At 62.9% G+C, this 113534-nt stretch carries 106 protein-coding genes, 1 tRNA gene and 1 other RNA gene (2 of these 108 running past the window's edge); 39 read left to right on the top strand and 69 right to left on the bottom strand.

Going from position 1 to position 113534, the window contains the following annotated elements; translation table 11 throughout:
• From dusB to ruvB, 6 genes are all read left to right on the top strand, one after another.
• On the top strand, positions 1-641 hold the 3' portion of the coding sequence (gene dusB, locus BLQ92_RS22085; RefSeq protein ID WP_090686663.1) for a tRNA dihydrouridine synthase DusB. Its footprint begins 424 nt before the window's first position; the window shows 641 of its 1065 coding nt (coding positions 425-1065); its start codon lies off the left edge, out of view; its stop codon occupies positions 639-641.
• The gene (locus BLQ92_RS22090) at positions 638-871 is read left to right on the top strand and encodes a Fis family transcriptional regulator (RefSeq protein WP_007180440.1); all 234 of its coding nucleotides are present in this window, start codon (positions 638-640) and stop codon (positions 869-871) included. Before dusB ends, BLQ92_RS22090 begins: the two co-directional genes overlap by 4 nt.
• A 56-nt stretch (positions 872-927) precedes the next feature.
• Positions 928-2493 (top strand): bifunctional phosphoribosylaminoimidazolecarboxamide formyltransferase/IMP cyclohydrolase, encoded by a 1566-nt coding sequence (gene purH / locus BLQ92_RS22095; RefSeq protein ID WP_090686664.1) that lies wholly within the window; start codon positions 928-930, stop codon positions 2491-2493.
• Between the two features lie 258 nt (positions 2494-2751).
• A complete protein-coding gene (ruvC, locus tag BLQ92_RS22100; protein ID WP_090686665.1) occupies positions 2752-3294 on the top strand; it encodes a crossover junction endodeoxyribonuclease RuvC in 543 nt (180 codons plus the stop codon).
• A gap of 95 nt (positions 3295-3389) precedes the next feature.
• Positions 3390-3971: a Holliday junction branch migration protein RuvA gene (gene ruvA / locus BLQ92_RS22105; RefSeq protein WP_090686666.1), complete on the top strand. Its 582-nt coding sequence runs from the start codon at positions 3390-3392 to the stop codon at positions 3969-3971.
• 115 nt (positions 3972-4086) lie between these two features.
• On the top strand, positions 4087-5151 hold the full coding sequence (gene ruvB / locus BLQ92_RS22110; protein ID WP_090686667.1) for a Holliday junction branch migration DNA helicase RuvB: 1065 nt from the start codon (positions 4087-4089) through the stop codon (positions 5149-5151).
• Positions 5152-5169: 18 nt separating this feature from the next.
• On the opposite strand, the gene BLQ92_RS22115 is transcribed toward ruvB, so the two are convergent.
• The 3 genes from BLQ92_RS22115 to tyrS all read right to left on the bottom strand — a co-directional run bounded on the left by BLQ92_RS22115 (position 5170) and on the right by tyrS (position 7748).
• Positions 5170-5844 (bottom strand): histidine phosphatase family protein, encoded by a 675-nt coding sequence (locus BLQ92_RS22115; RefSeq protein ID WP_090686668.1) that lies wholly within the window; start codon positions 5842-5844, stop codon positions 5170-5172.
• Between the two features lie 151 nt (positions 5845-5995).
• Positions 5996-6454, bottom strand: a complete 459-nt coding sequence (dtd, locus tag BLQ92_RS22120) for a D-aminoacyl-tRNA deacylase (RefSeq protein WP_090686669.1) — start codon at positions 6452-6454, stop codon at positions 5996-5998.
• A 46-nt stretch (positions 6455-6500) separates the two neighbouring features.
• Positions 6501-7748 carry a tyrosine--tRNA ligase gene (gene tyrS, locus BLQ92_RS22125; RefSeq protein WP_090686670.1) on the bottom strand — a complete coding sequence of 416 codons (1248 nt, stop codon included), beginning with the start codon at positions 7746-7748 and terminating at the stop codon, positions 6501-6503.
• A gap of 178 nt (positions 7749-7926) precedes the next feature.
• On the opposite strand from tyrS, the gene BLQ92_RS22130 reads away from it, so the two are divergent.
• A complete protein-coding gene (locus BLQ92_RS22130) occupies positions 7927-9060 on the top strand; it encodes an anhydro-N-acetylmuramic acid kinase (RefSeq protein ID WP_090686671.1) in 1134 nt (377 codons plus the stop codon).
• 110 nt (positions 9061-9170) lie between these two features.
• Here BLQ92_RS22130 and erpA read toward each other — a convergent pair whose 3' ends face one another.
• The 3 genes from erpA to rplM all read right to left on the bottom strand — a co-directional run bounded on the left by erpA (position 9171) and on the right by rplM (position 10604).
• On the bottom strand, positions 9171-9536 hold the full coding sequence (erpA, locus tag BLQ92_RS22135; RefSeq protein ID WP_074262450.1) for an iron-sulfur cluster insertion protein ErpA: 366 nt from the start codon (positions 9534-9536) through the stop codon (positions 9171-9173).
• A gap of 235 nt (positions 9537-9771) precedes the next feature.
• Positions 9772-10164: a 30S ribosomal protein S9 gene (gene rpsI, locus BLQ92_RS22140; protein WP_090686672.1), complete on the bottom strand. Its 393-nt coding sequence runs from the start codon at positions 10162-10164 to the stop codon at positions 9772-9774.
• 11 nt (positions 10165-10175) lie between these two features.
• The gene (gene rplM / locus BLQ92_RS22145) at positions 10176-10604 is read right to left on the bottom strand and encodes a 50S ribosomal protein L13 (RefSeq protein WP_090686673.1); all 429 of its coding nucleotides are present in this window, start codon (positions 10602-10604) and stop codon (positions 10176-10178) included.
• Between the two features lie 648 nt (positions 10605-11252).
• Between rplM and BLQ92_RS22150 the strand changes: the two genes are divergently transcribed.
• Complete coding sequence (locus BLQ92_RS22150) at positions 11253-11675, top strand: OsmC family protein (RefSeq protein ID WP_090686674.1); 423 nt, start codon at positions 11253-11255, stop codon at positions 11673-11675.
• Between the two features lie 90 nt (positions 11676-11765).
• On the opposite strand, the gene rnpB is transcribed toward BLQ92_RS22150, so the two are convergent.
• From rnpB to pyrC, 3 genes are all read right to left on the bottom strand, one after another.
• Positions 11766-12177, bottom strand: an RNA gene (gene rnpB / locus BLQ92_RS22155) — RNase P RNA component class A.
• Between the two features lie 124 nt (positions 12178-12301).
• On the bottom strand, positions 12302-13135 hold the full coding sequence (locus BLQ92_RS22160; RefSeq protein WP_341806839.1) for a DUF3025 domain-containing protein: 834 nt from the start codon (positions 13133-13135) through the stop codon (positions 12302-12304).
• 17 nt (positions 13136-13152) lie between these two features.
• Positions 13153-14214 (bottom strand): dihydroorotase, encoded by a 1062-nt coding sequence (pyrC, locus tag BLQ92_RS22165; RefSeq protein ID WP_090686794.1) that lies wholly within the window; start codon positions 14212-14214, stop codon positions 13153-13155.
• A 185-nt stretch (positions 14215-14399) separates the two neighbouring features.
• Between pyrC and BLQ92_RS22170 the strand changes: the two genes are divergently transcribed.
• Entirely contained in the window at positions 14400-15335 is a 936-nt protein-coding gene (locus BLQ92_RS22170) for a class II glutamine amidotransferase (RefSeq protein WP_090686676.1), read from the top strand.
• Between the two features lie 180 nt (positions 15336-15515).
• On the opposite strand, the gene BLQ92_RS22175 is transcribed toward BLQ92_RS22170, so the two are convergent.
• The 6 genes from BLQ92_RS22175 to BLQ92_RS22200 form a co-directional block, all read right to left on the bottom strand.
• Complete coding sequence (locus tag BLQ92_RS22175) at positions 15516-16241, bottom strand: amino acid ABC transporter ATP-binding protein (protein ID WP_090686677.1); 726 nt, start codon at positions 16239-16241, stop codon at positions 15516-15518.
• Entirely contained in the window at positions 16238-16915 is a 678-nt protein-coding gene (gltK, locus tag BLQ92_RS22180) for a glutamate/aspartate ABC transporter permease GltK (RefSeq protein ID WP_090686678.1), read from the bottom strand. Before gltK ends, BLQ92_RS22175 begins: the two co-directional genes overlap by 4 nt.
• Entirely contained in the window at positions 16915-17655 is a 741-nt protein-coding gene (locus BLQ92_RS22185; RefSeq protein WP_090686679.1) for an amino acid ABC transporter permease, read from the bottom strand. The genes gltK and BLQ92_RS22185 overlap by 1 nt, the downstream gene beginning before the upstream one ends.
• Before the next feature lie 99 nt (positions 17656-17754).
• Positions 17755-18648 carry a glutamate/aspartate ABC transporter substrate-binding protein gene (locus tag BLQ92_RS22190; RefSeq protein WP_090686680.1) on the bottom strand — a complete coding sequence of 298 codons (894 nt, stop codon included), beginning with the start codon at positions 18646-18648 and terminating at the stop codon, positions 17755-17757.
• 238 nt (positions 18649-18886) lie between these two features.
• Positions 18887-20191, bottom strand: coding sequence for a Glu/Leu/Phe/Val family dehydrogenase (locus tag BLQ92_RS22195; protein ID WP_090686681.1), 1305 nt, complete (start codon positions 20189-20191; stop codon positions 18887-18889).
• Between the two features lie 202 nt (positions 20192-20393).
• Entirely contained in the window at positions 20394-21350 is a 957-nt protein-coding gene (locus tag BLQ92_RS22200) for a LysR family transcriptional regulator (protein ID WP_090686682.1), read from the bottom strand.
• Between the two features lie 202 nt (positions 21351-21552).
• On the opposite strand from BLQ92_RS22200, the gene purB reads away from it, so the two are divergent.
• Positions 21553-22941 (top strand): adenylosuccinate lyase, encoded by a 1389-nt coding sequence (gene purB, locus BLQ92_RS22205; RefSeq protein WP_090686683.1) that lies wholly within the window; start codon positions 21553-21555, stop codon positions 22939-22941.
• A gap of 101 nt (positions 22942-23042) precedes the next feature.
• Here purB and BLQ92_RS22210 read toward each other — a convergent pair whose 3' ends face one another.
• From BLQ92_RS22210 to edd, 4 genes are all read right to left on the bottom strand, one after another.
• Positions 23043-23537, bottom strand: coding sequence for a gluconokinase (locus tag BLQ92_RS22210; protein WP_090686684.1), 495 nt, complete (start codon positions 23535-23537; stop codon positions 23043-23045).
• 10 nt (positions 23538-23547) lie between these two features.
• Positions 23548-24921 (bottom strand): GntP family permease, encoded by a 1374-nt coding sequence (locus BLQ92_RS22215; protein WP_090686685.1) that lies wholly within the window; start codon positions 24919-24921, stop codon positions 23548-23550.
• A 338-nt stretch (positions 24922-25259) separates the two neighbouring features.
• Positions 25260-25901: a bifunctional 4-hydroxy-2-oxoglutarate aldolase/2-dehydro-3-deoxy-phosphogluconate aldolase gene (gene eda / locus BLQ92_RS22220; protein ID WP_090686686.1), complete on the bottom strand. Its 642-nt coding sequence runs from the start codon at positions 25899-25901 to the stop codon at positions 25260-25262.
• 2 nt (positions 25902-25903) lie between these two features.
• On the bottom strand, positions 25904-27787 hold the full coding sequence (gene edd, locus BLQ92_RS22225; RefSeq protein WP_090686687.1) for a phosphogluconate dehydratase: 1884 nt from the start codon (positions 27785-27787) through the stop codon (positions 25904-25906).
• A gap of 290 nt (positions 27788-28077) precedes the next feature.
• Here edd and BLQ92_RS22230 point away from each other — a divergent pair, with 290 nt between their 5' ends.
• Positions 28078-28923 carry a MurR/RpiR family transcriptional regulator gene (locus tag BLQ92_RS22230; RefSeq protein ID WP_090686688.1) on the top strand — a complete coding sequence of 282 codons (846 nt, stop codon included), beginning with the start codon at positions 28078-28080 and terminating at the stop codon, positions 28921-28923.
• Positions 28924-29026: 103 nt separating this feature from the next.
• Here BLQ92_RS22230 and BLQ92_RS22235 read toward each other — a convergent pair whose 3' ends face one another.
• The 12 genes from BLQ92_RS22235 to BLQ92_RS22285 form a co-directional block, all read right to left on the bottom strand.
• Positions 29027-31897 (bottom strand): YadA family autotransporter adhesin, encoded by a 2871-nt coding sequence (locus tag BLQ92_RS22235; RefSeq protein ID WP_244106242.1) that lies wholly within the window; start codon positions 31895-31897, stop codon positions 29027-29029.
• Positions 31898-32116, bottom strand: a complete 219-nt coding sequence (locus tag BLQ92_RS40760; protein ID WP_244106243.1) for an ESPR-type extended signal peptide-containing protein — start codon at positions 32114-32116, stop codon at positions 31898-31900.
• Between the two features lie 479 nt (positions 32117-32595).
• Positions 32596-37068: a beta strand repeat-containing protein gene (locus BLQ92_RS22240; protein WP_090686689.1), complete on the bottom strand. Its 4473-nt coding sequence runs from the start codon at positions 37066-37068 to the stop codon at positions 32596-32598.
• Between the two features lie 555 nt (positions 37069-37623).
• Complete coding sequence (locus tag BLQ92_RS22245) at positions 37624-38040, bottom strand: CopD family protein (protein WP_090686690.1); 417 nt, start codon at positions 38038-38040, stop codon at positions 37624-37626.
• Positions 38041-38100: 60 nt separating this feature from the next.
• Positions 38101-39372: a glutamate-5-semialdehyde dehydrogenase gene (locus BLQ92_RS22250; protein WP_090686691.1), complete on the bottom strand. Its 1272-nt coding sequence runs from the start codon at positions 39370-39372 to the stop codon at positions 38101-38103.
• A 108-nt stretch (positions 39373-39480) separates the two neighbouring features.
• A complete protein-coding gene (gene holA, locus BLQ92_RS22255; RefSeq protein WP_090686692.1) occupies positions 39481-40545 on the bottom strand; it encodes a DNA polymerase III subunit delta in 1065 nt (354 codons plus the stop codon).
• 48 nt (positions 40546-40593) lie between these two features.
• Positions 40594-41145, bottom strand: coding sequence for an LPS-assembly lipoprotein LptE (locus tag BLQ92_RS22260; protein WP_175772421.1), 552 nt, complete (start codon positions 41143-41145; stop codon positions 40594-40596).
• Between the two features lie 87 nt (positions 41146-41232).
• Entirely contained in the window at positions 41233-43824 is a 2592-nt protein-coding gene (gene leuS, locus BLQ92_RS22265; protein WP_090686694.1) for a leucine--tRNA ligase, read from the bottom strand.
• A gap of 190 nt (positions 43825-44014) precedes the next feature.
• Positions 44015-44446, bottom strand: coding sequence for an ExbD/TolR family protein (locus BLQ92_RS22270; protein ID WP_090686695.1), 432 nt, complete (start codon positions 44444-44446; stop codon positions 44015-44017).
• A 97-nt stretch (positions 44447-44543) separates the two neighbouring features.
• Positions 44544-45206, bottom strand: coding sequence for a MotA/TolQ/ExbB proton channel family protein (locus BLQ92_RS22275; protein WP_090686696.1), 663 nt, complete (start codon positions 45204-45206; stop codon positions 44544-44546).
• A 73-nt stretch (positions 45207-45279) separates the two neighbouring features.
• The gene (dapB, locus tag BLQ92_RS22280; RefSeq protein WP_090686697.1) at positions 45280-46077 is read right to left on the bottom strand and encodes a 4-hydroxy-tetrahydrodipicolinate reductase; all 798 of its coding nucleotides are present in this window, start codon (positions 46075-46077) and stop codon (positions 45280-45282) included.
• 193 nt (positions 46078-46270) lie between these two features.
• A complete protein-coding gene (locus tag BLQ92_RS22285) occupies positions 46271-47089 on the bottom strand; it encodes an outer membrane protein assembly factor BamE (RefSeq protein WP_090686698.1) in 819 nt (272 codons plus the stop codon).
• 162 nt (positions 47090-47251) lie between these two features.
• Between BLQ92_RS22285 and fur the strand changes: the two genes are divergently transcribed.
• On the top strand, positions 47252-47680 hold the full coding sequence (gene fur, locus BLQ92_RS22290; protein ID WP_090686699.1) for a ferric iron uptake transcriptional regulator: 429 nt from the start codon (positions 47252-47254) through the stop codon (positions 47678-47680).
• A 121-nt stretch (positions 47681-47801) separates the two neighbouring features.
• Here the strand turns inward: fur and BLQ92_RS22295 are convergent, their stop codons facing one another.
• The 3 genes from BLQ92_RS22295 to BLQ92_RS22305 form a co-directional block, all read right to left on the bottom strand.
• Positions 47802-48329, bottom strand: a complete 528-nt coding sequence (locus tag BLQ92_RS22295) for an ureidoglycolate lyase (protein WP_090686700.1) — start codon at positions 48327-48329, stop codon at positions 47802-47804.
• Positions 48330-48355: 26 nt separating this feature from the next.
• Positions 48356-49366: an allantoicase gene (gene alc / locus BLQ92_RS22300; protein WP_090686701.1), complete on the bottom strand. Its 1011-nt coding sequence runs from the start codon at positions 49364-49366 to the stop codon at positions 48356-48358.
• Between the two features lie 117 nt (positions 49367-49483).
• Positions 49484-50812 (bottom strand): C4-dicarboxylate transporter DctA, encoded by a 1329-nt coding sequence (locus BLQ92_RS22305; protein ID WP_090686702.1) that lies wholly within the window; start codon positions 50810-50812, stop codon positions 49484-49486.
• Positions 50813-51039: 227 nt separating this feature from the next.
• Between BLQ92_RS22305 and BLQ92_RS22310 the strand changes: the two genes are divergently transcribed.
• On the top strand, positions 51040-51732 hold the full coding sequence (locus BLQ92_RS22310; RefSeq protein ID WP_090686703.1) for a FadR/GntR family transcriptional regulator: 693 nt from the start codon (positions 51040-51042) through the stop codon (positions 51730-51732).
• Between the two features lie 112 nt (positions 51733-51844).
• On the opposite strand, the gene gap is transcribed toward BLQ92_RS22310, so the two are convergent.
• A complete protein-coding gene (gap, locus tag BLQ92_RS22315) occupies positions 51845-52855 on the bottom strand; it encodes a type I glyceraldehyde-3-phosphate dehydrogenase (protein ID WP_090686704.1) in 1011 nt (336 codons plus the stop codon).
• A gap of 99 nt (positions 52856-52954) precedes the next feature.
• On the bottom strand, positions 52955-54976 hold the full coding sequence (gene tkt, locus BLQ92_RS22320) for a transketolase (protein WP_090686795.1): 2022 nt from the start codon (positions 54974-54976) through the stop codon (positions 52955-52957).
• Positions 54977-55271: 295 nt separating this feature from the next.
• Between tkt and speE the strand changes: the two genes are divergently transcribed.
• From speE to BLQ92_RS22335, 3 genes are all read left to right on the top strand, one after another.
• Positions 55272-56141 carry a polyamine aminopropyltransferase gene (gene speE / locus BLQ92_RS22325; RefSeq protein WP_090686705.1) on the top strand — a complete coding sequence of 290 codons (870 nt, stop codon included), beginning with the start codon at positions 55272-55274 and terminating at the stop codon, positions 56139-56141.
• Positions 56142-56246: 105 nt separating this feature from the next.
• Entirely contained in the window at positions 56247-56660 is a 414-nt protein-coding gene (locus BLQ92_RS22330) for a VOC family protein (protein ID WP_090686706.1), read from the top strand.
• A 19-nt stretch (positions 56661-56679) separates the two neighbouring features.
• Positions 56680-57420, top strand: a complete 741-nt coding sequence (locus tag BLQ92_RS22335) for a 16S rRNA (uracil(1498)-N(3))-methyltransferase (protein WP_090686707.1) — start codon at positions 56680-56682, stop codon at positions 57418-57420.
• Between the two features lie 138 nt (positions 57421-57558).
• Here the strand turns inward: BLQ92_RS22335 and BLQ92_RS22340 are convergent, their stop codons facing one another.
• The 3 genes from BLQ92_RS22340 to BLQ92_RS22350 all read right to left on the bottom strand — a co-directional run bounded on the left by BLQ92_RS22340 (position 57559) and on the right by BLQ92_RS22350 (position 61260).
• Positions 57559-58119, bottom strand: a complete 561-nt coding sequence (locus BLQ92_RS22340) for a barstar family protein (RefSeq protein WP_090686796.1) — start codon at positions 58117-58119, stop codon at positions 57559-57561.
• A 16-nt stretch (positions 58120-58135) separates the two neighbouring features.
• Entirely contained in the window at positions 58136-58552 is a 417-nt protein-coding gene (locus BLQ92_RS22345) for a ribonuclease (protein WP_090686708.1), read from the bottom strand.
• A 368-nt stretch (positions 58553-58920) separates the two neighbouring features.
• Entirely contained in the window at positions 58921-61260 is a 2340-nt protein-coding gene (locus BLQ92_RS22350) for an NADP-dependent malic enzyme (RefSeq protein WP_090686709.1), read from the bottom strand.
• Between the two features lie 176 nt (positions 61261-61436).
• Between BLQ92_RS22350 and thiL the strand changes: the two genes are divergently transcribed.
• From thiL to BLQ92_RS22370, 4 genes are all read left to right on the top strand, one after another.
• Positions 61437-62432 (top strand): thiamine-phosphate kinase, encoded by a 996-nt coding sequence (gene thiL, locus BLQ92_RS22355; protein ID WP_090686710.1) that lies wholly within the window; start codon positions 61437-61439, stop codon positions 62430-62432.
• Positions 62422-63075 carry a phosphatidylglycerophosphatase A family protein gene (locus BLQ92_RS22360; protein ID WP_175772423.1) on the top strand — a complete coding sequence of 218 codons (654 nt, stop codon included), beginning with the start codon at positions 62422-62424 and terminating at the stop codon, positions 63073-63075. The genes thiL and BLQ92_RS22360 overlap by 11 nt, the downstream gene beginning before the upstream one ends.
• 26 nt (positions 63076-63101) lie before the next feature.
• The gene (locus BLQ92_RS22365) at positions 63102-63602 is read left to right on the top strand and encodes a CinA family protein (RefSeq protein WP_090686712.1); all 501 of its coding nucleotides are present in this window, start codon (positions 63102-63104) and stop codon (positions 63600-63602) included.
• A 68-nt stretch (positions 63603-63670) separates the two neighbouring features.
• Positions 63671-64189 carry a cupin domain-containing protein gene (locus tag BLQ92_RS22370; RefSeq protein ID WP_090686713.1) on the top strand — a complete coding sequence of 173 codons (519 nt, stop codon included), beginning with the start codon at positions 63671-63673 and terminating at the stop codon, positions 64187-64189.
• Between the two features lie 42 nt (positions 64190-64231).
• On the opposite strand, the gene pyrF is transcribed toward BLQ92_RS22370, so the two are convergent.
• The 16 genes from pyrF to mpl all read right to left on the bottom strand — a co-directional run bounded on the left by pyrF (position 64232) and on the right by mpl (position 82897).
• Positions 64232-65047 (bottom strand): orotidine-5'-phosphate decarboxylase, encoded by an 816-nt coding sequence (gene pyrF, locus BLQ92_RS22375; protein WP_090686714.1) that lies wholly within the window; start codon positions 65045-65047, stop codon positions 64232-64234.
• Positions 65048-65182: 135 nt separating this feature from the next.
• The gene (locus tag BLQ92_RS22380; protein WP_090686715.1) at positions 65183-66247 is read right to left on the bottom strand and encodes an aldose 1-epimerase; all 1065 of its coding nucleotides are present in this window, start codon (positions 66245-66247) and stop codon (positions 65183-65185) included.
• 216 nt (positions 66248-66463) lie between these two features.
• Positions 66464-67384 carry an SMP-30/gluconolactonase/LRE family protein gene (locus BLQ92_RS22385; RefSeq protein WP_090686716.1) on the bottom strand — a complete coding sequence of 307 codons (921 nt, stop codon included), beginning with the start codon at positions 67382-67384 and terminating at the stop codon, positions 66464-66466.
• Positions 67381-68181: an SDR family NAD(P)-dependent oxidoreductase gene (locus tag BLQ92_RS22390; RefSeq protein ID WP_090686717.1), complete on the bottom strand. Its 801-nt coding sequence runs from the start codon at positions 68179-68181 to the stop codon at positions 67381-67383. Before BLQ92_RS22390 ends, BLQ92_RS22385 begins: the two co-directional genes overlap by 4 nt.
• A gap of 40 nt (positions 68182-68221) precedes the next feature.
• Positions 68222-69238, bottom strand: a complete 1017-nt coding sequence (gene araH, locus BLQ92_RS22395) for an L-arabinose ABC transporter permease AraH (RefSeq protein WP_090686718.1) — start codon at positions 69236-69238, stop codon at positions 68222-68224.
• A 64-nt stretch (positions 69239-69302) separates the two neighbouring features.
• Complete coding sequence (gene araG / locus BLQ92_RS22400; protein WP_090686719.1) at positions 69303-70832, bottom strand: L-arabinose ABC transporter ATP-binding protein AraG; 1530 nt, start codon at positions 70830-70832, stop codon at positions 69303-69305.
• A 186-nt stretch (positions 70833-71018) separates the two neighbouring features.
• Complete coding sequence (locus BLQ92_RS22405; RefSeq protein ID WP_090686720.1) at positions 71019-72017, bottom strand: arabinose ABC transporter substrate-binding protein; 999 nt, start codon at positions 72015-72017, stop codon at positions 71019-71021.
• 201 nt (positions 72018-72218) lie between these two features.
• Positions 72219-73064 carry an SDR family oxidoreductase gene (locus BLQ92_RS22410; RefSeq protein WP_090686721.1) on the bottom strand — a complete coding sequence of 282 codons (846 nt, stop codon included), beginning with the start codon at positions 73062-73064 and terminating at the stop codon, positions 72219-72221.
• Positions 73061-73741, bottom strand: coding sequence for a 2-dehydro-3-deoxy-6-phosphogalactonate aldolase (locus tag BLQ92_RS22415; RefSeq protein WP_090686722.1), 681 nt, complete (start codon positions 73739-73741; stop codon positions 73061-73063). The genes BLQ92_RS22410 and BLQ92_RS22415 overlap by 4 nt, the downstream gene beginning before the upstream one ends.
• 32 nt (positions 73742-73773) lie before the next feature.
• Positions 73774-74910, bottom strand: a complete 1137-nt coding sequence (locus BLQ92_RS22420; RefSeq protein WP_090686723.1) for a 2-dehydro-3-deoxygalactonokinase — start codon at positions 74908-74910, stop codon at positions 73774-73776.
• Complete coding sequence (locus BLQ92_RS22425) at positions 74907-75854, bottom strand: IclR family transcriptional regulator (RefSeq protein ID WP_090686724.1); 948 nt, start codon at positions 75852-75854, stop codon at positions 74907-74909. Before BLQ92_RS22425 ends, BLQ92_RS22420 begins: the two co-directional genes overlap by 4 nt.
• Before the next feature lie 1045 nt (positions 75855-76899).
• Positions 76900-77622 carry a monofunctional biosynthetic peptidoglycan transglycosylase gene (mtgA, locus tag BLQ92_RS22430; RefSeq protein ID WP_090686725.1) on the bottom strand — a complete coding sequence of 241 codons (723 nt, stop codon included), beginning with the start codon at positions 77620-77622 and terminating at the stop codon, positions 76900-76902.
• Positions 77623-77750: 128 nt separating this feature from the next.
• On the bottom strand, positions 77751-78617 hold the full coding sequence (gene aroE / locus BLQ92_RS22435; RefSeq protein ID WP_090686726.1) for a shikimate dehydrogenase: 867 nt from the start codon (positions 78615-78617) through the stop codon (positions 77751-77753).
• Positions 78614-80728: a ribonuclease catalytic domain-containing protein gene (locus BLQ92_RS22440; RefSeq protein ID WP_090686727.1), complete on the bottom strand. Its 2115-nt coding sequence runs from the start codon at positions 80726-80728 to the stop codon at positions 78614-78616. The genes aroE and BLQ92_RS22440 overlap by 4 nt, the downstream gene beginning before the upstream one ends.
• Before the next feature lie 130 nt (positions 80729-80858).
• The gene (locus BLQ92_RS22445) at positions 80859-81461 is read right to left on the bottom strand and encodes a YqiA/YcfP family alpha/beta fold hydrolase (protein WP_090686728.1); all 603 of its coding nucleotides are present in this window, start codon (positions 81459-81461) and stop codon (positions 80859-80861) included.
• Positions 81458-82897, bottom strand: a complete 1440-nt coding sequence (mpl, locus tag BLQ92_RS22450; protein WP_090686729.1) for a UDP-N-acetylmuramate:L-alanyl-gamma-D-glutamyl-meso-diaminopimelate ligase — start codon at positions 82895-82897, stop codon at positions 81458-81460. Before mpl ends, BLQ92_RS22445 begins: the two co-directional genes overlap by 4 nt.
• Before the next feature lie 213 nt (positions 82898-83110).
• Here mpl and BLQ92_RS22455 point away from each other — a divergent pair, with 213 nt between their 5' ends.
• The 10 genes from BLQ92_RS22455 to BLQ92_RS22500 all read left to right on the top strand — a co-directional run bounded on the left by BLQ92_RS22455 (position 83111) and on the right by BLQ92_RS22500 (position 91299).
• Positions 83111-83764 carry a UDP-N-acetylmuramate--alanine ligase gene (locus tag BLQ92_RS22455; RefSeq protein ID WP_090686730.1) on the top strand — a complete coding sequence of 218 codons (654 nt, stop codon included), beginning with the start codon at positions 83111-83113 and terminating at the stop codon, positions 83762-83764.
• 10 nt (positions 83765-83774) lie between these two features.
• Entirely contained in the window at positions 83775-84326 is a 552-nt protein-coding gene (locus BLQ92_RS22460; protein ID WP_090686731.1) for a TlpA family protein disulfide reductase, read from the top strand.
• Positions 84327-84520: 194 nt separating this feature from the next.
• Positions 84521-84976: a type II 3-dehydroquinate dehydratase gene (aroQ, locus tag BLQ92_RS22465; protein ID WP_090686732.1), complete on the top strand. Its 456-nt coding sequence runs from the start codon at positions 84521-84523 to the stop codon at positions 84974-84976.
• A 69-nt stretch (positions 84977-85045) separates the two neighbouring features.
• Positions 85046-85516, top strand: a complete 471-nt coding sequence (accB, locus tag BLQ92_RS22470; RefSeq protein ID WP_090686733.1) for an acetyl-CoA carboxylase biotin carboxyl carrier protein — start codon at positions 85046-85048, stop codon at positions 85514-85516.
• Positions 85517-85632: 116 nt separating this feature from the next.
• The gene (gene accC / locus BLQ92_RS22475) at positions 85633-87000 is read left to right on the top strand and encodes an acetyl-CoA carboxylase biotin carboxylase subunit (RefSeq protein WP_090686734.1); all 1368 of its coding nucleotides are present in this window, start codon (positions 85633-85635) and stop codon (positions 86998-87000) included.
• A gap of 3 nt (positions 87001-87003) precedes the next feature.
• Positions 87004-87906 carry a 50S ribosomal protein L11 methyltransferase gene (gene prmA / locus BLQ92_RS22480; RefSeq protein ID WP_090686735.1) on the top strand — a complete coding sequence of 301 codons (903 nt, stop codon included), beginning with the start codon at positions 87004-87006 and terminating at the stop codon, positions 87904-87906.
• Between the two features lie 48 nt (positions 87907-87954).
• Positions 87955-89166 carry a zinc-ribbon and DUF3426 domain-containing protein gene (locus tag BLQ92_RS22485; RefSeq protein WP_090686736.1) on the top strand — a complete coding sequence of 404 codons (1212 nt, stop codon included), beginning with the start codon at positions 87955-87957 and terminating at the stop codon, positions 89164-89166.
• Between the two features lie 81 nt (positions 89167-89247).
• Entirely contained in the window at positions 89248-89748 is a 501-nt protein-coding gene (gene tpx / locus BLQ92_RS22490; RefSeq protein WP_090686737.1) for a thiol peroxidase, read from the top strand.
• 107 nt (positions 89749-89855) lie between these two features.
• Positions 89856-90794, top strand: a complete 939-nt coding sequence (locus BLQ92_RS22495) for a carbohydrate kinase family protein (protein ID WP_090686738.1) — start codon at positions 89856-89858, stop codon at positions 90792-90794.
• A 28-nt stretch (positions 90795-90822) separates the two neighbouring features.
• A complete protein-coding gene (locus BLQ92_RS22500; protein ID WP_090686739.1) occupies positions 90823-91299 on the top strand; it encodes an outer membrane lipoprotein in 477 nt (158 codons plus the stop codon).
• 255 nt (positions 91300-91554) lie between these two features.
• On the opposite strand, the gene BLQ92_RS22505 is transcribed toward BLQ92_RS22500, so the two are convergent.
• The 3 genes from BLQ92_RS22505 to BLQ92_RS22515 form a co-directional block, all read right to left on the bottom strand.
• The gene (locus BLQ92_RS22505; protein ID WP_090686740.1) at positions 91555-92142 is read right to left on the bottom strand and encodes a histone H1-like DNA-binding protein; all 588 of its coding nucleotides are present in this window, start codon (positions 92140-92142) and stop codon (positions 91555-91557) included.
• Between the two features lie 30 nt (positions 92143-92172).
• Positions 92173-92490, bottom strand: a complete 318-nt coding sequence (locus BLQ92_RS22510; RefSeq protein WP_090686741.1) for a hypothetical protein — start codon at positions 92488-92490, stop codon at positions 92173-92175.
• Between the two features lie 101 nt (positions 92491-92591).
• On the bottom strand, positions 92592-93848 hold the full coding sequence (locus BLQ92_RS22515) for a ribonucleotide-diphosphate reductase subunit beta (protein ID WP_090686742.1): 1257 nt from the start codon (positions 93846-93848) through the stop codon (positions 92592-92594).
• 346 nt (positions 93849-94194) lie between these two features.
• On the opposite strand from BLQ92_RS22515, the gene BLQ92_RS39555 reads away from it, so the two are divergent.
• Positions 94195-94395 (top strand): hypothetical protein, encoded by a 201-nt coding sequence (locus tag BLQ92_RS39555; protein ID WP_143016652.1) that lies wholly within the window; start codon positions 94195-94197, stop codon positions 94393-94395.
• 95 nt (positions 94396-94490) lie between these two features.
• On the opposite strand, the gene BLQ92_RS22525 is transcribed toward BLQ92_RS39555, so the two are convergent.
• The 5 genes from BLQ92_RS22525 to BLQ92_RS22540 form a co-directional block, all read right to left on the bottom strand.
• The gene (locus tag BLQ92_RS22525) at positions 94491-97502 is read right to left on the bottom strand and encodes a ribonucleoside-diphosphate reductase subunit alpha (RefSeq protein WP_090686744.1); all 3012 of its coding nucleotides are present in this window, start codon (positions 97500-97502) and stop codon (positions 94491-94493) included.
• Between the two features lie 45 nt (positions 97503-97547).
• Positions 97548-97820: a hypothetical protein gene (locus BLQ92_RS40455; RefSeq protein ID WP_143016653.1), complete on the bottom strand. Its 273-nt coding sequence runs from the start codon at positions 97818-97820 to the stop codon at positions 97548-97550.
• A 222-nt stretch (positions 97821-98042) separates the two neighbouring features.
• Positions 98043-98639, bottom strand: coding sequence for a 1,6-anhydro-N-acetylmuramyl-L-alanine amidase AmpD (gene ampD / locus BLQ92_RS22530; RefSeq protein WP_090686745.1), 597 nt, complete (start codon positions 98637-98639; stop codon positions 98043-98045).
• Positions 98636-98977, bottom strand: a complete 342-nt coding sequence (locus BLQ92_RS22535; protein ID WP_090686746.1) for a PP0621 family protein — start codon at positions 98975-98977, stop codon at positions 98636-98638. The genes ampD and BLQ92_RS22535 overlap by 4 nt, the downstream gene beginning before the upstream one ends.
• Positions 98978-98984: 7 nt before the next feature.
• Positions 98985-99902 (bottom strand): cytochrome C assembly family protein, encoded by a 918-nt coding sequence (locus tag BLQ92_RS22540; RefSeq protein ID WP_090686747.1) that lies wholly within the window; start codon positions 99900-99902, stop codon positions 98985-98987.
• 81 nt (positions 99903-99983) lie between these two features.
• Here BLQ92_RS22540 and ffh point away from each other — a divergent pair, with 81 nt between their 5' ends.
• Both ffh and BLQ92_RS22550 read left to right on the top strand, forming a co-directional pair.
• A complete protein-coding gene (gene ffh, locus BLQ92_RS22545) occupies positions 99984-101351 on the top strand; it encodes a signal recognition particle protein (RefSeq protein WP_090686748.1) in 1368 nt (455 codons plus the stop codon).
• A 156-nt stretch (positions 101352-101507) separates the two neighbouring features.
• On the top strand, positions 101508-102059 hold the full coding sequence (locus BLQ92_RS22550) for a hypoxanthine-guanine phosphoribosyltransferase (protein WP_074262531.1): 552 nt from the start codon (positions 101508-101510) through the stop codon (positions 102057-102059).
• 139 nt (positions 102060-102198) lie between these two features.
• On the opposite strand, the gene BLQ92_RS22555 is transcribed toward BLQ92_RS22550, so the two are convergent.
• Together BLQ92_RS22555 and BLQ92_RS22560 are read right to left on the bottom strand one after the other, a co-directional pair.
• Entirely contained in the window at positions 102199-102798 is a 600-nt protein-coding gene (locus BLQ92_RS22555; RefSeq protein ID WP_090686749.1) for a MarC family protein, read from the bottom strand.
• A gap of 12 nt (positions 102799-102810) precedes the next feature.
• The gene (locus BLQ92_RS22560) at positions 102811-104547 is read right to left on the bottom strand and encodes a proline--tRNA ligase (RefSeq protein ID WP_090686750.1); all 1737 of its coding nucleotides are present in this window, start codon (positions 104545-104547) and stop codon (positions 102811-102813) included.
• A 306-nt stretch (positions 104548-104853) separates the two neighbouring features.
• Here BLQ92_RS22560 and BLQ92_RS22565 point away from each other — a divergent pair, with 306 nt between their 5' ends.
• Together BLQ92_RS22565 and BLQ92_RS22570 are read left to right on the top strand one after the other, a co-directional pair.
• A complete protein-coding gene (locus BLQ92_RS22565; RefSeq protein WP_090686751.1) occupies positions 104854-105513 on the top strand; it encodes an RNA pyrophosphohydrolase in 660 nt (219 codons plus the stop codon).
• Between the two features lie 77 nt (positions 105514-105590).
• Complete coding sequence (locus BLQ92_RS22570) at positions 105591-106148, top strand: CNP1-like family protein (protein WP_090686752.1); 558 nt, start codon at positions 105591-105593, stop codon at positions 106146-106148.
• Positions 106149-106299: 151 nt separating this feature from the next.
• Here the strand turns inward: BLQ92_RS22570 and proB are convergent, their stop codons facing one another.
• The 4 genes from proB to rplU form a co-directional block, all read right to left on the bottom strand.
• Positions 106300-107418 carry a glutamate 5-kinase gene (gene proB, locus BLQ92_RS22575; protein WP_090686753.1) on the bottom strand — a complete coding sequence of 373 codons (1119 nt, stop codon included), beginning with the start codon at positions 107416-107418 and terminating at the stop codon, positions 106300-106302.
• 78 nt (positions 107419-107496) lie between these two features.
• Complete coding sequence (cgtA, locus tag BLQ92_RS22580; protein WP_090686754.1) at positions 107497-108639, bottom strand: Obg family GTPase CgtA; 1143 nt, start codon at positions 108637-108639, stop codon at positions 107497-107499.
• Between the two features lie 180 nt (positions 108640-108819).
• Positions 108820-109083, bottom strand: a complete 264-nt coding sequence (gene rpmA / locus BLQ92_RS22585) for a 50S ribosomal protein L27 (RefSeq protein ID WP_007180330.1) — start codon at positions 109081-109083, stop codon at positions 108820-108822.
• Between the two features lie 24 nt (positions 109084-109107).
• Positions 109108-109419: a 50S ribosomal protein L21 gene (gene rplU / locus BLQ92_RS22590; RefSeq protein WP_007180329.1), complete on the bottom strand. Its 312-nt coding sequence runs from the start codon at positions 109417-109419 to the stop codon at positions 109108-109110.
• Between the two features lie 216 nt (positions 109420-109635).
• Between rplU and BLQ92_RS22595 the strand changes: the two genes are divergently transcribed.
• The 4 genes from BLQ92_RS22595 to BLQ92_RS22610 form a co-directional block, all read left to right on the top strand.
• A complete protein-coding gene (locus tag BLQ92_RS22595; protein WP_090686755.1) occupies positions 109636-110628 on the top strand; it encodes a polyprenyl synthetase family protein in 993 nt (330 codons plus the stop codon).
• 49 nt (positions 110629-110677) lie between these two features.
• Positions 110678-110754: transfer RNA gene (locus BLQ92_RS22600), tRNA-Pro, on the top strand.
• 177 nt (positions 110755-110931) lie between these two features.
• Positions 110932-112236 carry an HlyC/CorC family transporter gene (locus BLQ92_RS22605; protein WP_090686756.1) on the top strand — a complete coding sequence of 435 codons (1305 nt, stop codon included), beginning with the start codon at positions 110932-110934 and terminating at the stop codon, positions 112234-112236.
• A gap of 108 nt (positions 112237-112344) precedes the next feature.
• Positions 112345-113534, top strand: the 5' portion of a protein-coding gene (locus BLQ92_RS22610) for a GspE/PulE family protein (protein ID WP_244106245.1). The gene runs 211 nt beyond the window's last position; 1190 of the gene's 1401 nt are visible here — the first part of the coding sequence; its start codon is at positions 112345-112347; the stop codon falls past the right edge of the window.

A 113534-nucleotide genomic window follows, 5' to 3' on the forward strand; every position in this document is an offset into this window, starting at 1 on the left:
TGACGCTGAAAATCCGCACTGGCTGGAACCGCGACAACAAGAACGCCTTGAGCGTGGCCCATCTGGCCGAAGATGCCGGCATTTCCATGCTGACGGTGCACGGCCGCACCCGCGCCGACCTGTATCACGGCGACGCCGAATACGAAACCATTGCCGCGGTAAAAGCCGCAGTGCGCATTCCGGTGGTCGCCAACGGCGACATCACCTCGCCGCAAAAAGCGCGCGAGGTGCTCGCCGCCACCGGCGCCGACGCCATCATGATCGGCCGCGCGGCGCAGGGCCGCCCGTGGCTGTTCCGCGAGATCGAGTATTTCCTGCAGACGGGCGAACTGCTGCCCCCGCCGCGCATCGACGAGATCCAGCAGGTGATGAACGAGCATCTCGAAGATCACTACGCGTTCTACGGCGAATTTACGGGCGTGCGCACGGCGCGCAAGCACATCGGCTGGTACACTCGCGGCCTTTCTGGCGCCAATGTGTTCCGGCACCGCATGAATACGCTGGACACGACGCGCGAACAACTTCTCGCCGTCAACGAGTTCTTCGACGCCCAAAAGGCGTTCTCCGACCGCCTCGTCTACGTGGAAGAGGATGTCAACCCGAACGGCGAGCCGGACCAATCCGACCGACTAGCAGCATGAGCAAGAACAATATCGAACAATCAGTCCGCGACAGCCTGGGAATGTACTTCCAGGACCTCGACGGCTCCAATCCGCACGACGTCTACGACATGGTTATTTCGTGTGTCGAGAAACCGTTGCTCGAGGTGGTGCTCGAGCAGGCCGGCGGCAATCAGTCGCTGGCCGCCGAGTATCTCGGCATCAACCGCAATACGCTGCGCAAGAAGCTGCAACAGCACGGTTTGCTGTAACTCGCTGTCATTTTCTGGCGCCCCTGCCACGTCTTTCTTCGGCTTTCGTCTTCATCATGATCAAGCAAGCGCTCATCTCCGTTTCCGACAAGTCCGGCATCGTCGATTTCGCCAAATCGCTGTCGGACCTCGGCGTCAAGATCCTGTCCACCGGCGGCACCGCGAAACTGCTCGCGGACGCGGGTCTCGCCGTCACCGAGGTCGCCGACTACACAGGCTTCCCGGAAATGCTCGACGGGCGCGTGAAAACGCTGCACCCGAAGGTGCATGGCGGCATCCTCGCGCGCCGCGACCTGCCGGAACACATGGCGGCGCTTGAAAAGCACGACATCCCGACCATCGACCTGCTGGTCGTGAACCTGTACCCGTTCGTGCAGACGGTGTCGAAGGAAGAGTGCTCGCTGGAAGACGCGATCGAGAACATCGACATCGGCGGCCCGACCATGCTGCGCTCGGCGGCGAAGAATCACCGCGACGTGACGGTGGTGGTCGACCCTGCGGATTACGCGGTGGTGCTCGAAGAGATGCGCGCAAACGGCAACTCGGTAGGCTACAAGACCAACTTCCGCCTGGCCACCAAGGTGTTCGCGCATACCGCGCAGTACGACGGCGCGATCACGAACTACCTGACGAGCCTGACCGACGAGCTGCAACATTCGTCGCGCAACACCTACCCGGCGACGTTCAACCTCGCCTTCGAGAAGGTGCAGGATCTGCGTTACGGCGAAAACCCGCACCAGAGCGCCGCGTTCTACCGCGACCTGGCGGCGCCGGCAGGTGCGCTGGCGGACTACAAGCAGTTGCAAGGCAAGGAACTCTCGTACAACAACATCGCCGATTCCGATGCAGCGTGGGAATGCGTGAAGACCTTCGAGGCGCCGGCCTGCGTGATCGTCAAGCATGCGAATCCGTGCGGCGTGGCAGTGGGTGCGGATGCGAACGAAGCGTATGCAAAAGCGCTCCAGACCGATCCGACCTCGGCATTCGGCGGCATCATCGCCTTCAACCGCGAAGTGGACGAAGCAGCAGCGCAAGCCGTGGCCAAGCAGTTCGTCGAAGTTCTGATTGCGCCTTCGTTCAGCGCAGCAGCGCGTCAGGTGTTCGAAGCGAAGAAGAATGTGCGTCTGCTGGAAATCGCTTTGGGCGAAGGTCATAACGCGTTCGACCTGAAGCGCGTGGGCGGCGGCCTGCTGGTGCAATCGCTCGATTCGCACAATGTGCAGCCGCATGAGCTGCGCGTCGTCACCAGGCGTCACCCGACGCCGAAGGAAATGGACGACCTGCTGTTCGCATGGCGCGTGGCGAAGTACGTGAAGTCGAACGCGATCGTGTTCTGCGGCAACGGCATGACGCTCGGCGTCGGCGCGGGCCAGATGAGCCGCGTGGACTCGGCACGGATTGCCAGCATCAAGGCGGAGAACGCTGGCCTGACGCTGGCCGGCTCGGCGGTGGCGTCGGACGCATTCTTCCCGTTCCGCGACGGTCTCGACGTGGTGGTGAATGCAGGTGCGACCTGCGTGATCCAGCCGGGCGGCTCGATGCGCGACGATGAAGTGATCGCAGCAGCCGACGAGCACAACATCGCGATGGTGCTGACTGGCGTGCGTCACTTCCGGCATTGATTCGGGGTTGACGGTCGGAGTTGACTGAACCGGCGCAGTTGCTTCGTTTTTGATCGAGGCTGGCGCGGCAAGCTCGACGGCTTGAGAGAAAACGGCCTGGCGGATTTTCCGCCGGGCCGTTTTGATTTCTGCAGGCGCGCAATCGTCCGGCTGCGGCCAGCCTGGCGAAGGTATTTATTCCGGCTCCGACGGCCCACACACACCGTCGCGCGTCCCGTTCGTTGTAGTATCGCAGGCACTTAGTTCGCAGCACATCCCATGAGAATTCTCGGCATCGACCCCGGCTTGCGTGTGACCGGCTTCGGCGTGATCGATCAGAACGGTCATCAGCTCACCTACGTGGCAAGCGGTGTCATCAAGACCGCCGACGCCGACCTGCCGTCGCGTCTGGGCACGATCTTCGAGGGCATTTCGACGCTGATCCGCCAGCATGCCCCCGATCAATCCGCGATCGAAAAGGTGTTCGTCAACGTTAATCCGCAGTCCACACTGCTGCTCGGCCAGGCGCGTGGCGCCGCGATCTGCGGGCTGGTGGCGGGCGGCGTGCCGGTGGCCGAGTACACTGCGCTGCAGTTGAAGCAAGCTGTGGTGGGCTATGGCCGCGCCACCAAGGAACAGATGCAGCAGATGGTGGTGCGGCTCCTGAACCTCTCCGGCGTGCCCAGCACCGACGCCGCCGACGCGCTCGGCATGGCGATCTGCCATGCCCACGGCGGCAGCACGCTCAGCACGCTCGGGGGCCTGGCGCCTTCGCTCGCCAAGAAGGGTCTGCGGGTGCGGCGCGGGCGGCTGGTGGGCTAGAGGCTCGTCCTCGATCGCGGACGGCTGGCCCTGCAGTCGTCCCGCCACCCACACGCTGCGCTACACTCGCCCTTTCTCTCACGATAGAACCCGCCATGATCGGTCGCATTGCCGGCGTCCTGCTGGAAAAAAACCCGCCACACCTGCTCGTCGACTGTAACGGCGTGGGCTACGAAGTCGACGTGCCGATGAGCACGTTCTACAACCTGCCCTCGACCGGCGAACGGGTGGTCCTGCTCACCCAGATGATCGTGCGTGAAGACGCCCATCTGCTGTTCGGCTTCGGCACCGCAGAGGAACGCGCAACCTTCCGCGAACTGCTGAAGATCACCGGCATCGGTGCACGCATGGCGCTAGGGGTGCTCTCCGGCATGAGCGTGCACGAACTGGCGCAGACCGTCACGATGCAGGACGCCGCGCGCCTGACGCGGGTGCCGGGCATCGGCAAGAAAACCGCCGAGCGCCTGCTGCTCGAACTGAAGGGCAAACTCGGCGCCGATCTCGGTTCGATGGCTGGCGCAGTGTCGTCCTCCGGCCACGCCTCCGATATCCTCAACGCGCTGCTCGCCTTGGGTTACTCCGAAAAAGAAGCCTTGGCAGCCGTCAAGAATGTGCCGGCCGGCACGGGGGTGTCCGAAGGCATCAAGCTCGCCCTGAAGGCGCTTTCCAAGGCTTGACGAGGCTTGGCGTGCTCCGGCATGCAACGGTTAAAGCTTCGCACGCCACGGCCAAAAGCGCACCCTGGCCGTTCGGCCAGATTCGGCGACGAGCGCCGCGCGGTACAATGCAGCCATGATCGAAACCGACAAACTCGCCGCTGAGCGCATCATCGCTGCCACGCCCGTATCGCCGAACGAAGAAGCGTTCGAGCGTGCGTTGCGCCCGCGTCAGCTCGACGAGTACGTCGGGCAGGAAAAGGTGCGCGGCCAGCTCGAAATCTTCATCGAGGCCGCCAAGCGCCGCTCCGAATCGCTCGACCACGTGCTGCTGTTCGGGCCGCCGGGTCTGGGCAAAACCACGCTCGCGCACATCATCGCGCGGGAAATGGGTGTCAGTCTGCGGCAAACGTCGGGGCCGGTGCTCGAACGCGCCGGCGACCTCGCGGCGCTGCTCACCAACCTCGAAAAGAACGATGTGCTGTTTATCGACGAGATCCACCGGCTTTCGCCGGTCGTCGAGGAAATCCTGTACCCGGCGCTCGAGGATTATCAGATCGACATCATGATCGGCGAAGGGCCCGCAGCGCGCAGCGTGAAGCTCGATCTGCAGCCGTTCACGCTGGTCGGCGCCACCACGCGTGCGGGCATGCTGACCAATCCGCTGCGCGACCGCTTCGGCATCGTTTCGCGACTTGAGTTTTACAACCCCGAGGAACTGGCGCGCATCGTCACGCGTTCGGCGTCGCTGCTCCATGCGCAGATTCATCCGGACGGCGCGTTCGAAATCGCCAAGCGCGCCCGCGGCACGCCGCGGATCGCCAACCGCCTGCTGCGCCGCGTGCGCGACTTTGCCGAGGTGAAAGCCGACGGCAATATCACCGCTCAGGTGGCCGATGCCGCGTTGAAGATGCTCGATGTGGATCCGGTCGGCTTCGACCTGATGGACCGCAAGCTGCTGGAAGCGATCCTGCACAAGTTCGACGGCGGCCCGGTGGGTGTCGACAATCTGGCGGCGGCTATCGGCGAAGAGCGCGATACGATTGAAGACGTGCTGGAGCCGTATCTGATCCAGCAAGGTTTTCTGCAACGCACGCCGCGTGGCCGCGTCGCCACGCTGCTGACCTACCGTCACTTCGGCCTTGCCGCGCCGGACTCGTCGAGCCCAGTGCCCGGCCTGTGGGATTCGGGCGCGCCCTGAGTCGAGCGCACGCCTCATTCAAAGCCCAGGCGTGACGATCTTGCGCAGCGTGTCGTCTTCGCTCGGCGCGTCCAGATGCGAAACGTCGGCCCACGACTTCACCGTCGCCTTGCCGCCGCCATCGAACTCCACCACGTTGACGCTCGTATTGAGCAACGCATAGTCACGCGGCACCTCCAATGAGAGGTCGCGCGCAAACCGGTACACGCAGTCGAGCACGCCGCCATGCGCGACGCACGCCACGCGCCCGCCGCGGTGTGCCGAGACGATCGGCGTGATCGCATCCATGACACGGTGGTAAAAGGCGCGCATCGACTCGCCTTCCGGCGGCGCAAAACCCGCATCGCGGGTTTGCCAGTGGTCATATTCGTCTGGGTAGCGTTCGGCGATCTCGTCGCGGTCGTACCCCTGGAACGCACCGTACGAGCGCTCGCGCAAGCCTTCTCGCAAGTTCAGCGGCAGGCCGAGAACATGGGCAATCGGCTGTGCCGTTTGCTGTGCGCGCTGCAGGTCGCTCGAATACACCGCATCGATCCGGCCGCCCTGCTGAGCCTCGTCAGCGAGGCGGCGCGCAAGGCGCTCGGCCTGCTCGAGACCGCTCGTGGCGAGCGGAATGTCGATGTGTCCTTGAATCCGCTTGATGCGGTTCCAGTCGGTCTCGCCGTGCCGGATGAAAAGAATCTGCGTGGACATAAGGAGGGAGTGGGCGTCGTTAGCCGGTTATGCCAAGCCGCTATTGTCGCAAAAGCGGCGGAGGGTCGTGCGGCGGGTTGAGGCGGCTTCAAGCGGGGTCTCAGGCAAATTCAAGGCCGCCCTGGACCACTGAGGGCCACTGAGGGCCACCTCAAGCCTGCGTCTGCAGCCAGAACGTCACAGGGCCGTCGTTGACGAGCGAGACTTGCATATCCGCCCCGAATTCGCCGGTTTCGACTATCGGGTGCTTAGTGCGGGCGGCCGCGACGAAGTAGTCGAACAGACGCTTGCCCTCGTCGGGCGGCGCCGCGGGCGTAAAGCTCGGGCGCAGGCCGCTGTTGGTATCGGCAGCCAGCGTGAATTGCGACACCAGCAGCAGACCACCGGCGCGCCCGGCCCCATCGAAGTTCTGCACGGAGAGATTCATCTTGCCGGCCGCATCGCTAAAGACGCGATAGCCGAGCACCTTCGCCAGCAACCGGTCGGCCGCGGCCGCGGTGTCGCCACGCTCGGCGCATACCAGCGCCAGCAATCCCGCTTCGATGGCGCCGGTGACACGTTCGCCGACGCGCACTTCCGCGCGCCGGACGCGTTGAATCAGCGCGATCATGCGCGGCGCTCCACCAGGCCAAGCGTGAGACGCATGCCGCGCCCCATCAGGCCGTCAAGGTCACGCGTGCGAAACGGCGCTTGCCGACCTGCACGACGTACTCGCCGGCTTCGACCTTCAGGCCCTTGTCCGACACGGTCGCACCATCGATCTTCACGCCGCCCTGCTCGATATTGCGCAGCGCCTCGCTGGTCGACGGCACCAGATTCGCCTGCTTCAGCAACTGGCCGATCGCGAGCGGTGCGCCCGCCAGCGTCACGGCCGGAATATCATCCGGCACGCCGCCCTTCGCGCGGTGGTTGAAGTCTTCGAGCGCGCGCTCGGCGTCAGCCGGCGAATGGAAGCGCGCGACGATTTCCTGCCCGAGCATCACCTTGAAATCGCGCGGATTGCGCCCCGCCTCGATTTCTTTTTTGAAGCCGGCGATCTCGTCCAGAGGACGGAACGACAGCAGTTCGAAGTAACGCCACATGAGGTCGTCGGAGATGCTCATCAGCTTGCCGAACATGTCGGTCGGCTTTTCGCTGATACCGATGTAGTTGTTCTTCGACTTCGACATCTTCTCGACGCCGTCCAGCCCTTCGAGCAACGGCATGGTCAAGATGCACTGGTGTTCCTGGCCGTACTGCTTCTGCAGCTCGCGGCCCACCAGCAGGTTGAATTTCTGGTCGGTGCCGCCGAGTTCGAGGTCCGCATTGAGCGCGACCGAGTCGTAACCCTGCATCAACGGATACAGGAATTCGTGAATCGAGATCGGCAGGCCGCCCTGATAGCGCTTGGTGAAATCTTCGCGTTCGAGAATCCGCGCCACCGTGTAGCGCGAGGCCAGCTTGATCATGCCGTCGGCGCCGAGCGGCATCGACCACTCGCTGTTGTAGCGAATCTCGGTCTTCTCGCGATCCAGCACCAGCGCCGCCTGCTCGAAGTAGGTCTTGGCGTTCGACTCGATCTGTTCGCGGGTAAGCGGCGGACGTGTGGCGTTGCGGCCCGACGGGTCGCCGATCAGCGAGGTGAAATCGCCGATCAGGAAAATCACGGTATGGCCGAGGTCCTGCAACTGGCGCATCTTGTTCAGCACGACGGTATGGCCGATGTGAATATCGGGCGCCGTCGGGTCGAGACCGAGCTTGATGCGCAGCGGCGTGCCGGTGGCCGCGCTCTTCGCGAGCTTCTGTGCGAATTCTTCTTCGATCAGCAGTTCGTCGACGCCGCGCTTGGTGACGGCGAGCGCATGACGGACTTCGTCGGTGATCGGGAAGGCGGGACTGGGCTTGGAGGTGGACTCGGTGCTCATGCTGGAACGGGAGGTCGCAAAAAGAGAGATTGTCCCATAGATGCGCGCGGACGCGTCCGCCGATGGCGCTGGAGCACGGCCACCACGTTTAATCAGGCTCGCAGGGACTACCTCGCCGCCCTTTGCGCTGCTAATCTGCGAGCACGGTTCACCAGGAACGACTGACAGGAGCAGCAACGTGGCGCAAGACAACGCGGCGGACGGCGTCTATTTCGGATTGATGTCGGGTACCAGCATGGACGGCGTGGACGGCGTCGCCGTCGAATTCGCCAAGGGCAAGCCGCCGGTCGTCCTCGCGGAGGCCTTCGTCGGCTTCGCCGAGGGGCTGCGCGAGGCGCTGTTCGGCTTGCAGCAGCCGGGCGAGAACGAGATCGAGCGCGAAGCGCTGGCCGCCAATGCGCTCGCGACGCGCTACACGGTCTGCTGTCACGAACTGCTGCGCGCGGGCAACCTGTCCGCCGCCGAGGTTCGGGCGATCGGCGTACACGGTCAGACCGTGCGGCATCGTCCCGAGAAGGGGTATACCCGCCAGATCAACAACCCGGCGCTACTGGCGGAGATGTCCCACATCGACGTGATCGCAGACTTTCGCAGCCGCGATGTCGCCGCAGGCGGCCAGGGCGCACCGCTGGTGCCGGCCTTCCATGCCACGGTATTCGGGGCGCCGGGCGAAACGCGCGTGGTGTGCAACCTGGGCGGGATCAGCAACATCACGATTCTCAACGCCGCCGGCAGCGTGCGCGGCTTCGACTGCGGGCCGGCCAATGCGCTACTCGACGAATGGGCGCAACGTCACCTCGGGAAGCCTTATGACGAGAATGGGCACTTTGCAGCCGGTGGCCAGGTACATCGTCCATTGCTGAACGCGCTGCTGGATGAGCCGTTCTTCGCCGAAAAGCCGCCCAAAAGCACGGGCCGCGACCTCTTCAATCCCACCTGGCTCGATGCCAGGTTGCAGGCGTTCGCAGGCGTCGCGCCAGCCGACGTGCAGGCGACACTCGTCGCGCTGACGGCGATCACGGTCGCGCGGGAGATCGAGCGGCATGCGTCGGATGCCCGCGCGGTCTACGTCTGCGGTGGCGGTGCGCGCAATCCAGTGTTGATGAAAGCGATCCAGGCGGCGCTCGAGGAAAGCGGTGTGAGCGGCGTCCCGGTGCTGACCACCGAGGCGCTCGGCGTACCGCCCCACCAGGTGGAGCCGCTGGCGTTTGCCTGGCTGGCGATGCGCTGTGTGGCGCGCGAACCGGGCAATCTGGCGGGTGTCACTGGCGCGGCGGGCGAACGCGTGCTGGGCGCGATTTATCCGCGCTGAGAGACGTGAGGGGATGCCTTTTGACGCACCCTTCGCACAAAGCAGGCGCACCAAAGAGAAACGGGGCCAAAGCCCCGTTTCTAAGCACTACCGGTCCAAACTTCGATCGTTTAGACCGAGAACGACGAACCGCAACCGCAGGTGGTCGTAGCGTTCGGGTTCTTGATGACGAACTGGGCGCCGTTGATATCGTCCTTGTAGTCGATCTCAGCGCCAACCAGGTACTGGTAGCTCATCGAATCGATCAGCAACTGGACGCCGCTCTTGTTCATCACGGTGTCGTCTTCGTTGACGGCTTCGTCGAACGTAAAACCGTACTGAAAGCCCGAGCAGCCGCCACCCTGCACGAATACGCGCAGTTTCAGCTCCGGGTTGCCTTCTTCGTCGATCAGCTGCTTGACCTTGTCAGCCGCTGCGTCGGTAAAAACGAAGGGGCTAGGCATCTCGGTCACAGGGGTGTCGGTGACTGCGTTCATTCGAACTCTCCAAAAAAGCTTCTAACCGCTATTGTAGGGCTGATCTCAATATCGTGCCGAAGCCCACAAAATCAATGGGTTCTCTTCGGCAGAGGTATCGTGCCAAGGCGGCCCGTGCAGCACGGCCTTCAGGCGTAACCCCGCGCCACGCGCCAATATGAAAAAAGCCGCCAACGCGTATGCGCCAGCGGCTTTTGCAGCGGTCTGGCCCGAAAGCCAGAGCACACCGAAGCGATTAACGCTTCGAGAATTGCTTCCTGCGACGTGCCTTGTGGAAGCCGACCTTCTTACGTTCGACTTCACGAGCATCACGCGTAACGAAGCCAGCCTTCGACAGTTCCGGCTTCAGCGTTGCGTCATAGTCCATCAGCGCGCGGGTGATGCCGTGGCGAACCGCACCGGCTTGACCCGTTTCACCGCCACCCGACACGTTGACCTTGATGTCGAACGTGACGCCGTGGTTCGTGAGTTCCAGCGGCTGACGCACGATCATCAGCGACGTTTCGCGCGAGAAGTAGTCGGCGATGGGCTTGCCGTTCACAACGATTTCGCCCTTGCCTGCCTTGATGAACACACGTGCAACGGCGCTCTTGCGGCGGCCCGTGCCGTAATTCCAGTTACCGATCATGTGGGCTCCCCTTAGATCTCGAGCGCTTTCGGCTGTTGTGCCGAATGCGGGTGCGTTGCTTCAGCGTAGACCTTCAGCTTCTTGATCATCGCGTAGCCCAGCGGGCCCTTCGGCAGCATGCCCTTGACCGCTTTCTCGAGCGCACGGCCCGGGAAGCGTTCTTGCATCTTGCCGAACGTCGTTTCGTAAATACCGCCCGGGTAGCCCGAGTGGCGATAGTACTTCTTGTCCGTCGTCTTGTTGCCCGTGACACGGAGCTTGCCGGCGTTGATAACGATGATGAAATCACCGGTGTCGACGTGCGGAGTGAATTCAGGCTTGTGCTTGCCGCGAAGACGGTGTGCCACTTCGCTGGCGACACGCCCGAGAACCTTATCCGTCGCGTCAATCACGTACCATTCGCGCGTAACCTCATGGGCCTTTGCGGAAAATGTCTTCATGATCGATCCAAAAATAATTGCTGCGCCCTGTGTTTTTTCCTGCTTGTAATGTGCGCATCGAGGCGCGTGCAGGCTCTCCCTGTTCTTCCTCCGCGGGCACGAATGCGGAAAAGCCTTGGATTATAAAGGAAATTCCGGCCCCGAGTCAAAATTTGAGGCAAGCGGCGAGCAGCATCGATTGGCGCGAGCGCCGCAACGGTCAGGCAAGCGTCCAACGGGCGAAAAAAAACCCGAACGAGCGGTTCGGGTTTAATCCACCATTGGAGGAGGGTGGAGGAGACATGCGGAGGTTGCCGAACTGCGACAACCAATGGAAATGATTATATGAGTCGACCTTGTGCGACGCAAGAATATTTGCATTGCGAAACGCAACACCACAATATGAAACGCATACGGTCACCGAAAACAGACCACAAATTTGATACGAATCAATGACATAACCGCGATCTGACGCGCTTTTCCCCGTAAGAATCTAGAGTAAAACCCCTAACCACGTCAGGGCATTCCCGCACCCTCAAACCATGCCGCACCGCAACACGCAAGGCATCGGCGAGCATAACGGCACGCCGGAGTGCCCTCGGGCGAACGCGCAGGCATCGGGCTACAATGCCATCTCGAATACAAAGCAATGCGAGCTGGGGTATAGGCATGGAATGCAAAGTAAGCTGGATGGGGCAAGACGGCATGGCGTTCGCCGCCGAAACGAGTAGCGGCCATCTCGTCGCCATGGACGGCGCGCCGGAAGGCGGCGGCCGCAATCTGGCCCCGCGGCCGATGGAAATGGTGCTGCTCGGCACCGGCGGCTGCACCGCGTACGACGTGGTGATGATTCTGAAGAAGAGCCGCCAGGAAATCGCCGGCTGCTCGGTGACGCTGAAGGCCGAACGGGCCAGCGAAGATCCGAAGGTGTTCACGAAGATCCACTTCCACTTCACCGTGACCGGCAAGAACCTGAATCCGGCCACCGTCGAACGGGCGATCAACCTGTCGCACGACAAGTACTGCTCGGCGTCGATCATGATCGCCAAGACCGCCGAACTGACGCACTCGTTCGATATCGTTGCGGGCTAAGCCACGCGGCAACACGGCGCCGCAGTACAAAACGGCAGCACCAAAAGGAAATGCCGGCATCCTCGCGGACGCCGGCATTTTTCTATTCAACGGCAAAGCAGGCCGATAAGCCGGATTCTGTGCACGCGCCGCGCCGAAGCGCCGCGCGCGTGGCAGTCATTCCTCTAGGCGCGCCATTACTGACGCGCTCAAGCTTCCTACCCGCAGACGTGACGGGGGCCCCATCCTGCATCTCGAAGATGCTAGCCTGCCTACTTGGAATTGCTCCGGGTGGAGGTTACCGTGCCGGTCTGCCTCGCAGCAGCCGCGGTGCGCTCTTACCGCACCGTTTCACCCTTACCTGATCCCGGCTTGCGCCGGGCCATCGGCGGTTTGCTTTCTGTTGCCCTGTTCCGCGTGTTGCCACGGATGGCCGTTAGCCATCACCCTGCCCTATGGAGTCCGGACTTTCCTCGCCCTCTTTGACCGAAGCCGCCGAGGCCGCGACTGCCTGACCTACTTTGCTGGCGGCGATTTTAACACCGATGGTCTGGCCGGCTGCGGCAGACGCTGAAATAGACACGGCTCGGCTCGGCTCGGCTCGGCTCGGCTCGGCTCGGCAAACAGCGTCGTGCACGCGCCTTGGGTCAGCGTACGCGGCGCCCCGCGCGAAACACGGCGGGGTCGTCATAGAACGAGAGCGCTTCGTTTTCCGGCCACCAGCCTGGGATACCCAGCACCGGAAGCGGCGCGAACAAGCGGCTCGTCAATTTCTGTGTAGACAAAAGCGCACTGCTGACCGCTTCGTCGAGCCACGCATCGCGGGCCGCCGTGGGCCACGAGAAGTATTCAGGCGGCACGTCGACAATCCACGTATGGCCGGTGCACGCCTTATATGGCGAGATCAGCTTTTCCAGCAACGCGTGACCAAAGCAGCGCACCTCGCAGCGCGCACCCCACGCCGCCCGATTGGCGACCAACAACGTCGACCAGTCGAAGCCGCGCAAGGCGTTGCTGAGCGCCGGATCGGCGCAGGCGAAGAGCAACGCATTCTCATCGAACAAAGTCAGCGCATCCCGCACGCCGCCGCGCGTTGGACCTACGCCCAAGGCGTCGATGGCAGTGGACTGCCGTGTATTCAGCGCCGCCTTGATGCGCGGGAACGCGAACCAGACCGAGGCGTTGAAGAAATCGTGCAGGTTATGGCGAGTCGGCACACAGCCGGTCGCCGCAATGTGCGCCTCGTAGGCGGAGCCTTCCGGCAAGTCGTCCTGAGCGATGAATGCGAGCCGCTGGCCGCGGCCCGTGCTCTGGCAGGACTGCTGCGCATCCGCATTCATTTCCGCAAGCAGCGCCGCGTAGCTCGTCAGCGCGGCCTGTTGCCAGCGCACACCGCGCGCGGCGAACTGCGCAAACCACGGCAGCGACCAGTCGATGTCGGCAAAGCCACCCGGCTTGCGTGCTACGTCCTGCGCCCTCACTAGCCCCTGCCCCAGCCTCAGACCAGCCGCCAGCCGATCGTCTCGCCGCCACGCAGCGGCACGACCGGCGTATCGCCGACCGGCAGTTCCGCCGGCAGCGTCCATTGCTCGCGGCGCAGCGTGACCTGCTCGCTGGCGCGCGGCAGACTGTAGAAGTCCGCGCCGAAGAAGCTCGCGAAGCCTTCCAGCTTGTCGAGCGCGCCAGCTTGGTCGAACGCTTCCGCGTACAGTTCGAGCGCGTGCAGCGCCGTGTAGCAACCGGCACAGCCGCAGGCGTGCTCCTTCAGCCCCTTCGGATGCGGCGCGCTATCCGTGCCGAGGAAGAAGCGCGGATTGCCCGAGGTTGCTGCCTCGACCAGCGCCACGCGGTGCGTTTCGCGCTTGAGCACCGGCAGACAGTAGTAGTGCGGACGAATGCCGCCCTGGAAGATCGCGTTGCGGTTGTACAGCAGATGGTGCGCGGTGATCGTCGCGCCAAGCAGTCCCGGCGCCACGCCGGCTTCGCTGATATAGTCCACCGCGTCTTTGGTCGTGATGTGCTCGAACACCACCTTGAGCGCCGGAAACGCGCGGCGCAGCGGCGTCATCACGCGGTCGATAAACACCTTCTCGCGGTCGAACAGGTCGATCGAAGAGTCCGTCACCTCGCCGTGCACGAGCAGCGGCATGCCGGTTTCCTGCATGACCTCGAGCGTCTTCGCGCACTTCATGATGTCCGTGACGCCCGCGTCCGAATTGGTCGTAGCGCCCGCCGGATATAGCTTCACGCCATGCACGAAGCCGCTTTCGCGGGCGCGGCGGATCTCGTCAGGCGGCGTGTTGTCGGTCAGGTACAGCGTCATCAGCGGCTCGAACTTCACGCCAGCCGGAATCGCGGCGACGATGCGCTCGCGGTAGGCCTGCGCCATGGCCGTGATGGTGACCGGCGGCTTCAGGTTCGGCATGATGATCGCGCGGCCGAACTGGCGCGCGGTGTGCGGCAGGACCGCCGCGAGCATCGCGCCGTCGCGCACGTGCAGGTGCCAGTCGTCGGGGCGGGCGAGCGTCAGGGAATCGAGGGAAGCAGTGGAGGCAGTCATGGCGTGAAGTTGACCAACCCGGCGCCGCCGCAGCAGCATTGACGTGGATAAACCGCAACATTGCGGTATATACATAGGTCAATTTAGCTATTTGACGCGCCTGGCTCGGTGATATGCTTGGAAATCATCATTGTAACGGCTCGCGCCCAGACGGGCCGGCCGTTAAAACGCTCCGCTTCAGCACCATGTGCCAACTTCTCGGAATGAACTGCGCCGCGCCGACGGACGTCACGTTCTCGTTCACCGGCTTTGCGGCGCGCGGCGGCGTCACGGATCACCACGCCGACGGCTGGGGGATCGCCTTCTTCGAAGACAAGGCTTGCCGCCTCTTTATCGACCATCAATCGTCGGCTACCTCGCCGATCGCGGAGATGGTCAAGCGCTACCCGATCAAATCGAAGAACACCATTGCGCACATTCGCAAGGCGACGCAAGGGCACATCCGGCTGGAGAACAGCCACCCGTTCATGCGTGAACTGTGGGGCCGTCACTGGATCTTTGCGCACAACGGCGACCTGAAAGACTATTCGCCGTTTCTGACCGGCGTCTACCAGCCGGTCGGCACCACCGATAGCGAACTCGCCTTCTGCGCGCTGCTGCAAGGCCTGCGTAAGGCTTTCCCCACCACGCAGCCGCCGCTCGACGAACTGTTTGCCGTGCTCGGCACGCTCACCCGTGAAATCACGCAGTTCGGCGTGTTCAACTTTTTGATGTCCAACGGCCAGGCGTTGTTCGCGCATTGCTCGACCAACCTGCACTACATCGTGCGCCGCTGGCCGTTCTCGACCGCGCATCTGGTCGATGCGGACGTGTCGATCGATTTCGCGAAATACACCACGCCGGAAGACCGGGTCGCGGTGATCGCCACCCAGCCGCTGACCGATAACGAAGTGTGGACGGCGTTCAAGCCCGGCGATCTGCTGATGTTCCAGCATGGCGAGGTGGTCGGGCGCGTGAATGTGCCGGTGCCGCCGTGTGTGCTCGAGAAGCTGCGCAATCCGGCGCTGGATGCGTCGGCCTCAGCGTCGACGATGAGCGCGTCGATTCATCCTACGCCGCAACTCGAGCCCGTCACGCTTGACGTTGAAGCGGCAGACGACGCCGCAGCTTTCGAGTCCTGACTAACTGCCAGACGGACTGACTGCCGGACTAACCGGCTGACAGCGCAAGCCGCGCTCCCAAACGTGCCGGCTCTAAACGAAAAAGCCGCTCCCAAACGCATCGGCCCTAAAAGGAAAAGCCGCTCCCAGAGCGGCTTTTCCTTGTCCCACGCACGCAACGCAGCGCCTGCCGCGCCCCGCTCAGTGCAAAATCTTCGCCAGAAAATCCTTCGCCCGATCCGACTTCGGATTGGCAAAGAAATCTTCCTTGCGGTCGTCTTCGACGATCAAGCCCTTGTCCATGAAGATCACGCGGTGCGCGACCTTCTTGGCGAAGCCCATTTCGTGCGTGACGCACATCATCGTCATGCCTTCCTGCGCCAGTTCGACCATCACGTCGAGCACTTCGTTGATCATCTCCGGATCGAGCGCCGAGGTCGGTTCGTCGAACAGCATCGCGATCGGGTCCATCGAAAGCGCGCGGGCAATCGCCACGCGCTGCTGCTGACCGCCGGACAACTGCCCCGGAAACTTGTCCGCATGCGCACGCAGGCCGACGCGGTCCAGCAGCTTGAGCGCCTTTACCGCCGCTTCGTCCTTCGAGCGGCCCAGCACCTTGATCTGCGCGAGCGTCAGATTTTCCGTGATCGACAGATGCGGGAACAGTTCGAAGTGCTGAAACACCATGCCGACTTTCGCACGCAGTTTCGACAGGTTGGTCTTTTTGTCGCCGACCGATTGGCCGTCGATGGTGATCTCGCCTTTCTGGAACGGTTCGAGGCCATTGACCGTCTTGATGAGGGTCGACTTGCCCGAGCCCGACGGACCGCACACCACCACCACTTCACCCTTTTTGACTTCCGTCGAGCAGTCGGTCAGTACCTGAAACTGGCCGTACCACTTCGAAACGTTCTTGATAGAAATCATCTTGCAACCTTTTTCTGAAGACCTTTGACGAGGCTCGACGCAACCACGCAGACCACGAAATAACACGCGCCCGCGAACAGTACCATTTCGACGTTCGTGCCGTCACGATCGCCAATATTCGTCGCCGTGCGGAAGAAATCGGCGAGGCTGATCACATAGACGAGCGACGTGTCCTGGAACAGCACGATACCTTGCGTGAGCAGCAACGGCACCATCGCCCGGAACGCCTGCGGCAGGACCACGAGACGCATCCCCTGCGCGTAGCTCATGCCGAGCGCCGACGCCGCATTGATCTGACCACGCGGCACCGCCTGAATCCCGGCGCGAATGATCTCGGAATAGTACGCCGCTTCGAACAGCGAGAACGCGACCATGGCCGAAGCCAGCCGGATGTCGATGTCCGGCGAAAGACCCAGCCCATTCTGCAACACCTGCGGCACGATCAGAAAGAACCACAGCAGGACCATCACCAGCGGAATCGAACGGAACACCGTGACGTAGGCTTTCGCAAACCATTCGAACGGCTTGAACGACGACAGCCGCATCATGGCGAGCAAGGTGCCCCAGACAATGCCGATCACGATCGCGACCAGCGTGATCTTGAAGGTGACGACAGCGCCTGTCCATAGCGTCGGCATGGCGCCGGGAATACTGCTCCAGTCGAAATGATGCATCACTTGCCCCCGATGTAGCCGGGCAGCCGGCTTTTCTGTTCAACCCAGCGCATCAGTTGCATCACAATCAGGTTGATCAGCACATACGCGAGCGTCACCGCGATAAACGACTCATAGGTCTGCGACGTGTAGTCGACCAGTTGCCGCGCTTCAGCAGACAAATCGAGCAGGCCGATCGTCGACGCCACGGCGGAGTTCTTGAAGATATTCAGAAACTCGGAAGTCAGCGGCGGCACGATGATCCGGTACGCCACCGGCAACAACACATAGCGGTATGTCTGCCATTGCGTGAAACCCATCGCCTGCGCAGCGGCACGTTGACCGCGCGGCAAGGCATTGATACCCGAGCGCACCTGCTCGCACACGCGAGCGGCGGTGAACAGCCCCAGACACACAATCGATGCGGAAAAGAACTGCACATTCGGCGGCAGTTGCTTGAACCAGTTGCCGGCCGAAACGGGCAACAGTTCTGGTATCACGAGATACCAGATGAAGAACTGCACGATCAGCGGGATATTACGGAACACCGCCACATACAACGTGCCCGCACCGGCGAGCCAGCGGTTCGGCAGCGTGCGCAGCACGCCGAACAGCGAACCGACGAGCAGCGCGATCACCCATGCCGATAGCGACACCGTAATCGTCACCCAGAAACCCGACAGCAGCCAGCCGAGATAGGTGGTCGGCTCGCCAGTGGAAACCGGACTCAGCAGAATGCCCCAGTTCCAGTGATATGACATGACAAAGACTCCGAGACAGCAGCAAAAAGAAACGGAAGAAGCGCGACGCTCCTTCCGTTCGGGTCTGTTCGACTAACGCGTTGAATTGACCGCTAACGCTTAATCGATAGCCTTGTCATTCGGGCTCTTGAAGAGCGCCTTCATGTCGTCGCTTTCCGGGAAGTTCAGGTTCAAGCCCTTCGGCGGAATCGGCGTTTCGAACCACTTCTTGTAGATCTGATCGGCTTCGCCCGAGGTCTCGACCTTGGCGATCGCGTCGTCCACGACCTTCTTGAACTCAGGATCGTTCTTGCGCATCATGCAGCCGTACGCCTCATGCGACTGCGGTGCGCCGACGATGACGTATTCGCCCGGGTTGTTCGATTTGGCGCGCTCGCCCGCGAGCAGCGCGTCGTCCATCATGAACGCCGCAGCGCGGCCAGTGGAGAGCGTCAGGAACGACTCGCCGTGGTCTTTCGCGCTGATGATGTTCATGCCCATGCTCTTGTCCTGGTTCATCTTGCGCAGCAGACGCTCCGAGGTCGTGCCGGCCGTCGTCACCACGGTCTTGCCCTTCAGGTCCGCCCAGTCCTTGATGCCCGAATCCTTCTTGGTCATCAGGCGCGTGCCGATTACGAAGATGGTGTTCGAGAAGGCCACCTGCTGCTGGCGCTCGGCATTGTTGGTGGTCGAGCCGCATTCCATGTCGACCGTGCCGTTCTGGACCAGCGGAATGCGGTTTTGCGACGTCACCGGCGTCAGCCTGACCTTCAGGTTCGGCATGTTGAGTTTCTGCTTGACCGCCTCCACCACCTTCAGCGCGAATTCCTGCGAATAGCCGATCACGTTCTGCTGATCGTCGTAGTACGAAAACGGAATCGACGACTCACGATGCCCCAGCGAAATAACGCCCGTGTCCTTGATCTTTTTTAACGTACCGGCGTCCTGCGCATGCGCGCCCATCGACAACAGTCCGAGAGTCGCAACCAGCAGCGCAGCTTTTTTAACCTTCATGGGTCATCTCCTTGGCAAGAACCGCAGCAGTGTAGCAAAGTAATTATTTTGAAAGGAACACTGTAAGCTAGTATTTACCCGTGTTGCATCAGCGCGACGCCCGTGGCATGGCTCGACCGCTATGCTAACCCAAGACCAGCAAAGACAAAGCGGGCGGCATCGAATCGATGCCGCCCGCCCTGGTACTACGCGCGGCTCGTACGAACCGCGCCAAAACTGAAAGCTTAGGCCCGCCTGATCACGGATACAGGCCGCGCAGTTCGCGCGCTTCGAGGATGCGCTTACAAGCCACGATAAACGCTGCCGTACGCACCGAGACCTTCTGTTCGCTCGACACTTGCCACACCGCGGCAAACGCTTCGCGCATCACGCGTTCGAGACGCTGGTTGATCTCGTCTTCGGTCCAGAAGAAGCTCGAGAAGTCCTGCACCCATTCGAAGTACGACACGGTCACGCCGCCGGCATTCGCCACCACGTCAGGGATCACGAGGATGCCCTTGTCGTGCAGGATGTCGTCCGCAGCCGTCGTGGTCGGGCCGTTGGCGCCTTCAACGACGATCTTGGTCTTGATCTGGTTGGCGTTTTTTTCGGTGATCTGGTTTTCCAGTGCAGCCGGAATCAGGATGTCCGATTCGACGGTCCAGAAATCTTCGGCCGCAATCGCGTCCGCTTCCGGGAAGCCGCCCACGCCACCGTTCTTCGCCACGTGCGCCAGCAGCGCAACGGCGTCGATACCGGTCGACTTGTAGATCGTGCCGGTGTGGTCCTGCACTGCGACGAGCTTCGAGCCGGCTTCCTGGAACAGGCGTGCTGCGATGCCGCCCACGTTACCGAAACCTTGCACGGCGATGCGTGCGCCTTCGATGTCGACACCAATGCGGCGCGCCGCTTCCGATGCCACCACGAACACGCCGCGGCCAGTTGCTTCCTTACGGCCGAGCGAACCGCCGAGCGTGATCGGCTTGCCGGTCACGACGCCGGTGGCCGTTTGGCCCTGGTTCATGGAGTACGTGTCCATCATCCACGCCATGATCTGCTCGTTCGTGTTCACGTCCGGCGCGGGGATGTCGGTGTTCGGTCCGATGATGATGCCGATTTCGCTGGTGTAGCGGCGCGTGACGCGCTCGAGCTCACCACGCGAGAGCGTACGCGGATCGACGCGAATACCGCCCTTCGCGCCGCCGTACGGCACGTTCACAGCTGCGTTCTTGACCGACATCCATGCGGACAGTGCCATCACTTCCGACAGCGTCACGTCCTGGTGGTAACGCACGCCACCCTTGCCCGGACCGCGCGAGACGTTGTGCTGCACGCGATAGCCTTCGAAGTGAGCCACGGTGCCGTTATCGAGTTCGATAGGCACGTCGACCACGAGAATGCGCTTCGGGCGCTTGAGGGTTTCGAGCCAGCGCGACAGCGAGCCGAGATACGGCGCGACGCGGTCGACCTGACGCAGGTAGTTGCCCCAAGGGCCGAGGTTGTCGCTATTCAGATAGGACGGGACGGATTGCAACGACGATGCGGACTGCGGTTGGGATGACATGAACGCTCCAAGCGTTTTGACCGAATGGCGACATTGTCGAAAAAGGCCAATTTGAAATCCAATGCCGTTTGGTCATCCCGTTATGCCTTTCGTGCATAACGTTAAAATTCTGCAAAAAGCTGTCGCATAAGGCGCAAGAATACGCCGGCACCGCGCCACGCCACTCACCGCGCATACTACACAGGATGGGCTTGCGGCTAGCTTACGCCGTGCCTTGAGCCAGCTCGCCCGTGACTGTGTCCCACAGCTTCCTCACCAGCACCTGGCGCGCATCGTCGCCCTGCGCCGCGAGCTTGTCGCGATACAGGCGAATCTCCATGGTCAGCGTGAACTGCCCTTCTGTCGTGCCGCGCATTGCGCGATCGAGACGAATCAGCTTGCCATCAGCCACCGCATCTTCGACCGCGCTATGCGGCAGGAAGGCAATGCCGTGGCCCGCCAGCGCCATCGCCTTGAGGCCCTCGGCCATGTCGGTTTCGTAGAGACGGTCGAGCGAGAGACGGGCCGGTGCATTGGCGATGATCACCTCGGTCATGCGGCCGAGATACGCGTTCGGTGTGTATGACAGATACGGCACCGGTTCGTCGGGCGTGCCCGGCAAAGTGTAGCGCGGACGCCCCGCGCGGCCCGGCGCCGAGAATGGGCTGATCGGCTCGATGCCGAGCGTCAGCATGTCGTAACGAGCCGGATCGAGCGCGACCGGATGGCTTGGATGGTGGTAGCCCATCACCAGATCGCAGCCGCCTTCCACCAGCGAGAGCACCGCGTCGTGCACGTTCAACGCACGCAGACGGGTATGCACGGGGCCCAACTGCGCCTCGATGCGTTGCAGCCAGCGCGGAAAGTAGGTGAGCGAGAGCGTGTGCGGCACCGCGAATTCGATCGTCGCAGCGGGCGTCGCCGTGTGGCCTCGTAATAGCGTGCGGGCTTCGTGGAACTGCGAAAGCATCGCCAGCGCCTGCTCGTAGAACACCTGGCCGGCGGCCGTGAGCCGCGTCGGATAAACCGAACGGTCGATCAGTTCCGTGCCAAGCCAGGCTTCCAGCGCCTGAATGCGGCGCGAAAAGGCGGGCTGCGTGACGTGCCGCAATTCCGCAGAGCGGCTAAAGCTGCGGGTTTCCGCGAGCGAAACGAAGTCTTCGAGCCATTTCAGTTCCATGCGGAGCGTGCGGCCAGCAGGAGAGGAGAAGTCAGCATTCTAGCGGGGCGGTGCCGGGGCGGCGAGGTTCCTGGCCTCGACGTCCCGCCGGGCCGGTCTGTCTACGGGTCAGCCCGCAGAATCAAGGGTGAGCCCTGCCCGGTGGTAAAATTCGAGATTCCCTCCGTTTCCGATCTGCTCACCGAGCGCTCACGCCTCCATCATGTCCGACACCAGTCCCGATACCCTGTTCGCGCTGACCGCGCTCTCCCCGCTCGACGGCCGCTATGCCTCGAAAACCGAAGCCCTGCGCGAATGGCTCTCGGAAGCCGCGTTCATGCGCCATCGCGTGACGGTCGAAATCCATTGGCTGATTGCGCTGTCGCACGCCGGTTTCGCCGAAGTGCCGCGCTTCTCCGAAGCGTCCGAACAGTTCCTGCTGCAACTGGCCGAGCGCTTCACCGCGCACGACGCCGCGCGCATCAAGGAAATCGAGCGCGTCACCAACCATGACGTGAAGGCCGTCGAATACTGGCTCAAGGAATCGGTGAAGGGTCAGCCGGAACTGGAGCGCGCGAGCGAATTCATCCACTTCGCCTGCACCTCGGAAGACATCAACAATACGTCGCACGGCCTGATGCTGGCCGGCGCGCGCGAACACGTGATCGTGCCGGCACTGCGTTCGGTGCATGCGCGTCTTGTTGCGCTGGCGCATGCGCAAGCTGCGCAGCCGCTGCTGTCGCGCACGCACGGCCAACCGGCCAGCCCGACCACGCTCGGCAAGGAAATCGCCAACGTCGCGGCGCGTCTCGCGCGGGCCATCGAGCGTATCGAGAAGGTCGAACTGCTCGGCAAGATGAACGGTGCAGTGGGCAACTTTAACGCGCATCTGTCTGCGTATCCCGACTTCGACTGGGAAGCGTTCTCGCGCAACGTGGTGGAGCAGCGCCTGAAGCTCACGTTCAACCCGTACACGATCCAGATCGAACCGCACGACTACATGGCCGAGCTGTTCGACGCCGTGTCGCGCGCCAACACGATCCTGCTGGATCTGGACCGCGACGTGTGGGGTTATATCTCGCTGGGCTACTTCAAGCAGCGTCTGAAGGCCGGCGAAATCGGTTCGTCGACGATGCCGCACAAGGTCAACCCGATCGACTTCGAAAACTCGGAAGGCAATCTGGGTCTCGCGAATGCCACGCTGCGCCATCTGGCGGACAAGCTGCCTATTTCGCGTTGGCAGCGTGACTTGACCGACTCGACGGTACTGCGCAATATCGGTGTCGCGTTCGGGTACTCGCTGCTCGCGTACGATGCGCTGATCCGTGGTCTCGACAAGCTCGAAGTGAACCCGGCGCGTCTGAACGAAGACCTGGATAACTGCTGGGAAGTGCTGGCCGAGCCGGTGCAAACGGTGATGCGCCGGTATGGCATCGAGAACCCGTATGAGCAGTTGAAGGAACTCACGCGCGGTAAGGGGATTACACGCGAGGCACTGCAGGCGTTTGTCGGCGGGCTGAATATTCCCGCGGATGCGAAGGAGCGTCTGCTGGCAATGACGCCGGCTTCGTATGTCGGTAAGGCGATCGAGCTGGCGAAGCGGATTGCTTAAACGGCGGTTACGCCGTACCTGCTAGCGTAGCTGGTGGGCATGAAAATGGCGCTCCGAGGAGCGCCATTTTTGCTTGCACGGTGCGTCGACGTTGCGGGGATTTAACGAACCTTCATCTGCTTCAACACCTCGTCCACAATCGCATCCGGCGACAATTCGATGCTCACCGTGATTGCCTCATCAGCGCCCGGCTCTTCCAGCGTATCCAACTGGCTCTGCAGCAAAGACGGATCGAAGAAATGCCCGGTGCGTGTCTGCAAGCGTTCATGCAGCACTTCGTACGAGCCCTTCAGATAGACGAACACCACATCCCTATCGCCACCGCGAAGAACGTCACGATACGAGCGCTTCAGCGACGAGCACGTGAACACCGCCGCCTCACCCGCACGTTGCTTCTCCTCGATCGCCTCGCGAATCGTCTTGAGCCACGGCCAGCGGTCCTCGTCGGTCAGCGGAATGCCGTGATGCATCTTTTCCTTGTTGGCCGCGCTGTGAAACGCGTCGCCATCAGTGAAGCTGCATTGCAGACGCTCTGCCAGCATTTCGCCAATCCGCGTCTTGCCGGCGCCCGAGACGCCCATTGCGATCAGAATCATTCAATACTCCTTACACGACCGTCGCGAGCGCGAAGGTCAAAGCCAAGCCCAATACGGAAATGATGGTTTCGCAGAGCGACCACGTCTTGAAGGTCTGCCCCACCGTCATTCCAAAGTACTCCTTGATCAGCCAGAAGCCACCGTCGTTGACGTGCGAGAAAATCAGCGAGCCTGAGCCAGTGGCGAGCACCAGCAACTCCGGACTCACCTGCGCGCCGCTGGCCGCGGCGATTGGTGCAACGATGCCGCACGCCGTGGTCATGGCCACCGTGGCCGAGCCGGTGGCAAGACGAATCAGCGCCGCCACCAGCCAGCCGAACAGCAGCGGCGAGAGATGCATCGCCATCGCCACGCCGACAATCTCCTTCGAGATGCCGCTATCCATCAGCACGCGGCCAAAACCACCGCCGGCGCCGACGATCAGCGTAATGCCCGCGATCGGTGCGAGGCAGTCGCCGCAGAACTTCTGGATCTGCGCGCGGTTGAAGCCGCGCTTCGCGCCGAAGGTCCAGAAGCTGACCAGCACGGCGATCAGCAACGCCACATCCGAGTTGCCGACGAAGCGCAGCAGACTATTTGGCAAGGTCTTGGGCGTGAACACCAGATCCGCCCAACTGCCGATCAGCATCAGGATGACGGGCAGCAGGATCGTGAACAACGTGATGCCGAAGCCCGGCAGTTCGCGCTTGGTCGCGGCGTCTTTGTTAGCGTCTGCGGAACCGAGGAACTGCGCCGCCAGCGGATTGTGCTCCGGCAGCTTGATATAACGGCTGACGAGCAACGCGAACAGCGGACCGGCGACGATCGCCGTCGGCACGCCGACGATCAGCCCGTAGGCGATCGTCTTGCCGATATCCGCGTGATACGCCTGCACGGCGAGCATCGCTGCTGGGTGCGGCGGAATCAAGCCGTGGACGACGGACAGACCTGCGACCATCGGCAAGCCGACCAGCAGCAGAGACTTGTTGGTGCGCTTGGCGACGTTGAACGCAATCGGAATCAGCAGCACGAAGCCGACTTCGAAGAACACCGGCAAGCCGACGATGATCGCCACGACCATCATCGCCCAGTGAATATGCTTCTCACCGAAGCGCTCGATCAAGGTGGTGGCAATGCGCTCCGCGCCGCCCGACTCGGCCATCATCTTGCCGAGCATCGTGCCGAGGCCCACCACGATGGCAATGTGGCCGAGCGTGTTGCCGTTGCCGGTTTCGAACGACTTGACGATCGTGTCCATCGGCATGCCGGACGCAAGCCCGAGCAGCAGCGACACGATAATCAAAACGAGGAACGGATAGACCTTAAAGCGCGTGATCAACAGGATCAGCGCGGCGATGGCGATCACCGCGTAAATCAGCAGCAAGCTGCCATGGCTAGCTCCCATGGAGTTCCTCCTTTTTGCATTGTTGGTTCTGAGTGCAAACGCAAGGTCCGGACCCTGTCGCGCTACATGTCTCTACGCCTCACGCGAAACCGGACTCTCCCGATCAACCACGTGGACGCTGAATTTTACTGTTTGTTTGCGTGATGAGCGCGCGAAATGCTCCGCGCAGATTAAAAAGGAGCCTCGCTGTCGCGGCCCGAACGGCCGCAACGGCGAGGCTCCTTCAAATGCAGTCTGTCCCTGACGTAGTTGATCTGGGCTATCTGCCTCTTACACGGGCACACGCTACGCTGGCTTTGCAGAGCCGCCAGCATCGCCTGACTCAATCCAGTGCGAACTCAATGCGCCGGCGCAGCAAGCTCGCTCGCCGCACGCGCGAGGCGCGTAATTTCATCCCAGTTCTGCGCCGCGAGCGCGGACTTCGGTGTGAGCCACGAACCGCCCACACAGACGACATTTGGCAGTGCGAGGAAATTAGGGGCCGTTTCAGCCGAGATACCGCCAGTCGGGCAGAACTTCAGTGCCGGGAACGGACCGTGAAACGCCTGCAGCATCGGTATGCCGCCGGCTTGTTGTGCCGGGAAGAATTTGACGATCTCGTAACCGAGTTCGAGCGCCACGATGATGTCGCTCGGCGTCATCACGCCCGGCAGCAACGGCAGACCCGCGTCTTGCGCAGCCTTATGCATATCCTTGGTCAGCCCCGGCGACACGCCGAACTGTGCGCCAGCTTTCTTCGCCTGCGCGCAATGCTCCGGCTTCGTGATCGTACCCACACCGACGACGATATCTTCCGCCAGTTGGCTCGCGCGTTCGATGGCTTCAAGACCTGCTGCAGTGCGCAGCGTGATCTCCAGCACCTTCACGCCACCCGCGTGCAGCGCACGCGACACGTTCTCGCCCTGCTCCACCGAGTCGAATGCGAGCACCGGAATCACCGGGCCAAGGCGCACGATATCGCTTACTTTCTTTGCCGTCATAGTCAGACTCCTTGTTTCTGCAGCGCGTGGCTTGCGTGAACGTTTGTGTGAACTTCACCCACCATCGGGCCAAACACCGAAGCGCCCAACTCCGCCGGCGCAGCGGCCGCACGGAAGACGCCAAACAGTTCGCGGCCGAAGCCGACTTCGTTTTCCGCCTGATGCTGCGGGACGGCTTCAGGCCGTGCCGCCCATTCGGCCGCATCGATTTCGATGTCGAGCACGCCGGCCTCGGCGTCGATCACCAGCATGTCGCCCGTGCGCACCTTGCCGATCGGCCCTTGCAGCAGGGCTTCCGGCGACACGTGAATCACCGCCGGCACTTTGCCCGAGGCACCTGACATGCGCCCATCGGTCACGAGCGCGACGTGGAAACCCTGATCCTGCAACACACCGAGCAGCGGCGTCAAACGGTGCAACTCAGGCATGCCGTTTGCGCGGGCGCCCTGGAAGCGCACGACCGCCACGAAGTCGCGCTTGAGTTCGCCATTGTCGAAGGCTTCCTGCACCGCTTCCTGCGAATCGAACACGATGGCCGGCGCCTTCACCTTGCGATGCTGCGCTGCAACCGCCGAGATCTTGATGACGCCACGGCCCAGCTTGCCCTGCATCAGCCGCAGGCCGCCGTCCGGCTGGAACGGCTCATTGATGCCACGCAGCACGGCCGTTTCCTGACTCTCCGTCACGCCCGGCACCCAGGTCAGCTTGCCGTCGAGCAGCTTGGGCTCTTCGGTGTAGTGATGCAGCCCCTTGCCGGCCACGGTGTTGACGTCTTCGTGCAGCAAGCCGCCTTCCAGCAGATTGCGGACCAGGAACGCCACGCCGCCCGCCGCGTGGAAGTGGTTCACGTCGGCCTTGCCGTTCGGATAGATCTTCGCGAGCAGCGGCACGTTTTGCGACAGTTGGTCGAAGTCGTCCCAGTCAATCACGATACCCGCTGCACGGGCAATCGCCACGAGGTGCAGCGTGTGATTGGTCGAACCGCCCGTCGCCAGCAACGCAACGATGCCGTTGACGATCGCCTTCTCGTCGATCACGTGGCCGATCGGCGTGTAATTGCCGCGCTCTACCGTCAGGTCGAGCACACGGCGCGCGGCTTGCGCCGTGAGCGCATCGCGCAGAGGCGTGTGCGGATGCACAAACGCCGAGCCCGGCAGATGCAGACCCATCACTTCCATCAGCATCTGATTGCTATTGGCCGTGCCGTAGAAGGTGCAGGTGCCATGGCCGTGATACGCAGCCGCTTCCGCTTCGAGCAGCGCGCCGCGATCGCATTGGCCAGTGGCGAACTGCTGGCGGATCTTCGCCTTGTCGTCGTTGCCGAGACCGCTCGTCATCGGGCCGGCCGGGACGAAGATGGTCGGCAGATGGCCGAATTGCAGTGCACCAATCAGCAGGCCCGGCACGATCTTGTCGCAGATGCCGAGGCACAGCGCCGCGTCGAACATGTTGTGCGTGAGCGCGACCGCCGTGCTCATCGCGATCACTTCCCGCGAGAACAGAGACAGCTCCATGCCCGCATTGCCCTGCGTGACACCGTCGCACATGGCCGGCACACCGCCCGCGAATTGCGCTACGCCGCCATTTTCACGGGCGGCCTGCTTGATGAGATCGGGGTAGTTTTTGTACGGCGCGTGGGCCGAGAGCATCTCGTTGTACGACGACACGATGCCGATGTTCGGCTCGCGGATCTGCTTGATCACAAGCTTGTCGTTGCCCTCGAGGCCGGCAAAGCCGTGCGCGAGGTTCGCGCAAGACAGCGCGCCGCGCGCCGGAAACTTGCCTTGGGCTTTATCGATGCGCGCCAGGTAGGCTGCGCGGGTAGGCTTGCTGCGTTCGATCACGCGTTGCGTGACCTTGAGCAATTGCGAATGCGGGGAAACCATCGAAGCTCCTTCGTCGCTGGCTGAGGCGCACACGCGCAGGGCCAGGTGGGATCGCGGGGACGTCGGACTGAGCCGACGACAAGATATTAGTAGAAAAACTACATGATCGCAATGTAGACAACGCTGATATCAGCACCATCGAAAATCCCTCACAGCGCGCCAGCAGACGGCGCTTAGACAGAAATCAGCGCAATCCTAGGGAATACCCCTACAGCACGATATGTAGTTTTTGTACCTATTCCACAATCGGCTATAGTCCACGCATCTTTCAGCATAGTGCGAGTTGTCCAATGATGCTGTCCCAAGTGGAAGCGATGCGCGAGCAGTTGCGCCCATCCGAGCGGAAGCTAGCCGACTACGTGATCGAGGCCCCCCGCGAGGTGTTGGATCTGTCGATGAACGAGGTGGCTGCCCGAGCCGGCGTGAGCCAGCCCACCATCGCGCGCTTTTGCCATGCGCTCGGCTTTTCCGGCTTTCGCGAGTTCAAGATCCGGCTCGCCCAGGGCATCGCGGCGGAAGTACCCGTTGTCTATCGCGACGTGCGGCCCGACGAGCCCACGCCCGGCGTCGCTGCCAAGGTGCTCGACCGGACCATCGGCGCACTGATTCAGGTGCGCAACAATCTGTCGACGGACAGCGTGGCGGCGGCGATCGCACTACTGGCGCAGGCACGGCGAATTGAGTTTTACGGCGCGGGCGGTTCCGGAATCGCTGCACTCGACGTGCAGCACAAGTTCTTCCGGCTCGGCATGCCGAGCGTCGCGTATTCGGATCCGCATACGTTTCTGATGTCGGCGCCGTTGCTCGGTGCGGGCGACGTGGTGGTGGCGATTTCGAACACCGGACGCACCCGCGATATCGTCGATGCGGCAAAGGCCGCGCTGGCCGCAGGCGCCAAGGTGATTGCGATCACGCATGGCAATTCGCCGCTTGCGCGACTCGCGACAGTGGGACTCTTTGCCAACGTGGATGAGGATACGGATATCTTCTCGCCGATGACCTCGCGCGTCTCGCATCTGGCGATCGGCGATATTCTGGCGGTGGGGGTGGCGCTGAGCCGTGGACCGGAACTGGTCGAGAAGCTGGCTCAAGCGAAGGAAGTGATCAACCGCAGGAGGATTGATCAGCGGGGATGAGCCGACGTGAGCGTCGCTGACATCGAGGGGCGCACGAACCCATCCCCCTGCGCGAGACTGCCGGCTTTGGCTACCTCGCGCAGGGGAAACCTGCGTTACACCGTTACCATTGGTACGCCATGCCCGCGCCCCATGTCGTATTGGACGGACCGATACCCATACCCAGCTTGATTTTCACGTTATCGTTGATTCGCGCTGTTGCACCCAACGCAGTCGCCTGATAACCCTTGTAGTTCGCCGAGGCGACTCCGACCGCGATGGTCTTGCCTGCATCCACGTCGGGAATCATCGTCAACGCGGTAGCCGCTGCAACGCCACCGAACGCGCTGCGAGCGACGCTGCTCAAACCGGCTTGCATCTGCCCCAGGTTCACCGCATCGGTTGGCGCCTGCCCCGCGGCGACGTTGGTGATCCGGCGCTGGTTGTCTTGCGTGCCGACGGATACGGTGTTGGCCTGATCGGCAATCGAGCCCTCACCGAGCGCCACGGAATTCGCCGCCGTCGCCTGAGCGCCGCCGCCGCCGACCGCAACGGTCGAGGTGCCGGTTGCCACGGCCGGGCTGTTACCCGTGTTGGCCGCCACGTACCTGTCACCCGTGTTCATGCTGTTGTTGATAGCCTGGCTCAGATCCGCCACCTGCTGATTGGTCGCGTACAACTGCTGGCCGGTGACGGCATCCGTACTGGTGGCCGACAGATCGGCATTCTGCAGGTTCGTCAGCTTTACCTGCGGTGCATTGGCGCCGCCCAAGGTCACCGAGTTGTGCGCAGAACTGTCGTACTGGACCGCGTTGGCAAGCGTCCCGCTTATGTTGCTGATCGTGTTCTGAATACCCGCGATGTCGCTCGAATTCTGCGTGACGCGGCCATCGAGATTGGTCAGCGCACTGCCAACATTGTTGAAGGTGGTGCCGCCTACAGCGTACGAGGGGGGCGCGACCGTACCGTCTGCATTGACCGTCGAACCGCCACCGAGCGCCGCGGCCATGCTGTTTGCATTCGCGTACAGTTGCGAGCCGTTTACCGCGTCCTGGCTGCCCTTGCCCACGGCACCATTTGCCACGCCCGTCACCACGCGAGCGCCCGCAGTACCCGCCATGTTGATGAGCAGACCGTCCGTTGCACCGCCGACGTTGATCGTGCGACTAACCGGGTCCTGCGTCACGATGCCGATACTGCCCGTTGCAATACCCTGCTGCAACGAGTTCAAACCATCGTCGAGCGAATCGAGCGCGGCGCCTACGGTGGTCTGCGAGCCGCCTTGGACGTGATACATCGGGCCGCTGATCGAGCCATCCGCGTTCACCGTCGCACCGCCACCGAGCGCCGAGACCACCGGCGAGAGCTGGCTCAGGTTGACAGCGGAGGTCTGGGTCGTGCCCATCGCCACGCCCGTCAATTCGCGTGCGCCGGCAGTGCCCGCAAAATCGACATGCGTCCCGTTTGTGCTCTGGCCAACGGTGATATCGCCCGACACCGGGTCTTGCTGCACGAGGCCGATCGTGCCATTGATGATGCTGTTGCTAAGGCTGTTGATCGCGGTGGTGTTGCTGGTGGTCCGGCCGTCGAGGTTGGTCAGCGCATCGCCGACATCGTTGAAACTGGTGCTGCCGATCTTGTAGGTGGGCGCACCAATCGTGCCGTCGGCGTTGACGATCGTGTTGCCGCCCAACGCCGCCGCCACGCTCGACGCGTTCTTGTATAGTTGGGAACCGTTTAACGCATCCGTGCTCGACGCCGTTACGGCGCCAGCCTTCAGGTTCGTGAGCGTCGTGCCGGACGCGCCGCCAAGCGTCACCTTGTCGTGCGCCGAGCTGTCATAGTTCACGGTGTTCGCCAGTGCCGTGTTGATCGTGCTGATGCTTGTGGTGTTCTGCGCGACCTGCTGGTTTGTTGTGTACAACTGGGAACCGTTCACCGCGTCCGTGCTCGAGGCGTTCAGCGCACCGGCAGACACGTTATGCAGCGCTACCGGCGTGGTTGAACCCGAGCCGCCCAGCGTCACGCTGGAGTGGTTCGAATTGTCGTACGTCACGGCATTGCTCACGCGGCCGTCAAGGTTCGTCAACGCACCGCCCACGTTGTTGTAGGTGGTGCCGCCTACGTTGTACGCCGGGTTCGTGATTGCGCCAGTCGTCGTGTTGTAGGTCGAGCCGCCGCCCAGCGCGGCCGCGGTAGCCGTCCCGTTTGCGTTGATCTTCGCGTCTTCCGCGGTCAACTGGCTCAGGTTGACCGCGTCGGTTGGCGCCGTGCCGGCAGCCACGTTGTGCAGCGCTACCATCGCCGTCGAGCCCGATCCGCCCAACGTCACGCTGGTGTGGTTTGAATTGTCGTACAGCACCGCATTCGGCGTGCCGCTTGAGGCTGAGAGCGCGGCGAGCGCGGAACCCACGTCGTTATACGTTTTACCGTTAATGTTGTACGACGGCGCCGTGACCGCGCCTGTGGTTGAATTGACCGACGTGCCAGCACCAAGCGCCGCTGTCACCCCCAAAAGCTGCGAAACGTTGACCGCGTCTGTCGCTTGCGCACCAGCCGCGACATTGATGATCTGGCGTTCGCTGCCCGTCGTACCCACCGACACCGCATTGCCGCGGTTTGCCACAGATCCAAAGCCCAGTGCGACGGAATTCGTACCCGACGCGTTAGCCCCCGCGCCCAGCGCAACGGCACCATTTGCAGAAGCCGAGATGTAGTAACCGAACGCGAGCGCATCGGTAGCGCTGGCGTTAGCAGCCCACCCCATCGCCACGGTTCGCGCGCCGACCGCCTGTGCGCCAAAACCTACCGCAACGGCTGCATGGTCGCTCGGTCCTCCAGTGCTGTTGGCGACAGCATTCTGGCCGAGAGCGATATCGCCACTGAGAGCTGCCACAGGCGAGCTATAGGCGCCGACATTGACGTTCAGTACCGTACTGTCGGCCGCCCCTAAGAGAGTGGCACCCAGGAGCATCCCGGACGATGATGACGCCACTCACGCACCTGAAGCGTCGGTCGTACCGCCACTCCCGTCCGCAGTCGTACAGTTTTCCGTTGCGGCCGCTTCGCCCGACAACGCGCCCAAGGTGACAAAAGTTGCAATTGCGAGGGCTTTCTTGCTCGCGCTCGACTTGCTCCGGCTCTTCGTCACCTCTGAGGCGGCAACATACGTTCCGGTGGTTTCATTCCATACGCTCTTGTACGACTTGTTCATGCTTTCATCCTTCTGATGATTGGATATTTTCGCCCGGCCTGTCATATAGGATTCCTAAAATAACTGCACACGCGCTCAAGGGAACCAGAAGGGGATGCGATGCAAGGTGATCGCAATGGGAGATACTCCGACCATCCCATCGATCCTTCCGGGATGGGCGCTACTATAGGGTTAGGAATTTCTCACATTAATGGGAGGGTTCCTAAACAACTCAACACTGTTATCGGAATTTCCCCACGAATGATGGACAGAAATAGGACGCAATGACCGGAAATCTGGCTTGCAGCAGTTCAAACTCGCTGTAGTGAAAAAGCCCCTGTCAGTATTGACTGACAGGGGCTTAAGCCGCACTTTGAGTCCAACATTCAACGAAATGAGCAACCGTCCCCCGAAGGAAACCGGTTGCTCTGCTGGCAGGAGATGCCCTGTTCGCGTAGTGCGGTTTGGCCGCTCAGGCTTTCGCGATGGTCACAACCCGCTTACCACTGATACGACGCACCCGCGCCGACGGTCGTCTCGCTGCCGCTGATACCGGCGCCGATCTTGACCTTCAGGTTTTGCGTAATACGCGCGGATGCGCCGATTGCCGCAGCCTGATAGCCCTTGTAGCTGCCGCCGGCAATGCCGACTGCCAGCGTCTTGCCCGGATCGACTTCCGGAATCATCGTCAGCGCGGTGGCAGCTGCGACACCGCTGTAAGCGGCGCGTGCCGTATCCCCGATAGCCGATTGCATCTGCCCGAGGTTCACCGCATCCGTCGGCGCCGTGCCGGCCGCGACGTTGGTGATCCGGCGTTCGTTGCCTTCCGAGCCGACCGAAACGGTGTTCGCCTGGTCCGCAACCGAGCCCGAGCCGATCGCCACCGAGTTGTCGCCGCTAGCCTGCGCACCGCCGCCCATTGCGACCGCGTTGCTGCCGCTTGCCTGCGAGCCGCCACCCATTGCAACCGCGTTGCTGCCCGTCGCTGCCGCCGCCGGCTGGTCGCCTGCGTTGATCGACATCGCGGTGTTGCCGGTCTGCTGCTCGTTCTGCATCGCCTGGCTCAGGTTGGACAACTGTTGGTTGGTGTTCCACAACTGGGCACCGGTTACCGCATCGGTGCTCGTCGCGGACAGTTCGCCGTCCTGCAGATTCGTCAGCTTCACTGCCGGCGCGCCCGCCGTGCCACCCAGCGTCACCTGGTTGTGGGCCGAGGTGTCGTACGACACAACGTTCGCCACCGAACCGCTGATTGTGCCAACCGCCGTCTGCAGGCTGGCAATGTCGTTGGTGTTCTGCGAAACACGTCCGTCGAGATTGGTAATCGCAGCGCCGACGTTGCTCACGGTCGTGCCGCCTACGCTATAGGCAGGCGCCGAAACCGTGCCGTCCGCGTTGACCGTCGAACCGCCGCCAAGCGCCGAAGCCGTGCTGACTGCGTGCGAGTACATTTGCGAGCCGTTCACCGCGTCGACACTCGCCGCGTTCACCGCGCCCGCTGCCACGCCCGTGACGACGCGGTTACCCGCAGTGCCGGCCATGTTGACAAGCAGACCATCCGTGGTTGCGCCGACCAGGATGTCGCGCGAAGTCGAATCCTGGGCCACCATGCTGTCAGCGCCGCTATTGATCTGCGTCTTCAGCGAGTTCAGACCTTGATCGAGTGTATCGAGCGCACCGCCGACCGTGTTCTGCGTACCGGCTTGCATGTGGTACGTCGGACTCACGATCGAACCATCCGGGTTGATCTGCGCACCGCCGCCGAGCGAGGCAACCACCGGGCTCAACTGGCCCAGATTGACTGCGGAGGTGCTCGTCGTGCCGGCTGCAACACCAAGCAACTCGCGGGCGCCCGCCGTCCCCGTGAAATCGAAACTCGTGCCGCCGGTCTTGCTTGCAACGGTCAGCGCACCCGAGGTTGCATCCTGTTGCACCAGACCCACGGCGCCCGTGTTGATCTGATCGCTCAGATCGGCAACCGAATCCTCAACGCCCGTAACACGGGTATCGAGGTTCGCGATGTTGTCAGTGTTCTTCGAGACGTTCTGGTTCGTCGCGTAGAGTTGCGAGCCGTTTACCGCGTCCGTGCTCGAGGCTGACAACGCCCCTACCGACACGTTCGTGAGCGTCGTGCCAGCCGTGCCGCCGCCGAGCGAGATCTTGCCCTTCGTCGCATCGTCGTAGGCGACGAACGAGTTGGTCGCGTTGCCCGAATCGTCGATGCTCAAACCGGCCGCCTTCAACTGCGCGATGTTGACCGCGTCCATGTCGGCCACGCCCGCTTTCACGTTGCTGAGTGTCGTTCCTGCAGTGCCGTTGAATGTCACCGTGTCGTGTGCTGACGTGTCGTAGCTCACTGCATTCGCGATCTGACCGTTGATCGTACCCATCTGGGTGGCGAGCGTGCCGATAGCGGTGGTGTTCGTCGTCACCCGGCCATCAAGATTGGAGATAGCCTCGCCGACGTTGTTCACCGTCGTGCCGTCCACGCTGTAAGCCGGCGCAGAAACCGTGCCGTCCGCGTTGACGCTCGCGCCACCGCCCAGGACCGCGGCTGTGCTCGAGGCTTGCGCGTACAGTTGCGAACCGTTCACCGCGTCCGTGCTCGAGGCCGACACCGCTCCTGCCGCAACGTTCGAAAGCTTCGTGCCCGATGCACCGGCCAGCGTCACCGTGTCGTGCGCCGAGGTGTCGTAGCTCACTGCATTCGCGATCTGACCGTTGATCGTGTCCACCTTCGTGTTAAGCGTACCGATATCGGTGGCGTTCGTCGTCACCCGGCCATCGAGATTGGAAATGGCCGCGCCCACGTTGCTCACCGTCGCGCCATCCACGCTGTAGGCCGGTGCAGAAACGGTGCCGTCCGCGTTGACGCTCGAACCGCCGCCCAAGGCTGCCGCCGTGCTCGATGCTTGCGCGTACAGCTGCGAGCCGTTCACCGCATCCGTGCTGGAGGCCGACACTGCGCCCGCCGCCACGTTCACGATCTTGTTGCCCTTCACATCCGCGGCGCCGCCCACGCCGTTGAACTGCACGGTTGCGCTGTCGAGCGACGACAGTGCTGTGCCTACATCGTGTTGCGTGCCGCCTGCCACGTTATAGGTCGGTGCACTTATCGCACCGGTGCTTGCCGTGTACGCGGCGCCGCCGCCCAACGCGCTCGCCGTGTTCGCGCCCGCCGCGTTGATCTTCGCGTCTTCTGACTGCAACTGGCTCACGTTCACCGCGTCCGTTGCGGACGCGCCGGCAGCCACGTTGGTGAGACGACGTTCTTTGCCAGCGCTGGCCACAGAGACTTCACCGTTCGCGCTCGAAGCGTTGCCGGACAGCGTGTTTGAGCCCGGGTTGTAGGCCAATGCGGTCAGGTCGGCCGTGGTGGTCGAACCTGCGCCTAGGGCCACGCTGTTCGCGGCCGAGGCATTTGATCTGGTGCCGATGGCCAAAGAATTGGTCTGACTGGCTGCCGCGGAGGATCCCAGCACCGCGGCGCCACTGGCCGATGCGCTCGCGCTTGCGCCCATTGCAACCGCTTGGGCTCCCGTAGCAGCGCTGCTCGTGCCCGCCGCCAAGGAGGCCGTAGCCGATGCGTACGCTGAGTCGCCCAGCGCTGTTGCGTAGACACCCGCGGCCTGGGCTAGCGTGCCTACTGCGGTAGCACGGTTGTTGGCCAACGAACCGCCGCCCACAGCCACAGCATCGAAAGAGCCGCCAGTCACTGCCGCTGCAGAGACCGCGTATAGGCCATTCATGTTGTCTGTGCTATTCGGACTGAGAGCAATGTGCGAGTTCAAGTTGTTGGCAATCGCGGAAACCCCGTACAGTTGCGATCCATTCACCGCGTCCGTGCTCGACGCCGAAACGGCACCGGCCGTCACGTTCGTGATCGTCGTGCCTGATGCGCCACCCAGTGTCACCTTGCCTTGGGTCGTATTGTCGTAGGCGACGAATGAGTTGGTTGCGTTGCCGCTTGAATCGGTCTTCAGGCCTGCTGCCTGCAACTGCGCGTAGTTAACTGCATCAGTGCCTTGCGTGCCAGCCGCCACGTTCACGATCTGGCGCTGCGAGCTCGATGTGCCCACCGATACGGTATTGTCACGGTTGGCCAGCGAGCCTAAACCCAAGGCCACCGAGTTGGTTCCCGTGGCGCTCGAGGAAGCACCGACGGCCACCGACCTGCTACCCGAAGCGGTCGCGCTCATCCCTACGGCTACCGCTGCCGCGCCAGTCGCGGCAGACGAAAAACCAAACGCCGATGAGGAATTGCCAGAAGCACTGGCCTGCGTGCCCAGCGAGGTCGACGAGCCAGTGGAGAAAGAACCACTGCCGATCGCGATGGCGTCGGCTGCACTAGTGCTTATCTGAGGAGCGACGGGGTTGCCATTGCTGACTTTGGAAAAGGCAGTAAGAGGCACGGAGGTGTTTGGAGAGACCAGGCCGTTGGCAATCGCGGAAACCGCGTACAGTTGCGAGCCATTCACCGCGTCCGTGCTCGAGGCCGACACCGCGCCTGCCGCCAGGTTCGAGATCTTGGTGTTGCTCATGTTGATCCCGTTCAGGACAGCCACGCCGGTATTCGTAATCAGCATCTGGTCGACACCGCCAGCACCAATATGAGCAGTATTCGGATCGGTCACCGTGAAATACGCACCCGCATTGCCGCTGCCGTCGTAGGAAACAATCCCCGCCCGCTGCGTAGTGGCGCTGCAATCGTTGCTAGTCACCACCTGCGCGCCGTCCGCCGACGAGATGCAGTCCGAGTTGCTCGTACTGTTCCCCAAAATGCCTGCGGCAAAGGAGTTGGGCGTCGCTGCCTCAGACTTCACCGCCGTGCCGAAACCCACGCCTGCCGCGAGCAGCGCTGCGGCCAGCACCTTCGAGTTCCGGCTCGCTTTGCCCCGGCTCTTCGTCACTTCGGAGGCGGCGACATACGTACCGGTGGTTTCGTTCCATACGCTCTTGTATGACTTGTTCATGATTTTCTTCCTTCTGAAGATCGGGTATCGGATCAGTGCCGTGTGAGACGCCTGGATATAAGGCTGCACGCGTTAATGGGTTTTCAGAAGGATTGGAATCAGGGTCGTCGCAAGGTTTTTTCGGACCATCCCATTAATCCTTCCGGGATGACATCACTATAAAATTAGGAATTTCGTCGATTAATAGGAGCATTCTTAAAAACTCCTACACTGCGATCAGAATCGCCCCACAAAGGATGAGCCGAGCGAGGACTCCGCGGACAGCAAAGCGCCCGCCAGGAATAGCAGAGGGACTACAAACCACAAGAAATCAACGCAGGCACGGACGAGCAAGGTCCCGCTCAGATTAAGAAAATTCTGAACGGATCGTCCACTGAGGCCGCATTTTTAAGAAAAGAGTGTGATGCAGAAACGGCTCGAATTAAATCGACACGTCTTGACGAACATCAACCAGCAGATATTCGATCATTGAATCGCATCCCGCGCGATGTTACGTGCCGCGCGGGCGGATAGATCAGCCTGACAAACAGAATTAAATAGGAGAATTCCTATTTATTAAAACGGCTTGATAACAACGAGCGCCACCGCCGCCAGCATCCCCAGCACCGGCAGTTCATTGAACATCCGATACCACTTGTGCGAGCGCCGGTTCTCACCGCGTTCGAACGTCGCCAGCAAGCGCCCACAATAAAAGTGATAGCCGATCAGCAGCACAACGACCGTCAGCTTCGCATGCATCCAGCCCTGCCCGCGGCCGATGCCGATCACAAGCCACAGCCACAGCCCACACGCCAAGGCAGGAAAAGCGATAAACGTCATGAAGCGATAAAGCTTGCGCGCCATCGTCAAAAGGCGCGCCGTGGCGGAGGGTTCCGTCTCCATCGCCAGATTGACGAAGATGCGCGGCAGATAAAACAGGCCGGCAAACCAGGCCGCAATCAGAACGATGTGAAACGTTTTTACCAGCAGCATCGGCGCTCCCCGTGCAATGTGTTGACGTTATTGTTTGATGTCACGTAACGACGCAAAAGGCTACTGCCGTCCCTCGCCGTGGCCAAGCACCACATACTTCAGCGACGTCAGCCCTTCCAGCCCCACCGGCCCGCGCGCATGCAGCTTGTCGTTCGAAATGCCGATTTCCGCGCCGAGACCAAACTCGAAGCCATCGGCAAAACGCGTCGATGCGTTGACCATCACGCTCGCCGAATCCACTTCGCGCAGGAAGCGCATCGCGCGGTCGTGATCTTCGGTGACGATCGCATCGGTGTGGGCAGAGCCGTAAGTGTTGATGTGCTCGATGGCCTCATCGAGGTTGTCGACCACCTTGATCGCCAGCACTGGCGCGAGATATTCGGTGCGCCAGTCTTCCTCGGTCGCATCAACGAGCGGGCTCACGCGCGCCGCTTCGAGCACTTCGCGAGCAGCCGGATCAACGCGTAGTTCGACTTCCTTGCCGCGATACAGGCGCCCAAGCAGCGGCAGCACTTCATGCGCAATGGCGCGCGCCACCAGCAGCGTTTCCATCGTGTTGCAGGTGCCGTAACGGTGCGTCTTCGCGTTATCGCACACAGTCAGCGCCTTCGTGACATCCGCGCGGTCGTCGACATACACGTGGCAGATACCGTCGAGGTGCTTGATCATCGGCACGCGCGCTTCTTCCATCAGACGCGCAATCAGGCTCTTGCCACCGCGCGGCACGATCACGTCGACGTATTCTGTCATCTTGATCAGCACGCCCACGGCAGCACGATCCGAGGTCGCCACCACCTGCACTGCGTCCTGCGGCAGACCTGCCGTTTCGAGTCCTTCGCCAATCAGCTTCGCCAGCGCCGTGTTGCATTCCAGCGCTTCCGAACCGCCGCGCAGGATCGTCGCGTTGCCGGACTTCAGACACAACGCAGCAGCGTCGATCGTCACATTCGGACGCGATTCGTAGATGATGCCGATCACCCCGAGCGGCACGCGCATCTGGCCGACCTGGATGCCGCTCGGGCGATATTTGAGGTTGCTGATCTCACCGATCGGGTCCGGCAGCGCCGCGACCTGGCGCAGGCCTTCGACCATCGTCTTCAGCGCCTTGTCCGAGAGCGTCAAACGGTCGATAAAAGCAGCGTCGAGCCCCTTCTCGCGCGCCCGCGCGACATCACGCGCATTGGCTTCCTTCAACTGCGCCGTCTCGCGTTCGATGGCGACGGCCACCGCTTCGAGCGCGGCGTTTTTCGCCGCCGTCGACGCTCGCGCCATCGCACGCGAAGCGTGACGGGCGCGGCGGCCGAGGTCGGTCATGTACTGGTCGATATCCATGGTGATTCTCTTGGTGCCGCGCGCGTTCTTTAAACGTAGCGGACAGGCAGAATTAGCGAAACATCAAACGATTGTAAGTCGGGTTGGCGCGGCTTGCTCGATGCGAAGTCAACGAGACTTCGCCGGCGAAGCCACTGCCATCGCCAGTTCGAAGAGCCCATCCCACGGATCAGGCGGTGGATCGTTGCGATGGTTGCCCGGCGTACCGCCGGATAGCCCCTTCACCTGGCGATCGAGCTTGGCTGCAAGCGCGAGCGCCTTTTCCAGCGCGGCTTCGGTTACGCGCGAGAGCGCCGGCCCAATTAGCCGCTCACGCGGCCCCCACACGCGGTTCTCGCGCGTGAGCATGGCGAGCGGCTTGCCAGCCGCGACGCCGCGCTTGATCCGCAACAGCGTGCGCACTTCCTCGACGACCGCCCACAGCACCAGCACCGCGGCCTCACCTTCGCCGCGCAAGCCGTCGAGCATGCGCGCGAGCCGGCCGACATCGCCCGCCAGCATCGCCTCGTTCAGCTTGAATACGTCATAGCGCGCAACGTTGAGCACGGCATCCTGAACCTGCTCGAAGCTCAACACGCCGGCCGGGTAAAGCAGCCCGAGCTTCTGAATCTCCTGATGCGCAGCAAGCAGGTTGCCCTCCACGCGCTCCGCAATGAACTGCAACGCACGTCGCCCTTCTTCACCGGCAGCCACCCGCTGACCTTGCTGCGAAAGCCGCTGCCCCACCCAATTCGGCAACTGCGCACGCTCGACCGGATCGATCTTCAACGCCACGCCAGCCTCGACCAGCGCGGCAAACCACCCAGCCTTCTGCGTCGCCGAGTCGAGACGCGGCAGCGTGATCATCGTCAGCACATCCGAATTCACCGCGTCGGCGAGCGATTTCAGCGCATCCGCGCCTTCCTTGCCCGGCTTGCCCGACGGAATCCGCAGTTCAACCAGTTGCTTATCGCCGAACAGCGACATCGACTGGCTCGCGCCGAGCAGCGAACTCCAGTCGAAGCCGCGCTCCACCGTGAACACCGAGCGATCGGTATAGCCGGCCGCACGCGCCGCTGCGCGGATGCGGTCGCCCGCTTCCTGCGCGAGCAGGTGCTCGTCGCCGTACAGGACGTACAGGCCGGCGAGTCCCTTCGCGAGGTGCGTTTCGAGCGCGTCAAGTCGCAGTTGCATGGCTACAGGTCAAGAAGAATGGCAGGGCGTGGCAAGCAGAAACCGCGCTCAAAGCGGCGGCGGCGGCAGCGGTGCGCGCGGCGCAACGGCTGGCGCTTCCTGGCCCGGCGCCGGATGCAACGAGTGCACCACGGCCAGACGACGCGTCAACTGGTCGACGGCATCGTTCTGCATGTCCGCGAACAACAGGTCGGATTCCGCGGATTTCGCCTGTGAGTACTGGTCGCTATAGGTCATTGCGCGATTCAGGGAGATCGCGCTGCCCGGAATCAACACCGTACCGTCCGCGCCACTGAGCGTGTAGGTCAGCGAGTAATTCATTTGATACTCTTCGACGACGCCGAGAGAGTTCATCGTCAGCACGCTGGTGCCGCGACTCTCGGCCACGCGCAAAATCGCATCGGCATTCGCCGTTGAACTGACGATCACAGTGTCGCTACCACCCTGGACCTGGCGGGTGAAACGTCCCAGAAATGCGGGCGGAGCGCCAACCACGGCGAGCCGCTTGAACGGATAGTCCTGCTGGCCGCGTAGCTGGAAGCCACAGGCGGACAGCACCATCACCCCACACGCCAGCGTCAAAAACGATCTGCGAGTCACATTAGCTCCTGGTTCGCAGTAAATCCTGTACTGCCTGGGCGCGCCGCCGCAACGCGCGACGACGCCCTGCTCATGTCCAACCGAACCTCAGACGACGATGTTCACGAGACGGCCCGGCACGACGATGATCTTCTTCGGCGCGTTGCCTTCGGCGAACTTGACGAACATCTCGTGGGCGAGCGCCGCCTGCTCGATCGCGTCGCGCGGCGCGTCCTTCGCGACCTTGATCGCGCCGCGCACCTTGCCGTTCACCTGCAGCACGAGTTCGATCTCGGCCTGTTCCAGCGCCTTCTCGTCGACCTTCGGCCATGCTGCATCGAGCAGCGGCCCGAATTCGTCGGCATAGCCAAGTTCCTGCCACAACTGGAAGGTGGCGTGCGGCACGACCGGGTACAGCACGCGCAGCAACACGCTGTAGCATTCACGCAGCACGGCCGGCTGGGCACCCTTGGCGCTGTCGAGTGCGTTGAGCATCTTCATCGCGGCCGACACCACCGTGTTGTACTGCAGGCGCTGATAGTCGAAATCGGCTTGCTTCAGCACGCTATAGATTTCGCGACGCAGCACCTTGTCGGTTTCCGCGAGTTGCACGGCGTCGAACGAAGCGCGTTCGCGCAAGGCCGCTTCGTTCGCATGGCCGAAGCCCCACACGCGGCGCAGGAAGCGGCTCGCGCCCTCCACGCCCGCTCCCGACCATTCGAGCTGCTGCTCGGGCGGTGCGGCGAACATCACAAAGAGACGCGCGGTGTCGGCGCCGTACTGGTCGATCAGCACTTGCGGATCGACACCGTTGTTCTTCGACTTCGACATCTTCTCGACGCCGCCCAGCACCACCGGCTGGCCGTCTGCAATCGAGGTAGCGCCGATCGGGCGGCCCTTGTCGTCATGCGTGACGGTGACTTCGAGCGGGTTATACCAAGTCTTCTTGCCTGCTTCGCTTTCGCGGTAATACGTCTCGTTGAGCACCATGCCCTGCGTGAGCAGGTTTTTGGCCGGCTCACCGAAATTCACCAGACCCATGTCGCGCATCACCTTCGCCCAGAAGCGCGAATACAGCAAATGCAGGATCGCGTGCTCGATGCCGCCGATATACTGGTCCATCGGCGCCCAGTAATCGGTGCGCTTGTCGACCATGGTCTTCGCGTCCGGCGCTGCATAGCGGTAGAAGTACCAGGACGAATCGACGAACGTGTCCATCGTGTCGGTTTCACGCTTTGCAGGCGAGCCACACTTCGGGCACGTGCAGTTCACGAACGCTTCGGACTTCGCCAGCGGGTTGCCCGTGCCGTCTGGCACGAGGTCTTCCGGCAGCACGACCGGCAGGTCCTGTTCCGGCACCGGCACGTCGCCGCAAGTCGGGCAGTGGATGATAGGAATCGGCGTGCCCCAGTAGCGCTGGCGCGAGACGCCCCAGTCACGCAGACGGTAAGTGACCTGCTTGTCGCCAAGGCCCAGATCCTTCAGGTCGCTCGCGATCGCATCCACGGCCTGCGTGTAGTTCATGCCGTCGTACTTGCCGCTGTTGATCAGCGTGCCGTCCTTGTCGCCGTACCATTCTTGCCAGGCGTCGGTCGAGTATTCCTTGCCTTCGAGCGCCACCACCTGCTTGATCGACAAACCGTACTTCTTCGCGAACGCGAAATCGCGCTCGTCGTGCGACGGCACGCCCATCACCGCGCCTTCGCCGTAGCTCATCAGTACGTAGTTGCCGATCCACACTTCGACCTGCTCCTGCGTCAGCGGATGCGTGACGTAGAAGCCCGTGCCCAAGCCCTTCTTTTCCATCGTCGCAACGTCAGCCTCGGCGACGCCGCCGCGCTTGCATTCTTCGATGAAGGCCTGCAGTTCCGGCTTGTCCTGTGCGAGGCGCGTGGCGAGCGGGTGCTCGGCGGCGACTGCGCAGAAGGTCACGCCCATGATCGTGTCGGCGCGGGTGGTGAACACGCGCAGCACCTTCTGCTCGCCGTCGATCTCGTACGGGAAGCCGAAGTTCACACCGAAGCTCTTGCCGATCCAGTTCTGCTGCATGATCTTGACGCGCTCGGGCCAGCCGAGGCCTTCGAGGTCGTTCAGCAGTTCATCGGCGTACTGCGTGATCCGCATGTAATACATCGGGATCTCGCGCTTTTCCACCAGCGCGCCCGAGCGCCAACCGCGTCCGTCGATCACCTGTTCGTTGGCGAGCACGGTCTGATCGACCGGGTCCCAGTTCACCGTGCCGGTCTTCTTGTACGCAATGCCCTTTTCGAGCATCTTCAGGAACAGCCATTGGTTCCACTTGTAGTAGTCCGGGCTGCAGGTGGCGACTTCGCGCGACCAGTCGATGGCAAGGCCCATCGACTGCATCTGCTTCTTCATGTACGCGATATTTTCGTACGTCCACTTGGCCGGCGGCACGTTGTTGGCCATCGCGGCGTTTTCCGCCGGCATGCCGAACGCGTCCCAACCCATCGGCATCAGCACGTTATAGCCGTTCATCCGCAGATAGCGGTACATCACGTCGTTGATCGTGTAGTTGCGCACGTGACCCATGTGCAGCTTGCCCGACGGGTACGGCAGCATCGAGACGCAGTAGAACTTGGGCTTGTCGGTGGTTTCCGTTGTCTTATAGGCGTCGCTGGCGCGCCATTGCCCTTGCGCGGCGGCTTCGACGTCGGAGGGAACGTATTTTTCGTGCATGGTGTGATGGGATCGCTGGGTTCGGTGCTTTCGCACCGGGCCTGGTGCTCTGCTTGATGAAATGGCGGTCGTTTCCCCTTTTGCAGGGGAAAACGCTGATTATACCGTTCGCCGGAGGGTCTGCCGCGCGCTGTGCGGCTGGGCTGCGGAGGCTTTGGCGGCCAAGGCTGGTAGTTGCGCAGGCTGGCGCCTAGTGGCTAACCACGGGCGGCGGCGGGTCCGTCACAAAGCCGATCCGCTCGAGCCCCGCCTGCTGCGCCGCGCCCATCACCTGGGCGATGACCTCGTAGCGCGTCGAGCGCTCGGCGCGTAGTTGAATCTCCGGCTGCTCCTGCTGCTTGCCTGCTTCCACAAAGCGCGCGCGCATCTGGTCGAGCGTCAGGCCGTTGCCGTTCCAGTAGATTTTGCCGGCGCCATCGATGGAAAGCGTGATGGTTTGCGGCGTCTGACGCGCCGGCGCGGCGGCGACCTTCGGCAAGTCGAGCCGGATCGCATGCGTAAATAGGGGCGCGGTAATGATGAAGATCACCAGCAGCACCAGCATCACGTCGATCAGCGGCGTCATGTTGATCTCTGCCATCGGCGCCGCGGTTTGGTGCTTTTCGAGTCCGCCGAATGCCATGTCGACCTCCTGCCTGCGTAGCGCTGAATTGGACTGAGCTGGGCTGAACGGGACCGAGCTGCCTGAACCTTGAACCTGATCCGACCTGCGACGCCGCTCAGGCAGGCGCGCAGACGTAGGCGTGCAGGTCGTGCGCGAAGCCGTCCAGTTCCTCGGACAACTGCCGCACCATGCGGCCGAGCACGTTGTAGGCGAGCACAGCGGGAATCGCAACCACGAGGCCGAAGGCCGTCATGATGAGCGCCTCGCCAACCGGTCCGGCGACGTTTTCGATCATCGCCTGACCGCTCGCGGCAATGCTGCCGAGCGCGTGATAGATGCCCCACACGGTGCCAAGCAAGCCGACAAACGGCGCGGTACTGCCCACCGACGCCAGCAGGACCTGGCCGAACTCGAGCCGCCGCTGCGAGGTGTTAAGCGCCTGGCGCAGCGCCCGCAACACCCGTTCGCTGCGTTCGACGCGCGCGAGCAGCACGCCCGGGATATCCACTTCGGCGACGTGCAACGCGGCTTCGGCGAGCGGCGTGAAGACCCGCTCGCTATCGACCCGCCGCAAAGCCGCGACCCCGTCCGATAAGGTAGGTGCCTGCCAGAACTGGGCAATCGCGCGCGCCGCCTGGCGCTTTGCGCGGCCCAGCATCCAGCTTTTGACGATCAGGAAGCACCAGCTCGCCACCGACATGGCCAGCAGCAGATAGGCTACGGCATGGGTGATCGTATCGCTGGATTGCAGGTAGTGAAGAACGCCAGTGCCTGCCATTGGACCTCGCCGTCGGAAAATGTGCGCAGAGTGGGCTTATAGCCCACTCGGGACACGCAGGACAAATACGCGCTCAGCGCAAGCCGAGCACGTCCTGCATGTCGAACAGGCCGCTTGCGTGACCTTCGAGGAAGCGCACCGCGCGCAGCGCGCCCTGTGCATAGGACAGCCGGCTCGCCGATTTGTGTGTGATCTCGATGCGCTCGCCGATGCCCGCGAACAGCACGGTATGGTCGCCGACAATATCGCCGCCACGGATCGCCGAGAAACCGATGGTGGACGGATCGCGCTCGCCGGTGACACCTTCGCGGCCGTACACCGCGCAGTCGTCGAGGTTACGCCCAAGCGCCCCCGCGATCACTTCGCCCATTGCCAGCGCGGTGCCGGACGGTGCGTCGACCTTGTGGCGGTGATGCGCCTCGATGATCTCGATGTCGTAACCGGTCGCGAAGTGACGCGCCGCGTATTCGAGCAGCTTCAGCGTGACGTTGACGCCCACGCTCATGTTGGCCGCAAACACGATACCGATGTTCTCGGCAGCAGCGCGCAGTTGCGCCTTCTGCTCGTTATCGAAACCGGTGGTGCCGATCACCATCTTGACGTTGTGGCGCTGCGCAGCCGCGAGGTGCACGAGCGTGCCTTCCGGGCGCGTGAAGTCGATCAGGTAGTCGGACTCGGCAAACACTTTCTCGATATCGTCCGTCAGCAGCACGCCCGTCTGCTTGCCGAGGAACGCCCCGGCATCCTGGCCGAGTTGCGCCGAACCGGCGCGGCCGAGCGCGCCGGAAAGCTTGACGCCAGAATCGTTCAGGACGGTTTCGATCAGCATCCGGCCCATACGGCCCGATGCACCAGCAATGGCAATGTTCATGGCAGTCACGTACGAAAGACGACGGAAAAAGCGACGCGAAGTGCGCCGCCGAAGGCGCCAAAACGGGCACCCAATCGGAGGGCACAGCGGGGGCCACAACGGACACCCCCGCGGGCGCCACGAAAGGCGGCAACAAACACAAATGACGGGCTCGCGCGAGGCACGCGGCCCGTCATTGTCAGGGACAGCGTATTTAGCTACCCGTTCCCGAAGCCGCCGAAGCGGACGACGTTAGCGGTGCATTGTAGGTCGGTCCGTTGCTGCTCTGCGAGCCAGCCGGCCCAACCGGGTTGCTTTCCGGCGCACCCGGCACAGTGGGCGGCGGCGGACGCGTGAACTGGAACTGCGGCTGCCCAGGCGTCGTGGCGCCTTGCGGCACGACGCCGCCGTTCACGGTCGGGGCACTCGCGCGCGCCGACGAGGTGATCTTGCCAGCCGGCGCCTGCACGGCGTCCGTCGCGCGGTTGGCCGCCTGGGCGGCTTCGGCGTTCGGGTCCATGGATTGCGCAGCCGCTGCGGCGGCATCCGCCGGCGGCGTTGCCGCGACCGGTGCAGCGGCAGCCGTGCCCGAAGCGGCAACCGGCGCGCTCGCGGCCGCTACCGGAACAGCTTTCTTGCCGCGCTTGTCACCGTCGATTTCAGCGAGCAGTTCGAGGTTGGACGGCAGATCTTCGCCACCCGACCAGCTTGCGACACGGTCACCCGCGAAATTCACGACGAAATCGCGCTGCTGCACGACGCTCGTGTTGCCGCGCTTGAAATAGAACACGTAGTCCCAGCGGTCCGCATGGAACATGTCCGCGAGGAGCGGCGTGCCGAGCAACTGGCGCACCTGGTCGCGCGACATGCCGACCTGCATCTGGGCAGCCGCCTCAGCCGAGACGAAGTTGCCCTGCACAACGGTAATCCGATATGGCGTGATGCTTTGGGCGATTCGCTGCGTTACGCTGTCGTAGGTCGAACACCCGGCAAGCACCGCGACAGTCGCTGCAGCAATCAAGGTACCCCGCATGCGGCTCCCCCGGTAGATCAATAGAGATTTTGAAATCATTTCACTCACCGTGCGGGCCCTGCCTGTGGCGAGCCGCGCGAGTTTCGTTGCATCGAAGATGACCTGAACAGCGAAAACACATTACTATTAGAACCCTGCATTGTACTCTAGGGATCCCTTGCCATGACCAATCCAACCGATCTCAAAAATATCGGCCTCAAGGCGACCCTACCGCGCCTCAAGATTCTGGAGATTTTCCAGCACAGCCCGGTGCGTCACCTGACCGCTGAAGATGTCTACCGCAACCTGCTGCACGAAGAACTCGATATCGGTCTTGCTACCGTGTATCGCGTGCTGACGCAGTTCGAGCAGGCGGGGCTGCTGTCGCGCAGCAACTTCGAATCCGGCAAAGCCGTGTTCGAACTGAACGAAGGCACCCACCACGATCACCTGGTGTGTATCGACTGCGGGCTGGTCGAGGAGTTCTTCGACCAGGAAATCGAGACCCGCCAGCAAGCGATCGCAAAAGAGCGCGGTTTCAAGCTGCAGGAGCATGCGCTGGCGCTGTACGGCGCCTGCACGAAGGAAAAGTGCCCGCATCGCAAGCACTGATGGGCATTATGGTCGCGTGCCCTCGGGTTCGCGAGCCGTATAGGTAAGAAAGAGAAACCCGGTCGTCGAAAGCTGACCGGGTTTTTTTGCGTCCGGGCGGACGGAGATGCTGCTGCAAGCGCTAGGCCGGCGCCGGATCCAACGTCACCACACCGTCCGGGCCGCCCACGAGCCGCCAAGTGTCTGCCAGCACAAGCTCGTCGCAATTGGGCTGCTCGCCGCCTCGATCCACCACCACGAAGTCGCTGACCCGCCCAAGCGCAAGCAGCGGATGGTGCCAGACCCCTTTTGCATAGTTGACGCCCTGCCAACCCTCGGTCCAGAACGCTCGCATCTGCACCGGATCGAACTCGCCTGCCGGCGCCACCACGACGAGGTAGCTGGCCGCTGCAAGCGGAAGGAAAGCCTGGCTGCCGAGCGGGTGGCGCTCCATCATGCCGATCTCGACCGGCAGCGCACGCGGTTGCGCACGAAACAGGTTGATCAGCGGCCGGCCGCCCTGCTCGCCCACGTCGACCTTGGCAAGATCGTGGTATCGCTCGGTCGTGCCGCCGTTGATCGCGAAGTGGCGCGCGCCGTCCAGTTCGATCACATCGCCGAACGGCGCGAAGGCCGCGCGCGTCAGGCGCTCTATTTGCAGGGTCTTCATCGCAGCGTCTTCCTTGCCATCTGCCGTTACGCCAGTTCGCCCCACAGACGCAGGCGCGACACGCCGCCGTCCGGGAAGATATTGAAACGCACGTGGGTGACCGGGCCGAGCGAGGCCAGTTCGGCTTCGAACGGATGGACATGGTCCATCTGCAGCTTCTGCTCGCCCATCAGGACTGGCCAGAACATGGCCTGAGTCACCAGCGAGTCGTCCGTGCCGCCCGTCACGCTCGCCGCCTGCAGCGAGCAGCGGTCCGGGAAGTTGCCCTTGAAGTAAGCCGTGTCCACTTCGACTTTGCGAATCACGCCCGGCCGCGCCAGTGCAACGATCGCCCAGTCGTTGCCCGGCTCGCGGCGGCGGCGCGTTTCCCAGCCGTCGCCCATGTTGACGCCGCGTCCTGGCATCAGCATCTGCGAGGCCGGTCCGAAATGCTGGTTGTTCGCAGCGACGAGGTAGGCGCCGTTTTCGATCGCCGCCAGATCTATCAGGCTGCCACGCTCGACGCGATCCCAATCGCGCTTGGGCTGGCCATAGACACGCAGGCGCGCCAGACCGCCGTCCGGGTACAGGTTCACGCGCAGGTGCGTGAAGGCGCGCGCGTCGCTGACTTCGACGTAATGGTGTTGGTTGCCTTGCAGCGTCATCGCCGGTACGACCACTTGCCAGTCGGCGTTGTCGGGCGGGATCTCAGCGTCGGCGTAGCACCCCTCCAGCGAGGCGGCCGGCGGGAAATTGCCGGTGAAGTGGCTCGTGTCCAGGTCCACCCCATGGATCACGCCCGGCCGCGCGAGCCGGACCACGCAGTAGTCGTGTCCGGTAGTGCGCTTGCGGCGGGTTTCCCAGCCGTCCATCCATTTGCCGTGATCGTCGTACTTGCCGGGAATGAACACCGCCGGTTGCGGGTCGAGCATCCGCTCTTTGGGCGCGAAGAATTCGTCGCTGGCATAGAGCGCCTGCGCGCCGAGGCGCGGGTCGGCCAGATTCATGTAACGGCGGGTGAAGGCGGGAGCGTTGGGGTCGAGGATTGGAGTAGCCATGGTCTCGGTCTAACGGTAAGAAGGTGAAAGCCGGTGGGCGCGACGGCATCTGCACGTGCTGCCGGTACTACTGCGCCTGCCGGACGGATGCTGCGTTGTGTGGGGCGGTGCCGTGGATCAGATCGCGTGGGCAGGATCCGCGGAGACACCCGGAACATCGGTTTCTTCGCCTGCAGGAACATAGAGGAACGCGGCTTCCCGGTTCAACACGCTGCGAGCGCGAGCCTTGTCGATGTCGTTTTCCCAGACCGCCACCACTACCGTGGCAACGCAGTTGCCGATCAGGTTGGTCAGCGCACGGGCAATCCCGACGAACCAGTCCACCGGCAGGATCAGCACCAGACCCAGCACCGGAATCGCAGGAATCGCGGAGAGCGTGGCGGCAAGAATCACGATCGCCGAACCGGGGATGCCGTGTGCGCCTTTCGACGTCACCAGCGACACCAGCACCACCACGATCAGGTCGTGCACCGACAGCGGCGTATTGGTGGCCTGCGCGATGAAGATCACCGCGAGCGTCAGGTAGATCGAGAAGCCGTCCAGATTGAACGAGTAGCCGGTGGGGATGACGAGGCCAACAGTCGAATCCTTCACGCCCATCCACTCGAGCTTGCGCATCACCTGCGGCAACACGGCATCCGAGGACGCGGTGCCGAGCACAATCGACATTTCCTCGCGCAGATAACGAATCAGCTTGAAGACGCTGAAGCCGGCCAGATGCATGACAATGCCCAGCACGACCGCGACGAAGACGATGCAGCTCGCGTAGAACACCACCACCAGCAGACCCAGTTGTTCGAGCGAAGCGACGCCGTAGGTACCAGTGGTAAAGGCGATCGCGCCAAGCACGCCGAGCGGCGCCAGCTTGATGATGAAGCTCATCACGCGGAAGAACACCTGCGCCAGTTCGTCGATCAGGCTGCTCACTTTCTGCGCCTTGCCACCGAGCAAGGACAGCGCCGAGCCGAACAGCACGGAGAACACGAGGATCTGCAGGATGTCGCCAGTGGCGAACGCGTTGATCGCCGTATCAGGAATGATCTTCAGCAGAAACCCTGCGGTATCCTTGAGATCTTTGGTGTGCTCGGTGTAGGTGGTGAGCGACGCGGCATCGAGCGAGTGCATATTGATGTTCATGCCGACGCCGGGCTTCGTGACATACGCCAGCACCGCACCGATCAAGAGTGCGATCGTCGTCATGAACTCGAAGTAGACCACCGCCTTCAGGCCGACCCGGCCTACTTTCTTCAGATCGCCCGCGTGCGCCATGCCGCTCACCACCACGCAGAACACGATCGGACCGATCACCATCTTGATCAGCTTCAGGAAACCGTCGCCGAGCGGCCGCAACGATTGGGCGAAATGCGGAAACAGCGCGCCGATCACGATGCCCGCTACTAGAGCGATCACCACCCGGCCAAACAGCGAATTGAAAAACTTCAACACGGCCTTCTCCCGGTTACGGATTTCATCTGTTCATACTGGTCCGACCAGTACTGTTATGGTGGATAGTAGGAAGCCGATATAGTGGAGTCAAGACAGAATTTAATAGTGTTTACCCGCCTAATCTTGCGGCGTTTTGACGGTTTTATGTCAGAAGATTGATTCCGCGCTGCGCGTGCCGAAGCCGGGGATTACAATGCCGGTCAGACCACCCGATTGAGTGGAAGATCATGAAGAACGTCCCGCATACCGTCACCGATTCCGCTATTGCCACTATCCGCGAACGGATCGAGGGCGGCGTGTATCCAGTGGGCAGTCTGTTGCCCGCGCAACGTCAGCTCTCCGAAGAACTCGCCATTAGCCGCGCGTCGCTGCGTGAGGCGCTTTCGACGCTCGAGGCGCTCGGCATGTTGATGATTCGTCCGGGCAAGGGCGTGTACGTCGAGAGCGCGCAAGCGTCCGCCGCGAACCCTTGGCGTTTCGCGGAGCAGTCTTCCCTGCCGGATACGTATCAGATGCGCTTCGCGCTAGAAGGCTTCGTTGCGCGCATGGCGGCGCTGGCGGTCAGCGACGCTGACCTTGCGTGGTTCGAAGAGAACATCGAGGCGATGCACGGTGCACTCGCCTGCAACGAGCTGGACGAAGCGGCGCAACTCGACTTCGATTTCCACATGCGCATCGTAAGCATTGCCGGCAATGCGGCGATTGAGTCGATCCTGCGCAGCAGTTCGGACATCATGAAGGAGAGTCAGCGCATGCCGTTCTTCAAGCGCGAACTGGTGCTCTCCACTTACCACGAGCATCGCGAGATTCTCGATGCGCTAAAGGCACGGGATTCCGCCGCGGCCGGTAAAGCGATCGAGATGCACATCACCAATGCCGCGCAGCGCGCAGGCGTGTATTTTCCGGTGCCGAAGGCTTAAGGCTTAGCCACTTTAGACGCGCGGCTAAAACCGCGGACGAAAAAAAACCGCTCCGATGAGCGGTTTTTCATGTGCTGCGCCTGAATCAAATCAAGCGCAGCAGCGGTACAGCTTACTTCGCGTTGGCGAGCGCCACAGCTGTGTCCAGCATGCGGTTCGAGAAGCCCCACTCGTTGTCGTACCAGCTCGACACCTTCACCAGACGACCCGACACCTTGGTGAGCGTCGCGTCGAAGGTCGACGAAGCCGGGTTGTGGTTGAAGTCGATCGACACCAGCGGCGCCGTGTTGTAGCCGAGGATGCCCTTCAGCGCGCCTTCCGATGCTTCCTTCATGATGGCGTTGACTTCATCCACCGTCGTGTCGCGCGAAGCGATGAACGACAGGTCGACGATCGACACGTTGATGGTCGGGACGCGAATCGCGTAGCCGTCCAGCTTGCCGTTCAGTTCCGGCAGCACGAGGCCGACAGCCGATGCAGCGCCGGTCTTGGTCGGGATCTGGCTGTGCGTGGCCGAGCGCGCGCGGCGCAGGTCTTCGTGATACACGTCGGTCAGAACCTGGTCGTTCGTGTACGCGTGGATCGTGGTCATCAGACCGTTTTCCAGACCGATCTTGTCGTTCAGCGGCTTGACGAGCGGTGCCAGGCAGTTGGTCGTGCATGATGCGTTCGAAATGACCGTATCCGATGCCTTCAGCACGTGGTGGTTCACGCCGTAGACGATCGTTGCGTCCACATCCTTGCCGCCCGGTGCCGAGATGATGACCTTCTTGGCGCCGCCCTTGATGTGCGCGCTAGCCTTTTCCTTGGTCGTGAAAAAGCCCGTGCATTCCAGCACGACGTCGACGCCCAGCTCGCCCCACGGCAGTTCAGCCGGGTTACGGTTAGCCAGCACGCGGATGCGATCGCCGTTGACGACCAGGTAGTCGCCATCCACCGACACTTCGCCCGGGAACTTGCCGTGGGCCGTGTCGTACTGCGTCAGGTGGGCGTTGGTGTTGGCATCGCCCAGGTCGTTGATGGCGACGATCTGGATGTCGTGCTTCTTGCCGTTTTCATAGAAGGCGCGCAGCGTGTTGCGGCCGATCCGGCCGTAGCCGTTGATTGCGACGCGAATCGTCATGGTCTATCTCCTGATGGCTGAAAAAAATACGTCCAGGTGGGTTCTGCGGGGCCGGCTCCCGCCAGGCGTGGGGCGCACGCGGCGGGAGCCGGACACTCATCAGCCCAATGCGGCTTTAGCCGTCTCTACGACATGCTCGACGGTGAAGCCGAAATGCTTGAACAGCACGCCAGCCGGGGCCGATTCGCCAAACGTGTCGATGCCGACCACGCCGCCTTCCAGACCCACGTACTTGCGCCAGAAATCCGTCACACCTGCTTCGATCGCAACACGGCGCACGCCCTTCGGCAGCACGCGTTCGCGGTACTCCGCGTCCTGCTTGTCGAACACCGTGGTTGCCGGCATCGACACGACACGTGCGGCAATCCCTTCGCGCGCCAGCGGCTCAACCGCCTTCAGCGCCAGTTCGACTTCCGAACCGGTGGCGATCAGGATGATCTTGCGCGCGACGATCTCGTCATTCCAGTCGCGCAGCACATAGCCGCCCTTGGCGATGTTGGCGATCTGCGCGTCGGTGCGCTCCGAGAACGGCAGGTTTTGACGGCTGAAGATCAGGCACGACGGGCCGTGATATTCGACTGCCTGAGTCCAGGACACCGCGGTTTCAACGGTGTCGGCCGGACGCCACACGTGCAGATGCGGAATCAGGCGCAGGCTGGCGACGTGCTCGACCGACTGGTGGGTCGGGCCGTCTTCGCCGAGGCCGATCGAATCGTGCGTGAACACGAAAATCGACGGTGCTTTCATCAGCGCGGCGACGCGCAGCGCGTTGCGGCTGTAGTCCGAGAACGTCAGGAAGGTGCCGCCGAACGCCTTGAAGCCGCCGTGCAGCGCGACGCCGTTGATCGCGGCGCTCATGCCGAACTCGCGCACGCCGTAGTTCACGTAGTTGCCGGCTGCCTTGCCTTCCGCGTTCACACGTACCGGCTTGGCCGCCTTCCAGTTGGTCAGATTCGAACCGGTCAGGTCGGCCGAGCCGCCGAGCAGTTCGGGCAGCACGGTCGACAGGCCCTCGATGGCCTGCTGCGATGCTTTACGGGTAGCGACGGTTTCCGCGCGCTCGTTCGCGCCGGCGATGATGGCTTGAGCCTTCTCTGCCCAATCGGCCGGAAGTTGCTTGGCCATACGGCGCGTGAATTCAGCGGCTTCTTGCGGGTACTTGGACTGGTACGCTGCGAACGCCTTGTTCCAGTCGGCTTCGTTGCGCGCGCCGGCTTCCTTTGCGTCCCATGCTGCGTAGACTTCCTGCGGGATCACGAACGGCTCCCACTTCCAGCCAATCTTTTCACGCGTAGCCGCGATTTCCTTGTCGCCAAGCGGCGCGCCATGCGAATCATGGCTGCCGGCCTTGGTCGGCGCGCCTTCACCGATCACGGTCTTGCAGCAGATCAGCGTCGGCTTGTCCGACAGCTTCGCTTGCTTGATGGCCGCGTCCACCGCGTCGACGTCATGGCCGACCACGTTCGGGATCACGTTCCAGCCGTAGGCTTCGAAGCGCTTCGGCGTGTCGTCGTGGAACCAGTGCACCACTTCGCCGTCGATCGAGATGCCGTTGTCGTCGTAGAACGCAATCAGCTTGTTCAGCTTCAACACGCCCGCGAGCGAGCAGGCTTCGTGCGAGATGCCTTCCATCAGGCAACCGTCACCGACGAACACATACGTGTGGTGGTCGACGATCTTCGCGTCCGGCTTGTTGAATTCCGTGGCCAGCAGCGACTCGGCGAGCGCCATGCCGACTGCGTTGGCCAGACCCTGGCCGAGCGGGCCGGTGGTGGTCTCGACGCCCGGCGTGATGCCGTATTCCGGGTGGCCCGGCGTCTTCGAGTGCATTTGACGGAAGTTCTTCAGTTCTTCCATCGGCAGGTCGTAGCCGGTCAGATGCAGCAGCGAATACAGCAGCATCGAGCCGTGGCCGTTCGACAGCACGAAGCGGTCGCGGTCGGCCCATTGCGGGTTCTTAGGGTTGTGGCGCAGATGACGCGACCACAGCGCAACGCCGATCTCGGCCATGCCCATCGGCATGCCGGGGTGGCCGGAGTTCGCTTGTTGAACAGCATCCATAGCCAGCGCGCGGATTGCGTTGGCCATCAAGGAGGTGGGGGCGGGAGACGGGGTCGTCATGTCGAGTCCGGAGAACGAGTCCAAAAAGCGGGGCGCGGGCGGCGGGTCCGGAAGCTCGGCGGCCAGTCTGCTACGGCGCACGGTGCGGCGCCTGGAGACGCGATACGGGCAGAGCAAACGGACAAGGCTGCAAAGCGTGACATTCTAACAGATGGTTGTGGCCTTTCCGGCTGCGCGCCGCCTGGGGCGGCGGGGTTCGAGGGGTTGAAACTGGCGCCGGACACCCGTTCGGCACCGCCCGCGCCTCTATAATCCGACCATCGCCAATTCGCCGCGCCCAAGCGCACCGCCCACCGTGAGCGCCCCGCTGCTTTTCCAGCCGACCCCGTACGCCCTGTATGGCTTCCCGAACGCACGGCGCCTCGCGAGCGTCACGTCACCCTATCAACTTATCGAGGTCTGGGACACGCCGCAGCTCGGGCGGCTCTTCACGCTCGACGGCCGCCCCATGACTTCGGTCGGCGACGAGTTCATTTATCACGAGTGCATGGTCCACCCGAATGCGCTGGCCCATCCGGCGCCACAGGCCGCTCTGGTGCTGGGTGGCGGCGACGGGGGCGCGGCGCGGCAACTGCTGCGGCATCCCGGCATCACGAGAATCGTGGTGGCCGAACTCGACCCGGAAGTCGTGCGCCTGACTCGGGAATATCTGCCACAGGTGCATGGCGGCGCCTTCGACGATCCGCGCGTGGAACTGGTGATCGGCGACGCCGCCGGGTTCGTCGCCACCACAGAGGAACAGTTCGACCTGGTCGTATTCGACCTGACGCCACCCGATTCGCCGGCGGCCAGCCTCTACACCCCTGCCTTCTACGGGCAGCTCAAACGCATCATGACTGCGGACGCGGCCCTTTCGCTACACCTCGGCGCGCCGTATTTCCACGCCGTGCGCGCTGCTACGCTGCTCGACGGGTTGCGCGGCGCGTTTGCCGTGGTACGTACAATGGGCGCCTTCGTGCCGCTCTACGGCTCGCTATGGATGATGGCCACCGCCAGCGACACGCTCGACCCCGCCGCGCTCACTCCAGAAATCCTCGCCGAGCGCCTCGCCGCCCGCCAGATCGCCGGACTGGGCTGGTACGACGAGCATGCGCATGCCGGTCTCTTCTCCGCATCTCGGGCGGTGCGCGATAAACTAAGTCAATTCTTAAAGCCAGCACGGTAACGCGGCGGCAGAATGTGCGGCTTGGTCGGCGTGGAGGTTTCGTGCGCCGGCTGCCTGGTTGTGCTGCACGCGCCCCGCTGAGCTTAGCTAGATCCGGAGAACTCCATGACCGCCTCTCGCCCAGCCGGTGTGCCCTGGTTGACCCCCTATCTGACGGTCCGCGACGCGCGGACCGCAATTGCATTCTTTGAAGCGGCATTCGGCTTCGAGGTGCGCGACAGCGTCCAGGACGACGGTGTTGTCATGCATGTCGAAATGGTCTATCAAGGCCAGTTGATCGTGATGTTCGCACCGGAAGGCGCGTTCGGCTCGACGGCGAAGACACCCAAAAGCGCCGGCGCGATTGCACCGCAATCGTTCTATGTTTATGTCGACGATGTCGACGCGGTTTATGCGCGGGCCCTCGAGGCCGGCGCGAAATCGTTGAGCGAGCCACAAGATCAGTTCTGGGGTGACCGTTTTGCGCAGGTCGAAGACCTGGACGGCTACCGCTGGGCGCTCGCTCGCCACCTTTCGTGAACCAATGAGTATTTTCCTGATGCCTCGCTTCTTCGTCGGTACCGCCCTCAAGCCCGACGACATCATGCAGCTTCCCGATGACGTCACGCGGCACATCCTGGTCCTGCGCCTGCAACCGGGCGACTCGATCGTGCTTTTCAACGGCGAAGGCGGTGAGTACAGCGCTGAGCTCATCGAAGTCGAACGCCGCTCGGCCACCGTCAAGATTCGCGAGTTCCGCGATATCGAGGTGGAGCCGCCCTATCACCTGACGCTCGCACAAGGCATTGCCGGCGGCGACAAAATGGATTGGCTGATCGAAAAGGCCGTCGAACTGGGCGCCTCCAGTTTCGTGCCGCTCACCACCACGCGCAGCGTCGTGCGCCTGTCCGGCGAACGCGCGCAACGGCGTCACGCGCACTGGCAGGGCATTGTGCGGTCCTCGTGCGAACAGTGCGGGCGCAATCGCCTGCCTGACGTCGCACCGGTGCGTGAGATCGCCACCTGGCTCGGCGCGCTGCCGCGCGCCGCCGAACCAGGCGAGTTACGCCTGCTGCTCTCTCCGCGCGCTAGCATCAGCTTTACGGCTTTGCCGGCCACCCCGCCGCATGGCCGCGTGACGTTGCTGATTGGACCGGAAGGCGGCTTTTCAGCGGCCGAGGAAGCCGCGGCGACCGACCACGGCTTCACGGCGGTTGGCCTCGGGCCGCGCGTATTGCGAACCGAAACGGCGGGAATTGCCGTACTGGCGGCGTTGGCTGCGCGCTGGGGCGGCTGGTAACCTAAGCCCCCATCTCAAAACAAAGGCCCGCCAATCGGCGGGCCTTTGTTTTGTTCAGTCATCCGTACTGGCGTACTTAGGGCTGCTGCCTGGCGGTTGCGTCCACTTCTTCTCCCCGCTCGCACCCCACCGGCAAACTCAGGCGAACGAATAAAACACGCGGAACGCCACCTTGCGCTCGGCCCAGAATTCCGCGGCTTCGCGGAACACGTCGAGCAGCGTTTCGCGGCCTTCCTTGTCGAATTTCTGCGCCACCGGCAGCGCCTCCAGCACGATCACAAAACCCGGTTGCGTGCCCGCCTTGGCGACCAGATCGGTCAGGCAATCGTAGAGGGCATCGTAATTTTTGCCGAAATGTTTCGGAAACAAAAATGAAGTCGCAATCGTTTCGAGGACTTCTTGTTTGGACTGCGCATTCGCGCAGAACGCATACAGAAAGTGCTGGCCGAGCTGGCTGGCCTCGTCAGCGAGATCCTGGACGCGAAACGCGCGGATCGACTGTACGATGTTCGGTCGTACGGTCTTGAAAAGACTCATAGGCCCCTCGTTCGATGAAAGCACAGTGCTGGCTTCGCTCTGGGTGTCCCGTCCGTCACCGGCGGTGCGCATCTGCATGACACGCTGAAACAGATTGCCGTCGCCGGCCGCGAAAAGATCCGTCGCGACTCCGGAGTCGTGCGCGTAGACGTTGTCGCTCATGCCGTTCATCCCGATGTCATTCAACAATACGATTAAAACTGGTGTAGTGGTCGTCCGAGTAGTAGCAATTATCGGTACGCTGGAGCGGCCCCCCACAGACAATGCGACGCGCGCCGCGATTGTGGGCACGCGGCGTAGGAACGGTGTATTCGTGATAATAGCCGCGCCGATGCGGTGGCAGCAGCCGTTCGCGGTTGCCGAATACGATCCCGTCCTTCTCATACGGGTAAGGCCCGCCTGCGGCAATCAAGTTCAAAGTATTGACTGCTTCACGCGGTAATTGCGCGACCGCGATGGTGCCCTGCACCTGATTGTCGCTATTGCCGGGCGCCGAATAGTCCCGCGCGACCGCGCCGGTGACCAGACTCCCGCACAAACTGCCAAACGCCAGGGCGCCAATAAGCACGCCGTTGCGGAGCCACTTGCGTGCCATGAATCAGGGTTCCCGCTGTTAGATCACGAGTTTGACGACCATGAAAGACGTAAGGGTATCGCTAATGGCCCCTGGAATCAACGTTGGTTCGGCAAACGAAAGGTTCCATTGTTGTTGTAATGTGCCGCCGGCGCAGTCTTGACAACTCTTGACAGATAATTTTATCTCTCTCGGGATAAAATTAACCCGGCGGCGCAGTCCGGGATAAGGGAGTGAGGTTTGTTCTATTTCCGGACGATCTGAGGTGGATGCCGCCGTTTCGTGCCTTTATTGGGTGGCAATCCCCAGTTCACCCAGAGGCGTGCCCGTTGCGGGCACGCCTTTTTTTTCGCCTGTCGGCTTTCGTGTGGGTGGGCCGCGCGGGCCGCTTAACGTGCGGCGATCACATCCGCAACCAGCAGCGCCGTCATATTGACAATCCGGCGCACCGTGGCCGAGGCCGTCAGCACGTGCACCGGCTTGGCCGCGCCCAGCAGAATCGGGCCAATCGCAATGTTATTGCCGGCGGCCGTCTTCAGCAGGTTGTACGAGATGTTGGCCGAATCGATATTCGGCATCACCAGCAGATTCGCATCGCCTTCCAGCGTCGATTCGGGCAGCACTTCACGGCGCAGGTTGTGATCGAGTGCGACATCGCCGTGCATTTCGCCGTCTACCTCCAGATCCGGGGCGCGTTCGCGCAGGATCTCGAGCGTATCGCGCATTTTCTGGGCGGTCGGCGCATTGCTCGTGCCGAAGTTCGAATGCGACACCAGCGCAATCTTCGGCTCGATACCAAAGCGCCGCACTTCTTCAGCCGCCATGATGGTGATCTCGGCAAGCTGCTCGGGCGTCGGATCGACGTTCACGTGCGTGTCGACGAGGAAAATCTGCCGGCCCGGCAGCACCAGGCCGTTCATCGCCGCATAGACGTTGCGGCCTTCCTTCTTGCCGATCACCTGATCGATGAAGTGCAGATGGCGGTGCGTCGTGCTGACCGTACCGCAGATCATGCCGTCCGCTTCGCCCTTCTTCACCAACATCGCGCCGATCAGCGTGGTGCGGCGGCGCATTTCGAGCTTGGCCATCTGCTCGCTGATGCCCTTGCGTGCCATCAGCTTGTGATACGCCTGCCAGAAGTCGCGATAGCGCTCGTCGTGATCCGTGTTGACGACCGTGTAGTCCTGACCGTTGACGAGGCGCAGGCCATAACGGGCAATACGCTGCTCGATCACCGCCGGGCGGCCGATCAGGATCGGCTTGGCCAGCTTTTCGTCGACGATGATCTGCAGCGCGCGCAGCACGCGCTCTTCTTCGCCTTCCGCGAACACAATGCGCTTCTTCTCCGGCTCGACGCCACGCGCGAGCTGGAAAATCGGCTTCATGGTCGTGCCGCTGTGGTACACGAACTGCTGCAGATGCTGCTCGTAGGCGTCCATGTCTTCGATCGGACGCTCCGCCACGCCCGACTCCATCGCCGCCTTTGCCACGGCCGGCGCGACCTTGACGATCAGGCGCGGGTCGAACGGCTTCGGAATCAGATAGGCCGGCCCGAACGACAGATCCTGGATACCGTAAGCCGTCGCGACGATGTCGCTCTGCTCCTGACGCGCCAGTTCCGCAATCGCGTTGACTGCGGCGATTTCCATTTCCCGCGTCACCGTCGTGGCGCCCGCATCCAGCGCGCCGCGGAACAGGAACGGGAACACCAGCACGTTGTTCACCTGGTTCGGGTAGTCGGTGCGGCCCGTGCACAGCACGGCATCCGGACGCACTTCGAGCGCCAGTTCTGGCAGGATTTCCGGAGTCGGGTTAGCCAGCGCCAGAATCAGCGGCCGCTCCGCCATCTGCTTGACCATGTCCTGCTTGAGCACGCCGCCGGCCGACAGGCCGAGGAAAATATCCGCGCCGCCAATCGCTTCTGCCAGCGAGCGGGCGTCGGTTTCCCGGGCGAAGCGCTCCTTGTCCGGATCCATCAGTTCGGTGCGGCCCTTGTAGACCACGCCGGCCAGGTCCGTCACGAGGATGTTCTCGAGCGGCAGGCCGATGTCGACCAGCAGGTCCAGACAGGCGAGTGCCGCAGCACCCGCACCCGAGGCGACCAGCTTGACCGACTTGATGTCTTTACCCACGACCTTCAGGCCGTTGGTGATGGCTGCCGCGACGACGATGGCCGTGCCGTGCTGGTCGTCGTGGAACACCGGGATCTTCATGCGTTTGCGGCATTCGCGCTCGACGATGAAGCAATCCGGCGCCTTGATGTCCTCAAGGTTGATGCCGCCGAAGGTGGGTTCGAGCGCGGCAATCACGTCGACCAGCTTGTGCGGATCCGATTCGTTCAGCTCGATATCGAACACGTCGATGCCGGCAAACTTCTTGAACAGCACCGCCTTGCCTTCCATGACCGGCTTGGAGGCGAGCGGGCCGATATTGCCGAGACCCAGCACCGCCGTGCCGTTCGTCACGACGCCGACGAGGTTGCTGCGCGCGGTGAAGCGGGCGGCATTCAGCGGGTTCTCGACGATTTCCTCGCAAGCGAACGCGACGCCCGGCGAGTACGCCAGCGCGAGATCGCGCTGGTTGATCATCTGCTTGGTCGGCGCGATCGCGATCTTCCCGGGGGTCGGGAACTCGTGATAATCGAGAGCGGCTTCGCGGAGTTTGCTATTGACGGGATTCGACATAAGGCGGGCTTGGAAGTGCGGATTAGAATAGGTGTTCGACGGCATTGTAGCGCCATTCCCTAACGCAATTCCTTCAATCAGGGTATAGGTGCCGCGACTGAAACAGAGTGAAAGATTACGGGTCCGCTCGCCCACACTCGTTGCGGCGACGCAGCATTATCACCGTACAATGCGCGCCGTTAGCAGCCGCTCAGGCCATTTTGCGTGCACGGACCTCCACTATGCTCTCCGAATTTTCGTTGATCGACCGTTTTTTCGCGCGCCGCGCCAGTGAGGTGCGGATCCCTGACGATGGCTCGCTCGGCATAGGCGACGATTGCGCCTTGCTTGCGCCGCGTCCCGGCGAACTACTGGCGATTTCGACGGACATGCTGGTAGAAGGCCGCCATTTCTTCCCCGATATTGCCCCCCATGCCTTGGGCCATAAGGCCCTGGCGGTGAACCTGTCGGATCTGGCGGCCATGGGTGCGCGGCCGCAGGCGTTCACCCTGGCGTTCGCGCTGCCGCAAGCCAGCGAGGAGTGGCTGGCGGCGTTCAGCGACGGACTCTTTGAACTCGCCGAACGCTACGGTTGCGACCTGATTGGCGGCGATACGACCGCCGGGCCGCTCAACCTGTGCATCACCGTGTTCGGCAGCGTGCCGCCTGGGCAAGCCTTGCGCCGCGATGCGGCCAAAGCTGGCGACGACATCTGGATTTCCGGCACGCTCGGCGACGCGCGCGCCGGCCTCGGCGTGCTGCGCGGCGAGTGGTCGGCCGACGAGAAGGACGCTGCGACATTTCGTCGCGCCCTCGAGCGCCCCGAGCCGCGCCTCATGTTGGGCCTCGCGTTGCGCGGCATTGCGCATGCGGCGCTGGACTTGTCCGATGGGCTCGCCGGCGACCTGCTGCATATTCTTGAGCGCTCTCAGGTTGCAGCCCAGGTCGATGTCGACGCGGTGCCGCGCTCCGCAGCATTGCGCAGACTGTCCGCCGACGTGCAACGCCGTTGCACACTGGCCGGCGGCGACGACTACGAGTTGTGCTTCACCGCGCCGGCAGCAGCACGCGAAGCAGTCGAAGCGGCCGGCCGCCAGGTCGAGATTCCGGTGACGCGGATCGGTACAATAACCCCTCTCAAATCGGCGACGGCCAAACCTGCAATCAGTTGGCATGACGCAGCCGGCACCCCGCTCATCTTGACCTTGCAAGGCTTCGACCATTTCCATGCAGACTGAACCCCCGCTCGGCCCCGCTGAGGACTTCGCGGAAGGCCCGTCAAGGGATAGCCCGCCACGGGACGATCCGTCACGGGACGGCCTATTAGCGGACAACCCGTCACAGGACGACCCGTCGCGCGGCGCCCCGCCGGACTCCCCCGGGCCGCGCCCGGTGCGGCCACGCCGCGCGACCGCACGCTTCATGCTGTCGCATCCGCTGCATCTGATTTCGCTCGGCTTCGGCAGCGGCTTGTCGCCGGTGATGCCGGGCACGGTCGGTACGCTGTTCGCGTGGGCATCGTTCGCCGTGCTCAACCGCTATCTGACCGTGCTCGACTGGGGTGTGCTGATCGTGGTGGGATTCCTCGCCGGCATTTCGATCAGCGGCTTCACGGCGAAAAAGCTCGGCATCGACGATCCGTCGCCCGTCGTCTGGGACGAGATCGTCGCGTTCTGGCTGGTCCTGTTGATGGTGACGCCGGTGACCTTTACCGGCCAGGTGTGGGCCTTCGTCGTGTTCCGCTTCTTCGACATGGTGAAACCGCCACCGATCCGTTACTTCGACCGCAGACTGAAAGGTGGTTTTGGCATCATGTTCGATGACCTGGTCGCGGCGTTTTTCACCTTACTGGTGATCGCGCTCTGGCGCATGACGGTCTAACCGTCCCACGTTCTTCGGACAAACGCATGGCTACCGATTCCGTCGTTCACCAACTCGCTATTCGCGTGAGCAACAAGTTGCGCGACGAACGCCTGATGCTCGCGACCGCCGAGTCCTGCACGGGCGGCATGGTCGCGACGGCGATCACTGACATCTCCGGCAGCAGCGGCTGGTTCGAGCGCGGCTTCGTCACGTATTCGAATCAGGCCAAAAGCGAGATGATCGGCGTGCCCGCGGATCTGATCGAAAAGCATGGCGCAGTCAGCGAACCGGTGGCGCGTGCGATGGCCGAAGGCGCGCTACGCAATAGCCGTGCGCAGGTTTCGTTGTCGATTACCGGCGTGGCGGGACCGAGCGGCGGTACTGAAAGCAAACCGGTGGGGACGGTGTCGTTCGGGTGGAGCAACCGGCTGCATACGTCGGTGGAAACGGTGGTGTTCAAAGGCGACCGCGAAAGGATCCGCGTGCAGGCGGCGGCGCATGCGCTGCGCGGACTGCTGGCGTTGCTTGACGAGCGCGAGCGGTAAGGCGCTTTGGTTAACTTTTATCCGCAAGGGGCAGACTCGCCCTTTTGCATCGACTAAGCGCACCTCCCATGCCCAGTCCCGAGCTAGCCAGAGACGACCTGATCCGCCGCTTCGATTTGCAGCCTCATCCCGAGGGCGGCTTTTTTCGCGAAACCTATCGCTCGGCGGTGAGCGTGAGCCGAGAGCGATCAGGCGAGACGCGCTCGGCGTCGACCGCCATTTATTATCTGCTCTGTGACGGCGCGCATTCTGCGTGGCATCGGATCAAGTCCGATGAGGTCTGGCATTTCTATGCGGGCGAGCCGCTGCTGGTACACGTGCTCGATGAGACCGGGAAGCTGATAAGCCACCGGCTCGGCAATCCGCTAACTCATCCGGGCAGTGTCTTTCAGGCCGTGGTATCAGCCGGGTTTTGGTTTGCGGCGGAGTGTGAAGACCCGGCGACGTTCGCCTTGGCAGGCTGCACGGTGGCGCCGGGATTCGAGTTCAGCGAGTTCGAACTGGCTGATATTGATGCGCTGCGCAGCGCCTATCCGGCGCACGCGGAATTCATCGCGCGGCTGGGGCCGGCGGCCAGTCCAGCTTAGAAATACAAGCGGCTACGTTCATTGAAGGTAGCCGCTTCTCCATCACCGATACGCGTTAATCCGATCCCGCGTATCCTGCGCGGCCTTGGCCGCAGCCTGCGCATAGTCCTCGCCCTTACCGGCATAGATAATCGCGCGCGACGAGTTGATCAGCATGCCGGTGCCTGCCGCCGTGCGGCCTGCGTTCACGGTAGCCTCAACGTCCCCGCCCTGCGCGCCGATACCCGGAATCAGCAGCGGCATGTCGCCGACAATCCCGCGCACCACTTCGATTTCCTTCGGAAACGTCGCGCCCACCACGAGGCCGAGCTGGCCGCTCGCGTTCCACTTTTCCGCCGCCAGTTGCGCGACCACCTGATACAGCGGACGTCCGGCAGTCTCAAGGAACTGCAGATCGGAGCCACCAGGATTCGAAGTCCGGCACAGAACGATCACCCCCTTACCCTTGTGCTCCAGATACGGCTCGATCGAATCGAAGCCCATATAAGGGTTCACCGTCACGGCATCGGCCTGATAGCGCTCGAACGCCTCGCGGGCGTACTGCTCGGCGGTGCTGCCAATATCGCCGCGCTTCGCGTCGAGAATCACCGGCAGACCCGGATGGTTCCGATGAATGTGCGCAATCAGCTGCTCAAGCTGGTCTTCCGCACGATGCGCGGCGAAGTACGCAATTTGCGGCTTGAACGACGACGCATACGGCGCGGTCGCGTCAACGATAGTGCGGCAAAACTCGAAGATCGCATCGGCGCGGCCGGCCAGCTCGCCCGGGAATTTCGCGGGCTCAGGATCGAGGCCGACGCACAACAGCGAATTCGTACGCTGCCATGCGTCGTTGAGTGTCTGGATGAAAGTGGACATGATGGGGCTCGCGGCGGGCTGATTAGAGAAGTGGCGCGTATTTTACCCGTCCTGGCCACGAGGACGGACTGCGCAACCGGCAACGGCTTCGCGAGCCGGAGCAACTATAGCCAGCAGGCCACCGCCCGCCGGTGCCTACTGCCGCCGCGAACTCCGCGCCCCAGCCACTGCACGCAAACCGGTCCGCTCGACGGTAAACCGGAATGACCGGATCAAGCGCTCGCCGCGCGCCAGCATGGTCATGCCATGCGCGGCCGCCCCGCCCGGCAGGTTCATCGCATTGATCGGATGATCGACGGGCTCGAAGCAGAAGAAGTCTTCGCCCGGCGGCGTGTAGAGCACGTAGTAATCGGTATCCGAGGCGACCGTCAACGACAACCGCCGTTTCGGCCAGACCACCGCCGCCTGTCCGCTCCAGCCCGTAAAGGCATGATTGACGATGGTCGGCGGCAGCGGATACGCCACGCCAAACTGCCAGGCCGGCGGCGCCGGCACATGGCGCACCGGCAGCCAGTCGTCCCCCTGCAGCCAGAGTCCCGCGGCCGCGGCCGACAACTCGGTCTGTGCGTCTCGCACCAGAAACGGATGGATGCCGAGCCCGAATGGCAGCGCATCGCGCCCGGTGTTTTCGATCTCAAGCGTGATCACGAGGCTCGGGCCGTCGAGCGTATAGGTTTGTGCCGCACGGTACGCGTAGGGCTGGCCGTCGCTGCGATCGAGCGTCAGGCGCACGCTGTCGCGGTCTGTCCCGGCTATCTGCCAGTGAGCCAGCCAGCCGTCACCGTGAATCGGCAACGGCTCGGCCGCGCGATTGCACGGCACGTCGATCCTCCGGCCGCCCACGCCGAAATGCCCGCCGCCGATGCGGTTCGAATACGGCAGCAGCGGATAGCAGGCCAACTGGTTCGGATCGGTATCGGCGGAGACGTGCCGGCAACGGCGGAAGATCGGCACCAGTGCGCCGTCGCTGCGCCAGTCGAAGCGGGTAATGCCGCCGCCGAGCGACGGCGCCACGTCGAGCCGAAGTTGTGGATTGGCGAGCGTGACGCACGCCACGTCGCCCGCGCTCGTCTCGCCGACCGCCACCGCCGAGGTGCTAGGTCCCGCCAGCACCGGATTGGCGGCGGCCGCCAGCCGGGCGCGGCGCGTCTGCGCAGCCTGGGTACTCTGGGAAGAGGAAACGAGGTTCGCAACAGTCATATCAGGCTCCATCGAGAGGCGTGAGACGTTACCGTCATCGCTGACGAATGTTTATGCGGGCGCCTGAATGGGCCGCCTCTTTGAGTCCTCAACTCCTTGAGTCCTTGAGTCTTGCAGTGCGCTTGCCAACCGGCATACCGTGCAATCCGCGACCTGCGACGACCCAACCTGCTCTCAGCACCACGGCCCGCATCTGCGTGCCACGAAAAACCTGCTTCACTCACTCGCCCTACGCGGCAGCGGCGCGTCCTGAAATAGCGCTTCCGGCAAGCCAAGCTGTCCGGGGACCGCGACGAACACCCCGCCAGCATACGAATCGCTTGCGAGCGTTGCCGCATCCAGATCGATGCGCGCGCTCGTGATGTACAGCGTATCCAGTTGCTCTCCGCCCAGCGCCACGCAACTCGGCTGCACGGTGGGCACCGATACGCGCGCCGTTTCAACCCCATCCGGTCCATACCGCACCACCCGCGCACCGCCCCACTGCGCATTCCACAGCCCGCCGTCGCGGTCCACGGTCGAGCCGTCCGGCTCGCCGGTCGCATCCGTCAGTGTCGTGAAGACACGGTTGTTGGCGATGCTGCCGTCTGCGCCGTAGTCGCACGCGCGAATCTCCCGGGTCGGCGAGTCGCAGTAGTACATGGTCGCGCCGTCCGGACTGAAGGCGATGCTGTTCGAAATCGCGGGCGCCGGCAACGGCAGGCGCTCGAGCGACAGATCGCGGTTCAGACGGTAGAACCCACCCACTGCGCGTAAGGGCGAACCCTCGTCCTTCGTACCGAACACGAAACGCCCCTGACGGTCGCAGCGGCCATCGTTGACGCGTGTGTTCATATCCGGCTCGACATCGACAATACGCTGAGTCTCGCCACTTGCAAGGTCGAAAAACGCAAGATGCGAAGCGAGTCCGAGTAAAAGGTAGTGCGGATCGGCGCAGAGCGCAAATGTCGCGAGGCGTTCAGGCATTGGCCAGGACGTGCTGCTTCCGTCCCGCGGGTCATAGCGCCATAGCCTCGCGCCTTCTATATCTGTCCAGTAGAGGCGGCCGCTGCGTTCGCACCAGGTCGCGCCCTCACCCAGCGTGCATTTCGCATCGACCAGCAGCGTCGCGTGCGGGTTGCGCACCGGTTCGCTCATGCCCAGCCTCCGTCGACGATGATGTCCTGTGCCGTGATCAGCCGGCTGTCGTCTGCCGCGAGGAACAGCGCCATGCGCGCCAGATCTTCGGGCATCAACTCGGCATCGATACACTGGCCTTCCTTGATCGAGCGGCGCCCAGCGTCGTCAAGCCACAGGCGCTTTTGCTTTTCGGTCATCACCCAGCCCGGCGCCAGCGTATTGACGCGGATATTGAAGTGGCCGAGATCGCGCGCGAGACCGCGCGTGAGCCCCTGCACGGCCGACTTCGACATCACATAGACCGGGTAACCGCCGTTCTTCAGCATCCAGCTGATCGAACCGAGATTGATGATCGAGCCGCGCCCGGCTGCTTTCATGTCGCCCATCACGGCTTGCGCCGCGAAGAACTGATGGCGGATGTTGACGGCGATGCCCGCATCGAACGACTCGGGCGTGACCTCTTCGATCTGGTGGCGCTTGTCGTTCGCCGCGTTGTTGACCAGCACCTCGATCGGGCCAAGCGCGGTTTTGACATCGGCGATCGCTTTGCGCAGCGCGTCGATATCGGTCAGGTCGCAAGGCAGGAACAGCGGCTTGTGACGCGAATCGCCGAGTTCATCGGCGAGCGCCTCGCCGGCGCTCGCGTCGATATCGAAGAACGCGACGCGCGAGCCCTGGGCCGCAAAGTGCTCGACAAACGACGCGCCGATCCCGGTCGCGCCGCCCGTAATCAGCACCGTGCGGTCTTCAAGGCTCGGATAACGCGCATATACATTGTCCGCCTGGCGGGCATTTGCATTGGCAGGAGACGACATCGTTCGATCCCTCTTCAGACAGTTAATCAGGCGCCGCGCATCAATCGCGCGAGCCGCGGTTCTTCAACTGGTCGAGCAACACGGCGGCGAGCAGGATCGCGCCACGCACCAGGTACTGATAGAACGCGTCGATATTCAACAGGTTCATCACGTTCTCGACCGTGCCCATGATCAGCACGCCGATCACCACGCCCGAAATCGTCGCCCGGCCGCCCAGCAGCGACACGCCGCCCAGCACGCACGCGGAGATCACGTTCAGTTCAAAGCCTTCGGCGGCGTTCGGCTGCCCCGAGGTGATACGCGAGGCGAGAATCACACCGGCCAGCGCCGTCACCGCGCCTTGCACCAGGAAGATATAGACGCGTGTGCGCTCGACGTTGATACCGGCCAGACGCGAGGCTTCCGGATTGCCGCCGATCGCCAGCGTATTGCGGCCATAGACAGTCTGGTTGAGCATCACGCCGAACACGACGAAGCACAGCAACGTCACCCAGATCGGCAGCGAGACGCCGAACATCGACAAGCCGCCCAGCGCGATAAACGTATCCGAGGACACGCCTACCGCCTGGCCATGCGACACGATGAAGCCGAGGCCGCGGACGATTTCCATCGTCGCAAGCGTGGTGATCAGCGCGTTGATGCGCAGATATGCGATCACGGCGCCGTTCACGAAGCCGATCGCCGCACCCGCAGCCACCGCCGCGATGATGGCAATGAACGTATTACCGGTGGCGTTGAGCACCATCGCGCACAGCACGCCGGCAAACGCCACGGTGGAACCCACCGACAAGTCGAAGTCACGCGAGGCGAGACAGAACATCATCGTGCAGGCGACCATGCCGATCTGCGAAATCGACAGTGCGAGACCGAGCATGTTTTCGATCGAGAAGAAGTGATCGACCGTCAGCGACATCGTGATGAACATGATTGCGAAGATCACGATCAGGCTGTAGTCGGTGACCTGCTGCCACCATTTCTGCTTGTCGCTGCTCTGCGGAATCAGCGCGTCGGCGGCACTCTTGGCGGCCTGTTGCGCGAGGTTTTCTCTGGCTTGCATTTGAATACTCCTCCCGTTTTCGTCACGGGCTGACGGGTTATTGGGGACTCGCGTCCGGTCAGTGTCAGGCCGCCTGCGGCGCGGCGGTTTGCGGTGCGGTCGAGCTTTGCGGCAAGGCGAGGCTCAGCACCGTCTGTTCAGTCGCTTTGCTGCGCGGCAGTTCGCCCGAAATGCGGCCTTGCCGCATCACGACGATGCGGTCGGACACGCCCAGCACTTCCGGCAATTCCGACGAAATCATCACGATGGCGCAACCGCGTTCCGCGAGCTGATAGATCACGTTATAGATCTCGTGCTTCGCGCCGACGTCGATACCGCGCGTCGGTTCGTCGAGAATCACCACTTTCAGATCCGGCTCCGCGAGCCAGCGCGACAAAATCGCTTTCTGCTGGTTGCCGCCCGAGAGGAAGCGAATCTTCTGGCGGCGGCTCGGCGTCTTGATCTTCAACAGCTTGATAAAACGGTCCGCTGTCTCCGCCTCTTTCTTTCGATTCAGAAAGAAACCCGCGCGCAGATAGTGGCGGCGGCAGCTGATGTTGATGTTCTCGGACACGGTCGCCATCGCAACGATGCCCTCTTCCTTGCGGTCCTCCGGGCACAGCACGATGCCGTGACGGATCGCTTCGCCCGCACTACGCACCTTGATCGGCTTGCCGTCGAGGATGATTTCGCCGCTCTTCTTGTGATCGGCGCCATACACGAGGTGCATCAGTTCGCTGCGGCCCGCGCCCACCAGACCGAAGAAGCCGACAATCTCGCCGCGTCGCACTTCGAAGTTGGCCGGCTCCTTGAGCGCATGCCCTTCGATCGCCTTGGCGGCAAAACGCACTTCACCAAGTGGGCGTGGCTTATAGCTATAGATATCTGAGATCTCGCGGCCAACCATTTCGCTCACGATCGTCTCGCGCTTCACCCCTTCGAGGGACGGATGCGACGCCACCTTGCGACCGTCACGGAAAATCGTGCACGCATCGCACAGCTCGTAGATCTCGTCCATCCGGTGCGAGATATAGATCATCGCCCGGTTGTCGGCACGCAGGTCGCGCACCAGCTTGAACAGCACTTCAGTCTCGCTATGCGACAGCGAACTGGTCGGCTCGTCCAGCGCAATCACGCGCGCATTGCGCAGCAGCGCCTTGCAGATTTCGACCATCTGACGCTGCGCGATCGAGAGCTTGCGCAGCTTCGCATTCGGATCGAGCGCCACGCCCATCGCTTCCAGCCGCTCCCGCACGAAGCGTTTGGCTTCGCGCTTATTGACCCAGCCGAGCGAGTTCGGCAACTGGCCGAGCAGCAGGTTTTCCGCGACCGTGAGGTCGGGCACATATTGCAGTTCCTGGTGAATCACCGCGATGCCGGCCCCGATCGACGCGGCCGCGCTGCCGAAACGCACCTCGTTGCCGTCGATCATCACGCGGCCCGAATCCGGCTGGTATTCACCGCCGAGAATCTTCAGCAGGGTCGATTTCCCTGCGCCGTTCTCGCCCATCAGGCCGTGCACCTGGCCGACGTTCACGTCGAAGGACACGCCGTCGAGCGCACGCACGCCTGGAAAGACCTTACCGATATTGTCAAAACGCAGCGTCGCTGACACTTCGCCTCCTGTTGCATCCTGTGAACCGTGCGGTCCGGCACGGCTTCGCGCCTTGCCAGCACATCGGTCTGTCTCAACTGTTATTGCACCTGCCAGCACGCGCGAGTCATCCATGTCCTGCGCGCGCTGCCTTCGCGGTCAGCCGCCGCGACCCGAAGGTCCGGCGGCCAGCCGCTGCACGACTATTTACTTCGATGCCAGACCCATCTTTTCACGCACGTCCGCGACGTTGTCACGCGTGGCCAGCATGCCGGTCGTCAGCGTGAGCATCGGCGGTTCCTTGCCTTGCGTGATCCAGTCGTACATCAGCGTCGAGGTTTCTTCGCCGTGGCGCTTCGGGCTGATGATGACCGTGCCGTAGAAGCCCGTCGGGGTCGGCTTCTTGAACTCGTTCAAGGCCGAATCCGAACCGCCGATACCGATACCGATCATGTTGTCCGCCTTGAAGCCGCGGCCTTCTGCTGCACGCACGGCGCCGAGCACGGCTTCGTCGTTCAGGCCGTAGGCGATCCAGTGCTTGTACTGCGGATTCTTGGTCAGTGCGATGTTGGCAGCGTTAAAAGCGTTTTCCGTGTCGGTCTTCGCTTGCGGCGCTTCAACCACGTTGGCCTTCGGGAAACCTGCGGCGACGAGCGCGTCGGTTGCGCCGGACGTGCGGTCAACTGCGGTCGGCAACTGGTTGTAGGTCACGTCGATCGCGCCGACATCCTTCATGTCCCAGCCACGCTTCTTGATTTCCGCAGCCAGACCTTCGCCAACCTGCTTGCCGATGTTGTAGGCCGAAATGCCCATGTGCGGCACGCTGGCGATCGGCTTGCCTGCGCCGTCGACGAGGCGGTCGTCGACCGTCATCATCTTCAGTCCATCAGCCTTCGCCTTGGCGACGATGCCCGGTCCGAGCTTGACGTCAGGCGTGCAGATAATGAAACCCTGCGCCTTTTGTGCGGCCAGGTTGTCGATAGCGCTCATCACCTTCTCGCCCGAGGGTGCGCCGATCTTCACCAGCGTGAAGCCCTTCTGCTTGGCAGCAATCTCGGCAAACTTCCATTCGTCCTGGAACCACGGTTCTTCCGGCTGCTTCACCAGAAAACCGATCTTGACCTCGTCAGCGGCCTGGACGACGGGCGCGTTGAACAGCACACCTGCTGCTGCAGCGGCCAGCGTGAGGAAAATTCTACGTTTCATGTTGCAGTCTCCTGACTAATTAGTAGATAACGAGAAGGTATCGGCCGCGTCTTCTTATCCGGTCCTGACACACGCGGCCAGCGCGTCAACCGGTTAAAACTGGGCGGGCGCTCTATCTATGGCGCCTCGCGTTGTTTCGCTCTGCTTCCTTGCGGTGCGCGTTCCACGACGCAGCGCAGCTTGCTTCTGTTCTCGTGCGGCTCAGTCGTGGTACAGCGCCGAGCGCCCGCCATCCACCGTGATACAGCTCGCATTGATAAACGGCGCCTCGTCCGAAGCGAGGAATACCGCCGTCATCGCCACTTCTTCCGGGCGGCCGATACGCTTCATCGGCTGCAGGTCGAGCGTCGCCTGCCTCGCCGCGGCCGGATCGGCCTGACCGTTCCACCAGTCGTGTGTCAACTGCGTTTCGATGTAGCCCGGCGCGATCGCATTGACGCGCACATTGCGCGGCGCATATTCGATGCCGAGCGCGCGGGTCAATCCAATTACGCCGTGCTTCGCCACCGGGTATGGGAAGCAGCCCGGAATGATCTTGAATGCGTGCGTCGAGGCGATATTCACGATGCTGCCCGCGCCGCGCTCGACCATCCCCGGCAACACCGCGCGGCAACCGTTCCAGACTCCGTCCAGATCGACCGCGAAGCAGCGCCGCCAGTCGTCGTCGGTCATCGTCAGCGGGTCGCAGAACACGTTGATGCCGGCGTTGTTCACCAGCACGTCCACTGCGCCGAATGCGTTTTCGGCTTCGCGCACCGCATGCTGGACCGAGGCGGATTGCGTCACATCGGTCTGCACGGCGAGCACTTTCGCGCCGCTAGCTGCCGGCCCGCTCCCGTCACTGGTCGCACTCACACCATTCGCACCTGGGACGCCGCTTGTCCTGCACGCCACTTCAATATCTCGCGCGGTGCGCTGCGCGGTTTCAATATCCAGTTCCGCCAGCACGACCGCCGCACCCTCGCGCGCAAACGCCAGCGCAATGGCCGCACCGATGCCGCGACCGGCGCCGGTAATCAACGCGACCTTGTTGGCGAGGCGGTTCATTTCTTTGCGCTCGCTCGAGCGATCCGCAAGCCGTTGATATAGGCCCGCGCATGCGAGGCCGTCGCCGCTGGGCTCTGGCCCGGCTTGTACAGCGCCGAGCCGAGGCCGAAGCCGTTCGCCCCGGCGGTCAGAAACGGCCCCATGTTGTCCGGCGTAATGCCGCCGACCGGCACCAGCGGCACTTCCGCCGCGATCACCGCGCGCCAGGCCTTCACGACCTGGCAGCCGAGCTGTTCGGCCGGGAACATTTTCAGCACGTCGGCGCCGTTTTTCAGCGCGAGGAACGCTTCGTTCGGGGTGGCGACGCCCGGCGCGCACGCCAGGCCCTGAGCCTTCGCGGCCGTGACCACTTCCGCATCGCTGTGCGGCATGACGATCAGTTCGCCCCCCGCCGACTTCACCTCGTGGACGAAGCTCGCATGCAGCACCGTGCCCGCACCGACGATTGCATCGGCCGGCAGCGCCTTGCGGATCGCAGCAATGCTATCGAACGGCTGCGGCGAATTGAGCGGCACCTCGACGATCCGAAAACCCGCTTCGTACAGCGCCTGACCATGTTCGGCGGCATCGGCGGGCGTGACGCCGCGCAGAATCGCGATCAGCGGGCACGCCGCGAACGCGGCCATCAGAGCCGCATGCGGCAGATACGGGGCGGGTAAATTGATGTGGGGTTGCATCTCGGTTCCTTGTCTATGTCGTGCGCGGCGGCTTAACTGGCGCGTGCAGCGCCGGAGGCCGGCGTCAGCGCAGGCGTCGCCGCCGTTGCCGACAGTCCTGCCTGAGTCGCAATGCGCCACAGGCCGCGTTCGGTGGCTTGCCGGACCAGCTTCGCCTCGGTACAGCCGAATTGCGTCAGCGCAAGCTGATAACGCTCGCACAATGCTTCATTGCCGATCAGGCGCAGCGCGTGACCCGCGAGGCCGGTTTGATGTTGCGCTAGCACAGTGCCGAGGCCGGCAAGTTCGTGGCCGATCAGCAGGCCCGACAGATAGTCGGGTTGCTGCTGGCCAGTAAGCTGTCCGGTCAGGCCAAGGGTGCGCGAGCTGAACACCGTCGCGAGCACACCCGCCTGCCCTTTCAGCCGCGCGATGTTCACGCCGCGTAGAAATGCATCGGTATCCAGACGATCGGGCGTCACCATCGTACGGCCGAGAATCGTGTGCTCGCGCAACGCTGCGAACACCTCGCCGGTCATAAAGGTATGAAACCGCTCGATGCGGCGAGCGCGCACCACCACCCATTTCGCGTGAGTGCCCGGCAGTCCGATCAGTTCGGGCCTCGAGTCGTCTGCTGCAGCAGCGTCGTCGCCGAGCGCACCGAAAATCTGCGTTTCCTCGCCGCGCATGACGTTGGGCAGTTCACCGCGCTCGAGTACGCCTGGCACGATATGCAAGGTCACGCCACGGGCGGTCCGCACCCGCACGATGCCAGCGACGAGCGCATCGGCACTCGCCGGCGCATCCACATACGGCGCTTCGAGCCAGCCTTGCGCGCTGCCGACCATTCCCGCTGCGATCACCGGCAGGCCGGGTACGCGCTCGAGCCATGCGCCGCACGCCGATTCGAAGGCCGCGTCGAAGCCGCCCTCGGCCGCCGCGCGCGGCAAATTCATGATGCCCGCGCTCGACTCGTGCGTCGCCAGCACTTGGCCGGCTGCATCGAAGAGGTACGCCCGCAATGACGTCGTGCCCCAGTCCAGCGCGACCAGCGCAGCCTGATCGAAGCTCACGGTGTCCGCTTGCGGCGCGACGCCGGCGCCCACCGAATGCTGGGCGCTCGCTCCGTTTGCGGTGTTGCCGACACTGGCGACGGTGTTGAGCGGCATGGGAGAACCCGCTTGCGTCATCGTTTGATCCTGCGTGTCGCCGGCTGCGGCACCCGCCAGCCGAGTTCCTCCGAGATGGCACGCGCTTCGCGCTGCACCACCGGGATCAGCTCGTCCATCCGCTCGAGCGACATATACGGGATCGTGCTTGCCACCGAGAGCGCCGCCACGATCGAGCCCGAGGCGTCGCGCACAGGCGCTGCGACGCAACGGATCGACGCCTCGTTTTCTTCGAGGTCGAAGGTATAGCCGCCAGCGGCATAGGTGGTCATGCGCTGCATGAAAGTCGGCAGATCGGGACGGTTATCCGGCTTGAAGCTGACGCCCGCCAGCGCACGGCGCGACGCCTCGAACAGCGACTGCCAGGAATCGGGCTTGAGGTCGAGCATCATGGCCTTGCCGATGCCGGTCGACGCCAGCGGCATGCGATGCCCCACCCGCGAGCGCATTTCCAGACCGCGCGTGCCGGGGATCTTGTCGATGTAGAGCACGTCGTCGCCATCGCGCACGCCGAGGTGGATCGTGTCGAGCGTCTGTTCGGCGAGCGACTCGAGATGCTGGCGCGCCACCGTGGTGAGCGGCATCTGTTCGAGCGCGATGGTGCCGAGTTCGATCAGCTTGGGCCCGAGCAGATAGCCGCCCTGCACCTGGCGCAGATAGCGCGCCTGCACGAGGCTGCTGACGAGCCGGTGAGTGGTGCTGCGGGTCGTACCGAGCGTGGCGCCGAAGGTGCGCAGATCGCGCACGCCGCTGGCAGCCGCTTCGAGGATCGCGAGGCCGCGCAACAGCGTTTGCGTGCCGGCTTGCTGCGGCGTGATGTCGAGCAGCGTGCTCGGCAAGGCGATTTCGTCGTTGGGCGCGGGTGAACCTGCAGCGCCGTTCGTGGTGCGGACGCGCGGTTGCAGCGCGGCTTCGTCACCGGTGTCGGATCCGGCGTCGGCGTGAGTGGACATCGCTTTGTTCATGGCGATTGGGCGAAGGATGGGGGATTAGCGCGCGGGGCCGGACTGACTGCCGGCAAAACGGGACGGAACATGGCGCGTGCGCGCGTTCTCTTTCTGCCTGACGGTGATGGGCATGGCTGATTGTCTCCGTTTGTTCGGTCCGCACCGGCCGCACGGTGTGCGGAGGGGGATGGCCGTTTTTTGCGTTTTTGCCTTGCAGGCGGCTTGACTCGCGGTTTATGCGGTCTTGCAGCGTTGCCCTGCGAGCTTGTTGATTCGGATTGTAGGGCGGTTTTTTTGAAATCTCCAATATGTGAGTGTTGGATTCATATAATGGGATTTTTGGCTGCGCATGGCTTTTGGGGTTGCCTGCGGCGCCTTGCTCTTTGGTTGTTTGCCTGCGGCGTTGGCCTTTCCTTGATCTGATATTGGTCTGTTAGCGTTGCCCCTGTGCGGGGCGGCACCTACTTTTCTTTGTCCCCCAGGGGACTTCCTTCGGGGCGCCGGCCGCAAAGAAAAGTAGGCAAAAGAAAGCGGGCTCACACCGCCAGCCTGTAGGTGTCCACCTCTTTCATAACCGTTAGTGGTCCGAAGACAAGATCGTCTCTCGCACCATACACGTTAGTGACAAAGCACTCATCCACCCCACTCCGCACTACGTGCGTCGCGGACGAGTCTGCCAGGAAAACCAGTCGATCCAATACAGTTAGCATGCCTACATAATTTGCAGAGGGCGTTATGCCCGGCGGCGGGGCGCGGAGTGCGACGCTGGAACGGATGAGTGCTTTGTCACTAACGCGAGTGGTGCGGGAGCAGGTCTCGTCTTGGGCCGTTTCCCGTAGTGGGCCGAGATGGCTCACTACGAGCTAGCGGTTGTGAGCCCGCTTTCTTTTGCCTACTTTCTTTGCGGCCGGCGCCCCGAAGGAAGTCCCCTGGGGGGACAAAGAAAAGTAGGTGCCGCCCCGCACAGGGGCAACGCTAATAGACCAATATCAGATCAAGGAAAGGCCGACACCGCAGGAAGAACAACCAAAACCAAGGCGCCGCAGGCAAAACCCCTAAACCTTCACTCCGGCAACTCAGCCGCCCCCATCCGATGAGCAATCACCCCCGCGCGTTGCGCGAGATACGGCGAACTCCGATGCTCATCAAAATACTTAGGCCTCGGCAACATCACCGCCAACCGCGCAGACTGCCACCCGCTCAGCTTCGCAGCAGAAGTCTTATAGTAATAGTGAGCCGCAGCCTCGGCGCCATAAACTCCATTACCCCACTCAACGGAGTTGAGATAAATCTCGTAAATGCGTTCCTTGTCCATCAAGGTCTCAAGCATCCACGTGATGATCAGCTCCTGCCCTTTGCGGATATAACTCTTCTGCCGCGATAGAAACAGATTGCGCGCCAGTTGCTGCGAAATGGTCGAACCGCCCGCGACAATCTTGCCGCGCGCCTTGTTCTTCTCCCACGCCTGCAAAATTGCGTCGGTTTCGTAGCCGTTGTTGTTGACGAAGTTCGCGTCCTCGGAGGCAATAATCGCACGCTTCAAGTTGCGCGAAATCTGCTCGTACGGTACCCAGGTATGCTGGATAGACAGATCGGGCCGGTCCGCGGAGAGCGTCCACGCGTCGGAACGCATAAATGCCGTCGATTGCGGATTCACGTAGTTCCAGACGGCAATCTGCGCGAAGTAGAACAGCTGCGTGGCAATCCAGGCAATAGCGACCACAGCGCCCACGTAAAGCATCCACCGGGTCGGGCCGGGCCGGCCTGCGCGCCTCGTTACTGTCATCGTCGTCACGGTCCTCGGTTCGATAGATTCTGCAACCTCCGGCATGCTCGCCGGCTCTCACGCTTGCCCGGACCCCGGCGGCAAGGGCGGCTCCGCCGCGGCTACACCCGCCGTCTTGCCGAGTCTCGTCAGGCCGCGCTCGGCGCCGCCAGCATCCGGCGCAGTTCCGCCAGCACCGGTGCGCCGTCGGGACGTACGCCGCGCCATATGTAAAACGATTCGGCGGCCTGCTCAACCAGCATGCCCAAGCCGTCGGCGGCGCGTGCGCCCAAGGTCTGCGCGTGCTGCATGAACACCGTCGGCTGGGCGCCGTACATCATGTCGTAGGCGAGCGTGCCACCGCCGAAAGCGCGGTCGTCGCATTCAGGCAGCGCGGCATCGAGACTGCCGGCAGTCGCGTTGACGATGACGTCGTAGGCGCCCGGCTCGATCGCCGTAGCGCCGCCTCCGGTCAGGCGGCAGCCGGCGGCTTGCGCCGCCTCGCCGAACTGGCTCACGAGTTCCTGCGCCTTCGCGGCTGTCCGGTTAACGATCGTCAGCGTGTGCGGCGCGCGTTCCAGCATCGGCAGCACCACGCCGCGTGCGGCGCCGCCGGCGCCCAGCAGCAGAATGCGTACGCCCTTGAGCGGCGTGGCCAGGTTGACCTCGATATCGCGCACGAGGCCGAAACCATCCGTGTTGTCGCCATGAATTTCGCCGGCCTCGAAACGCAGCGTGTTCACTGCGCCCGCAGCAGCCGCGCGTGGCGACAGCCTCGTGGCAAACGCGTGCGCCTCCAGCTTGAACGGCACCGTCACGTTCAGTCCGCGGCCGCCAGCCTCGATAAAGGCTTGCACGTGCGAGACGAACGCTTCGATCGGCGCCAGCAGATGCGTGTACTCGATCGGCTCGCCGGTCTGCTCGGCAAAGCGCGCGTGAATGAATGGCGACTTGCTATGACCGACCGGATTGCCGATCACCGCATAGCGGTCGCGCGGGCTGCCCATTTGGCTCATTGCCCCGGCTCCGCGACGTGGTGGTCAGCGGACGCCGCCTCATCGCCTTCGCTACCGCTTTCCGTGGAGTCGGCTGCGCCCTCGGCGTTACCCTCGCCCGAGGCTTCCGCCTGAGCTTCCGCTTCGCTCTCGGCGGAATCGTCCGCGGCGTCGAGCAGTTCTTCTTCGCCCTCGTCCGCTTCTTCCGCTTCGGTGCCGCTCGCGACCGTCGGCGCATCGAGCACATGCAGCTTCCGCACGGACGCTTCGACGGTCAGTTCGTCGATCGACATCACTTCCATCAGCAGGCGCGTGCCGCGCGCATGCACTCCGAGCGCCGGCACATGCAGCAGCAACGGAATCTCTTCAAGCCGCACGAGATCGTCCTTCACCACAGACGCCACCACCTGCGTCTTGTTCTCCTGCTTCAGCCAGCGCAGGCACCAGAAGTACTCCATGCGGCGCTGGTGATCGGCATACGCGGAGTAGGTATCGTCAAAACCCTGCACCACTGCAAACAGATCGGCGTCCTTCGGCTTGAACGGTGCGGCCAGCTTGGCGGTCACGCCGTGCTGCACGCACGCGAGCAGTTGCCATTGATTGACCAGGTCGACGTAGCGACGCAGCGGCGAGGTGCTCCACGCATACTGCGTCACGCCGAGACCTTCGTGCGGCGCCGCATTGGTCTGCATGCGCGTGCGCTTCGGCCCCGACGGTGCACCGAACGCGCGCTGCGTGCGGTAAATCCCCGGCACGCCGTGGTCGTGCAGGAACGCGCCCCACGACGAATTGGCGAGAATCGCCAGCTCCGCCACGATCGTGTCGAGCGGCGAACCGCGGCGGCGCGGCGTGATCGTGATGTGCTCGCCTTCCACGTAGAAGTTGAAATCGGTATTGCGCTGCACTTCGCGCCGCAGGCCATAGCCCGCCCGCGCTTGCTGGCGTTTCTCGAACAACGCCAGCGCGAACGGCCACAGCACCGCAATGTCTTCCTTGTGCGGGTATTCGCCGCTGCCGGCAGCCAGTGCCTCTTCAGTCACCAGTTCGTCGAGCGTGTTGTGGCGCAGGTTGTTCTTCACGAACACGCGCTCGGCGCGCGTCTCGCTGGCGACGATTTCCTGGGTCTCGCGATTGACGATCACATACAGCGACAGCGCCGGCCGGTAGTCTCCCTCCGCAAGCGTGAACGCTTCGACGACGCTGTCCGGCAGCATCGTGATCTTGTCGCCAGGCATATAGACCGTCGACAGGCGCGTACGGGCAATGTCGTCCACCTGGTCGCCGGGCTGGATGCCGAGCGCCGGCGCCGCGATGTGCACGCCGATGCGCACGCGGCCATCGGCGAGATGTTCGACCGAAAACGCGTCGTCGATCTCGGTAGTGGTCACGTCGTCGATCGAGAAGGCTTCGACATCGGCTTGCGGCAGATCCTCAGGCAGCGCACCCGGCGTCACCGCCGGAAAGCCGGTGCCGTGCGGGAAGAACTCGGACAGGAATTTCGCTTCGTGCAGTGCACGTGCAGACGGGATCCCGCCGCATTCGAGCATCAGACGCGCCTGCGAAATACCGCGTGCCGCCGCTGCCGCTTCGAGCGCCTTGTATTCGATGGTGTTCTTGTCCGGCTTGGTCAAGAGGCCCAGGGCCTTGCCGGTGAGCGCTTCGGGCAGGCGTCCGGCCTTCAGTTCCTCTTCGTACTGCGCCTGCACCAACCCCTGCTGACGCTTGCGCTCGAGCGCGGCCAGCGCCATCTTGAGCTGCTCTTGCGGCGCGCGCTGATACTGGCCCCGGCCTTTGCGGCGGAAGTACACGGGCGAGCTGTGCATGCGCAGCACCAGCGCCGCCCGCTCCACCGGACCGAACGAAGCGCCGAAATAGTCGGCGCCCAGCGTCGCAAACGGGAATTCGTCGTCGGGCGCGCATTCCCACAGGAAGTCCAGATCGATCTCCTGCGCAGCGGCGTCGGCCTGCTGGATCAGATCGCCGGCGCTCGGCTTCTCGAATTCGATCAGCACATCTTTCGCGCGCACCTTGGTGCGGCGGCCGCCCGGCAGTTCGACCTGGAATGCATCGCCCTGGCGCGACAGCACGCTGCCCGCCTTGAAACTGCCCGATTCCTCAAAGAAAACGTTCACTCAATACTCTCGTTCTGACTTGCATCTGCCGCGGCGCCTGGCGGGGCAATCCGGCCCGCACGGCGGCAACGTGTTCGTGGTGGTAGGTCCGCCGCGCTCATGCTGGGCGCGGTCGGCATGAATCAACGAATCAGGCCGCCGCGCGTGGCGCCGGCGGTTCTAAATCTTCTGCGTCGCAAAACGCGAGCACGTCGTCGACATACTGCTCGAACTCGCTGATCGCGTGGTCGCTGCCTTCAATCAGCGTGGTGCGGGCGCCCGGATAGTGCGCGAGCATCTCGCGGTAATCGAGCACTTCGTCGCCGGTCGCAGCTATCAAATAATAGCGTTCGGGCCGCGTGATCGATGCGACCCCGAGTGCGCGCAACTCATCCAGATGATGCGGCTCGACGACGATGCTGCCGCCGCCGTGCCACAGCGGCTGTTCGCCGAGGTACTGGCTGAGATCGCGCTGCGGCACGACCGCTGGATTCAGCAGCACCGCCGGCCAGCCATGCTTTTCGGCGAGGTGCGTGGCGAAATAGCCGCCGAGCGAACTGCCGACCACCGTCACCTGTTGCGTCCCCGCCGCGGCCACCAGCGATTCAGCCAGCGCGATCGTCTCGAGCGGCGACACGGGCAGCATCGGGCAACACCACTCCGCCGAGCGGCCGAGTTCCGCCAGACGCGCCGCCATCACGCGCGCCTTGAACGAATTCGGCGAGGAACGGAAGCCGTGCAGATAAAGGATCACGCTGCGCCCCGCCCGGGTGAAGCCGGTTGCGCCTGAGCCGTCCGCGCCTGAACCGGCCGTGCCGAGAGCGCATCGAGCAGCTTCTGGTGGACGCCGCCAAAGCCGCCATTGCTCATCACCAGCACCTGGTCGCCCGGCTGCGCCGCCGCCACGACCGCTTTGACGAGCGCATCGAGGTTGTCGAAGGCCTTCGCCTTGTCGCCGAGCGGCGCCAGCGCTTCGCCGAGATCCCAACCCAGCGCGTCGCGTCCGCTCGGCGCGCCGTAGCCGAACACGAGGTCTGCGTCAGCGAGGCTTCCCGGCAATTGCGCCTTCATCACGCCCAGCTTCATGGTGTTCGAGCGCGGTTCCAGCACGGCGAGAATGCGCGTCCGTTCCCGGCCGACCCGTGTGCGCAGACCCGCGACGGTTGTTTCGATCGCCGTGGGATGGTGGGCGAAGTCGTCGTACACCGTTACGCCGTCGACGCTGCCGCGCACTTCCATGCGGCGCTTCACATTGCGAAAGCTCGCGAGCGACTGCGCGGCCTGGGCCGGCGGCACGCCGACACTGCGCGCCGCGGCGATGGCCGCGATCGCGTTCATGCGATTGTGTTCGCCCTGCACCTGCCAGTCGACCACGCCCGCACGCACACCGTTGTGATACACCGCAAAGCGCTCGTCGACGGGCACGCCGTCTTCGGCCGGCAGCGCCTGCCAGCCGCCCTGCACGCCGAAACGCTCCACCTCGCTCCAGCAGCCGCGCGCCAGCACCCGTTCGAGCGCGTCCTCACGGCCGTTGGTCACGATCCGCCCGATGCCAGGCACCGTACGGACCAGATGGTGGAACTGCGTCTCGATAGCGGCGAGATCCGGGAAAATATCGGCGTGATCGAACTCGAGGTTGTTCAGGATCGCCGTGCGCGGCCGGTAATGGACAAACTTCGAGCGCTTGTCGAAGAACGCGGTGTCGTACTCGTCGGCTTCGATCACGAAGAAGCTCGAATCGGTCAGCCGCGCCGAGACGCCAAAGTTCAGCGGCACGCCGCCAATCAGGAAGCCCGGGTTGAGGCCGGCGTCCTCGAGGAGCCAGGTGAGCATCGAACTCGTGGTGGTCTTGCCGTGGGTGCCGGCTACCGCCAGCACCCACTTGCCGTTCAGCACATGCTCGCCAAGCCATTGCGGACCGGACACATAGGGCAAGCCGCGGTCGAGAATCGCCTCCATCAACGGATTGCCGCGCGACACCACATTGCCGATCACGAACAGATCGGGGTTCAGATCGAGCTGCTCCGCGCCGTAACCCTCTATAAGACGAATGCCTTGGGCCTCGAGCTGCGTGCTCATAGGCGGGTAGACGCCGGCGTCGCAGCCGGTGACCGTGTGCCCGGCGCCGCGCGCGAGTACCGCGAGACCGCCCATGAACGTGCCGCAGATGCCGAGGATGTGGATGTGCATAAGCCTGTCGTGCCGCGCGGGCGAATTTTTGCGTGGGAAGAGGTGTGCAGGAGGGGCCGAAAAGGTCCGTCTGCAAAGGACGCTATTGTAACCGACACCCTCTGATCGCCCTACGCAGCGCGGAAGGGCTCGGGGCTGCCCGGGCGAGCGGACGCTGGCATGCCGCCCCGGCACCCCCAAAGGGCGCCCTTCAATCTCTAGTATGATTGTGAGATGGTTCGCAAATCACATTTCGATCCGCAGCGGGTGCGCGAGGAAATCGCCATTGCCGCTGCGCGGATGATCGCCGAGGACGGTCTGGACTATTCGACGGCCAAGCGCAAGGCTGCGCGGCAGGTCGTCGGAGAGACGCGCGTGTCCGGCGAATGGCTGCCGGATAACGACCAGATCGAAGAAGAAATCCGCGAATACCAGTCGCTCTTCCAGGGCGACAGTCAGCCGGCGGTGCTGCGCCGCCTGCGCGGCGTCGCGCTCGACTGGATGCAGCGGCTCGCGCCGTTCAACCCGTATCTGACCGGCGCAGTGCTGAACGGCACGGCGGGCGAACACTCGGATGTGTATCTGCAGGCGTTCTGCGACAACCCCAAAGACGTCGCGATCTATTTTCTCAACGCCAACGTGCAATACGATGTCTCGGAGACGCGCCATTTCGCCGGCCGCGGCTATGTCGAGACGCTCAGCTTCATGTGGCGGCCTGAGCGCGAGGCGCACGGCGCCGACCCGGTCGGCGTGCACGTCGCGCTGTACGGCACGGACGACCTGCGCGGCGCGGTGCGTGCCGACGCCCGCGGCCGTCACGCGCGGGCCAGCGTCCAGGCCGTGCAGGCGCTGCTCGACGAGAGCAGCGTAACCTCCCCCAACAATTGATCGGAAAGCAATGAAGACCAAGCGGATACTCGCCTGTGCGGTTGTAGCGATGATCGCGGCAGGTGTGGGCGTACTCACCGGCCACAGCGTGCTGAACGCAGACGGCGTGGACGTCGCTCAAGCGGCCCAACCGGCGCCGCAAAGCGCCGTCACACAGTTGTGGACCGCGCCCGTCACCAATCCCGACGGCAAGCCGCAGTCGCTGAGCCTATTTAAGGGACACCCAGTCGTGATCAACTTCTGGGCCTCGTGGTGCGGGCCGTGCGTCGAGGAAATGCCCACGCTCGCCCAGTTGCATCGCGAGTACGCGAAGAAAGGCATTGAATTCGTCGGACTTGGGGTCGATTCCGACAAAAATGTGAAGGCTTTCCTGCAAAAGGTGCCGGTCGACTACCCCGTCTATGTGATCGGCTTCGGCGGCGCGGACCTCGCCCGGGCCTTCGGCAATAATGCGGGCGGACTGCCTTATACCGTCGTCATCGACGCAAACGGCAACGTTCGGTCGACAAAATTAGGTCAAATTCAGCCGAAAGAGCTAAAACAGACGCTCGACGCGCTGTAAACTTCACATTCGCCTAAGGTTTAATTGTGGCCGGAACAGGCCGGATTGCGCGCAGATTGCATAAAATTGCGAGAAGTTGCGCGTCCCGGCGCTCCGTCGAAAGCCGCCGGAATCAATCCTTCTGCGCGTGAAACTAGACAAGTTTCTCTAATAAGCGCTAAAGTGCGCCCAATTCCACGGAAATAGAAGCGACCATGACGCGACTGCTGGTACTGCACGGACCTAACCTCAACCTTCTCGGCACCCGGGAACCGGAGGTCTATGGTCACGTGACGCTGCCACAGATCGATCAGGCGCTGGCGGACCGCGCAGCGGACGCTAGCGTCGAGCTCGCGTCGTTCCAGAGCAACCATGAGGGCGCCCTGGTCGATCGCATCCAGTCCGCACGGATCGAGAAAACCGATTTCATTCTGATCAATCCCGCCGCGTACACGCACACCAGCGTGGCGATTCGGGACGCACTGGCGGGGGTCGGCATCCCGTTCGTCGAGATTCATCTGTCGAACGTGCATCGTCGCGAACCGTTCCGGCATCACTCGTATTTCTCCGACCAGGCAGAGGGCGTCATTTGCGGCCTCGGCTGGAAGGGATATCTGTACGCACTCGAATTCGCGCTCGACCGGCTCGCCGCCGGCACACAGCGCGGCTGATTCCAACAAACCTATTCTGAGCCGGCAGGCAACGCCGCCGGCACTTCACGCATTGAAAGGGGATGCCCAATGGATCTACGTAAACTGAAGACTCTGATCGACCTCGTCTCCGAGTCCGGCATTTCGGAACTGGAAGTGACCGAAGGCGAAGGCAAGGTCCGAATCGTCAAGAATGCACCGCCGGTTTACGTCCAGCCGTCCGCTTCCTACGCGCCGCAGTACGCCGCGCCGGCACCGGCTGTGGGTGCTCCCGCAGAAGCACCGGCCGTCGCTGCGCCTGCCGCACCGGCCGCCGCTGCACCGCAAGGCCATGTGGTGACCTCGCCGATGGTCGGCACCTTCTACCGCGCGCCGTCGCCGGGCGCTGAGCCGTTCGTCCAGGTGGGCGACACGGTCAAGGAAGGCCAGACGATCTGCATCATCGAAGCCATGAAGCTGCTCAACGAGATCGAGTCGGACAAGTCCGGCGTGGTCAAGGAAATCCTCGTCGACAACGGGCAAGCCGTCGAATACGGCCAGCCGCTGTTCGTGGTCGGCTAACGCGGCACGCTTTGCGTTTGCCGTCCGCGCGCCTGCCAGACCGGGGCGCGCGACCGATCCTCTGAGGCAGCTGCGTTGTGATCAACCGGCGCCCATTGATGAGTCGAAAACCCGCTATGTTTGAAAAAATTCTCATTGCCAATCGCGGCGAGATCGCGCTCCGGATTCAGCGCGCGTGCCGTGAGCTCGGCGTCAAGACGGTCGTCGTCTATTCCGAGGCCGACAAGGAAGCCAAGTATGTGAAGCTCGCCGACGAGGCCGTCTGTATCGGCCCGGCGCCTTCCAACCTGAGCTACCTGAACATGCCGGCGCTGATCAGCGCGGCCGAAGTCACCGACGCCGAGGCGATTCACCCCGGCTACGGCTTCCTCTCCGAGAACGCCGACTTCGCCGAGCGCGTCGAGCAGTCCGGCTTCACCTTCATCGGCCCGCGCCCGGAAACGATCCGGATGATGGGCGACAAGGTGACCGCCAAGCAGACCATGATCAAGACCGGCGTGCCGTGCGTGCCGGGTTCTGAAGGCGCGTTGCCCGACGATCCGAAAGAGATCGTGAAAATTGCCCGCCAGGTCGGCTATCCGGTGATCATCAAGGCAGCCGGCGGCGGCGGTGGCCGCGGCATGCGCGTGGTCCACACGGAAGCGGCGCTCGTCAACGCGGTCAACATGACGCGCGAAGAAGCCGGCCGTGCCTTCGGCAACCCGCAGGTCTACATGGAGAAATTCCTGGAGAACCCGCGGCACATCGAAATCCAGGTCCTGTCCGACTCGTTCAAGAACGCCGTGTGGCTCGGCGAGCGCGACTGCTCGATGCAGCGCCGCCACCAGAAGGTGATCGAAGAAGCGCCGGCGCCGGGTATCGCGCGCCGTCTGATCGACCGCATCGGCGATCGTTGCGCGGACGCCTGCAAGAAGATGGGCTATCTCGGCGCGGGCACGTTCGAGTTCCTGTACGAAAACGGCGAGTTCTACTTCATCGAGATGAACACGCGCGTGCAGGTCGAACACCCGGTGACCGAACTGATCACGGGCGTCGACATCGTCCAGGAACAGATCCGCATTGCGGCCGGCGAAAAGCTCGCCTTCCGCCAGCGCGACATCGTGTTCAAGGGCCATGCGATCGAATGCCGGATCAACGCCGAAGATCCGTTCAAGTTCACTCCGTCGCCGGGACGCCTGACGTCGTGGCATATGCCGGGCGGCCCTGGCATCCGCGTCGATTCGCACGCGTACAACGGCTATTTCGTACCGCCGAACTACGATTCGATGATCGGCAAGCTGATCGCTTACGGCGCAACCCGTGAGCAGGCCATCAAGCGGATGCGTATCGCGCTGTCGGAAATGGTGGTGGAAGGCATTCAGACCAACATCCCGCTGCACCGCGAGCTGATGCTCGACGCGAAGTTCGTCGAGGGCGGCACCAGCATTCACTACCTCGAAAACCGGCTGGCTGCGAAGCTGCAGGCCGCACCGGAAGAAGCGTAAGTCATGAGTTACCGGGAACTGATCGTCGAGCTGGCACGTGAGCACGCAGAGGAGCTATCCGATGCGCTGCTCGAGCTGGGTGCCTTGTCCGTGTCGGTGGAAGATGCGGATGCCGATACGCCCGACGAGCAACCGCTCTTCGGCGAACCCGGTCTCACGCCTGATCGCACGGCCTGGCAGCACTCGCGCGTCATCGCGCTGCTGGCGCCGGAACACGACCCCGCCGTGCTGTTGACGGCGGCGGCCAACGAGCTGGGCCTCGCGCCTGCCCCATCGTTTAGCGTGCGCGAAGTCGAAGAACAGGACTGGGTGCGGCTCACGCAGTCGCAGTTCGATCCGATTCCGATCGGCCAGCGCATCTGGGTGGTGCCGTCCTGGCATGACGCGCCGGACCCCGACGCTCTCGTGCTCGAACTCGACCCCGGCCTCGCCTTCGGCACCGGCAGTCATCCGACCACGCGCCTATGCATGGAGTGGCTGGAGCAGGCGGTGGCGCCGAACCAGTCGGTGCTCGATTACGGCTGCGGCTCCGGCATCCTCGCCATTCTCGCGAAGAAGTGCGGCGCCAACCCGGTCTACGGTATCGACATCGATCCACAAGCGGTCGAATCCGCTCGCCACAACAGCGAGCGCAATCGCGCCGAGGTCACCTACGGGCTGCCCGAAGATTGCCCGGCCGGCGAGTTCGATATCGTCGTTGCCAATATTCTGTCCAATCCACTCAAGCTGATGGCCTCGATGCTGTCGTCGAAGGTGAAACCGGGCGGACGCCTTGCGCTGTCGGGCATTCTCGCCCGTCAGGCAGAAGAAGTCGCGCGCGTTTATCAGCAGTGGATCGACATCGCCGTCTGGCGTGAACACGAAGGTTGGGTATGCCTGGCGGGAACGCGCCGGGAAAGCCATTAGAATAAGACGTATTGTCCAACTAACGGCCCTGCGGCCAACCGGCTCAATATGCTCCTGGCGACCCGCTGTCCTTTCTGCGAAACGGTCTTCCGGCTCCAGCCCGCGCAGCTCTCGCTGCGCCGCGGCCTCGTGCGCTGCGGGCATTGCCAGGAAGTGTTCGACGCTTCGAGCAGTCTGTATGAAACCGCCGAGGGCGCCGATTTCGCCAACGCCACCCCGGTTTCCGCGGCGGCGGTCAGCGCGCTAAGCGCGAACGGCGGCGCAAGCGCGCCGCCCAAAGCACCGGACTTCAGCGCCGAGGCCTGGAATCCATGGGCCCCTCAGCCTGACGCCGCGATCGACCAGACCCTGCTCCACAACGCGACCAACCTGCCGCTGGCGCCCGTTGCCGCCAGCGTCGCGGTCACCCCGCGGCATGCCGATGAGCCGCAGATGCGGCCGGCAGGTGTCGAAACGGATGCTGTCCTGGACCGGGAACCCGTGTTTGCGGCCGCACCCGAGCCGCTCAGCGCGGCGAGCCAGCACGCCACCAGGGCCGAAGCGGCACCCGAAGCCGCCCCTGAACCGGCGCCGCGAGCATGGCGGCCGCTGGAGCGCCCCGAGGACGAACCCGCACTGCAGCCAGACGCGCAAGCAGCGGCAGCCGCGCTGCGCAGCGCCCCGGATCGCGAGCCGCATTTCGGCACGGCAGCAGCGGCCACCCCCTTCGCCGTCAATCCGCCGGCGGACGAAGCCGATCCGTTTCCGGTCGTCCGCGAAACCCGTGTGCCCGCACCGCGGCGGCTCGGCTGGCGCATCGTCGGCGCGCTCGTCGCGGTGCTGCTTTTCATCGGACTACTGGCCCAACTCGCGTGGTGGCAGCGCGAGACGATCATGGTGGATTGGCCAGACTCGCAAGCGCTCTACGCCCAGGCCTGCGACCCGCTCGGCTGCACGGTCACGCCGCCGCACGCGATCGACGGCCTGCAGGTCGAGCCGTCCGACTTGCGGCAGATCGACGGCCCGCACAAGCTCGAACTGAAGATGCCGCTGCGCAATCGCTATAACGTGGCGCTGGCCTACCCGGCCATCGAACTCACGCTGCTCGACGACCAGAACAACGTCGCCGTGCGCCGCGTGCTGTGGCCGCAGGACTACGTCAAACCCGGCACGCCGATCGCGGCCGGCCTGCCCGCTCGCACGACCCAAACCATGATCGTGCATCTGGATACCGGCAACACCGTCGCATCGAATTTCCGGGTACAGATTTTTTACCCTTGAACACAAGCTGCAGCATTCTTGCGCGCCTGGAGCACTCGGGCGCGTTCACCGTCAATCCCTGACGAATCTTCGGAGCACAACATGAGTCAAGTCACGCTGGGTGGCAACCCGATCGAAGTAGCCGGCACGTTCCCGACCGTGGGCCACAAGGCACCCGCTTTCTCGCTGGTCGGCAAGGATCTCAAGCCGGTCACGCTCGCCGATTTCGCCGGCAAGCGCAAAGTGCTGAACATCGTGCCGAGCCTGGACACGCCGACCTGCGCCACCTCGACGCGCAAGTTCAACGAGGCCGCCGGCAAGCTGTCGAACACGGCCGTGATCGTCGTGTCGGGCGACCTGCCGTTCGCGGCCACGCGCTTTTGCACGACCGAAGGCATCGAAAACGTCCTGACCGCCTCGACCTTCCGCGGCCATGAGTTCGCCCAAGCCTATGGCGTGGACGTCACGAGCGGCCCGCTGACCGGCCTGACGGCTCGCGCCGTGGTCGTGATCGACGAAAACGACAACGTGGTTCACGCCGAACTCGTTAGCGAAATCAAGAACGAACCGAACTACGACGCAGCACTCGCCGCGCTGAAGTAAGCCTCTCGCGCCCGATCCAGCGCCGCGCCTCGAGCGCGGCGCTTTTGCGTCGTGGCATGCTTTTGTTAAATGTTTTACCCAGTTCGACTTTTACAGGACCACTCGCCTTGGCTACGCTGATTTGCGGTTCGCTCGCCTACGACAACATCATGACCTTTGAGGGCCGCTTTCGGGAGCACATCCTGCCGGAGCAGGTCCACATCCTCAACGTGAGCTTCCTTGTGCCGACGATGCGCCGCGAATTCGGCGGCTGCGCGGGCAACATGGCTTACTCGCTGCACCTGCTGGGCGGCGACGCCCGCATCATGGGCACGCTCGGCGCGGTCGACGCGCAACTCTATCTTGATCGCTTCGACCAGCTCGGCCTGTCGCGGGAACACGTGCTGGTCCTGCCGGACACGTACTCGGCGCAGGCGATGATCACCACCGATCTCGAAAACAACCAGATCACCGCCTTCCACCCGGGCGCGATGATGCAGGCGCACCTGAACCACGCAGACGAGGCGAAAGACATCACGCTCGCCATCGTGGGACCGGACGGCTATCAAGGCATGATCCAACACTCCGAACGGCTGGCGGCCGCCGGCGTGCCGTTTATCTTCGATCCGGGCCAGGGTTTGCCGCTGTTCGACGGTGCGTCGCTGCGCCGCATGATTGAACTTGCTACTTACGTAGCTGTCAACGATTACGAAGCCAAACTGGTGAGCGACAAAACGGGCTGGTCGGTCGAAGAGATCGCCAGCCGGGTCGAAGCACTGATCGTGACGCGCGGCGAGCATGGTTCGCAAATCCATCATGCAACCGGCATCGAAGAGATTCCCGCCGTCACGGCCAAGCAGGTCCTCGACCCGACCGGTTGCGGCGACGCCTTCCGCGGCGGCCTGCTCTACGGCATCGAGAAGCAGCTTGGCTGGGCCACCACGGGCCGTCTGGCGAGCCTGATGGGCGCGCTCAAGATCGAGCATCAAGGGCCGCAAAACTACGCGCCCACGCGGGCGGAAATCAACGAACGGTTCAAGCAGGCGTTTGGATACGACCTGCCGTAAGGCCGAAGAGCTAATTTGGAGTTAGGGAATGAAAACAACGAGTCGCCTGGTAGTAGCCGCAGTGATCCTCGGTTCGCTGGTTATGTCGGGTTGTGCGTATAACAGCAGTTCGGCCGATGTCTACACGGCATCGCAGGCGCAGCGCGAAGAAACGGTCCGCATGGGCACCGTCGATAGCGTGCGCGCCGTGAAGATCAGCTCGAACAACGGCCAGCCGAGCGGCCTCGGCGCTATCGGTGGCGGCGCGTTGGGTGCGGTGGCCGGCAGTGCCATCGGCGGCGGCCGCGGCTCGATCGTCACGGGCATCATTGGCGGTATCGCCGGTGCGGTGGCCGGTAACGCGGTCGAGAACGGCGTCGCCATGCGCGATGGTCTTGAAATCACCGTGCGTCTGGATAACGGCGACATCCGCGCCATCACGCAAAGCGCGACCGGCGAAGTGTTCCAGGCCGGCGACCGGGTGCGGCTGCTCTCCAGCGGCGGCGTGACCCGCGTCACGCACTAAATTCCCCTGAGCCGCTTGCGCCGCTTAGCGGCGCCGCGGCGACCTCAAACGCATGTGCTCCAGGGTGCATGCGTTTTTTTTCGCCTGAAGCAAACGCACAGGGGCTCACGCGCCTAAGCCAACCTGAGCCAACGCAACAGGCAAAAAAAATCCCGCCGCCGGAAACCCAGCGACGGGACGGTGATTGAGCAGCGGGACTGACTGGCTACTCAATCATCGGACACATCGGAATGTGCCTAACGACTCGTCAGCAAATTACGGACGGCTGCCGGTCGGGAACGGCCATGCTGCAGCCGGGTTCAACGCGGTCTTCACCGTAGCTGCCGGTGCTGCGCTCGTTGCCGAGGGAGCAGCAGGTGCCGGTGCAGCCTTCTTCGCAACAGCCTTCTTCGGAGCAGCAGCCTTCTTCGCAGGCGCAGCGGGGACCTTGGCAGCCTTCTTCGCAGGCGCCTTGGCAGCCTTCTTCGCAGCAGGAGCCTTGGCAGCCTTCTTCGCAGGCGCCTTCTTGGCAGCGGCCTTCTTAGCCGGTGCTGCCTTCTTGGCAACCTTCTTCGCTGCAACCTTCTTCACTGCAACTTTCTTCGCAGCAACCTTCTTCGCCGGTGCAGCCTTCTTCGCTGCAACCTTCTTCACGGCGACTTTCTTGGCTGCAACCTTCTTCGCTGCGACCTTCTTAGCCGGTGCAGCCTTCTTCGCTGCAACCTTCTTCACCGCAACTTTCTTCGCTGCGACCTTCTTCACTGCGACTTTCTTTGCAGCGACTTTCTTTGCCGGTGCTGCTTTCTTCGCTGCAACCTTCTTCACAGCGACTTTCTTAGCGGCGGCTTTCTTTGCAGTTGCCATCATTTTCTCCTTCAGGTTTTCAGATGAGAGTTAGTTCAAACTACACCCTTCGTCAAAACCCGCTTCCCGCGGACGCTTCTCAGGGCGCGCGCTACGAAGCGGGCTATTCATCGGCGTACGCAGGTGCCGCGCGCTTACGCTAATGAATACGGTAAGGCACGCCGTGCCATCGGGCACCGCGCGCCAAGTCCAGTCAGCGTCGAATTCCGACGCCGGCAATCGTTTGATCGGGCCGCCGGCCATTGGGCCAGCGGCTTTTTCCGGGGGGAAGTTTGCCCATCCCACTGAAGGGTTCGCAAAGTGCCTGTCATGTTTGTGGGCCGCTAAGGCACCGGGCACGCTTTGCATCAGGCGGTTCTGCTCCTAACCATAACTGCCGCGGCCTCGGCCAGCGGCACCCCATCAAAGAGTTCGCAATCCAACTGCGTTCAACCGCAGCGCACCCGGGATTACTCCCAGCTCAGCGCACCGCCGGTCTGATATTCAATCACTCGCGTCTCGAAGAAGTTGCGTTCCTTCTTCAGGTCGATCATCTCGCTCATCCACGGGAACGGGTTTTCCTCGTTCGGGTACAGCGGATCGAGACCGATCTGCTGGCAACGGCGGTTGCAGATGAAACGCAGATAGCTCTTGAACATCGACGCATTGAGGCCGAGCACCCCGCGCGGCATCGTGTCTTCTGCGTAACGATATTCAAGGTCGACCGCTTGCTTGAAGATTTCGCGGATTTCCGCGCGGAACTCAGCCGTCCACAAGTGCGGATTTTCGAGTTTGATCTGGTTGATCAGGTCGATGCCGAAATTGCAGTGCATCGACTCGTCGCGCAGGATGTACTGGTACTGTTCCGCGGCGCCGGTCATCTTGTTCTGGCGGCCAAGCGCCAGGATTTGGGTAAAGCCGACGTAGAAGAACAGCCCTTCCATCACACAGGCGAACACGATCAGCGAGCGCAGCAGCGTCTGGTCTGCCTCGACAGTCCCGGTCTTGAAGGCCGGATCGGTCAGCACGTGGATGTACGGAATCAGGAATTCGTCTTTCGCGCGGATCGAGGAAACCTCGTGGTACGCGTTGAAGATCTCGCCTTCGTCGAGACCCAGCGATTCGACGATGTACTGGTAGGCGTGCGTGTGGATCGCCTCTTCGAACGCCTGGCGCAGCAGGAACTGGCGGCATTCAGGCGCCGTGATGTGGCGGTAGGTGCCCAGCACGATGTTGTTGGCGGCGAGCGAATCAGCCGTGACGAAGAAACCGAGGTTGCGCTTGACGATGCGGCGCTCGTCTTCGGTCAGGCCGTTCGGGTCTTTCCACAGGGCGATGTCGCGGGACATGTTGATTTCCTGCGGCATCCAGTGGTTCGCGCAACCGGACAGATACTTCTCCCACGCCCACTTGTACTTGAACGGCACCAGCTGATTGACGTCCGTCTGGCCGTTGATGATGCGCTTGTCGGCGACATTCACGCGCGCTTCGGAGACGGCGGCCGGAACGGCAGCGTCACCTTGAGCGGCAGATTGGGTAGCGGCACGGGCAGCGACGGGAGCGACAGCGATGTCGTTCGCGAAGATTTCCTGAGCCGAGGGAGCGTGAGGAGCGGGACGCGTTCCGACTTGCGTACCGACAGCCGATCCCGAAGCGTTGCGCAACTCATTCAGTTGCGTAGCGCTCGAGGGAGTTACGGCAGTGATCTCGTCATCCCAGTTGAGCATAAATGTCACCATCAATTTAGAACGGTTTGTACCATCTTTTCACGAGCGTTAAAAGAGTTCGCTGATGAAAAATCCTGTTTTCGATTCGCGTTGCTACGTTCATACAACACTTTGGTCAACAGACTGTCTCTGACGCCTCATGCGAAGCGATCAAAACATGTGTTGTCGAAGTGCTTCGCTGTCTCGAGAGCGCATCGATTCGAAGTGATTTCGATGCACTGCAAAGTGTGTTGCCTGGCTTTAAGTGCGTCGCCCTGGCTGTTGCTATTTCGTCAGCACGAGCAAGGCGAAGTTCAATGTGTCGAGAGAGCTGGCTAGCTTGAATGGCTTGCGTGCTGAGCGCTTCATGTCGAGCGCGTCGTGTTGCCTGTTGCCGCTTGTTGCTGCTTGTTGCTGCTTCCTGCTGCTTGGCTGCTTGTCCTGCGTTTTGCTGCTTCGCTGCATCGGCTGGTTGAGCGGTGCGGCTGCGGTCTACGCCACCACTCCGCTCTTCAGCCTGCTCTACATCTTCTTCTGCATCCCGCTTTGCTTTGCTTCGTTCGGGTAACTACGGGTAACGATGAACCGCAGACCAAACAGAAGCTCGCGCAAGACGAGTGCCCGGTCGATGCCTGACGAATGCCAGGCATCGACGCATGCGTGTTACTGGCAAGCCTCGCACTCGTCGAAGCCCGGGTCGCCCGGACGCATCATGCACACCGGACCGTCCGCTTCGGGAGCCGCTTCGACCGCGACTGCCGGCGCTGCTGCTGCCGCTTGCAGACCGCCCGACGCTGCGCCACCGGCGATGCCGAAGCCGCCTGCCGCGCCGCCGCCGACACCGCCCGCGCCACCCGAACCTTCACCGCCGCCCGAGGACACCGCGTTCAGTGCGCCGTGCGCCACCGTCGACTTCTCGACGTGGGTCGCCGCCATCGTGCGGAGGTAATAGGTGGTCTTCAGACCGCGCAGCCATGCAAGCTTGTAGACCTCGTCGAGCTTCTTGCCCGACGCGCCGCCCATATAGATGTTCAGCGACTGCGCCTGGTCGATCCACTTCTGACGACGCGAAGCCGCTTCGACCAGCCACTTCGGATCGACTTCGAACGCCGTGGCGTAGATCGCGCGCAGGTCGGCCGGGATGCGGTCGATGCGCGAGAGCGTGCCGTCGAAGTACTTCAGGTCGGCGACCATCACTTCGTCCCACAGGCCGCGCGCCTTCAGGTCGCGCACCAGGTAGTCGTTGACCACCGTGAATTCGCCCGACAGGTTCGACTTCACATACAGGTTCTGGAAGGTCGGTTCGATGCAAGCCGACACGCCGATGATGTTGGAGATCGTCGCCGTCGGCGCGATCGCCACGCAGTTCGAGTTGCGCATGCCGTACGTTGCGATGCGGGAACGCAGCTCCGTCCAGTCCATCGACTCGCTCGAATCCACTTCCACATAGCCACCGCGTGCTTCGGCGAGCAGCTTCAGGGTGTCCTGCGGGAGGATGCCGCGATCCCACAGCGAACCGCGGTAGCTCGAGTAACGGCCGCGCTCTTGCGCCAGTTCGGTGGATGCGTAGTAAGCGTAGTAGCAAACCGCTTCCATCGACGTATCCGCGAACTTGACCGCCTCTTCCGACGCGTACGGCGTGCGCAGCAGGTGCAGGCAGTCCTGGAAGCCCATGATGCCCATACCGACCGGACGGTGCTTCAGGTTCGAGTTACGCGCCTTGGCGACGGCGTAGTAGTTGATGTCGATCACGTTGTCGAGCATGCGCATCGCCACGCTGATGGTGCGCTTGAGCTTGTCGTGGTCGAGCACCAGGGTGCCGTCCGCCTGCTCCTTCAGGTGGGCGACCAGGTTCACCGAGCCCAGGTTACAGACGGCGATTTCGCTGTCGCTGGTGTTCAGCGTGATTTCCGTGCACAGGTTCGACGAGTGGACGACGCCCACGTGCTGCTGCGGCGAACGGATGTTGCACGGATCCTTGAACGTGATCCACGGATGGCCGGTTTCGAACAGCATGCCGAGCATCTTGCGCCACAGTTGCGCCGCCGGGATCTTCTTGAACAGCTTGATCTCGCCGCGTGCGACCTTGTCTTCGTAAGCTGTGTAAGCCATTTCGAACTCGGCGCCGAACTTGTCGTGCAGATCCGGGCAGGTGGACGGCGAGAACAGCGTCCAGTCGCCGCCTTCGTGCACGCGCTTCATGAACAGGTCGGGAATCCAGTTCGCCGTGTTCATGTCGTGGGTACGGCGACGGTCGTCACCGGTGTTCTTGCGCAGCTCGAGGAATTCTTCGATGTCCAGGTGCCACGATTCCAGGTACGCGCACACCGCGCCCTTGCGCTTGCCGCCCTGGTTCACGGCCACAGCCGTGTCGTTGACCACCTTCAGGAACGGCACCACGCCTTGCGACTTGCCGTTGGTGCCCTTGATGTGCGAACCGAGTGCACGCACACGCGTCCAGTCGTTGCCGAGGCCGCCGGCGAACTTCGACAGCAGCGCATTTTCCTTCAGCGCTTCGTAGATGCCGTCGAGGTCGTCTTCCACCGTCGTCAGGTAGCACGACGACAGTTGCGAGCGATGCGTGCCCGAGTTGAACAGCGTCGGCGTGGACGACATGAAGTCGAAGCTCGACAGCACGTTGTAAAACTCGATGGCGCGCGCTTCGCGGTCGATCTCGTTCAGCGACAGGCCCATTGCGACACGCATAAAGAATGCCTGCGGCATTTCGATGCGCACGCCATCGTGATGCAGGAAGTAGCGGTCATACAGCGTTTGCAGACCGAGGTAGCCGAATTGCAGGTCGCGGCTGTTGTCGAGCGCGGCGCCCAGGCGCTTCAGGTCGAACTGCTGGAGCTTGTCGTCGAGCAGGCCGGCGCCGATGCCGCGCTTGATGAACTGCGGGAAGTAGTCGGCGTAACGGTTGGCCATTTCGCCTTGCGTGACTTCCTCTTCGAGGATCTCGCGGCGGATCGTGTGCAGCAGGATGCGTGCGGTGACCTGGCTGTACGCCGGGTCTTTTTCGATCATCGTGCGCGCAGCGAGGATGGCCGAGTCGTAGACCTGGCTCATCGGCACGCCGTCGTACAGGTTCTTCACCGTTTCCGCGACGATCGGCTCGGCGCTCACGGCGTCGCCCAGGTTCGCACAGGCCGACTCGATGATGCCGCGCAGCGCCACCATATCCAGCGGACGCACGACGCCGCCGTCCGTGACGGTCAGGCCAAGCGAGCCGTTCGGCGCTTCAACCGCGTCATGGCTGCGCTCCTGGGTGCGCTTCTCGCGATACAGGACGTACGCCCGAGCGACGTTGTGCTCGCCGCCGCGCATCAGCGCGAGTTCGACCTGATCCTGGATGTCTTCAATATGGAAGGTGCCGCCGTTCGGACGGCTGCGCAGCAGTGCGCGCACCACGCTTTGTGTGAGTTGCTCGACCAGTTCGCGCACGCGTGCCGATGCCGCGCCTTGACCACCGTTGACGGCGAGGAACGCCTTCGTCACGGCAATGGCGATCTTCGACGGCTCGAACGACACCACGCTGCCGTTGCGGCGAATCACCTTGTAGTCGGCGAAGGTTGCCTGCGGTGCGAGCGCCTGTGCGCCCGGCGCCTGGCCGCCGAAGTTTTGGCCAGCGGATGCGCCCTCGTACCGGGTCGACGCGTTATCGGTGGTTTGCATGTGCAAAGCTCCTGGTCCTGGAAGTGTGCGAAGAGATTTCGCGGATTAATACGAACGCTGCGCCGCGGCGAGCGCAAACGATGGGGGGCAGGAAAAAAGCCGGCTGAGCCGAGTGGCGGGATGCGACAGCAATGAAGCCAGGTTCGAATCGTTGGTGGTCTTCATTGTCTGTGTCGCGATCACTTGCCAAGCCCTTTTCCTGAATACCGCTGGATGCTGCCGGCTCTCTACCGGCTGCACCGCAGGAATGTTTTTTTCGTCGTCTGGAATGCTTGCGGCGCCATGCTCGATGAGTGGGGCGCCGCGCAACTTATACACTCAGTTATGCACAGAGTTATACACACCAGACACAAGATATAGTGCGAAACTGAATCTACGGCACCAAGTATAGTGGAGTTTCAGGACAGCGCAAATTGATTTATTTGGCGTGCCGGGCTTGACTTTTCATAGCGCGCCGCATGACGGCGCTGCCCGGAGAACAAGGCAGCGCCTTGCTCTGCGCATATTTCGCAAAGATGGACGAGGCGCCGCGCGGGGTCGTTACGGCGTTTTGGAAAACTTGAGATAGGGGAAGTACTGATCCGCGAGGCGGGTGTCGCGTTGCAGGCGAGGCCACTCGAAATGCGGCCCAGGATCGGTCTTGCGACCCGGCGCAATGTCCGAGTGACCGGCAAGTGCCTCGACCGGATAGCGGGCCGTCAGCGTCTTCACCAGCGCGCCCAGCGTCTCGTATTGCTCCGCTTCGAACGCGGTAGCGTCGCTGCCTTCGAGCTCGATGCCGATCGAGAAGTCGTTGCAGCGCTCGCGGCCGAAAAAATTCGATGCGCCAGCATGCCACGCACGCTGATCGCACGAGACATATTGCTCGAGCGCGCCGTCGCGGTGGATCACGAAATGCGCCGAGACGCGCACGCCGCGCAGATGGGTGTCGTAGTACGGGTGCGCATCGCAATCGAGACGGTTCAGGAACAGTTCAGCAATCGCCGTGCCGCCGAACTCGCCGGGCGGCAGACTCATGTTGTGCACCACGATCAGGCTCGGCACCGCGCCTTCGGGACGCGCTTCGAAGTTCGGCGACGGCAGCTTGCGCGCGGCCGTCACCCAACCTTCGGCGTCGACGGTGAAGCCAACGGTCATCGGGCGTCGCGACCCGTTGGTCGCGCAGCGTGACGTTGCGCGTGAGCCGGGCAGCAGAACGGCTCGCCGGCGACCACCACCGAGTCGCTCGCCGGCGCGTGCACGCCGCATTCGACACAACGGATCATCGGCTCCGGGAGTTGCGGCGACTTCGCCGCGCGGGCTTGCGCGCCAGCACCTGCGGCCGCGCCGTTACCGGCAGTACGGCCGCTGTTGGCGCCAGCGGGACCACCAGGAGCACCGGTACGCTGCGCGTTGTGTGCTTCGGCGCGACGCAGCGCCTTCACCAGCCATTGGCCGATGACGAACATCAGGATCAGCAGGAAAATTTGTCGCATGGAACGATCACACCACAGGACGGTGCAACAGCACCTCGAAAACGAAACGGCTGCCGACGTACGCAAGCAATAGCGCCACGAACGACGCCAGCACCCAGCGCAACGCCGCGCGGCCGCGCCATCCCGACACCTTGCGGGCCGTCAGGAGCGCACCGAACATCAGCCACGAGAGAATCGCAAATACGGTCTTGTGATCGAGCTGCAGCGCGCGGTCGACCAGTTGCTCGCTGAACAGGATCCCCGAGAGCAAGGTCAGCGTGAGCAGCACGAAGCCCGCGCTGATCAAACGGAACAGCAGTTTTTCCAGCGTGAGCAGCGGCGGCAGCGTATCGAGCCAACTCGACAGCCAGCCGTTACCGGCCGCGGCTCCCTGGCGCTGCAGGACGCCGCCGCGCATCGCGTGCAGGCGCCGCTCCACCAGCAGCATCAGCACCGCATGCAGCGCTGCGATCGCAAACAGGCCATAGGCAATGTTGGCGATCAGGAAGTGCAGCTTGAACATCGGAGCGGCCGAATACGACAGCACGCGTACGCCGCCGAAGCCGAGCGGCAGCAGCGAAGCCACGCAGGCAAGCGGCAGCACCAGCAGGCGCAGGCCGTCGAGCGGGAAGAAAAAGCTCTCGATCCAGTAAATGCCGGCGCCGAGCCAGAACATCGCGGAGAGCGCGAACGCGAAACCGAACACCATGGCGTTCTGCGGGAAGATCGTGGTGTGCAGCAGCACGCCGTGCGCGAGCAGCGCGACGAACAGCAGCAAGCGGCCCGGCGCGCTGAATGCCGCGACCGCCGGCGCGCTGGCAGCGGCCGGCAGAGCCGGCACGCTCTCGAGCACCGGGCGCAGCGCAGTGTGCCGGTGCGAGCGCCAGCCTGCGACGGCGAGTCCGCCGTACAGGAGCGCAGTGAGGGCATACAGTACAATATCCATATTCGAAGTTTACACTAGGCCCCAGTTCCGCGACGTGTCCCGCTTCGCGCCGTACTCCGGCCGCACTGTTCATCGCTCCCCATGCTCGACAATCTGACTCAACGGATGGCGCGCGTCGTCAAGACGCTGCGCGGCGAAGCCCGGCTCACCGAGGCGAACACCCAGGAGATGCTGCGCGAAGTGCGCTTGGCGCTCCTCGAGGCCGACGTGGCGCTGCCCGTCGTGCGCGAATTCATCGCCAAGGTGAAGGAGAAGGCGCTCGGCGAAGAAGTCATCAGCAGCCTCTCGCCTGGCCAGGCGCTGGTCGGCGTGGTGCAGCGCGAGCTGACCGCGATCATCGGCGGCGACTACGAAGGCAAGGCGGTCGAGCTGAATCTCGCCGTCACCCCGCCCGCCGTCATCCTGATGGCCGGCCTGCAGGGCGCCGGTAAGACCACCACAGTCGGCAAGCTCGCCAAGCTGCTGCGCGAGAAGTACAAGAAGAAGGTCCTCACCGTCTCGTGCGACGTCTACCGCCCCGCTGCTATCGCGCAGTTGAAGACGGTGACCGAACAGGTCGGCGCGGATTTCTTCCCGTCGGAACCCGATCAAAAGCCGGTGGATATCGCACGCGCGGCCGTCGACTGGGCCAAGCGTCACTATCATGACGTGCTGCTGGTCGACACGGCCGGCCGTCTCGGTATCGACGAAGCGATGATGCAGGAAATCGCCGCGTTGCACAGCACCTTGAAACCGGCGGAAACCTTGTTCGTGGTCGACGCGATGCTCGGCCAGGACGCGGTCAACACCGCCAAGGCGTTTAGCGACGCGCTGCCGCTCACCGGCGTGGTGCTGACCAAGCTGGACGGCGACTCGCGCGGCGGTGCGGCGCTGTCGGTGCGTCATGTCACCGGCAAGCCGATCAAGTTCGTCGGCGTCGCCGAAAAGCTCGACGGCCTGGAGATTTTCTATCCGGACCGCATGGCAAACCGGATTCTCGGCATGGGCGACATTCTCGCCCTCGTCGAAGAAGCCCAGCGCGGCGTCGATGTACAAGCCGCACAGAAGCTCGCCGACAAGGTCAAGAAAGGCGGCGACTTCGATCTGAACGACTTCCGCGCGCAACTGACGCAGATGAAGAGCATGGGCGGCCTGTCGTCGCTGATGGACAAGCTGCCGGCGCAGTTCCAGCAGGCCGCAGCGGGCGCCAATATGGGCATGGCCGAGTCGCAGATGCGCCGCATGGAAGGCATCATCAATTCGATGACGCCCGCCGAGCGCGCCAAGCCGGAACTGATCAAGGCCACCCGCAAGCGCCGCATCGCAGCCGGCGCCGGTGTGCAGGTGCAGGAGGTCAACCGGATGCTGAATCAGTACGAGCAGATGCGCACGATGATGAAGAAGCTGAAGGGCGGCAACCTGCAGAAGATGATGCGCGGCATGAAGGGCATGCTGCCCGGCATGCGTTAAAGCGTTCCGACTGGATGATCCGCCCGATCTGCCGGGTCATCTCTACGACCAGGGCGCGCGTTCCGGGACACGCGGGTATATGCTGTAGCGCGCACCGTCGTTCTCGCCGTCGTTCTTTTCTACACTAATGTATACAGATACTCCCCGCCAGACGTCATGAATCGCGAAGAAGCTCTCCACATATTCCGCCACTCCGAAGAAATCGTTTCGGCCCACGACGTCAACGCGTCGATTAGCGGAATGGCCGCGGCCATCGCTGCCGAAATGAGCGAGGAATTCCCGCTCGTGCTGTCGGTGATGGGTGGCGCGGCGGTGTTTACCGGCATGCTGTTGCCGCACCTCGATTTCCCGCTCGAATTCGACTACATCCACCTCACCCGCTACCGCAACACCACCAAGGGTGGCAGCGAGATGCAGTGGCGCGTGGCGCCGGCCGAATCGGTGAAGGATCGCGTCGTGCTGGTGCTCGACGACATCCTCGACGAGGGTGAGACCATGGCCGCGATTCGCGACCGTATCCTCGACATGGGTGCGAAGCGCTTCATGAGCGCGGTGCTGTGCGAGAAGATCATTCCGAAGGCCAAGCCTCTGCGCCCGGACTTCTGCGGCTTCGAAGTGCCGGACCGCTATGTGTTCGGCTGCGGGATGGATGCGAAGGGATACTGGCGCAATTTGCCGACGATTCGTGCGCTGACCGACGGGGCATAAGCGACGACGGTTAAGGCGCGCTGGATCGATCAGCGCGCACAGAAAAAAAGCGGCCCACGGGCCGCTTTTTTGTTTGTTGCAGTGCGCCGCTCAGGTTGAGCGCGCAGTTGCTCGCGTTGTTGCACGCTACGGCCACGACTCATAGTTGGTGCACGAAAGACCGGATCCCACCAAGGATCATCTCCACCGAGATCGCCACCAGCACCAGCCCCATCAGCCGCTCGAACGCCATCATCGTGCGCTCGCCGAGCCACTTCTGGATCCGCTCCGCCAGCATCAGGACGATCGCGCAGGCGAGCATCGTCACCGTTAGTGCCGCGACCCATTCCAGCATCTTGCCGGGCGCCTGCGAGGTCAGCAGCATCACCGTCGCCAGCGCCGACGGGCCCGCCAGCGCGGGAATCGCGAGCGGTACGATCAGCGGCTCGCCGCCGCGCGTGTCGTTGCCGAACGGGCCGTCCGGATGCGGGAAGACCATGCGGATCGCGATCAGAAACAGCACGATCCCACCGCCGATCCGCAATGACTGGTCGGTGAGATTCATCATCCGCAGAAAGCGGTCGCCGACCACCATGAACACCAGCAGGATCACGAAGGCGATCGCCACCTCACGCAGGATGACGATCGCGCGCCGCTCCGGTGCCACCCCGCGCAGACAACTAATGAAGAGCGGGATGTTGCCGAGCGGATCGGTGATCAGAAGGAGCAGGACGGTCGCAGACAGGAAGTTGTACTCCACCGTCCGTTCCCCTTAGTGCGCCAGTGCTGCGCGAACCTTCTCCGTCACCGCTTGGGCGGCGCCTTCGACCGGCAGCAGGGTCGCTTCGGTGTCGCGCCGGCCCTGATACTCAATCTTGCCTTCCTTCAGGCCACGGTCGCCGATCACCAGACGGTGCGGCACGCCGATCAGCTCCCAGTCGGCGAACATCACACCCGGGCGCTCGCCGCGATCGTCGAGGATCACGTCCACGCCCGCTGCGACCAGTTCCGCATACAGCTTGTCGGCCTGCTCACGCACGGCTTCGCTGCGGTCATAGCCCATCGGGCACAGCACCACTTCGAACGGGGCGATCGCTTCCGGCCAGATGATGCCCTTGTCGTCGAAGTTTTGTTCGATCGCCGCGCCGAGGATACGCGAGACGCCAATGCCATAGCAGCCCATTTCCATCGGCTGCGGCTTGCCGGTCTCGTCCAGATACGTGGCGTTCATGGCTTCCGAATACTTCTTGCCGAGCTGGAACACGTGACCCACTTCGATGCCGCGGCAGATGTCGATCACACCCTTGCCATCCGGCGACGGATCGCCCTTCTTGACGTTGCGGATGTCCGCGACGACCGGCTCCGGCAGATCGCGGCCCCAGTTGACGCCGGTGATGTGGTAATCCACCTCGTTCGCGCCGACCACGAAGTCGCTCATGTTCGCAACGGTGCGGTCCGCAACCACCTTGACCGGTTTCTTCGTGTTGATCGGGCCGAGATAACCCGGCGGCGTGCCAAAGGTTTCGACGATCTCAGCTTCCGTCGCCATGCGGAACTCGCCGAGACCCGGCAGCTTGCTCGCCTTGATCTCGTTCAGGTCATGGTCGCCGCGCAGCATCAGCAGCCAGATGGTCGGCTCGGCGCCTTCGTTTTCCGTGGCGAGCACGATCGACTTGATGGTGCGCTCGAGCGGAATGTTGAGCAGTTCGGCCACCGCCTCGCACTTCGCCTTGCCCGGCGTCGCGGTCTTTTGCATCGGCTCGGCCGCGGCTGCGCGCTCAGCGATCAGCGGCAACGCTTCGGCCGCTTCGACGTTGGCTGCGAAATCCGAAGTCGGGCAATAGGCGATCGCGTCTTCGCCGGTGTCGGCGATCACGTGGAACTCATGCGAGCCGCTGCCGCCAATCGAACCGTTGTCCGCCGCCACCGCACGGAAGTTCAGACCGAGACGCGTGAAGATGCGCACGTAGGCGTCGTACATCTTGCGATACGACTCCTTCAGGCCGTCCTGATCCTTGTCGAACGAGTACGCGTCTTTCATGATGAATTCGCGGCCGCGCATCACGCCGAAACGCGGGCGAATCTCGTCGCGGAACTTCGTCTGGATCTGGTAGAAGTTCACCGGCATCTGCCGGTAGCTCTTGATCTGGTTGCGGGCGATGTCCGTAACGACTTCTTCGTGGGTCGGTCCGATCACGAAGTCGGTCTGCTTGCGATCTTTGAAGCGCAGCAGTTCCGGCCCGTATTTTTCCCAACGGCCCGACTCCTGCCACAACTCGGCCGGCTGCACCGCCGGCATCAGCAGCTCGATGCCGCCTGCCCGGTTCATTTCTTCCCGCACGATGGCTTCCACCTTGCGGATCGAGCGCAGGCCAACCGGCAGGTAGTTATAGATGCCGCCGGCCACGCGGCGGATCATGCCGGCGCGCACCATGAGCTTGTGACTGACGATTTCGGCGTCGGCAGGGGCTTCCTTCAGGGTGCCGATAAAGAAACGGGTGGCTTTCATTCAGAATTTTCCAAAAGCGGCGGCGCCGGAGCGACCGCCCGAAAGGTGAAAACGGTGGGGAATTCGACAAAGGCGCGACAAAGACGTCACGAACGCGCGGCAAATCTGCGGAAAAACCCTTAGGCCGAAGCCGTCGCAATACCTGCCGCCGCAGTGCAACCACAGGGCTGCTGCGCCGGATGGCCCACAGGCTACCGCAAACGCGCCCCCTTTGCGGCGAATCGTTCCAATCTGGTGCGATTCGGTGCGTCAGGCCCGTTATCTGTTTATAATCAAAGCAATTTTAAAGGATTCGAAGGTGGTTGTATGCTGGATCGTGAAGGCTTTCGCCCGAACGTCGGCATCATCCTCTTGAACGCGCACAACGAGGTGTTTTGGGGCAAACGGCTCCGTGAACATTCCTGGCAGTTCCCGCAAGGGGGGATCAAGTATGGTGAGACCCCAGTGCAAGCGATGTATCGGGAGTTACACGAAGAAACCGGCCTGCTTCCGGAGCATGTCAAGATTATCGGTCGCACGCGCGACTGGTTGCGCTATGAGGTGCCGGACAAGTTCATCAAGCGTGAAGTACGCGGTCATTACCGCGGCCAGAAACAGATCTGGTTCCTGCTTCGGATGGTTGGGCGCGACTGCGATATTTGCCTGCGCGCCTGCGATCATCCGGAGTTCGATGCGTGGCGCTGGAACGAGTACTGGGTGCCGCTCGACTGTGTGATCGAGTTCAAGCGGGATGTATATCAGTTGGCGTTGACGGAATTGTCCCGTTTTCTGCGCCGTGCTGCGCCGCGTACGGAAAAACCCGGCGGCCATCATGGGCCTCGCTATCCCCGGATAGCGTCGACCGTGACGGAATTGCAGGAGATGTCTGCCACGACCGTCACGGTCGAGACTACGATTCGCACGACGATCGAGTCCGACTGCGGGGCCGTCGACACCTCCCTGACCCAGCCGGGTCTGCGCGATTAAAACCCGGTGCGGCTTTCAGCGCCGCATCTGCCAGTGCGGCTCGTCATGAGCCGCATTGGCGTTTCGAGGAAATCATATTGAAAGCACTTGCTCTCGTCGTGGCGTGCGCCGCCACCGGCGCCCTGCTGGCTGGTTGTTCGAGCACACCGAAACCCACCAACAAGGATGACAGCGCGTTTACGTATCTGTTCGACCGCAAGCCCAACTGGACGGAAAACAAGGTCGACGCGCTGCCGTCGCTGCCGCTGGCCGGCAATCTGATCCAGTTCGATGTCTCGGGCAATACCCCGCTCACCTTCGCGCTCGACTCGAAGTCGCTAACCGTCGGCGACGACGGTGTGGTGCGCTACACGGTGGTCGTGACGAGCCCGAGCGGCGCGCACAACGTGAACTACGAAGGGATTCGCTGCGATACGTACGAATGGCGCCAGTATGCGGCGCTCAACGCGGATCACGACGGCTGGGACGATACCGTCGCCACGCAGTTCACACGGATCGAGGACAGCACGCTGAACGGGTACCAGGCCTCGCTCTATCAAGACTACTTCTGCGCAAACAAGATTCCGACCGGCACCGCCAAGCAGATCCTGGAGAACATGCGTTATAAAAGGACTGCCGCCTCGCAGATTCGGTGAGCGTGCCTCGGAAGCTCGCTGGATGTTTTTTCGGCGAGTTTTCTTTGCATCCGTGAGTCTTGCCGCTCAGCGCTTGCCGCTCGGGTAGCGCCAGGTTGAAAAAAAGCCGTTCCAACCCAGTTGGAACGGCTTTTTTGTGAGCGTCTTTTGCTCAGACCAGCACGAGATTGTCCCGGTGGATCAGCTCTGGCTCCAGCATGTAGCCGAGCACACCTTCAATGTCGCCGCTCGGGCGGCGCTGAATCAGCTTGGCTTCGGCGCTGCTGTAGTTCGTGAGGCCGCGCGCGACTTCACGCCCCGCCGCGCTCAGGCAGGCAATCACCTCGCCGCGCGCAAACGCGCCCTGCACGCCGATCACGCCGATCGGCAGAAGGCTCTTACCGCCTTCCGTGAGTTTCTCGACGGCACCGTCGTCGATCACCACGTGGCCGCGCACCTGCAGGTGGTCGGCCATCCATTGCTTGCGCGCCGCCATCCGCGCGGTGCGGGCAATCAGTTGCGTGCCGATCGCCTCGCCGGTGGCCAGACGCGCCAGCACGTCAGGCTCGCGGCCGCTCGCGATCACCGTATTGGCGCCGCTATGGGCTGCGCGTTTGGCCGCGAGGATCTTGGTCAGCATGCCGCCGCGGCCGAGACTCGAGCCCGCACCACCGGCCATCGCCTCGAGTTCCGGCGCGCCGGCATCGGCTTGCTGGACTAGCGTAGCTGACGGGTCCTTGCGCGGATCCGCGGTGAAGAGACCTTGCTGATCGGTGAGGATGATCAGCGCATCGCCTTCGATCAGATTCGCCACCAGCGCGCCCAGCGTGTCGTTATCGCCGAACTTGATTTCGTCGGTGACGACCGTGTCGTTCTCGTTGATGATCGGCACCACCCCCAGACGCAGGAGCGTCAGCAAGGTGGAACGCGCGTTCAGGTAGCGTTCGCGGTCGGCCAGGTCGGCATGGGTCAGCAGAATCTGCGCGGTGCGGATCGAATGTTCGGCAAAGCGGCTCTCGTACACCTGAGCGAGCCCCATCTGCCCGACCGCGGCAGCCGCCTGCAACTCGTCGATTTCGCGTGGACGTTTGGTCCAGCCAAGCCGCTGCATGCCTTCGGCAATCGCACCCGAACTCACCAGCACGACCTCTTTGCCCTGCGCACGCAACGCGGCGATCTGCGCCGCCCAGCGGCCGATCGCGGCATGATCGAGGCCGCGCCCGTCGTTGGTGACGAGGCTCGACCCGACTTTCACTACCAATCGCCTGGAGTCTGCGATGACGGAACGCATTGTGCTCGGTCTCCCAAGATAATCCGTGATGCCGGCCGGCGGCCCGATGCAGGCACGCCGGCGCTCAAGCCATGCCAGTTATTCCTGCGGCTGAACCGGGTCGCCTTGCTCGCCCGTTGCGTCCGACCCGCTCGAGGCTGCGCCTTGCTGCTTCTCGCGGAAACGCACGTCTGCGGCCAGATCTTCGGCCTCGGCCTGGCGCTGCGCGTCCGAATGCGCAGCAATATGGTCGTACACCGCGTAGACCAGCGCTTCGCAGCCTTGACCCGTCAGCGCCGAGATTTCGAACACCGGACCGTCCCAGCCGAAGCCCTCGAGGAAGGCGTCGACGCGCGCTTCACGCTCGTCTTCGGGCACCATGTCGAGCTTGTTCAGGACCAGCCAGCGGGTTTTCTCGAACAGCAGTTCGTCGTACTTGCGCAGTTCGTTGACGATCGCCTTGGCTTCGGCAACCGGATCGACCGCCTCGTCAAACGGCGCGATATCGACGATGTGCAGCAACAGGCCCGTACGCTGCAAATGGCGCAGGAACTGGTGTCCGAGACCCGCGCCTTCTGCGGCGCCTTCGATCAGACCTGGAATGTCGGCAATCACGAAGCTGCGGCTCGGGCCCACGCGCACCACGCCGAGATTCGGCGCGAGTGTGGTGAACGGGTAGTCGGCAATCTTCGGCTTCGCGTTCGACACCGAGGAAATAAAGGTGGACTTGCCGGCGTTCGGCATGCCGAGCAGGCCGACGTCAGCCAGCACCTTCAGTTCGAGGCGCACCATGCGGCGCTCGCCCGGCTTGCCGTCGGTCTTCTGACGCGGCGCGCGGTTCGTACTGGACTTGAAATGCAGGTTACCGAGACCGCCCGCGCCGCCTTGGGCGATCTGGACGCTCTGGTTGTGCTCGGTCAGGTCGGCGATCAGCTCGCCGGTTTCCATGTCCGAGATGATGGTGCCGACCGGCATACGCAGCGTCACATCGTCGCCGCCCTTACCGTAGCAATCCGCGCCGCGGCCGTTTTCGCCGTTGCGCGCCATATGCTTCTTCGCGTAGCGGTAGTCGATCAGCGTGTTGATGTTGCGGTCTGCCACAGCGTAGACGCTGCCGCCGCGACCGCCATCGCCACCATCCGGGCCACCGAACGGGACGAATTTCTCGCGGCGCATCGACGCGCTGCCATCCCCTCCGTCGCCGGCGATGACTTCAATCCTCGCTTCGTCAATGAACTTCATGCGTAACTCCGTCCCGTGTTTTATCGCTATTTTGCCGTGCCTGCAGTGCGTTGACCAATCGACCGATCAGCCATCCGCGCGGGCTCACGACAACAATTTCAGCCATGAATCTGCAATGAAAAAGGCCCCGCGAACTTCGCGGGGCCTTTTTCCGGTCCTGAAGCCCGTGCCTGATTAAACTCAGACTGCTGCCGGGACGACGTTGACCATGTGCTTCTTCGCTGCGCCCTTCGTCGAGAAATTGACGTGGCCGTCCGTCAGCGCGAACAAGGTGTGATCCTTGCCGATGCCGACGTTTTCGCCCGGGTGCATGCGCGTGCCACGTTGGCGAACGATGATGCCGCCAGCATTGATGGCTTGACCGCCGTAAACCTTCACGCCGAGACGCTTCGACTCGGAGTCGCGGCCGTTACGTGACGATCCGCCTGCCTTTTTGTGTGCCATTTGATAGCTCCTTAACCGTTGCGCTTAAGCGTTGATCGCGTCAATGCGCAGTTCGGTGTAGTTCTGGCGGTGGCCGCCATGCTTCTGGTAGTGCTTCCGGCGACGCATCTTGAAGATGGTCACTTTTGCGTGACGACCTTGCGACACGACGGTAGCCTTGACGGAAGCCCCACTGACCAGCGGCGTACCGAACTTAATCGATTCGCCTTCGCCCACTGCGAGAACCTGGTCGAGCGTGATTTCAGCGTCAATGTCTGCCGGTATCTGTTCTACTTTAAGTTTTTCGCCGACGGCAACTTTATACTGCTTGCCACCGGTTTTTATGACCGCGTACATTGAGAACCTCACTCTGTGTTCATTTTTTCCCACGCACCACGCGCGGAAACCCGTGATTATACATAGAGTTAGCTGCGCGGTCAAAACTCATTGACAAGCGCGGCGAGCCCTCGTAGAGGCCCGCCAGACGGGCCACCGCGCTTCGATCCCGCAGGCTGCGGCCCGGAACTGTCGCGATTCGCCTTATAATTCGCGGCACTACCCAATTCAGCCATCATGTCGTCGACTGCCACCCCCTCTCCCAACGCCGCCAGCCTGCTCGCTCCGATTGCCGAAGACATGGAGCAGGTGAATCGCGTCATCCGGCACCGCCTGGCGTCCGAGGTGATGCTGATCAACCAGATTTCCGAGTACATCATCAGCGCCGGCGGCAAACGCCTGCGTCCCGCGCTGCTGTTGCTGGTGGCCGGCGCGCTGGGTGAAACCACCGGGTACCGGCACGAACTGGCTGCCGTGGTCGAATTCATCCACACCGCCACCCTGTTGCACGACGACGTGGTCGACGAATCCGACCTGCGGCGCGGCCGGCAGACCGCGAACGCCCTGTTCGGCAACGCGGCAAGCGTACTGGTGGGCGATTTCCTGTACTCGCGCTCGTTCCAGATGATGGTCGGGGTCGGCAAGATGCGGGTGATGGAAATTCTCTCGGAAGCGACCAACATCATCTCCGAGGGCGAAGTGCTGCAGTTGCTGAACATGCACGATGCCGACGTGGACGAAGCCCGCTACATGCAGGTGATTCGCTACAAGACGGCCAAGCTGTTCGAAGCGGCAGCGCAGCTCGGCGCGGTGCTCGCCGGGGTCGACGCGACTACCGAGGCGGCTGCGGCGGAATTCGGCCGGCGCATCGGCACGGCCTTCCAGATCATGGACGACTGGCTCGACTACACCGGCACGGCTGAATCCATGGGCAAGAACGCCGGCGACGATCTGCGCGAAGGCAAGCCGACGCTGCCGCTCATTTATCTGATCGAACGCGGCACGCCCGAGCAATCGGCGCTGGCGCGCGAGGCGATCGAGCAAGGCGGCACCGACCGTTTCGACACCATTTTCGAGGCGATCACCCGCTCCGGCGCGCTGGATCACACGCTGGAATGCGCGAAACAGGAAGCTCAGGCAGCCGCCGCAGCAATTTCTTCGTTTCCCGATTCCATTTTCAAAGATAGCCTGCTAGAATTATGTTCCTACTCGACGGCAAGACAGTCTTGAACGAGACCGAAACGCCGAATTAGTCTGAATCGAGTCTTGCAGTACAAATCGGGGTGTAGCTTAGCCTGGTAGAGCGCTACGTTCGGGACGTAGAGGCCGGAGGTTCGAATCCTCTCACCCCGACCAGATTTGAAAAACCGCGCAGCTTGCGCGGTTTTTTTTCGTCCGTTGTTTTTGTACCTGTTGGCCGGCTGCCGATGCGCCTCGAATCGGAACCGCCCTACGCCTTTTGGCCAGGCGGGCGCGCGCGGCCCCCTCTGCTATATTCTCCCCATCCTGCTCCCTACCAGTTCGCGACAACACGTGGAACAACTACCCTTATGGGCGCAGATAGGCGCGGTCTTCCTGCTGCTTATCTGCTCCAGTTTCTTTTCTATCTCCGAAACGGCGATGATGGCGCTCAACCGCCACCGCCTGAAGCATCTCTCCAACCAGGGCGTACTCGGCGCCAAGACCACGCAAGGATTGCTCGGGCGCACCGATGAGTTGCTGAGCGTGATCCTGATCGGCAACAACCTGTTCAACACGATCATCCCGGTGTTGACCACCTCGGTCGCGTTGCATACGTTCGGCCGCAACAACCTGGTGTTGTCGATCGCCACGGGCATCGTCGCGTTCCTGATCATTGTGTTCGCGGAGATCACGCCGAAAATTGTCGGCGCCACCTTTCCGGAAAAGATCGCACTGCCGGCCAGCCTGCTGATCGCACCGCTGATGCGCGCGACCAGGCCTCTCGTCTGGTTCGTCAATTTGTTCGCCAACGGCATCCTGCGCATCCTCCATATCAATACGAAGGGCGCGCACGACCAGCGCCTTTCCACTGAGGAACTGCGCACCATCGTGCTGGAGTCCGGCAGCTTCATGCCCACCAAGCACCGCAGCATCCTGTTGAACCTGTTCGATCTGGAGAACATCTCCGTCGACGATGTGATGATTCCGCGCCGCCGGATCGAGGCGCTCGACTTCGACGCGCCGTTTGAGCAGATCCTGCATCAGCTCGAAACCTGCTATCACAACAAGCTGATCGTCTATCAGGGTGACATCGACCGCGTGCTCGGCGTCCTGCATGTGCGCAAGACGCTGTCAGCGCTGCACAACCAGGAACTCGAGCGGGAGACGCTACGCGAACTGCTCGCCGAACCGTATTTCGTGCCGAGCGGCACGCCAGTGTTCCAGCAGTTGCAGTACTTCCAGGAGAGCCGCCACCGTACGGCGCTGGTGGTCAACGAATACGGCGAGCTGCAGGGGCTGGTGACGCCGGAAGACATCATCGAAGAGCTGATCGGCGAGTTCACCACGTCGATCCCGCGAAGCGCGAATTCGCGCGGCGGCTGGAATGAGGACGGCGAGTGCATCGTCGCCGGCAGCATGCCGTTGCGCGAATTGAACCGGTGGCTGCAGCTCACGCTGCCAACCGATGGACCGAAGACGCTAAATGGGCTGATTCTCGAAGTGCTCGAAGAGATTCCCGACGGCGATGTGTGCGTGCAGATCGGCGAGATCAAACTCGAAGTGCTGCGCAGTGACGATCAGGCGATTCGGACCGTCAAGATTTTCAAGCCGGGGACGCGCTCGGGGGTGGAGGGCAGCAAGGCGCTGCGCGTTTGAACTGGCGGGTGCATGGCGCACCTGGCCATCCGGTCGAATGGCGGTGGCGACCGGCGTAACGGATGATGGAGTCGTCATGTTCTACAGGCGGCTCCTGGCCGGTCTCCGATGTCATCCTCCCGCCGCTCAGCACCGGCTGCTCCAGCGCAGCGCCTCGCATATCCAGTTACCCCGGGCGGATCACCCTATCGCGCTAGCGTAGTTGAAGCCGAATCGGCCCCTGCTCCCGCCGCATCGGCGCTGTCAGCGTCCCCTACCCTCTCCGCCATCAACCCGTTTGCCGGCGCCATTCGCGACAACCCACACGGCCATAACACCGCGCCCGGCCTCGCCGATGCCGACAACACCCCCGCTGTCCGTCTGCTAAGCGACACGCTGCGCGAAGCCACGCGCCGCAACGCATCGGATCTGCATATCGAACCGGCAGAGCTTGGCTGGCGCATACGTCTGCGCATTGATGGCGTGCTGCATGCCATCGCTCAACCGCCCGCTCATCTGCGTGATGCCTTTATCACGCGCGTGAAAGTGCTGGCGCGCATGGACATCGCAGAGCGGCGTGTGCCGCAGGACGGCCGCCTGCGCATTGCGACCAGCCCCGGCCGCTTCGAGGACTATCGGGTCAACTCGCTGCCCACGCTGTTCGGCGAAAAGCTGGTGCTACGCCGGCTCGACGCGCTGCCCGCCACGCTCTCGCTAGATTCACTCGGCCTCAACCCCGCACAACGTGCAGCGCTTGAGGCGGCCATCGGCGCGCCACATGGACTCGTGCTCGTGACAGGCCCGACGGGCAGCGGCAAGACACTCTCGCTGTACTGCTTCCTGCAGATGCTGAATGCCGAGTCGCATAATGTCTGCTCGGTCGAAGACCCAGCAGAGATCCAGCTGGCCGGCATCAACCAGGTCAGCGTGCGCGAGAAGGCTGGCCTCACCTTTGCCGTCGCGCTGCGCGCGTTCCTGCGCCAGGATCCGGATGTGATCATGGTCGGCGAGATCCGCGATGAAGAGACTGCCGACGTCGCCGTCAAAGCGGCCCAGACCGGCCACCTGGTGCTCTCCACACTACACACCAACGACGCGCCCGCGGCCATCGCCCGGCTCATCGACATCGGCGTCGAGCCCTATAACCTTGCCGCCGCATTGCGAATGGTGACGGCGCAACGGCTCGTACGGCGGCTCTGCACGGCGTGCCGAATACCGGCGCCACAATCGGCAGCAGCGCTGCGCGCGGCCGGCTTCGCCGACGACGAGCTCGAAGGCTGGCAGCCCTACCTGGCGGCGGGCTGTGAGGCGTGCCACGG

The organism is Paraburkholderia phenazinium (assembly GCF_900100735.1).
GTDB lineage: Bacteria > Pseudomonadota > Gammaproteobacteria > Burkholderiales > Burkholderiaceae > Paraburkholderia > Paraburkholderia phenazinia.

Bases quoted from the DNA above. Each gene is read 5' to 3' on its own strand.
- BLQ92_RS22215 (WP_090686685.1), bottom strand. From the start codon at position 24,921: ATGGGAGCTAGCCATGGCAGCTTGCTGCTGATTTACGCGGTGATCGCC.
- mtgA (WP_090686725.1), bottom strand. From the start codon at position 77,622: ATGACAGTAACGAGGCGCGCAGGCCGGCCCGGCCCGACCCGGTGGATG.
- pyrC (WP_090686794.1), bottom strand. From the start codon at position 14,214: ATGACTGCCTCCACTGCTTCCCTCGATTCCCTGACGCTCGCCCGCCCC.
- BLQ92_RS22525 (WP_090686744.1), bottom strand. From the start codon at position 97,502: ATGCAAACCACCGATAACGCGTCGACCCGGTACGAGGGCGCATCCGCT.
- rplM (WP_090686673.1), bottom strand. From the start codon at position 10,604: ATGAAGACATTTTCCGCAAAGGCCCATGAGGTTACGCGCGAATGGTAC.
- aroQ (WP_090686732.1), top strand. From the start codon at position 84,521: ATGACGCGACTGCTGGTACTGCACGGACCTAACCTCAACCTTCTCGGC.
- BLQ92_RS22515 (WP_090686742.1), bottom strand. From the start codon at position 93,848: ATGCTCAACTGGGATGACGAGATCACTGCCGTAACTCCCTCGAGCGCT.
- BLQ92_RS22150 (WP_090686674.1), top strand. From the start codon at position 11,253: ATGGAATGCAAAGTAAGCTGGATGGGGCAAGACGGCATGGCGTTCGCC.
- BLQ92_RS22535 (WP_090686746.1), bottom strand. From the start codon at position 98,977: ATGCGACAAATTTTCCTGCTGATCCTGATGTTCGTCATCGGCCAATGG.
- erpA (WP_074262450.1), bottom strand. From the start codon at position 9,536: ATGAACGCAGTCACCGACACCCCTGTGACCGAGATGCCTAGCCCCTTC.
- tyrS (WP_090686670.1), bottom strand. From the start codon at position 7,748: ATGAGCACCGAGTCCACCTCCAAGCCCAGTCCCGCCTTCCCGATCACC.
- leuS (WP_090686694.1), bottom strand. From the start codon at position 43,824: ATGCACGAAAAATACGTTCCCTCCGACGTCGAAGCCGCCGCGCAAGGG.
- BLQ92_RS39555 (WP_143016652.1), top strand. From the start codon at position 94,195: ATGTCGAGCGCGTCGTGTTGCCTGTTGCCGCTTGTTGCTGCTTGTTGC.
- proB (WP_090686753.1), bottom strand. From the start codon at position 107,418: ATGCGTTCCGTCATCGCAGACTCCAGGCGATTGGTAGTGAAAGTCGGG.
- tpx (WP_090686737.1), top strand. From the start codon at position 89,248: ATGAGTCAAGTCACGCTGGGTGGCAACCCGATCGAAGTAGCCGGCACG.
- dtd (WP_090686669.1), bottom strand. From the start codon at position 6,454: ATGATCGCGCTGATTCAACGCGTCCGGCGCGCGGAAGTGCGCGTCGGC.
- BLQ92_RS22370 (WP_090686713.1), top strand. From the start codon at position 63,671: ATGCCCAGTCCCGAGCTAGCCAGAGACGACCTGATCCGCCGCTTCGAT.
- BLQ92_RS22175 (WP_090686677.1), bottom strand. From the start codon at position 16,241: ATGATTTCTATCAAGAACGTTTCGAAGTGGTACGGCCAGTTTCAGGTA.
- thiL (WP_090686710.1), top strand. From the start codon at position 61,437: ATGCTCTCCGAATTTTCGTTGATCGACCGTTTTTTCGCGCGCCGCGCC.
- BLQ92_RS22410 (WP_090686721.1), bottom strand. From the start codon at position 73,064: ATGAACCGCCTCGCCAACAAGGTCGCGTTGATTACCGGCGCCGGTCGC.
- BLQ92_RS22295 (WP_090686700.1), bottom strand. From the start codon at position 48,329: ATGAAGACCCTGCAAATAGAGCGCCTGACGCGCGCGGCCTTCGCGCCG.
- ruvB (WP_090686667.1), top strand. From the start codon at position 4,087: ATGATCGAAACCGACAAACTCGCCGCTGAGCGCATCATCGCTGCCACG.
- gap (WP_090686704.1), bottom strand. From the start codon at position 52,855: ATGACGATTCGCGTCGCAATCAACGGCTACGGCCGGATCGGCCGCAAC.
- BLQ92_RS22170 (WP_090686676.1), top strand. From the start codon at position 14,400: ATGTGCCAACTTCTCGGAATGAACTGCGCCGCGCCGACGGACGTCACG.
- purH (WP_090686664.1), top strand. From the start codon at position 928: ATGATCAAGCAAGCGCTCATCTCCGTTTCCGACAAGTCCGGCATCGTC.
- BLQ92_RS22210 (WP_090686684.1), bottom strand. From the start codon at position 23,537: ATGATTCTGATCGCAATGGGCGTCTCGGGCGCCGGCAAGACGCGGATT.
- BLQ92_RS22500 (WP_090686739.1), top strand. From the start codon at position 90,823: ATGAAAACAACGAGTCGCCTGGTAGTAGCCGCAGTGATCCTCGGTTCG.
- purB (WP_090686683.1), top strand. From the start codon at position 21,553: ATGTCCGACACCAGTCCCGATACCCTGTTCGCGCTGACCGCGCTCTCC.
- BLQ92_RS22415 (WP_090686722.1), bottom strand. From the start codon at position 73,741: ATGCAACCCCACATCAATTTACCCGCCCCGTATCTGCCGCATGCGGCT.
- BLQ92_RS22405 (WP_090686720.1), bottom strand. From the start codon at position 72,017: ATGAAACGTAGAATTTTCCTCACGCTGGCCGCTGCAGCAGCAGGTGTG.
- BLQ92_RS22195 (WP_090686681.1), bottom strand. From the start codon at position 20,191: ATGTCATCCCAACCGCAGTCCGCATCGTCGTTGCAATCCGTCCCGTCC.
- BLQ92_RS22560 (WP_090686750.1), bottom strand. From the start codon at position 104,547: ATGAAAGCCACCCGTTTCTTTATCGGCACCCTGAAGGAAGCCCCTGCC.
- fur (WP_090686699.1), top strand. From the start codon at position 47,252: ATGACCAATCCAACCGATCTCAAAAATATCGGCCTCAAGGCGACCCTA.
- cgtA (WP_090686754.1), bottom strand. From the start codon at position 108,639: ATGAAGTTCATTGACGAAGCGAGGATTGAAGTCATCGCCGGCGACGGA.
- BLQ92_RS22565 (WP_090686751.1), top strand. From the start codon at position 104,854: ATGCTGGATCGTGAAGGCTTTCGCCCGAACGTCGGCATCATCCTCTTG.
- BLQ92_RS22185 (WP_090686679.1), bottom strand. From the start codon at position 17,655: ATGTCATATCACTGGAACTGGGGCATTCTGCTGAGTCCGGTTTCCACT.
- accC (WP_090686734.1), top strand. From the start codon at position 85,633: ATGTTTGAAAAAATTCTCATTGCCAATCGCGGCGAGATCGCGCTCCGG.
- gltK (WP_090686678.1), bottom strand. From the start codon at position 16,915: ATGCATCATTTCGACTGGAGCAGTATTCCCGGCGCCATGCCGACGCTA.
- edd (WP_090686687.1), bottom strand. From the start codon at position 27,787: ATGGTTTCCCCGCATTCGCAATTGCTCAAGGTCACGCAACGCGTGATC.
- BLQ92_RS22380 (WP_090686715.1), bottom strand. From the start codon at position 66,247: ATGACTGTTGCGAACCTCGTTTCCTCTTCCCAGAGTACCCAGGCTGCG.
- BLQ92_RS22455 (WP_090686730.1), top strand. From the start codon at position 83,111: ATGGTTCGCAAATCACATTTCGATCCGCAGCGGGTGCGCGAGGAAATC.
- BLQ92_RS22115 (WP_090686668.1), bottom strand. From the start codon at position 5,844: ATGTCCACGCAGATTCTTTTCATCCGGCACGGCGAGACCGACTGGAAC.
- BLQ92_RS22425 (WP_090686724.1), bottom strand. From the start codon at position 75,854: ATGAACAAAGCGATGTCCACTCACGCCGACGCCGGATCCGACACCGGT.
- ruvA (WP_090686666.1), top strand. From the start codon at position 3,390: ATGATCGGTCGCATTGCCGGCGTCCTGCTGGAAAAAAACCCGCCACAC.
- BLQ92_RS22385 (WP_090686716.1), bottom strand. From the start codon at position 67,384: ATGAGCGAACCGGTGCGCAACCCGCACGCGACGCTGCTGGTCGATGCG.
- BLQ92_RS22340 (WP_090686796.1), bottom strand. From the start codon at position 58,119: ATGAGCGACAACGTCTACGCGCACGACTCCGGAGTCGCGACGGATCTT.
- ruvC (WP_090686665.1), top strand. From the start codon at position 2,752: ATGAGAATTCTCGGCATCGACCCCGGCTTGCGTGTGACCGGCTTCGGC.
- BLQ92_RS22350 (WP_090686709.1), bottom strand. From the start codon at position 61,260: ATGCCGTCGAACACCTATTCTAATCCGCACTTCCAAGCCCGCCTTATG.
- BLQ92_RS22330 (WP_090686706.1), top strand. From the start codon at position 56,247: ATGACCGCCTCTCGCCCAGCCGGTGTGCCCTGGTTGACCCCCTATCTG.
- ffh (WP_090686748.1), top strand. From the start codon at position 99,984: ATGCTCGACAATCTGACTCAACGGATGGCGCGCGTCGTCAAGACGCTG.
- BLQ92_RS22250 (WP_090686691.1), bottom strand. From the start codon at position 39,372: ATGGATATCGACCAGTACATGACCGACCTCGGCCGCCGCGCCCGTCAC.
- BLQ92_RS22245 (WP_090686690.1), bottom strand. From the start codon at position 38,040: ATGCTGCTGGTAAAAACGTTTCACATCGTTCTGATTGCGGCCTGGTTT.
- BLQ92_RS22345 (WP_090686708.1), bottom strand. From the start codon at position 58,552: ATGGCACGCAAGTGGCTCCGCAACGGCGTGCTTATTGGCGCCCTGGCG.
- BLQ92_RS22390 (WP_090686717.1), bottom strand. From the start codon at position 68,181: ATGTCGTCTCCTGCCAATGCAAATGCCCGCCAGGCGGACAATGTATAT.
- aroE (WP_090686726.1), bottom strand. From the start codon at position 78,617: ATGAGCCAAATGGGCAGCCCGCGCGACCGCTATGCGGTGATCGGCAAT.
- tkt (WP_090686795.1), bottom strand. From the start codon at position 54,976: ATGACGACCCCGTCTCCCGCCCCCACCTCCTTGATGGCCAACGCAATC.
- BLQ92_RS22310 (WP_090686703.1), top strand. From the start codon at position 51,040: ATGAAGAACGTCCCGCATACCGTCACCGATTCCGCTATTGCCACTATC.
- BLQ92_RS22230 (WP_090686688.1), top strand. From the start codon at position 28,078: ATGATGCTGTCCCAAGTGGAAGCGATGCGCGAGCAGTTGCGCCCATCC.
- BLQ92_RS22460 (WP_090686731.1), top strand. From the start codon at position 83,775: ATGAAGACCAAGCGGATACTCGCCTGTGCGGTTGTAGCGATGATCGCG.
- araH (WP_090686718.1), bottom strand. From the start codon at position 69,238: ATGCAAGCCAGAGAAAACCTCGCGCAACAGGCCGCCAAGAGTGCCGCC.
- rpmA (WP_007180330.1), bottom strand. From the start codon at position 109,083: ATGGCACACAAAAAGGCAGGCGGATCGTCACGTAACGGCCGCGACTCC.
- alc (WP_090686701.1), bottom strand. From the start codon at position 49,366: ATGGCTACTCCAATCCTCGACCCCAACGCTCCCGCCTTCACCCGCCGT.
- BLQ92_RS22595 (WP_090686755.1), top strand. From the start codon at position 109,636: ATGTCGTCGACTGCCACCCCCTCTCCCAACGCCGCCAGCCTGCTCGCT.
- BLQ92_RS22270 (WP_090686695.1), bottom strand. From the start codon at position 44,446: ATGGCATTCGGCGGACTCGAAAAGCACCAAACCGCGGCGCCGATGGCA.
- BLQ92_RS22365 (WP_090686712.1), top strand. From the start codon at position 63,102: ATGGCTACCGATTCCGTCGTTCACCAACTCGCTATTCGCGTGAGCAAC.
- BLQ92_RS22335 (WP_090686707.1), top strand. From the start codon at position 56,680: ATGCCTCGCTTCTTCGTCGGTACCGCCCTCAAGCCCGACGACATCATG.
- BLQ92_RS22485 (WP_090686736.1), top strand. From the start codon at position 87,955: ATGCTCCTGGCGACCCGCTGTCCTTTCTGCGAAACGGTCTTCCGGCTC.
- BLQ92_RS22285 (WP_090686698.1), bottom strand. From the start codon at position 47,089: ATGCGGGGTACCTTGATTGCTGCAGCGACTGTCGCGGTGCTTGCCGGG.
- eda (WP_090686686.1), bottom strand. From the start codon at position 25,901: ATGACGGCAAAGAAAGTAAGCGATATCGTGCGCCTTGGCCCGGTGATT.
- BLQ92_RS22090 (WP_007180440.1), top strand. From the start codon at position 638: ATGAGCAAGAACAATATCGAACAATCAGTCCGCGACAGCCTGGGAATG.
- BLQ92_RS22360 (WP_175772423.1), top strand. From the start codon at position 62,422: ATGCAGACTGAACCCCCGCTCGGCCCCGCTGAGGACTTCGCGGAAGGC.
- prmA (WP_090686735.1), top strand. From the start codon at position 87,004: ATGAGTTACCGGGAACTGATCGTCGAGCTGGCACGTGAGCACGCAGAG.
- BLQ92_RS22550 (WP_074262531.1), top strand. From the start codon at position 101,508: ATGAATCGCGAAGAAGCTCTCCACATATTCCGCCACTCCGAAGAAATC.
- mpl (WP_090686729.1), bottom strand. From the start codon at position 82,897: ATGCACATCCACATCCTCGGCATCTGCGGCACGTTCATGGGCGGTCTC.
- holA (WP_090686692.1), bottom strand. From the start codon at position 40,545: ATGCAACTGCGACTTGACGCGCTCGAAACGCACCTCGCGAAGGGACTC.
- rpsI (WP_090686672.1), bottom strand. From the start codon at position 10,164: ATGATCGGTAACTGGAATTACGGCACGGGCCGCCGCAAGAGCGCCGTT.
- BLQ92_RS22200 (WP_090686682.1), bottom strand. From the start codon at position 21,350: ATGGAACTGAAATGGCTCGAAGACTTCGTTTCGCTCGCGGAAACCCGC.
- BLQ92_RS22540 (WP_090686747.1), bottom strand. From the start codon at position 99,902: ATGGATATTGTACTGTATGCCCTCACTGCGCTCCTGTACGGCGGACTC.
- pyrF (WP_090686714.1), bottom strand. From the start codon at position 65,047: ATGTCCACTTTCATCCAGACACTCAACGACGCATGGCAGCGTACGAAT.
- BLQ92_RS22505 (WP_090686740.1), bottom strand. From the start codon at position 92,142: ATGGCAACTGCAAAGAAAGCCGCCGCTAAGAAAGTCGCTGTGAAGAAG.
- BLQ92_RS22510 (WP_090686741.1), bottom strand. From the start codon at position 92,490: ATGCAAAGCGTGCCCGGTGCCTTAGCGGCCCACAAACATGACAGGCAC.
- rplU (WP_007180329.1), bottom strand. From the start codon at position 109,419: ATGTACGCGGTCATAAAAACCGGTGGCAAGCAGTATAAAGTTGCCGTC.
- ampD (WP_090686745.1), bottom strand. From the start codon at position 98,639: ATGACCGTTGGCTTCACCGTCGACGCCGAAGGTTGGGTGACGGCCGCG.
- dapB (WP_090686697.1), bottom strand. From the start codon at position 46,077: ATGAACATTGCCATTGCTGGTGCATCGGGCCGTATGGGCCGGATGCTG.
- BLQ92_RS22190 (WP_090686680.1), bottom strand. From the start codon at position 18,648: ATGAAGGTTAAAAAAGCTGCGCTGCTGGTTGCGACTCTCGGACTGTTG.
- accB (WP_090686733.1), top strand. From the start codon at position 85,046: ATGGATCTACGTAAACTGAAGACTCTGATCGACCTCGTCTCCGAGTCC.
- BLQ92_RS22420 (WP_090686723.1), bottom strand. From the start codon at position 74,910: ATGACGCAAGCGGGTTCTCCCATGCCGCTCAACACCGTCGCCAGTGTC.
- BLQ92_RS40760 (WP_244106243.1), bottom strand. From the start codon at position 32,116: ATGAACAAGTCGTACAAGAGCGTATGGAATGAAACCACCGGAACGTAT.
- BLQ92_RS22275 (WP_090686696.1), bottom strand. From the start codon at position 45,206: ATGGCAGGCACTGGCGTTCTTCACTACCTGCAATCCAGCGATACGATC.
- BLQ92_RS22240 (WP_090686689.1), bottom strand. From the start codon at position 37,068: ATGAACAAGTCATACAAGAGCGTATGGAACGAAACCACCGGTACGTAT.